The 114,998-nt window shown below is 66.9% G+C and carries 108 protein-coding genes and 1 pseudogene (1 of these 109 running past the window's edge); 54 read left to right on the forward strand and 55 right to left on the reverse strand.

The window, feature by feature from the left end; translation table 11 throughout:
• Window positions 1–169: 169 nt before the first annotated feature.
• The 5 genes from VX037_RS01045 to VX037_RS01065 form a co-directional block, all read right to left on the reverse strand.
• On the reverse strand, window positions 170–1,168 hold the full coding sequence (locus VX037_RS01045) for a Gfo/Idh/MocA family protein (RefSeq protein WP_235725107.1): 999 nt from the start codon (window positions 1,166–1,168) through the stop codon (window positions 170–172).
• The gene (locus VX037_RS01050) at window positions 1,165–2,055 is read right to left on the reverse strand and encodes a sugar phosphate isomerase/epimerase family protein (protein ID WP_328712928.1); all 891 of its coding nucleotides are present in this window, start codon (window positions 2,053–2,055) and stop codon (window positions 1,165–1,167) included. Before VX037_RS01050 ends, VX037_RS01045 begins: the two co-directional genes overlap by 4 nt.
• Window positions 2,056–2,125: 70 nt before the next feature.
• Window positions 2,126–3,169 (reverse strand): Gfo/Idh/MocA family protein, encoded by a 1,044-nt coding sequence (locus VX037_RS01055; protein ID WP_328712929.1) that lies wholly within the window; start codon window positions 3,167–3,169, stop codon window positions 2,126–2,128.
• Window positions 3,169–3,963, reverse strand: coding sequence for an SDR family oxidoreductase (locus tag VX037_RS01060; RefSeq protein ID WP_328712931.1), 795 nt, complete (start codon window positions 3,961–3,963; stop codon window positions 3,169–3,171). Before VX037_RS01060 ends, VX037_RS01055 begins: the two co-directional genes overlap by 1 nt.
• Window positions 3,964–3,994: 31 nt before the next feature.
• Entirely contained in the window at window positions 3,995–5,188 is a 1,194-nt protein-coding gene (locus tag VX037_RS01065) for a phytanoyl-CoA dioxygenase family protein (RefSeq protein WP_328712933.1), read from the reverse strand.
• Window positions 5,189–5,346: 158 nt separating this feature from the next.
• On the opposite strand from VX037_RS01065, the gene VX037_RS01070 reads away from it, so the two are divergent.
• The 3 genes from VX037_RS01070 to VX037_RS01080 all read left to right on the forward strand — a co-directional run bounded on the left by VX037_RS01070 (window position 5,347) and on the right by VX037_RS01080 (window position 8,668).
• Complete coding sequence (locus tag VX037_RS01070) at window positions 5,347–6,369, forward strand: LacI family DNA-binding transcriptional regulator (RefSeq protein ID WP_328712935.1); 1,023 nt, start codon at window positions 5,347–5,349, stop codon at window positions 6,367–6,369.
• A 77-nt stretch (window positions 6,370–6,446) separates the two neighbouring features.
• Complete coding sequence (locus VX037_RS01075) at window positions 6,447–7,850, forward strand: chloride channel protein (RefSeq protein ID WP_328712936.1); 1,404 nt, start codon at window positions 6,447–6,449, stop codon at window positions 7,848–7,850.
• An 86-nt stretch (window positions 7,851–7,936) separates the two neighbouring features.
• Window positions 7,937–8,668, forward strand: a complete 732-nt coding sequence (locus VX037_RS01080) for a GntR family transcriptional regulator (protein WP_235725130.1) — start codon at window positions 7,937–7,939, stop codon at window positions 8,666–8,668.
• 249 nt (window positions 8,669–8,917) lie between these two features.
• Here VX037_RS01080 and rsgA read toward each other — a convergent pair whose 3' ends face one another.
• Genes rsgA through VX037_RS01105 form a run of 5 tightly spaced genes read right to left on the reverse strand, consistent with a single transcriptional unit; the run spans window position 8,918 to window position 13,637 of the window.
• Window positions 8,918–9,961 carry a ribosome small subunit-dependent GTPase A gene (gene rsgA, locus VX037_RS01085; protein ID WP_235725100.1) on the reverse strand — a complete coding sequence of 348 codons (1,044 nt, stop codon included), beginning with the start codon at window positions 9,959–9,961 and terminating at the stop codon, window positions 8,918–8,920.
• A gap of 1 nt (window position 9,962) precedes the next feature.
• On the reverse strand, window positions 9,963–11,228 hold the full coding sequence (gene aroA / locus VX037_RS01090; RefSeq protein ID WP_235725099.1) for a 3-phosphoshikimate 1-carboxyvinyltransferase: 1,266 nt from the start codon (window positions 11,226–11,228) through the stop codon (window positions 9,963–9,965).
• 48 nt (window positions 11,229–11,276) lie between these two features.
• Window positions 11,277–11,663, reverse strand: coding sequence for a VOC family protein (locus tag VX037_RS01095; RefSeq protein ID WP_235725098.1), 387 nt, complete (start codon window positions 11,661–11,663; stop codon window positions 11,277–11,279).
• Window positions 11,664–11,900 carry a hypothetical protein gene (locus VX037_RS01100; protein WP_235725097.1) on the reverse strand — a complete coding sequence of 79 codons (237 nt, stop codon included), beginning with the start codon at window positions 11,898–11,900 and terminating at the stop codon, window positions 11,664–11,666.
• A 33-nt stretch (window positions 11,901–11,933) separates the two neighbouring features.
• Window positions 11,934–13,637 carry a nucleobase:cation symporter-2 family protein gene (locus VX037_RS01105; RefSeq protein WP_328712937.1) on the reverse strand — a complete coding sequence of 568 codons (1,704 nt, stop codon included), beginning with the start codon at window positions 13,635–13,637 and terminating at the stop codon, window positions 11,934–11,936.
• Window positions 13,638–13,752: 115 nt separating this feature from the next.
• Here VX037_RS01105 and VX037_RS01110 point away from each other — a divergent pair, with 115 nt between their 5' ends.
• The 8 genes from VX037_RS01110 (at window position 13,753) to VX037_RS01145 (ending at window position 22,548) form a co-directional block, all read left to right on the forward strand.
• Window positions 13,753–14,229 (forward strand): NUDIX domain-containing protein, encoded by a 477-nt coding sequence (locus VX037_RS01110; RefSeq protein WP_328712938.1) that lies wholly within the window; start codon window positions 13,753–13,755, stop codon window positions 14,227–14,229.
• 148 nt (window positions 14,230–14,377) lie between these two features.
• Window positions 14,378–15,538, forward strand: coding sequence for an XdhC family protein (locus VX037_RS01115; protein WP_328712939.1), 1,161 nt, complete (start codon window positions 14,378–14,380; stop codon window positions 15,536–15,538).
• 53 nt (window positions 15,539–15,591) lie between these two features.
• On the forward strand, window positions 15,592–16,482 hold the full coding sequence (locus VX037_RS01120; RefSeq protein ID WP_287015958.1) for an FAD binding domain-containing protein: 891 nt from the start codon (window positions 15,592–15,594) through the stop codon (window positions 16,480–16,482).
• Window positions 16,483–16,534: 52 nt separating this feature from the next.
• Window positions 16,535–17,062, forward strand: coding sequence for a (2Fe-2S)-binding protein (locus tag VX037_RS01125; protein ID WP_287015959.1), 528 nt, complete (start codon window positions 16,535–16,537; stop codon window positions 17,060–17,062).
• Complete coding sequence (locus tag VX037_RS01130; protein WP_328712941.1) at window positions 17,059–19,470, forward strand: aerobic carbon-monoxide dehydrogenase large subunit; 2,412 nt, start codon at window positions 17,059–17,061, stop codon at window positions 19,468–19,470. Before VX037_RS01125 ends, VX037_RS01130 begins: the two co-directional genes overlap by 4 nt.
• 21 nt (window positions 19,471–19,491) lie before the next feature.
• On the forward strand, window positions 19,492–20,442 hold the full coding sequence (locus VX037_RS01135) for an XdhC family protein (RefSeq protein ID WP_287015961.1): 951 nt from the start codon (window positions 19,492–19,494) through the stop codon (window positions 20,440–20,442).
• Window positions 20,439–21,317 (forward strand): AAA family ATPase, encoded by an 879-nt coding sequence (locus VX037_RS01140; protein WP_287015962.1) that lies wholly within the window; start codon window positions 20,439–20,441, stop codon window positions 21,315–21,317. The genes VX037_RS01135 and VX037_RS01140 overlap by 4 nt, the downstream gene beginning before the upstream one ends.
• Before the next feature lie 13 nt (window positions 21,318–21,330).
• Window positions 21,331–22,548 carry a vWA domain-containing protein gene (locus VX037_RS01145; RefSeq protein ID WP_287015963.1) on the forward strand — a complete coding sequence of 406 codons (1,218 nt, stop codon included), beginning with the start codon at window positions 21,331–21,333 and terminating at the stop codon, window positions 22,546–22,548.
• Window positions 22,549–22,580: 32 nt separating this feature from the next.
• On the opposite strand, the gene VX037_RS01150 is transcribed toward VX037_RS01145, so the two are convergent.
• Window positions 22,581–23,549: a LysR substrate-binding domain-containing protein gene (locus VX037_RS01150; protein WP_328712943.1), complete on the reverse strand. Its 969-nt coding sequence runs from the start codon at window positions 23,547–23,549 to the stop codon at window positions 22,581–22,583.
• 120 nt (window positions 23,550–23,669) lie between these two features.
• Here VX037_RS01150 and VX037_RS01155 point away from each other — a divergent pair, with 120 nt between their 5' ends.
• Both VX037_RS01155 and VX037_RS01160 read left to right on the forward strand, forming a co-directional pair.
• Window positions 23,670–24,002: an ArsR/SmtB family transcription factor gene (locus VX037_RS01155; RefSeq protein WP_287015965.1), complete on the forward strand. Its 333-nt coding sequence runs from the start codon at window positions 23,670–23,672 to the stop codon at window positions 24,000–24,002.
• Complete coding sequence (locus tag VX037_RS01160; protein ID WP_287015966.1) at window positions 24,002–24,697, forward strand: cation transporter; 696 nt, start codon at window positions 24,002–24,004, stop codon at window positions 24,695–24,697. Before VX037_RS01155 ends, VX037_RS01160 begins: the two co-directional genes overlap by 1 nt.
• Before the next feature lie 188 nt (window positions 24,698–24,885).
• Here VX037_RS01160 and VX037_RS01165 read toward each other — a convergent pair whose 3' ends face one another.
• The 7 genes from VX037_RS01165 to VX037_RS01195 all read right to left on the reverse strand — a co-directional run bounded on the left by VX037_RS01165 (window position 24,886) and on the right by VX037_RS01195 (window position 32,953).
• A complete protein-coding gene (locus VX037_RS01165) occupies window positions 24,886–25,500 on the reverse strand; it encodes a TetR/AcrR family transcriptional regulator (RefSeq protein WP_328712944.1) in 615 nt (204 codons plus the stop codon).
• A gap of 41 nt (window positions 25,501–25,541) precedes the next feature.
• The gene (locus VX037_RS01170) at window positions 25,542–27,353 is read right to left on the reverse strand and encodes a hydroxysqualene dehydroxylase (RefSeq protein WP_328712945.1); all 1,812 of its coding nucleotides are present in this window, start codon (window positions 27,351–27,353) and stop codon (window positions 25,542–25,544) included.
• 198 nt (window positions 27,354–27,551) lie between these two features.
• Complete coding sequence (locus tag VX037_RS01175; protein WP_328712946.1) at window positions 27,552–29,048, reverse strand: PH domain-containing protein; 1,497 nt, start codon at window positions 29,046–29,048, stop codon at window positions 27,552–27,554.
• Window positions 29,035–29,535, reverse strand: coding sequence for a PH domain-containing protein (locus VX037_RS01180; RefSeq protein ID WP_328712948.1), 501 nt, complete (start codon window positions 29,533–29,535; stop codon window positions 29,035–29,037). Before VX037_RS01180 ends, VX037_RS01175 begins: the two co-directional genes overlap by 14 nt.
• A 38-nt stretch (window positions 29,536–29,573) precedes the next feature.
• Window positions 29,574–30,356, reverse strand: coding sequence for an SGNH/GDSL hydrolase family protein (locus VX037_RS01185; RefSeq protein WP_328712950.1), 783 nt, complete (start codon window positions 30,354–30,356; stop codon window positions 29,574–29,576).
• Window positions 30,357–30,359: 3 nt separating this feature from the next.
• Complete coding sequence (locus tag VX037_RS01190; RefSeq protein WP_328712952.1) at window positions 30,360–31,121, reverse strand: SDR family NAD(P)-dependent oxidoreductase; 762 nt, start codon at window positions 31,119–31,121, stop codon at window positions 30,360–30,362.
• A 56-nt stretch (window positions 31,122–31,177) separates the two neighbouring features.
• Window positions 31,178–32,953, reverse strand: coding sequence for an acyl-CoA dehydrogenase (locus VX037_RS01195; RefSeq protein ID WP_328712954.1), 1,776 nt, complete (start codon window positions 32,951–32,953; stop codon window positions 31,178–31,180).
• Between the two features lie 107 nt (window positions 32,954–33,060).
• Between VX037_RS01195 and VX037_RS01200 the strand changes: the two genes are divergently transcribed.
• Window positions 33,061–33,642, forward strand: coding sequence for a TetR/AcrR family transcriptional regulator (locus VX037_RS01200; protein WP_372475213.1), 582 nt, complete (start codon window positions 33,061–33,063; stop codon window positions 33,640–33,642).
• Between the two features lie 200 nt (window positions 33,643–33,842).
• On the opposite strand, the gene VX037_RS01205 is transcribed toward VX037_RS01200, so the two are convergent.
• The 6 genes from VX037_RS01205 to VX037_RS01230 form a co-directional block, all read right to left on the reverse strand.
• Window positions 33,843–35,090 (reverse strand): HNH endonuclease, encoded by a 1,248-nt coding sequence (locus VX037_RS01205; protein ID WP_328712956.1) that lies wholly within the window; start codon window positions 35,088–35,090, stop codon window positions 33,843–33,845.
• Window positions 35,091–35,332: 242 nt separating this feature from the next.
• Window positions 35,333–36,478, reverse strand: a complete 1,146-nt coding sequence (locus tag VX037_RS01210; RefSeq protein ID WP_328712957.1) for a helix-turn-helix transcriptional regulator — start codon at window positions 36,476–36,478, stop codon at window positions 35,333–35,335.
• Between the two features lie 107 nt (window positions 36,479–36,585).
• Complete coding sequence (locus VX037_RS01215; RefSeq protein WP_328712959.1) at window positions 36,586–37,971, reverse strand: FAD-binding oxidoreductase; 1,386 nt, start codon at window positions 37,969–37,971, stop codon at window positions 36,586–36,588.
• Window positions 37,972–38,069: 98 nt separating this feature from the next.
• Window positions 38,070–38,480, reverse strand: a complete 411-nt coding sequence (locus tag VX037_RS01220) for a RidA family protein (protein WP_235725073.1) — start codon at window positions 38,478–38,480, stop codon at window positions 38,070–38,072.
• 109 nt (window positions 38,481–38,589) lie between these two features.
• The gene (locus tag VX037_RS01225) at window positions 38,590–39,495 is read right to left on the reverse strand and encodes a carbohydrate kinase family protein (protein WP_328712961.1); all 906 of its coding nucleotides are present in this window, start codon (window positions 39,493–39,495) and stop codon (window positions 38,590–38,592) included.
• Complete coding sequence (locus VX037_RS01230; protein WP_328712962.1) at window positions 39,492–40,193, reverse strand: class II aldolase/adducin family protein; 702 nt, start codon at window positions 40,191–40,193, stop codon at window positions 39,492–39,494. Before VX037_RS01230 ends, VX037_RS01225 begins: the two co-directional genes overlap by 4 nt.
• 156 nt (window positions 40,194–40,349) lie before the next feature.
• On the opposite strand from VX037_RS01230, the gene VX037_RS01235 reads away from it, so the two are divergent.
• A complete protein-coding gene (locus VX037_RS01235) occupies window positions 40,350–41,015 on the forward strand; it encodes a DUF6891 domain-containing protein (protein WP_372512434.1) in 666 nt (221 codons plus the stop codon).
• Between the two features lie 52 nt (window positions 41,016–41,067).
• Here the strand turns inward: VX037_RS01235 and VX037_RS01240 are convergent, their stop codons facing one another.
• From VX037_RS01240 to VX037_RS01300, 13 genes are all read right to left on the reverse strand, one after another.
• Window positions 41,068–42,771 (reverse strand): sigma-54-dependent Fis family transcriptional regulator, encoded by a 1,704-nt coding sequence (locus VX037_RS01240; RefSeq protein ID WP_328713041.1) that lies wholly within the window; start codon window positions 42,769–42,771, stop codon window positions 41,068–41,070.
• A 279-nt stretch (window positions 42,772–43,050) separates the two neighbouring features.
• The gene (gene groL, locus VX037_RS01245) at window positions 43,051–44,727 is read right to left on the reverse strand and encodes a chaperonin GroEL (RefSeq protein WP_266062308.1); all 1,677 of its coding nucleotides are present in this window, start codon (window positions 44,725–44,727) and stop codon (window positions 43,051–43,053) included.
• Window positions 44,728–44,760: 33 nt separating this feature from the next.
• Window positions 44,761–45,786, reverse strand: coding sequence for an NAD(P)-dependent alcohol dehydrogenase (locus VX037_RS01250; RefSeq protein WP_266062310.1), 1,026 nt, complete (start codon window positions 45,784–45,786; stop codon window positions 44,761–44,763).
• A complete protein-coding gene (locus VX037_RS01255; protein ID WP_235725068.1) occupies window positions 45,783–46,550 on the reverse strand; it encodes an iron-sulfur cluster assembly protein in 768 nt (255 codons plus the stop codon). The genes VX037_RS01250 and VX037_RS01255 overlap by 4 nt, the downstream gene beginning before the upstream one ends.
• Window positions 46,547–47,593: an amidohydrolase family protein gene (locus tag VX037_RS01260; RefSeq protein ID WP_235725067.1), complete on the reverse strand. Its 1,047-nt coding sequence runs from the start codon at window positions 47,591–47,593 to the stop codon at window positions 46,547–46,549. The genes VX037_RS01255 and VX037_RS01260 overlap by 4 nt, the downstream gene beginning before the upstream one ends.
• Before the next feature lie 89 nt (window positions 47,594–47,682).
• Window positions 47,683–48,021, reverse strand: a complete 339-nt coding sequence (mimD, locus tag VX037_RS01265; protein ID WP_328713043.1) for a propane 2-monooxygenase effector subunit MimD — start codon at window positions 48,019–48,021, stop codon at window positions 47,683–47,685.
• Window positions 48,022–48,029: 8 nt separating this feature from the next.
• Window positions 48,030–49,136: an aromatic/alkene monooxygenase hydroxylase subunit beta gene (locus VX037_RS01270; protein ID WP_328712963.1), complete on the reverse strand. Its 1,107-nt coding sequence runs from the start codon at window positions 49,134–49,136 to the stop codon at window positions 48,030–48,032.
• A 26-nt stretch (window positions 49,137–49,162) separates the two neighbouring features.
• Entirely contained in the window at window positions 49,163–50,203 is a 1,041-nt protein-coding gene (locus tag VX037_RS01275) for a 2Fe-2S iron-sulfur cluster-binding protein (protein ID WP_235725065.1), read from the reverse strand.
• 170 nt (window positions 50,204–50,373) lie between these two features.
• Window positions 50,374–52,011 carry an aromatic/alkene/methane monooxygenase hydroxylase/oxygenase subunit alpha gene (locus VX037_RS01280; protein WP_328712964.1) on the reverse strand — a complete coding sequence of 546 codons (1,638 nt, stop codon included), beginning with the start codon at window positions 52,009–52,011 and terminating at the stop codon, window positions 50,374–50,376.
• 172 nt (window positions 52,012–52,183) lie between these two features.
• Entirely contained in the window at window positions 52,184–53,476 is a 1,293-nt protein-coding gene (locus VX037_RS01285; protein WP_372475210.1) for a serine hydrolase domain-containing protein, read from the reverse strand.
• A 96-nt stretch (window positions 53,477–53,572) separates the two neighbouring features.
• Window positions 53,573–54,748, reverse strand: a complete 1,176-nt coding sequence (locus tag VX037_RS01290; protein WP_328712966.1) for a pyridoxal phosphate-dependent aminotransferase — start codon at window positions 54,746–54,748, stop codon at window positions 53,573–53,575.
• A 106-nt stretch (window positions 54,749–54,854) separates the two neighbouring features.
• Window positions 54,855–55,688 carry an aldo/keto reductase gene (locus VX037_RS01295; protein WP_266062318.1) on the reverse strand — a complete coding sequence of 278 codons (834 nt, stop codon included), beginning with the start codon at window positions 55,686–55,688 and terminating at the stop codon, window positions 54,855–54,857.
• A gap of 65 nt (window positions 55,689–55,753) precedes the next feature.
• The gene (locus tag VX037_RS01300; RefSeq protein ID WP_266062321.1) at window positions 55,754–56,695 is read right to left on the reverse strand and encodes an NADP-dependent oxidoreductase; all 942 of its coding nucleotides are present in this window, start codon (window positions 56,693–56,695) and stop codon (window positions 55,754–55,756) included.
• Window positions 56,696–56,883: 188 nt separating this feature from the next.
• Between VX037_RS01300 and VX037_RS01305 the strand changes: the two genes are divergently transcribed.
• Window positions 56,884–57,417, forward strand: coding sequence for an SRPBCC family protein (locus VX037_RS01305; RefSeq protein WP_328712968.1), 534 nt, complete (start codon window positions 56,884–56,886; stop codon window positions 57,415–57,417).
• 14 nt (window positions 57,418–57,431) lie between these two features.
• Here the strand turns inward: VX037_RS01305 and VX037_RS01310 are convergent, their stop codons facing one another.
• Window positions 57,432–57,905: an NUDIX hydrolase gene (locus VX037_RS01310; RefSeq protein WP_328712970.1), complete on the reverse strand. Its 474-nt coding sequence runs from the start codon at window positions 57,903–57,905 to the stop codon at window positions 57,432–57,434.
• A 116-nt stretch (window positions 57,906–58,021) separates the two neighbouring features.
• On the opposite strand from VX037_RS01310, the gene VX037_RS01315 reads away from it, so the two are divergent.
• The 7 genes from VX037_RS01315 to VX037_RS01345 all read left to right on the forward strand — a co-directional run bounded on the left by VX037_RS01315 (window position 58,022) and on the right by VX037_RS01345 (window position 61,859).
• Complete coding sequence (locus tag VX037_RS01315) at window positions 58,022–58,561, forward strand: hypothetical protein (RefSeq protein ID WP_235725058.1); 540 nt, start codon at window positions 58,022–58,024, stop codon at window positions 58,559–58,561.
• A gap of 62 nt (window positions 58,562–58,623) precedes the next feature.
• Window positions 58,624–58,839 (forward strand): hypothetical protein, encoded by a 216-nt coding sequence (locus VX037_RS01320; RefSeq protein ID WP_235725057.1) that lies wholly within the window; start codon window positions 58,624–58,626, stop codon window positions 58,837–58,839.
• Between the two features lie 20 nt (window positions 58,840–58,859).
• The gene (locus VX037_RS01325; RefSeq protein WP_235725056.1) at window positions 58,860–59,369 is read left to right on the forward strand and encodes an O-acetyl-ADP-ribose deacetylase; all 510 of its coding nucleotides are present in this window, start codon (window positions 58,860–58,862) and stop codon (window positions 59,367–59,369) included.
• A gap of 124 nt (window positions 59,370–59,493) precedes the next feature.
• Entirely contained in the window at window positions 59,494–60,216 is a 723-nt protein-coding gene (locus VX037_RS01330) for an LpqN/LpqT family lipoprotein (protein WP_328712972.1), read from the forward strand.
• A gap of 65 nt (window positions 60,217–60,281) precedes the next feature.
• A complete protein-coding gene (locus VX037_RS01335; protein ID WP_328712973.1) occupies window positions 60,282–60,572 on the forward strand; it encodes a hypothetical protein in 291 nt (96 codons plus the stop codon).
• A 79-nt stretch (window positions 60,573–60,651) separates the two neighbouring features.
• On the forward strand, window positions 60,652–61,518 hold the full coding sequence (locus tag VX037_RS01340; RefSeq protein ID WP_266062330.1) for a ParA family protein: 867 nt from the start codon (window positions 60,652–60,654) through the stop codon (window positions 61,516–61,518).
• Between the two features lie 71 nt (window positions 61,519–61,589).
• Complete coding sequence (locus VX037_RS01345) at window positions 61,590–61,859, forward strand: GlsB/YeaQ/YmgE family stress response membrane protein (protein WP_235725124.1); 270 nt, start codon at window positions 61,590–61,592, stop codon at window positions 61,857–61,859.
• A gap of 518 nt (window positions 61,860–62,377) precedes the next feature.
• Here the strand turns inward: VX037_RS01345 and VX037_RS23700 are convergent.
• Window positions 62,378–62,944: pseudogene (locus VX037_RS23700) on the reverse strand (DUF222 domain-containing protein); the annotation flags it as partial.
• Between VX037_RS23700 and VX037_RS01355 the strand changes: the two are divergent.
• From VX037_RS01355 to malQ, 3 genes are read left to right on the forward strand one after another with little or no spacing between them, the layout of a single operon-like run.
• On the forward strand, window positions 62,925–63,572 hold the full coding sequence (locus VX037_RS01355; protein ID WP_235724618.1) for an SDR family oxidoreductase: 648 nt from the start codon (window positions 62,925–62,927) through the stop codon (window positions 63,570–63,572). The pseudogene VX037_RS23700 and the gene VX037_RS01355 overlap by 20 nt on opposite strands.
• 31 nt (window positions 63,573–63,603) lie before the next feature.
• Entirely contained in the window at window positions 63,604–64,989 is a 1,386-nt protein-coding gene (locus VX037_RS01360; RefSeq protein WP_328712974.1) for an FAD-binding oxidoreductase, read from the forward strand.
• A 37-nt stretch (window positions 64,990–65,026) separates the two neighbouring features.
• On the forward strand, window positions 65,027–67,174 hold the full coding sequence (gene malQ / locus VX037_RS01365) for a 4-alpha-glucanotransferase (RefSeq protein WP_328712975.1): 2,148 nt from the start codon (window positions 65,027–65,029) through the stop codon (window positions 67,172–67,174).
• On the opposite strand, the gene VX037_RS01370 is transcribed toward malQ, so the two are convergent.
• Both VX037_RS01370 and VX037_RS01375 read right to left on the reverse strand, forming a co-directional pair.
• Window positions 67,166–68,437 (reverse strand): MFS transporter, encoded by a 1,272-nt coding sequence (locus tag VX037_RS01370; protein WP_328712976.1) that lies wholly within the window; start codon window positions 68,435–68,437, stop codon window positions 67,166–67,168. The genes malQ and VX037_RS01370 overlap by 9 nt on opposite strands.
• Window positions 68,438–68,521: 84 nt before the next feature.
• A complete protein-coding gene (locus VX037_RS01375; RefSeq protein ID WP_328712977.1) occupies window positions 68,522–68,944 on the reverse strand; it encodes a globin domain-containing protein in 423 nt (140 codons plus the stop codon).
• Window positions 68,945–69,149: 205 nt separating this feature from the next.
• On the opposite strand from VX037_RS01375, the gene VX037_RS01380 reads away from it, so the two are divergent.
• Window positions 69,150–70,643: a flavin-containing monooxygenase gene (locus VX037_RS01380; protein WP_328712978.1), complete on the forward strand. Its 1,494-nt coding sequence runs from the start codon at window positions 69,150–69,152 to the stop codon at window positions 70,641–70,643.
• Window positions 70,644–70,721: 78 nt separating this feature from the next.
• Window positions 70,722–71,750: a zinc-binding alcohol dehydrogenase family protein gene (locus tag VX037_RS01385; RefSeq protein WP_328712980.1), complete on the forward strand. Its 1,029-nt coding sequence runs from the start codon at window positions 70,722–70,724 to the stop codon at window positions 71,748–71,750.
• Window positions 71,751–71,761: 11 nt separating this feature from the next.
• On the opposite strand, the gene VX037_RS01390 is transcribed toward VX037_RS01385, so the two are convergent.
• The 3 genes from VX037_RS01390 to VX037_RS01400 form a co-directional block, all read right to left on the reverse strand.
• Window positions 71,762–72,586, reverse strand: coding sequence for an SOS response-associated peptidase (locus VX037_RS01390; protein WP_328712981.1), 825 nt, complete (start codon window positions 72,584–72,586; stop codon window positions 71,762–71,764).
• 131 nt (window positions 72,587–72,717) lie between these two features.
• Window positions 72,718–73,215 (reverse strand): aminoacyl-tRNA deacylase, encoded by a 498-nt coding sequence (locus tag VX037_RS01395; RefSeq protein ID WP_287017020.1) that lies wholly within the window; start codon window positions 73,213–73,215, stop codon window positions 72,718–72,720.
• Between the two features lie 197 nt (window positions 73,216–73,412).
• Window positions 73,413–73,556 (reverse strand): hypothetical protein, encoded by a 144-nt coding sequence (locus VX037_RS01400; RefSeq protein ID WP_287017021.1) that lies wholly within the window; start codon window positions 73,554–73,556, stop codon window positions 73,413–73,415.
• Between VX037_RS01400 and VX037_RS01405 the strand changes: the two genes are divergently transcribed.
• Together VX037_RS01405 and rsrA are read left to right on the forward strand one after the other, a co-directional pair.
• The gene (locus VX037_RS01405; protein ID WP_442903626.1) at window positions 73,516–74,265 is read left to right on the forward strand and encodes a sigma-70 family RNA polymerase sigma factor; all 750 of its coding nucleotides are present in this window, start codon (window positions 73,516–73,518) and stop codon (window positions 74,263–74,265) included. The two genes, VX037_RS01400 and VX037_RS01405, sit on opposite strands and share 41 nt — an antisense overlap.
• Window positions 74,262–74,573: a mycothiol system anti-sigma-R factor gene (gene rsrA / locus VX037_RS01410; protein WP_235724609.1), complete on the forward strand. Its 312-nt coding sequence runs from the start codon at window positions 74,262–74,264 to the stop codon at window positions 74,571–74,573. The genes VX037_RS01405 and rsrA overlap by 4 nt, the downstream gene beginning before the upstream one ends.
• A gap of 195 nt (window positions 74,574–74,768) precedes the next feature.
• On the opposite strand, the gene VX037_RS23705 is transcribed toward rsrA, so the two are convergent.
• Entirely contained in the window at window positions 74,769–74,843 is a 75-nt protein-coding gene (locus VX037_RS23705; RefSeq protein WP_370452957.1) for a 50S ribosomal protein bL37, read from the reverse strand.
• 107 nt (window positions 74,844–74,950) lie between these two features.
• On the opposite strand from VX037_RS23705, the gene VX037_RS01415 reads away from it, so the two are divergent.
• Together VX037_RS01415 and VX037_RS01420 are read left to right on the forward strand one after the other, a co-directional pair.
• The gene (locus VX037_RS01415; RefSeq protein ID WP_235724608.1) at window positions 74,951–75,166 is read left to right on the forward strand and encodes a biotin/lipoyl-binding carrier protein; all 216 of its coding nucleotides are present in this window, start codon (window positions 74,951–74,953) and stop codon (window positions 75,164–75,166) included.
• Window positions 75,167–75,221: 55 nt separating this feature from the next.
• Entirely contained in the window at window positions 75,222–76,727 is a 1,506-nt protein-coding gene (locus VX037_RS01420; RefSeq protein WP_287017022.1) for a sensor histidine kinase, read from the forward strand.
• Between the two features lie 106 nt (window positions 76,728–76,833).
• Here VX037_RS01420 and VX037_RS01425 read toward each other — a convergent pair whose 3' ends face one another.
• On the reverse strand, window positions 76,834–77,088 hold the full coding sequence (locus VX037_RS01425; RefSeq protein ID WP_005170735.1) for a WhiB family transcriptional regulator: 255 nt from the start codon (window positions 77,086–77,088) through the stop codon (window positions 76,834–76,836).
• Between the two features lie 406 nt (window positions 77,089–77,494).
• Here VX037_RS01425 and VX037_RS01430 point away from each other — a divergent pair, with 406 nt between their 5' ends.
• Complete coding sequence (locus VX037_RS01430) at window positions 77,495–78,763, forward strand: MFS transporter (RefSeq protein ID WP_235724606.1); 1,269 nt, start codon at window positions 77,495–77,497, stop codon at window positions 78,761–78,763.
• Here the strand turns inward: VX037_RS01430 and VX037_RS01435 are convergent.
• Window positions 78,676–79,644, reverse strand: coding sequence for a diacylglycerol/lipid kinase family protein (locus VX037_RS01435; RefSeq protein WP_235724605.1), 969 nt, complete (start codon window positions 79,642–79,644; stop codon window positions 78,676–78,678). The two genes, VX037_RS01430 and VX037_RS01435, sit on opposite strands and share 88 nt — an antisense overlap.
• A gap of 147 nt (window positions 79,645–79,791) precedes the next feature.
• Here VX037_RS01435 and VX037_RS01440 point away from each other — a divergent pair, with 147 nt between their 5' ends.
• Both VX037_RS01440 and VX037_RS01445 read left to right on the forward strand, forming a co-directional pair.
• Window positions 79,792–80,226: a hypothetical protein gene (locus tag VX037_RS01440; RefSeq protein ID WP_235724628.1), complete on the forward strand. Its 435-nt coding sequence runs from the start codon at window positions 79,792–79,794 to the stop codon at window positions 80,224–80,226.
• Window positions 80,227–80,321: 95 nt separating this feature from the next.
• Window positions 80,322–81,113, forward strand: coding sequence for a ParA family protein (locus VX037_RS01445; RefSeq protein WP_235724604.1), 792 nt, complete (start codon window positions 80,322–80,324; stop codon window positions 81,111–81,113).
• Window positions 81,114–81,227: 114 nt separating this feature from the next.
• Here VX037_RS01445 and VX037_RS01450 read toward each other — a convergent pair whose 3' ends face one another.
• Together VX037_RS01450 and VX037_RS01455 are read right to left on the reverse strand one after the other, a co-directional pair.
• Window positions 81,228–82,514, reverse strand: a complete 1,287-nt coding sequence (locus tag VX037_RS01450; protein ID WP_235724603.1) for an Rv3212 family protein — start codon at window positions 82,512–82,514, stop codon at window positions 81,228–81,230.
• Window positions 82,515–82,559: 45 nt separating this feature from the next.
• Window positions 82,560–84,173, reverse strand: coding sequence for a DEAD/DEAH box helicase (locus VX037_RS01455; protein WP_235724602.1), 1,614 nt, complete (start codon window positions 84,171–84,173; stop codon window positions 82,560–82,562).
• A 338-nt stretch (window positions 84,174–84,511) separates the two neighbouring features.
• Here VX037_RS01455 and VX037_RS01460 point away from each other — a divergent pair, with 338 nt between their 5' ends.
• Together VX037_RS01460 and VX037_RS01465 are read left to right on the forward strand one after the other, a co-directional pair.
• Complete coding sequence (locus tag VX037_RS01460) at window positions 84,512–85,216, forward strand: ferritin-like fold-containing protein (RefSeq protein ID WP_235724601.1); 705 nt, start codon at window positions 84,512–84,514, stop codon at window positions 85,214–85,216.
• Between the two features lie 149 nt (window positions 85,217–85,365).
• Window positions 85,366–85,599 carry a DUF3107 domain-containing protein gene (locus VX037_RS01465; RefSeq protein ID WP_235724600.1) on the forward strand — a complete coding sequence of 78 codons (234 nt, stop codon included), beginning with the start codon at window positions 85,366–85,368 and terminating at the stop codon, window positions 85,597–85,599.
• 112 nt (window positions 85,600–85,711) lie between these two features.
• Here the strand turns inward: VX037_RS01465 and VX037_RS01470 are convergent, their stop codons facing one another.
• Window positions 85,712–86,374: a TetR/AcrR family transcriptional regulator gene (locus tag VX037_RS01470; protein WP_235724599.1), complete on the reverse strand. Its 663-nt coding sequence runs from the start codon at window positions 86,372–86,374 to the stop codon at window positions 85,712–85,714.
• A 210-nt stretch (window positions 86,375–86,584) separates the two neighbouring features.
• Between VX037_RS01470 and VX037_RS01475 the strand changes: the two genes are divergently transcribed.
• From VX037_RS01475 to VX037_RS01510, 8 genes are all read left to right on the forward strand, one after another.
• The gene (locus VX037_RS01475; RefSeq protein ID WP_235724627.1) at window positions 86,585–87,589 is read left to right on the forward strand and encodes a DUF3152 domain-containing protein; all 1,005 of its coding nucleotides are present in this window, start codon (window positions 86,585–86,587) and stop codon (window positions 87,587–87,589) included.
• 91 nt (window positions 87,590–87,680) lie between these two features.
• Window positions 87,681–88,856 carry an adenylyltransferase/sulfurtransferase MoeZ gene (gene moeZ / locus VX037_RS01480; RefSeq protein WP_266062357.1) on the forward strand — a complete coding sequence of 392 codons (1,176 nt, stop codon included), beginning with the start codon at window positions 87,681–87,683 and terminating at the stop codon, window positions 88,854–88,856.
• A 94-nt stretch (window positions 88,857–88,950) separates the two neighbouring features.
• Window positions 88,951–89,805, forward strand: a complete 855-nt coding sequence (locus tag VX037_RS01485) for a TIGR02569 family protein (protein ID WP_266062359.1) — start codon at window positions 88,951–88,953, stop codon at window positions 89,803–89,805.
• A gap of 173 nt (window positions 89,806–89,978) precedes the next feature.
• Entirely contained in the window at window positions 89,979–91,451 is a 1,473-nt protein-coding gene (locus tag VX037_RS01490) for a nitrate/nitrite transporter (protein ID WP_235724596.1), read from the forward strand.
• Window positions 91,452–91,485: 34 nt separating this feature from the next.
• The gene (gene nirB, locus VX037_RS01495) at window positions 91,486–94,056 is read left to right on the forward strand and encodes a nitrite reductase large subunit NirB (RefSeq protein WP_328712983.1); all 2,571 of its coding nucleotides are present in this window, start codon (window positions 91,486–91,488) and stop codon (window positions 94,054–94,056) included.
• Entirely contained in the window at window positions 94,053–94,487 is a 435-nt protein-coding gene (gene nirD / locus VX037_RS01500) for a nitrite reductase small subunit NirD (RefSeq protein WP_235724594.1), read from the forward strand. Before nirB ends, nirD begins: the two co-directional genes overlap by 4 nt.
• A complete protein-coding gene (locus tag VX037_RS01505; protein ID WP_235724593.1) occupies window positions 94,484–95,665 on the forward strand; it encodes a uroporphyrinogen-III synthase in 1,182 nt (393 codons plus the stop codon). The genes nirD and VX037_RS01505 overlap by 4 nt, the downstream gene beginning before the upstream one ends.
• Window positions 95,662–96,408 (forward strand): sirohydrochlorin chelatase, encoded by a 747-nt coding sequence (locus tag VX037_RS01510; protein ID WP_235724592.1) that lies wholly within the window; start codon window positions 95,662–95,664, stop codon window positions 96,406–96,408. The genes VX037_RS01505 and VX037_RS01510 overlap by 4 nt, the downstream gene beginning before the upstream one ends.
• Window positions 96,409–96,501: 93 nt before the next feature.
• Here VX037_RS01510 and VX037_RS01515 read toward each other — a convergent pair whose 3' ends face one another.
• Both VX037_RS01515 and VX037_RS01520 read right to left on the reverse strand, forming a co-directional pair.
• The gene (locus tag VX037_RS01515; RefSeq protein ID WP_235724591.1) at window positions 96,502–96,810 is read right to left on the reverse strand and encodes an MGMT family protein; all 309 of its coding nucleotides are present in this window, start codon (window positions 96,808–96,810) and stop codon (window positions 96,502–96,504) included.
• 1 nt (window position 96,811) lies between these two features.
• Window positions 96,812–97,603: an alpha/beta fold hydrolase gene (locus VX037_RS01520; protein WP_235724590.1), complete on the reverse strand. Its 792-nt coding sequence runs from the start codon at window positions 97,601–97,603 to the stop codon at window positions 96,812–96,814.
• A gap of 98 nt (window positions 97,604–97,701) precedes the next feature.
• On the opposite strand from VX037_RS01520, the gene VX037_RS01525 reads away from it, so the two are divergent.
• The 8 genes from VX037_RS01525 to VX037_RS01560 all read left to right on the forward strand — a co-directional run bounded on the left by VX037_RS01525 (window position 97,702) and on the right by VX037_RS01560 (window position 110,011).
• Complete coding sequence (locus VX037_RS01525; RefSeq protein WP_328712985.1) at window positions 97,702–101,241, forward strand: ATP-dependent helicase; 3,540 nt, start codon at window positions 97,702–97,704, stop codon at window positions 101,239–101,241.
• Window positions 101,234–104,632 carry an ATP-dependent helicase gene (locus tag VX037_RS01530; RefSeq protein WP_328712987.1) on the forward strand — a complete coding sequence of 1,133 codons (3,399 nt, stop codon included), beginning with the start codon at window positions 101,234–101,236 and terminating at the stop codon, window positions 104,630–104,632. Before VX037_RS01525 ends, VX037_RS01530 begins: the two co-directional genes overlap by 8 nt.
• Window positions 104,633–104,711: 79 nt before the next feature.
• Window positions 104,712–105,740, forward strand: a complete 1,029-nt coding sequence (locus tag VX037_RS01535) for a potassium channel family protein (RefSeq protein ID WP_235724587.1) — start codon at window positions 104,712–104,714, stop codon at window positions 105,738–105,740.
• Window positions 105,740–106,672: an NAD(+) diphosphatase gene (gene nudC, locus VX037_RS01540; protein WP_235724586.1), complete on the forward strand. Its 933-nt coding sequence runs from the start codon at window positions 105,740–105,742 to the stop codon at window positions 106,670–106,672. Before VX037_RS01535 ends, nudC begins: the two co-directional genes overlap by 1 nt.
• A gap of 78 nt (window positions 106,673–106,750) precedes the next feature.
• Window positions 106,751–107,035 (forward strand): mycoredoxin, encoded by a 285-nt coding sequence (locus VX037_RS01545; protein WP_235724585.1) that lies wholly within the window; start codon window positions 106,751–106,753, stop codon window positions 107,033–107,035.
• A 55-nt stretch (window positions 107,036–107,090) separates the two neighbouring features.
• Complete coding sequence (locus VX037_RS01550; RefSeq protein ID WP_266062379.1) at window positions 107,091–109,145, forward strand: ATP-dependent helicase; 2,055 nt, start codon at window positions 107,091–107,093, stop codon at window positions 109,143–109,145.
• A 156-nt stretch (window positions 109,146–109,301) separates the two neighbouring features.
• Window positions 109,302–109,535: a hypothetical protein gene (locus VX037_RS01555; protein ID WP_235724584.1), complete on the forward strand. Its 234-nt coding sequence runs from the start codon at window positions 109,302–109,304 to the stop codon at window positions 109,533–109,535.
• A 185-nt stretch (window positions 109,536–109,720) separates the two neighbouring features.
• On the forward strand, window positions 109,721–110,011 hold the full coding sequence (locus VX037_RS01560) for a WhiB family transcriptional regulator (protein WP_266062381.1): 291 nt from the start codon (window positions 109,721–109,723) through the stop codon (window positions 110,009–110,011).
• Between the two features lie 18 nt (window positions 110,012–110,029).
• On the opposite strand, the gene VX037_RS01565 is transcribed toward VX037_RS01560, so the two are convergent.
• The 3 genes from VX037_RS01565 to VX037_RS01575 form a co-directional block, all read right to left on the reverse strand.
• Entirely contained in the window at window positions 110,030–111,346 is a 1,317-nt protein-coding gene (locus VX037_RS01565; RefSeq protein ID WP_328712989.1) for an ABC1 kinase family protein, read from the reverse strand.
• Window positions 111,347–111,412: 66 nt separating this feature from the next.
• The gene (locus tag VX037_RS01570; protein WP_266062384.1) at window positions 111,413–112,357 is read right to left on the reverse strand and encodes a hypothetical protein; all 945 of its coding nucleotides are present in this window, start codon (window positions 112,355–112,357) and stop codon (window positions 111,413–111,415) included.
• Window positions 112,358–112,425: 68 nt separating this feature from the next.
• Window positions 112,426–113,943, reverse strand: coding sequence for a zinc-dependent metalloprotease (locus VX037_RS01575; protein ID WP_328712990.1), 1,518 nt, complete (start codon window positions 113,941–113,943; stop codon window positions 112,426–112,428).
• 126 nt (window positions 113,944–114,069) lie between these two features.
• Between VX037_RS01575 and VX037_RS01580 the strand changes: the two genes are divergently transcribed.
• Window positions 114,070–114,998, forward strand: the 5' portion of a protein-coding gene (locus VX037_RS01580; protein WP_328712992.1) for a YlbL family protein. Its footprint extends 112 nt past the window's final position; 929 of the gene's 1,041 nt are visible here — the first part of the coding sequence; its start codon is at window positions 114,070–114,072; its stop codon lies off the right edge, out of view.

The following is a 114,998-nucleotide window of genomic DNA, read 5'->3' on the forward strand; positions in this document are numbered from 1 at the left end:
GCTCGCTGCGCTGGCACGTCGCTACTCGACCAGCAGTGCGCGGTGGTCGGGCGGTCGGGTTCGGGCGCGTCGGTTTGCGGCCGGCGGGGACGTTCCCCTGTCGCTGATCGAGTAGTCCGAGCCGCCAGGCGAGGACGTATCGAGATCCCCGCAGCGCGACTCGCACCACTCACCTCGGGTGCAGGCCGATCGCCCGGTACGCGGCGTCGAGGTAGCGCATGTTCTCCACCGCGTCGTCGAGGTCGATGGGCAGCGCCGCACCGGTGCGTACCGCGTCGGCGAACGCCTCGAGTTGGTAGGTGTAGGTCGACCGGGTGCCGAGCCGTTCGACTCCGACCGTGCCGTCCCTCGAGGACACGATGGTCAGCCGATCGTCGCGGTTCGGGGCCAGATAGTCGTGCAGGAACAGGCTGCCTTCGTCACCGACGATCCGCAGGCTGAACACGAACTCGCCGGCCACCATGGACACCGCGTGCAGGCCGGCGGCGCCGTTGGGGTAGCGAAGATCCAGCACGCAGGACTCGTCGATCTGCGGGCTGGCCAGCGACGCGCGGCCGCCGGTGATCTCCGGCGGCCCACCACACCAGCGGCCGAGCAGGCGCGACACGTGCAGCGAATAGCAGCCCAAGTCCATCAACGCACCGCCGGCGAGGTCGTAGGACCATCGCGGATCGTTGTCGTCGGGAGGCGGCATGGCCATCACCACTTCGACGTGCGCGATGTCGCCGATCGCACCCGCGTCGAGCAGTTCAGTGGTGCGTGCCATCAACGGGTGGAACAGGTAGTGAAAACCCTCGAGGACCACAACGTCGGCTGCGCGCGCCGCGGCCGCCACCTCCTGTGCCTCGGATTCGTTCCGTGCGAAGGGTTTCTCCGAGAGCACCGGTTTCCCGGCCCGGATCGCGGCGAGGTTCCACGGCCCGTGCAACGCGTTGGCGAGAGGGTTGTAGATGACATCGACCTCGGGGTCGTCGATCACCGCGGCATAGGAGTCGAGTACCCGCTCGACCCCGTACTTGTCGGCGAACGCCTCGGCACGACCGCGGTCGCGTGCGGCGACGGCCACCAATCGGTGTCCCAGCGTGCGGGCGGGCCCGACGATGGCCGACTCGGCGATCCGGGACGCGCCGAGCAGTCCGATCCGCAACGGTTCGGTCACCTCGGTCACACCCGCACCGGACGTGCAGCGGCCTTGCGCAGGAACGACATCGAGACCGCCACGTTACCCGCGGCGGCATCGCCGTCGGTTTCGTCGGTGAGGATGGTGTCCTGTTCGAGCACGTACCAGCCGTCGAACCCGGCGTCGACGAGCGTCGCGACGACCTTGGCGATCTTGGCCTCGCCCGCGCCGAGGGGCACGTACATCCCCTGCGCCACCGCGTCGGTGTAGGTCATTTCGCCGCGCTGCACCTTCTCGGCGAGCTCGATCCTGACGTCTTTGAGGTGGGCGTGGGTGATGCGGTCGGTGTAGGCCTGCGTCATCTCCAGCGGGTCGGTCCCGCCGATCAGCAGGTGACCGGTGTCGAGGCAGAGCCCGATGGTGGTGTTCTCCAATACCCGATACACCTCGTCGCGCTGCTCGACCATGGTGCCGACGTGCGGATGCAGCGCGGCGGTGACCCCGCGGGACGCGGCCAGGGCTCCGAGCCGATCCAGGTTGGCCAGCAACGTGTTCCACTGCACCCCGGTGAGGTCGGGACGATCGTCGTATCCGTCGACGCCGGTGGCCGCGGCCAGCACCAGTACGTCACCGCCGGAGGTCTCCAGGCGGTCGAGCACCTCGTTCACCGCAGGAGCGGGATCGTGGTCGGCCCGGTGCAGCACCACCGGAACGAAGGACCCCACACACCGCAGGTCGTAGGCTGCCAACGTGTCGCGCAGTTGCGCCGGGGCCGATGGCAGGAAGCCTTCGGGGCCTGTCTCGGCTGCGGTGACGCCGAGCTCACGCATCTCGCCGAGGACGCGTTCGGGGCTGAGTTGGTATCCCCATCCGGGGACTTCGCAGACACCCCACGAGATGGGGGCGGCGGCGATGCGGAGGTCAGTTGTAGTCATCGATGAATCCCTTTGGTGGTGCTCGGTGGTCTGGGGGTGCCCGGTCGTCGGATGAGTTCGTGCGACGGCGTCAGCGTGCTGGTACCAGCATGTCCCGGATCTCCTCGATCGGGACCGGCCGGCCGGTGTCGACCGACCGGGCGGCGGCTTCGGCGATCAACGCGACCTCCAGCGCATCGTGTGCGGTGCATGGTGCCGACGTCGTCGGGTTCGTCGACGGGTCCATCACCGATGCGCAGAAGGCAGCCAGTTCGGCGCGATAGGCGGCGGCGAAGCGGTCCATGAAGAAACTGTGCGGCGTGGCGGCGGGAAAAGCGCAGTCGGCCTGCATGTTCCGTACCGGGGCGGCGGGGTCCCACCCGGCGACGACGCTGTCGGTGCTGCCGTGAACTTCCAGGCGGCAGTCGTAGCCGCGCGCGTTGTATCGGGTCACCGACACCACGCCGATCGTGCCGCGGGCGAATCGCAGCAGGATCGATGCGGAGTCCACATCGCCGACCTCGGCGAACAGCGGATCGCCCTGGTTGCTGCCGGTGGCGTACACCTCCACCACCTCGTCATCGAGAAGCCAACGGACGGTGTCGAAATCGTGTACGGCGCAATCCCGGAAGATCCCGCCCGACGCCGCGATGTACTCGGCCGGTGGAGGTGCCGGGTCCAGCGTCGTCGACCGCACCGTGGTGATGAAGCCGAGTTCGCCGGCATCGACGGCTGTGCGGGCAGCCGCCATCGCGGGATCGAACCTACGGTTGTAGCCGATCGTCACCGGGACGTCGGTGTCGGCGACGCGGGCGACGACCTCGGCCGACTCGGACACCGACAACGCGATGGGTTTCTCGCACAGGGTGGGAATCCCTGCGGCGATGGCCTTCTCGATGAGTTCGGCGTGCGTGGGGGTGGCGCTGGCGATGACCACCGCGTCGACCCCGGAGTTGAACAGGCTGTCGGCATCGGAGGCGGCCCGTGCCGAGGCCAACCGGTCGGTGGTCGCCGCCACCGCCGCCGGATTCGCGTCGGTCACCACGAGCTCGTCCACCGACGGCAAAGCGGTGAGCGTGTCGGCGTGGAAGCCGCCGATCCGCCCGAGTCCGATGACCCCTACGGTCAGTCCCATCAGTCGATTCCTCCCATCACGATCTGGTCCCAGTCGATGACCGACCCGGTGACCACTCCGCTGCGCTCCGAGAGCAGAAAGACCACGAAGTCCGCGATCTCGTCGGGTTGTCCGAGCTTGCCCATCGGCACCGACGCGTTGGCGTCGTCGATCCAGCTGTCGTCGGCGCCGTGAAAGCGCTTCTGGATGTCGGCCTCGCCCTCGGTCTCGGTCCAGCCGATGTTGAGTCCGTTGATGCGGATACGGTCCCAGCGGTGGGCATGGGCGGCGTTCTTGGTCAGACCGACCAACCCGGCCTTGGTCGCCGAGTACGGCGCCAGAAACGATTGTCCGCCATGGGATGACATCGTGATGATGTTGACGATGCTGCCCGGCGCGTTGCGGCCGACCATGTCGGCCACGGCGGCCTGCATGGTGAAGAACGGGGCCCGCAGGTTGACGGCGACGTGGCTGTCGAAGAGTTCGGGTGTGGTGTCGAGCAGGCTGCCGCGTGTGGTCGTGCCCGCCGCGTTCACCAGGGCATCGATGCGACCGAATTCGGCGATGGTGTCCGCCACGGAGCCGGTCGCTGCGCGCGGATCGGCGAGATCGGCGTGCACGAATCGCACCGGTGCGCCGTTGAACTCGGCGGCGAGTGACTTGCCTTTCTCAGTGTTGCGGCCGCTGAACACGACCGAGGCGCCGGCGTCGACGGCAGCGCGCACGATCGCGGCGCCGACGCCTTGCGTGCCGCCGCTGACCAGTAGTGCCTTGTCGGCCAACAGGTTGCTGCGGTGTCGTGGTTGATCATTCATTTCGGTGACGTCCTTGTCGGGAGAGCTCGGGTCAGGCGATGTGGCGGCGATCCAGTGCCGATAGCTCGGCGTCGAACTGCGCCGCGTCGAGTCCGTCGGCGATGGCCCGGGCGAACAATTCGGCCTGGGATTCTCCGGTCAACCCGGTCAACGGCTGGTCGAGATCGAGATTGCTGGGGAAGGGGTAACCCTCGGCCGACGCGGCGATCACGTTCGCGACCGCGCGATCGTCGGCGGTGCCGGCCAGCGTCTGCACCGACGGATAGATCCACCGCATGACCGCGGAGCGGTCCACCGCGTCCATCGCGCGGCCGAACGCCGAGGACACCTGTAGCAGATTCGCCATCCGCCTGATGTCCGACGATGTGTTGTGGCCGGCCGCGTGGAACAGGGCGGGGTTGAGGAAGACGGCATCGCCCGCCTGCAGGGGGAGCTGGACATAGTTCTGGGCGAAGTGTTCGCGGAACTCCGGCAGGTTGAAAGCGAGATATCCCTGCTCATAGGTCTGTGAGTACGGCAGATACATCGTTGGGCCGGACTCGATCGGCATGTCGACGTGGGCGACGGCGCCCTGCAGGGTCAGCGCGGGCGAGAGGCGGTGGATGTGGGCACGGAATGTCGCGGCGGTGTCGGTGGACATGAAGCCGAGGTGATAGTCGCGGTGCGGGTTCTGCGCCTCTCCACCCGGATTGACGACGTTGATCGCCGAGGTCACCTGATACCACGGACCCAGCCACGCCTCGCTGATCAGATTGAGGACGTCGTTGGAGTAGTAGCGGGTGAACAGTTCCGGCGCCCGTTGGGCGAACTTCTGCAATGCATTCCAGATGCGGTCGTTGGCGCCGGGTTTGGCGAAATGGTCGCCGTTGGCGACGCCGGCCGCACGCTGGTCGGCAATGATTTCGGTGAAGACCTCGGTGGATTCGGTGAGCGCATGGCGGTTGTCGAATGCGCCGGTGAACACCACGATGCCGGGGCCATTGAGCAGCGCATCGGCGAGTTCATCGGACAGGACCGCGCGGTCCTCGCCCGACAGGGCGGTCACGGCGGCCGAATCGTAGAAGAGAACCCCGCGCTCGGTGCTCGCGGCGTGCGGATAGTCGGCGAGGTCGGTGGTGCGCCGGGTGGCCGCGATGAAGTCGTCGAGGCTGCACTCGCTCGCAGAGATCCGGTCGGCCCGGGGCGTCCGGGCGCTGCTGATGGTGCCTGCGCTGCGTACGGTCATCGCGCGCTCCTTGTCGGTGGTCGAGCCAGGTTCTGGCCGGTGGTCGTGGGGTGGATCGGGCCCTCGGCGATTCCGCCGTGATCACGTCACCAAGAATGGCAAGATCCTATTGTCCGGACAAGAGCGTATTTCCATCAAGAATCCCTCAGGAGTGGGGCGTGCCACATCGTTATCCCGTACGCGAGATCGCGCGTCAGGCCGGCGTGAGTGAGGCGACGGTCGATCGGGTGCTGCACCAACGTCCCGGCGTTCGGGAGGGCACGGTCCTGCAGGTAGAACAGGCCATCGCAGACCTCGATCGGCAGCGCACCCAGCTGCGGTTGTCCGGTCGGCGGTTCTTGATCGACGTGGTCATGGAGACCCCTCGACAGTTCTCCGGTCTGGTCCGCGACGCCTTGGAGCAGGAACTGCCGGGGCTGCGGCCCGCGGTGATGCGGGCCCGCTTCTATCTGCGGGAAACCTGGCGGACCGCCGAGTTGATCGCGCAACTGGACACCATCGCCCGTCAGGGCAGCCACGCCGTGGTGCTCAAGGCGCCGGACACACCGGAGATCGCGGCGGCCATCGGCCGACTCACCGCCGCGCGCATCCCCGTCATCACCCTGGTCACCGACGTGCCGATGAGTACCCGGATCGCCTACGTCGGGATGGACAACCGAGCGGCCGGTGCCACCGCGGCGTATCTGATGTGCCAGTGGCTGCGTCGCGTCGACGTCGACGTGTTGGTGCTGACCAGTAGTTCGATGTCGCGCGGTGAGGAGGAACGCGAGATGGGTTTCCGGTCGGTGATGCGCAGCCACGACCCGAACCGCCGGATCGTCGAGGTGACCGATTCCGACGGACTCGACGAGACGTGCGCGGCGCTCACGGCACGGGTTCTCGACGCGAATGCCGATGTGGGGGCGGTCTATTCGATCGGCGGTGGCAATCGAGGGATCGTCTCGGCATTTCGTACCGCGAACCGTACGTGCGAGGTTTTCATCGGGCACGACCTCGGTGACGCCAACCGCACCCTGCTGCTCAGCGGGCACCTGACCGCGGTCCTGCACCACGATCTGCGTGCCGACATGCGCCAGGTCGCGCAGCTGGTGATGCGCTATCACGGCGCACTGCCGGGTGATCAGCGGCCGGTGGCATCGGGGATCCACGTGATCACGCCGTACAACCTTCCTGACGCGTGAGGATGCGACGGATCTCCGATCCCATGGCGATCGCCGATAAGGTGAGTCGGCCACCCGTCGGACGGAGGATGATGCCCATGAGCTCGATCGGCGATGCAGACGACCAGGACGGCGCCCCGGGGCAGCAGCCGGCATCGAGTACCGACGAGGTGACCGCCCAGAGCGTGCGGCCGAGCACCACCGCCGAACTGCATCCCGATCGCGCCGAGGGCGTCGTCTACCTGAAGCTGATCGGACTGGGCGCGGTGATCGGCATCCCGGCCGCTCTGTTGGCGTGGGGATTTCTCGGACTCGTGCATTGGCTCGAGGATCTGATGTGGACCGATCTGCCGCGGCATCTCGGAGTCGACGAAGCACCCTGGTATCTGGTGCTCGGACTTCCGGTGGCCGGGGCCATCGTGGTCGCGATGGCGACGGCATTCCTCCCCGGCGGAGGCGGTCACTCGCCGCTCGACGGGGTCGGCGTGACCCCGACCCCGTGGCAGTATGCGCCCGGCATCGCACTCGCGGCGATCGGCACCCTCGCGTTCGGTGCGGTGCTCGGTCCGGAGGCGCCACTGATCGCCTTGGGGTCTGCGGTCGGCATGGTGGTGGTGCCGTTCGTGCGACTCCCGGAACAGGGGCATCGGGTGCTGGCCACCGCCGGCTCGTTCTCGGCGGTGTCGGCGCTGTTCGGTGGGCCGCTGGTGGCCGGACTGCTGCTGCTCGAGGCCGGCCTGGCGGCCGGGGCGGCGTTGCTGCCCGCACTGCTGCCGGGGCTGGTGGCTGCGGCTGTCGGCTATGTCGTGTTCATCGGACTCGGCGACTGGGGCGGGCTCGGCGTCATGTCGATGGCGGTTCCGCAGATGCCCGACTACGTCGGCACCCGCATCATCGATCTGCTGCTCGCCATCGTCGTCGGCGTGCTGGCGAGCGTGATCATGTTCCAGGTCAAGAAGGCCGGCACATTCGTCGACAAGGCCGCATCGATCGACAAGCGCCGCCGCTACGGCATCCTCGTCGCGGGCGGCGTCGCGGTGGGGGTGTTGGCATTGATCGCCCGGGCCCTCGGTGCCGACATCGACGACGTGTTGTTCTCCGGACAGACCGCCGTGCCGATGGTTCTGGCCGAGACCGGGGTCGGCGCACTCGTGGTGATCATCGTGTTCAAGGCGATCGCCTACGCGATCTGTCTGGGCTGCGGATTCCGTGGCGGTCCGGTGTTTCCGGCGATCTTCATCGGGGTGGCCATCGCGTCGATAGGCTGTCTGCTCTTCGACTGCTCCATCACCTGGGCGCTGGCGGTCGGAGCCGCGGCCGGGATGACGGCCGGCACCGGATTCGTATTCAGCGCGTTGTTGTTCAGCGTGCTGCTGACCGGTTCGGTCGGCCTCGACGCCACGCCTGCGGCGGTGCTGGGTGTCATCGCCGCCTGGCTGACGACCGCCGCACTGTCCCGTCGTCGGCAGTCCGGCGGTTCGGCGGCCGAGGTGGTCACCTGAGGGTGACGCGCGCCGGCGGGCGCCTGTGGGAAACCTGGTCCGAACAATATTTGTTATGACATACTGACACGATGGCGGACCAGATCATGCAGATCCCGGTCGAGCTCGACCGGTCCACGCCGGTCCCGCTCTACCACCAGCTTGCCCAGGCCATCGAGGCCGCGATCGTCCGGGGTGACCTCGGTCCCGGGGATCGACTGGAGAACGAACTCGACATGGCCGGCCGGCTCAAACTGTCGCGGCCGACGATCCGACAGGCGATCCAGGAGCTCGTCGACAAGGGTGTGGTGGTGCGCAAGAGGGGGGTCGGCACACAGGTGGTGCAGAATCCGGTGCACCGTTCGGTCGAGCTGACCAGTCTCTACGACGATCTGACGACCGCGGGGATGCACCCCACCACCCAGCTGCTCGAGTATCGGATCGGCACGCCCGACGAGGAGTTGCGCACCGAGCTGGGTTTGCCGGTAGGGGCCGAGTCGGTGACAGTCAAACGTCTGCGCTGTGCCGGCGGAGAACCCCTGGCCCTGATGATCAACCATCTGCCGGCCGACATCTGCCCGCCCGCCGGAGAACTCGAGAGTGGTGGCCTCTACAAAGGTTTGCGTGGACGGGGTGTGCACATCCGGCTTGCGCGGCAACGTATTGGGGCCAAGGCGGCCGACGCCGACGAGGCGGCACTGCTCGGCGACGAACCGGGGTCGCCGTTGCTGACCATGCAGCGCACGGCCTTCGACGACGCGGGCAAGGTGGTCGAGGTGGGTCGGCACGCGTACCGGGCCGATCGGTATTTCTTCGAGACGACGGTGGTGGATCGCTGAGCCCCGCTGAGTGAGTGGGTAACCCGGTGATCGGGTAGCGGCCGAGGCGCCGACCGAGGTCGTGTATCGAGATCACTCGTGTGTCGCCAGTGGTCTCGATACGCCGCTCGCCCTAGGGGGCTCGCGGCTACTCGACCAGCGGTTGGTGGCTTGGTGGGTCGGACTAGTCGACCTGCGGGGTGGTGCGGTTCGGACTAGTCGACCAGCGGGGTGGTGCGGTTCGGGCTACTCGACCAGTGGGTCTGGGGCCTACTCGGCCGGCTGATCGTCAGGGACCTCGTTCTCCTCGGCCACCTGTCCGGAGACCGCGAGCAGGAGCTGCCGCACCGCCATTGCGCGGCGATACGACGCGCCGGCGAGTTTGTCGAGCGCACACTCCGGATCGGCGGGCGGACCCAGATGCGTACAGCCGCGGGGACAGTCGTCGATGGCCTCACGCAGGTCGTCGAAGGCGTCGACGATGTCGTCGAGTCCGACGTGGGCGAGCCCGAACGATCGGATACCGGGTGTGTCCACCACCCAGCCTTGGGGCGACGAGTCCGCGCCGGGCAGGGGCAACACCACCGATTGCGTCGAGGTATGCCGGCCCTTGCCGACCCCGGACACCACGCCGGTGGCCCGCTCTGCTTGCGGCACAAGACGATTGACCAAAGTGGATTTGCCTACCCCGGAATGGCCGACGAGCGCGGTGAGCCGGCCGGTGAGGATGGCGGTGATCTCGTCGAGCGCGTCGTCGCGGCCGCCGAGCACGATCGGCAGGTCGAGATCGGCGAAGGCTCTGGTGAATTCGGCGGGATCGGCGAGATCGGACTTCGTCAGGCACAGGATCGGTGTCAGGCCGCCGACGTAGGCGGCGGCCAACGCGCGTTCCACGAATCCGGTGCGCGGTGGTGGATCGGCCAATGCGGTGACGATCAACAGTTGGTCGGCATTGGCCACCACGATGCGTTCATACGGGTCGGTGTCGTCGGCGGTGCGGCGCAGCACGGTGGTGCGGTCGGCGACCTTGACGATGCGCGCCAGCGTGTCCGGCCGACCGGACAGATCGCCGACCACCGACACCTGATCGCCGACGACGACCGGCGTGCGGCCCAGTTCCCGTGCGCGCATCGCGGTGACCCGACGGTCCGGGTCGCCGTCGAGGACGCAGCCCCAGCGGCCACGGTCGACCGACACGACCATGGCCGAGCGGGCGTCGTCGTGGCTCGGTCGTTGTTTCGTGCGCGGTCGGCTGCCCTTGCCAGGACGTATCCGGACGTCGGATTCGTCGTAGCTCGAGGCGCGCCGACTCACGTCAGGGGTGCCCGATCATTTTCTGCCACATGCCCGGAAAGTCCGGCAGCGTCTTACTGGTCGTCTCCACATCGGACACCGTGAGGCCCTGCACCACCAGCCCGATCAGCGCACCTGCGGTGGCCATCCGGTGATCGGCGTAGGACTCCCACACCGCACCGTGCAACTGTCGGGGCACGATGCGCAGACCGTCGTCGGTCTCGGTGCAGTCACCGCCGAGCCGGTTGATCTCGGTGGTCAGCGCCGCCAACCGGTCGGTTTCGTGACCGCGCAGATGCGCGATGCCCGACAGCACCGATTCGCCGTCGGCGAGCGCGCACAGACCCGCCACGGTGGGGGTCAGCTCGCCGATGTCGCGCAGATCGATGCTGATCCCGGTGAGCTTCTCCGGCCCGCGCACGGTCAGCGAACCGTCGGAGAGTTCGATCGCACAACCCATCTCGGCGAGGATGTCGACGATCTGGGCGCCGGGCTGGGTCGTGGTCGCGGGCCAACGTGGCACGCTCACCGCACCCCCGGTCACGGCGGCGGCGGCCAGGAATGCGGCGGCGTTGGACAGGTCGGGCTCCACCACGCGGTCGATCGCCCGGATCGTCGACGGCGGCACCCGCCATGTCTGCGCATCCGGCCGCTCCACCGTCACCCCGCACTCGGCCAACATCTGCACGGTCATGTCGATGTGCGGCATCGAGGGCACCGGTCCGCCGTCGTGGCGCACGGTCACCCCGTCGTCGAAGAGCGCGGCCGACAGCAGCAACCCCGAGACGAACTGCGACGAGGCCGACGCATCGATGGTGACCTCCCCGCCGGACGCGGACCCGGTCCCGGTGACCGTGAACGGCAACCGATCGCCGGTCACCTTCACGCCCAGGTCGCGCAGGGCGTCGAGGATGGTCGCCAGGGGGCGAGTGCGGGCCTGCTCGTCACCGTCGAAGGCGACCCGCCCGTCGGCGAATGCGGCCACCGGGGGCAGGAATCGCATCACGGTGCCGGCCAGCCCGCAGTACACGTCGGCGCCGACCATCGGGTGCGGTTCGATCGTCACCGCGGTGTCGTCGTCGGGATCGATCCGCACGCCGACGCCCAGCGCACTCAGGCCGCTGAGCATCAGATTGGTGTCGCGGCTGCGCAGGGTTCCACGCACCACCGAGGGGCCGTCCGCCAGGGCGGCGAGGATCAACGCGCGATTGGTGATCGACTTGGAACCGGGCAACTCGACGGTGGCCACCACCGGGGCGGACACCGTGGGCGCAGTCCAGACACTCATGCGGTCCAGTCTGTCACGGGCCAACGGTCACCGATCGGGGAGCAGCCGTCACCGGGTGTCCCGTCGCAGCGGGTGATCGGCAGGTACCTCCACGATGATGATCCGACGGTCGTCGGGGTCGCGCACATGCATCTCGATCAGACCCCACGGCTCGGTGCGTGCCTCCCGCACGATCGGGACGTCGGCGGCCCGCAACTCGTCCGTGGCGGCCGCCGCGTCACGTACCTGCAGCCAGAGCATGGCGTCGGCGCCCCCGCCGGTCGCCACCTGGTCGCTCATGTGTGCGGGTACCTCGATATAACCGGTGCCGGCGTGGAAGACCACTCCGCCCGGATACTCGCGGGCCACGGCCAGTTTCAACTGATCGCGATAGAACGCGGTCAGGCGTTCGGGATCGGCCGAACGCAGCAGAATTCGGCTGCTCAGTACCTCCATCTACTGGCCCTCGGTGGACCCGTCGGTGCCACCGAGCGCATGGCCACGGTTCAGGTCGTTGCCATGCCGGGCCGCTTCGTAGATGGCCTTCTCACGCGCGATGCGATCGGTTTCCCCGATGGGCTTGGCGTCACCGAAGGCGAACGTCGAGTCGTGCGGATACTCGTGCGGCTGGTCTGGGTCGTCGTCGATGAGGGCGTCGGCCGGCTGATGATCATGGCGGGGGCTGTCGGACATGACTAAACGATAAACCGAGTTGTGCTCGACCGATCAGGATCCGCGCCGGGAGAATCCGCCGTCGGTGTGCGAGTCCCAGCTCTCGATCAGCCGTAGCACCTTGGGATCGCCCTGCTCCTTGATCCAGGCACACAGGTCTTTCGGCGCGGCCGGGTTGGTGATGATGAACTGGTGCAGATCGGGGTCGTGTTCGGCCAGGTACCGCAGCGTCTCCGGTGGGCTGTCCGGGTTGGCGGCGGCCAGCGCGTCGCGGGGATCGAAGGCCGCGGCGCCCATCGTGTCGCCTGCCGACAGACCCAGGCCGTCCTTGGTGACCACCTCGATCTCACCGGTGTTGTGGTAATCAGCCGGGTCGGGTGAGGTGCTTCTGGTGTTGAGCAGCAGATTCAGCAGGATCGCCGTCAGTGCGCCCGCGGAGATGCCGGAGTGGAAAATGGTCTGGAACCAATCCGGGAACTGGTGATACAGGTCCAGCGACACGTTGACCGGCGCGTCGCCGAGGTCGCGGTTGGTGTAATACAGCTTGGCCTCGGTCAGCATCGCCACACCCACCGAGATGGCCACGACCAGCACGTTGGTGTTGTTGAACTTGACCTTGCTGAGGGTTCGCACACCGCTGGCGGCGACCATGCCGAACAGTGCGACACCGGCGCCGCCGAGCACCGGCATGGGGATGCCCTCGACGATGGCGGCCATCTTCGGCAGCAGCCCCAGGATGACCAGGATGATGCCCGCACAGGTCGCCACATGCCGGGTCTTGACGCCGGTGATGGCGACGAGCCCGACGTTCTGCGCGAACGCCGTGTACGGGAAGGTGTTGAATACGCCGCCGAGGACCGTGCCCAGTCCGTCAGCGCGCATACCGTCGGCCAGTTTCTGCGGGGTGATCTTCTTGTCGACGATCTCGCCGACTGCCACGATGTCGCCGGTGGTCTCGGTCATGATCACCAGCGCCACGATGATCAAGGCGATGATCGAGGAGATCTCGAACGTCGGCATCCCGAACTGGAAGGGTTGCGGAATGCCGATCCACGGGTTCTCGCCGACGGCGTCCCAGTTGGCCATCCCGAACGGCAGCGACACCAGCGTGCCGATGACCAGACCGATGAGCACCGACACCCGCTTGATGGGTTCGGGTCCGAACCGTTCGAGCGCGATGATCACCGCGAGGGTGAAGAAGCCGAACGCGATGGCCTTCGGTTCGCCGAAGTCCTCGCCGGTGGCGGTACCGCCACCGAACCACCCGGCAGCCACCCGCATCAGGGAGACGCCGATGATGAGGATGATCGTGCCGGTGACCAGGGGCGGGAAGAAGCGGATCAGCTTTCCGACGACGGGTGCGGCGAGGATCATGAACAACCCGCAACAGATCACCGAACCGTAGATCGCGGTGATGCCGTGGGCCTGGCCGATGGTGATCATCGGCCCGACGGCGGCGAAGGTGACGCCCTGCATGAGCGGCAACCGCACCCCGAAACGCCAGAAGCCGACCGCCTGCAGGATCGTCGCTATGCCGGCGACGAACAGGTCGGCCATGATCAGGTGGACGATGTCGCCCTGCTCGAGTTGGCCCGCGCTGACCATCGCGCCACCCACGATCAGCGGTACGGCCACGGCGCCCGCATACATCGCCAGCACGTGCTGGATGCCCAACGGCAGCAGCTTGGCCAACGGCGGTATCTCGTCCACCGGGTGAGCTGTGGTCTTGCCGCGCCTGATCGTGTCGAGAGCCGCCATACGCAGATGTTTACGAGCCGGACGTTTCGGACAGTGCGCCGACATGTGACGGCCGTGTTTCCGCGAAAATATATCGGCCACAGTCACACCCCGCCGGGCCGGGCACAATGGTGCGATGGTCAGTCGCCGCCGAAGTGCCGGGCTCCTGCTGTACCGCCGCCGCGGCGGCGACGTCGAAGTCCTGATCGCCCACCCCGGCGGGCCGCTGTGGGCACGTAAGGACGTCGGCGCGTGGACGATCCCGAAGGGGTTGCTGGAACCGGATGAAGAGCCCGAGGCGACCGCCCGCCGCGAGTTCGCCGAGGAGATCGGGTCGCCGGCACCGACCGGCCCGGTCATCGAACTCGGCGACGTCACCCAGGCCAGTGGGAAAGTGGTCGCTGCGTTCGCCGTGGAAGGTGACATCGACAGCTCGACCGTCGTCAGCAACAGCTTCGAGATGGTGTGGCCACCGAGGTCGGGGAAGCTTCAGAGCTTTCCGGAGGTGGATCGGGCTGAATGGGTGGACCCGGAGACGGCGCGGGTGAAACTCAATCCGGCGCAGGTGGCGTTCGTCGATCGGCTGCTCGACACTCTCGCATCACCACGCTGACCTGCAAGCGGGAGGTCGGGTAGGGCGACCTAACCTCAGCGATTACTGAGTTTCGTCTTGACGCCCGGCCTATCGGGCGCAAACTGAAGATGGTCACCATGTGTGATGCCGGACACAGTGGCGTGTCCGCAGAGTCGAGGATGTGTCTATGCGAGACGTCTTGCCCACACTCGTGGAGCGCTGGCGCAACGGGGAGACAGTCGGGCTGACGACCGTCGTCGCCACCTACGGGTCGGCGCCACGGCAGCCGGGGGCGGCGACGGCCCGCCTGGCCGACGGCGGGGTGATCGGCTCGGTGTCCGGCGGGTGCGTCGAAGGTGCGGTGTACGAACTCGCCGGTGACGTCGTCGAGTCCGGGACGGCGCAGACCGAGCGGTATGGGATCGCCGATGACGACGCGTTCGCGGTTGGTCTCACCTGCGGTGGCACCATCGACGTCTTCTGCGAGCCGGTCTCCCGCGAGACCTGGCCCGACCTCGACGAGATCGGCGCCGCCGTCGATGCCCGACGGCCTGTGGCCGTCGCGACGGTGACATCCAGCGATCAGCCGGACGTGCCGGTCGGGGCGCACCTGACCATCGCGCCGGAGCGCGCCCGGGGCAGTCTCGGTGAACCCGAGCTCGATCGGGTCGTCGCCCAGGACGCGCGCGGCTTGCTGGACCTGGGGGAGACCTCGATCCTGCGCTACGGCCCGCAGGGGCTGCGCACCGGAGACGGCATCGCCGTGTTCGTCAACAGCATGGCGCCTTCGCCACGCCTGATCGTTTTCGGGGCCGTCGACTACGCCGCCGCCCTCGCGCATGCCGGAGCCGCACTCGGCTATCACGTGACGGTGTGCGACGCTCGCCCGGTGTTCGCCACGCCGGCCCGTTTCCCGGCCGCGCACGAGGTGGTCGTCGACTGGCCGCATCGCTATCTGCGCGCCGAGATGGCTGCCGGCCGGATCGATTCGCGCACCGCGATCTGCGTGCTGACCCACGACCCCAAGTTCGACGTCCCGGCCCTGCAGGCCGCGTTCGAGTCGCCCGAGGGTGTCTACATCGGCGCCATGGGATCCCGGCGCACCCACGACGACCGCATGCGTCGGCTTCGTGAGGAGGGCGTCACCGACGCCGCTCTCGCCCGCCTGCACTCACCGATCGGACTCGACCTCGGCGGTCGCACCCCGGCCGAGACCGCGGTGTCGATCATGGCCGAGATCATCGCGGTTCGGCGCGGCGGAACCGGGGTCACCCTGACCAACCTCACCGATCACATCCATCCAGGCATCAGCCGGATCCAGCCGGACCCGACGAGAGTGGGCGGATGACCGGGTAGACCCGGCCGATCGGACGATCCCCCGATCAAAGCAGAGGAGCCATCATGCAGGTACCGGCACCGTTCGAATACGAGCGCGCGACCAGCGTCGATCACGCCATCGGACTCCTCGGCCAGCTGGGCGACGAAGCCCGCCTGATCGCCGGAGGGCACAGTCTGCTGCCGATGATGAAACTCCGGCTCGCGACACCCGAGTACCTGATCGACATCAACGATCTGCACGACGAACTCGGCTACATCCGGTTCACCGACGACGATGTACGCATCGGCGCGATGACCCGACACCACGAACTGCTGGCCAGCGAACCACTGTTCGACACCTTCCCGATCTTCCGCGACGCCGAGCGGGTGATTGCCGACCCGGTGGTCCGTAATCGCGGCACACTCGGCGGATCACTTTGTCAGGCAGACCCGTCGGAGGATCTGTCGAGTGTGTGCTCCACCCTTGATGCACGCTGCGTGATCCGAGGCTCCGACGGGGAGCGGGTGATCAGCATGGCGGACTTCCATCGCGGCCCCTACGAGACCGCCGTCGAACAGAACGAAATGCTCACCGAGGTGCGGGTTCCGGTCCGGCCCGGCGGCGCCAGCGCATATGAGAAGGTCGAGCGACGCGCGGGGGACTGGGCGGTGGTCGCCGCGGGTGCCGCGCTGTGGCTGACCGACGGCACCATTGCCGACGCCCGCGTCGGCCTGACCGCGGTCGGCGCCAACACCACCGACATCCCGGCGATCTCCGAGGCGCTGCGTGGCGCGGACCCGACGGAGCAGACTTGGCGGCAGGCAGGTGAGATCGCCGCGCAGGCCTGTGATCCGGCCGCCGACGGCCGGGGCACTGTCGACTACAAACGCCATCTCGCGACCGAACTCACCGCACGAGCCCTGCGCCGCAGCGCGCAACGACTCGGGGTCGAGGCATCGACCCCGGCCACCTGATCACCCGCCGATCCCGAACCCGCGAAAGATGCCGACCGGCAAGGAGAATCCGATGCAAGTGACGATGACCGTCAACGGCGAGTCGGTGACCCGCGACATCGAGCCGCGCCTGCTGCTCGTTCACTTCCTGCGCGACCACCTCGCCCTCACCGGCACTCACTGGGGCTGCGACACCAGCAACTGCGGGACCTGCGTGGTGCAGGTCGACGGACAGCCGGTGAAGTCGTGCACGATGCTTGCCGCGATGGCCGGCGGTCACGAGGTGCGGACCGTGGAGGGGCTCGAACAGGGCACCACCCTGGATCCGCTGCAGCAGGGATTCATGGAATGTCATGGGCTGCAATGCGGATTCTGCACACCCGGCATGCTGATGACGACCCGCGCACTGCTCGACGAGAACCCGAATCCCACCGAGCACGAGATCCGGGAGGCGATCAGCGGACAGATCTGCCGCTGCACCGGCTACACCACGATCGTGCGATCGGTGCAGTGGGCCGCACAGCACGGGGCCGCACACCAACCCGACGGCACGAGTGAGGCATCGGCCACCGAGGACGTTGCGGAAGAGGCACTTCGATGACCATCACCACACCACCCGAACCGGCCGCCGCGCCCGGATCCGACGACCTCGTCGACAACAACCACAAGCCGATGGGCTACGGGCGCATGCTGCGCAAAGAGGATCCGCGGTTCATCCGCGGGCTCGGCCGGTACTGCGACGACGTGCAATTGCCTGGGATGCTGCACATGGCGATCCTGCGTTCCCCGGTGGCGCACGCGAAGATCCTCAACATCGACACCACCGCGGCCGAGGCGCTGCCGAAGGTGAAGGCCGTCATCACCGGTGACACCCTGAAGGGTTTGGGGCTGGACTGGATGCCGACCCTGTCGAACGACGTGCAGGCGGTGCTGGCGACCGACAAGGTCCGCTTCCAGGGCCAGGAGGTCGCGGCTGTCGTCGCCGAAGATCGCTATGCGGCACGGGATGCGCTCGAACTCATCGATGTCGACTACGAGATCCTCGACGCGGTCCACGATGTCCGCACCGCATTGGACCCGTCGGCGCCGGTGATCCGCGACGATCTCGAGGGCAAGAGCGACAACCACATTTTCGACTGGGAGACCGGCGACAAGGCCGCCACGGACGCGGTATTCGCCGACGCCGACGTGGTGGTCACCCAGGACATGGTCTACCCGCGCGTGCACCCCGCACCGATGGAGACCTGTGGCGCGGTCGCCGATTTCGATCGCGTCGACGGCAAACTCACCCTGTGGTCGACGTCGCAGGCACCACACGCACATCGCACGCTGTACGCATTGGTCGCCGGCATCCCCGAGCACAAGATCCGTGTCATCTCACCGGATATCGGCGGCGGGTTCGGCAACAAGGTGCCCATCTACCCCGGTTATGTGTGCGCGGTGGTCGGGTCGATCGTCACGGGCAAGCCGGTCAAGTGGATGGAGGACCGGACCGAGAACCTCACCAGCACCGGGTTCGCCCGCGACTACGTGATGCGCGGCGAGGTCGCCGCCACGAAAGACGGACGGATCCTCGCCATCCGCACCAACGTCCTCGCCGACCACGGGGCCTTCAACGGGGTAGCTGCCCCGGTCAAATACCCGGCGGGATTCTTCGGTGTTTTCACCGGTAGCTATCAGCTCGAGGCCGCGTACTGTTCGATGACCGCGGTGTACACGAACAAGGCGCCCGGTGGTGTCGCTTACGCCTGTTCGTTCCGGATCACCGAAGCCGTCTATCTCGTCGAACGTCTGGTCAACTGCCTCGCCCACGAACTGCAGATGGATCAGATCGCGCTGCGGCGCAAGAACTTCATCCAGCCAGACCAGTTCCCGTACACCACCAAGACCGGGTGGATCTACGATTCCGGCGACTACGACGCCGCGATGACCGAAGCGATGCGGATCGCCGACTACGACGCCCTGCTTGCGGAGCAGGCCGCCAAACGCGAGCGCGGCGAGCTGATGGGTATCGGCGTGGCCTTCTTCACCGAGGCGGTCGGCGCCGGACCGCGCAAGGACATGGACATCTTGGGCCTGGGCATGGCCGACGGATGTGACGTGCGGGTCCACCCCACCGGCAAGGCCGTGGTCCGGTTGTCGGTGCAGTCCCAGGGGCAGGGGCATGAGACGACGTTCGCGCAGATTGTCGCCGAGGAACTCGGTATCGCCCCCGACGACATCGACGTCGTCCACGGTGACACCGACAACACACCGTTCGGGCTCGGTACCTACGGCAGCCGATCCACACCTGTCTCGGGGGCGGCGGCGGCGATGGCCGCCCGCAAGGTGCGCGACAAGGCGAAGCTCATCGCGGCGGGCATGCTCGAGGTCTCCGTTGCCGATCTGGAATGGGAGAAGGGGACTTTCGCCGTCAAGGGTGATCCGGGCACCACGGTGACGATCGCGGAGATCGCGATGAAGGCGCACGGCGCGGGCGACCTGCCACCCGGAGTCGAGGGCGGGCTGGACGCGTCGGTGGTCTACAACCCCGCCAACCTCACCTACCCGTTCGGTGCCTACATCTGTGTGGTCGACGTCGACCCCGACACCGCGGTGGTGAAAGTGCGGCGGTTCATCGCGGTCGACGACTGCGGCACCCGGATCAACCCGATGATCGTCGAGGGGCAGGTGCACGGCGGGCTGACCGACGGTATCGGGATGGCCCTGATGGAGATCATCGAGTTCGACGAGTCGGGCAACTGTCTCAACGGGTCGCTGATGGATTACCTGATCCCGACCGCGCTCGAGGTGCCGCATTGGGAGACCGGACAGACCGTGACACCCTCGCCGCACCATCCGATCGGCGCCAAGGGCGTCGGCGAGTCGGCGACCGTCGGGTCACCACCCGCGGTGGTCAACGCCGTCGTCGATGCGTTGGCACCTTTCGGTATTCGCCATGCCGACATGCCGCTGACCCCGTCCCGGGTGTGGGAGGCGATGCAGGGCAGGGCACGGCCGCCGATCTGAGATCGTGACGACAGGAGCAGCATGACATCCGAACACGGCAGATCGCTGGACGAGATGGCCGCCGACCTCACCGATCGGCGCAGACCGTTCGCGCGCGCCACCGTGGTGCGGGCGCAGCCGCCGACATCGGCCCGGGCGGGCGACCAGGCGTTGGTGATGGCGGACGGAGAGATGTTCGGATTCGTGGGCGGCCAGTGCGCGGTCGAATCGGTACGCCAGAGTGCCGTCGACTCGATCGCCGCCGGTGAAGGGGTCCTGCTGCGGGTTCTGCCCGAAGGCGCCGAGACGTATCCGGAGACCTCTGGCGCGCGGGTCGCGGTCAACCCATGTCTGTCCGGGGGTGCGCTGGAGATCTTCATCCAACCGGTGGTGCCCACCCCGATCATTCAGGTCGTCGGGGACAAGCCGATCGCGTTGGCCATCGTCGACCAGGCCCGGTTGCTGGGTTGGGCGGTGAGCCGGGTGGACCCGGAAGCCGCCGGCGGGTGGGAGTTCACCGAACCCCATGGGGTGGTGGCCTCGATCATCGCCAGTCACGGCGGTGATGAGGCCGCGGCGATGCGCACAGCACTTGATCACCACGTGCCGTTCGTCGGACTGGTGGCAAGCGTGACGCGCGGCGCGACGGTACTCGACGCGATGGATCTGTCGGTGATCGACCGTGCATGCGTGCACACCCCGGTCGGACTCGACATCGGTGCACGCACGCCGCCGGAGATTGCGCTGTCGGTGCTGGCTGCGGTGGTGGCGGCCATTCGGCGCGACGGTCTGGTCGGCACCGGCGCACCCGGGGATGCCCCAGCTGTAGTCGAGCCTCGACGCGAGGTCGACCCGATCTGCGGGATGACCGTGATGGTGTCCGCCGATACCATCGAGTATGACGACGATTCCGGCTCACATTGGTTCTGCTGCAAAGGATGTCGGGACACCTTCGTCGCGCGGTCGGCGGGTGGGTTGCAGGCGGCTCGATGACGTCGCCGTTGTTCTCCTCGGCCGACGACGTCGCGCGCCACCTCGATGCCGTGGATTATCTCGCCGACGAAGGTCTGGCGACTGCGCTTTTCCTGGCGACGTCGCTGCAGATGCCGATCCTGCTGGAAGGTGAACCGGGGGTGGGTAAGACGTCGGCGGCGACCGCACTGGCCACCGCCCTGGACACCGACCTGATCCGCCTGCAGTGTTATGAGGGGCTGGCGGCCCACGACGCCCTGTACGAATGGAACTATCAGCGTCAACTGCTGGCCATCAAGATGTCGGAGTCGCGGGGTCAGGATTTCTCCGACGCGGATCTGTATGCGCCCGAGTTCCTCTCGGAACGGCCGCTGTTGGCGGCGATCCGGCACCGCGGAGCCCGCCCGCCGGTTCTGCTGATCGACGAGATCGACCGCGCCGACGATGAATTCGAGGCATTGCTGTTCGAGTTCCTCGGTGAGGGCGCGGTCACCGTGCCGGAACTCGGCACCATCCGGGCGCAGCGTCGGCCGCTGGTGGTGCTGACATCCAACCGCAGTCGTGAGCTCCACGAGGCGTTGCGGCGGCGCTGCCTCTATCACTGGATCGTCTATCCCGGTGCGGCGCAGGTGGTCGCGATCTTGCGGCGCACGGTGTCCGGCGCCTCGGCACCGCTGCTGGAAGACGCGTCGGTGTTCGTCGGTCGGGTGCGGGAACTAGATCTCGACAAGCCGCCGGGTATCGCCGAGGCGATCGACTGGGTGTCGGCCCTGATCACCCTCGGTGTCACCGAGTTGGTCGCCACCACGGTGGCGCCCACGCTGGGCACCCTGGTCAAGACGCCCGACGACCACGAGATGCTGCTGGCGGCGCTCGAACACGGTTCCGTGCTCTGAAACGGCACCCGGAATGACCAGAGCGGCGATCGTGGCGCATGTCGACCGGGCGGCTTTCGCGGCCGGTTTCATCGACCGGCTGCGAACCGCGGGGCTGCCGGTCGGTCACGCCGATGCCGCAGTATTGTGCCGCGCACTCGACGTGCTGGGGCGAGCCGTGCTGTCGGATCGACGGCAGCTGTATTGGACGATGCGGATCACGCTGGTGCGTAGGCAATCCGACCTGTCGACGTTCGATGCCGTGTTCGCCGCGGTGTTTGACGATGCGGTCTTCTCGCTGGATCCGGTCGCGATGCGCAGTCGGTCGACGGTTCGGTCGGGGCAACAGGACCGTCCGGTTGCCAGGGATGCGGCCGGACGTGGGGGTGCGGGAGACACGTTGCCGTGGACGACGCTGCCGCGCATGTCGGTCGTCGACGAGTCGGCCGCCGGAGATGACGATGGTTCACCGGTCTGGGTGCCTCGTCCCAGCGCCATCGAAGCGATTTCCGGACTGCCCTTCGACCGGTTGGACACCGCACAACTGCGGCAGGTCGAGGCATGGTTGGACGGCGCGATCGCAACGTGGCCCCGTCGACGCGGGCGTCGGGAACGAACGCGCGTCGATGGTAGGCGAATCGACCTGCGCGCCACATTGGCACGTTCCCGGTACACCGGATGGGAGCTGGCCGACGTTGTCTATCGCGGGGCGATGTGGCGCGATCGCCGCGTGGTGATGATCTGCGACGTGTCTGCGTCCATGCAGGCCTACACCAGCGCCTACCTGCACGTCATGCGTGTACTGACGCGATACGGACGCGGCGAGACCTTCGCGTTCGGCACCACGCTGACTCGGATGACGCCGATGTTGGCCCGCTCCTCGGTCGACGACGCCATCGAGACGGCGAGTGCGCAGGTGACCGACCGATTCGGCGGAACCCGGATCGCGTCGAGCCTGCAGGCACTGGTCGCCTCCCGCCACGGACAGACGCTGCGCGGAGCGATCTGCGTGATTGCCTCCGACGGTTGGGATTCTGACGATCCGGCGCAGATGACACGCGCGATGGCGCGGATAACGCGCCGAACCTTCGCGGTGGTCTGGCTCAACCCGCGCGCCGGTGCCGACGGGTACGAGCCGCTCGTGGGCGGCATGGCTGCTGCTCTGCCGTACTGCGACCGCGTGCTCCCGGCGGCGACAGTCGCCGACCTCGCCGATCTGGTCACCGCGGTGACCGGGCTTCGCCGGCGATGAATGGTTCACGGACTCGATTCCACCAGGTGACGTCAATTCCACAGGGTGACATAGACCGCGGGCCGGAAGTTCTTCACCGGTACACCCGAACCGCGCAGCATGGCCTGGATCGCCCTCGGAGTGGTGACGAAGCGCATGAGTTCACCGGCCGTGCGGGTGGCGTCGTGGGCGAGGGTCGTCGCGCTCCAGGTGGCGCGCCGGTGCACGCCCGCACCTGAGACGCGGGTGAGGCGCCCGGCGGCCAGATCGGAGTACACCGCGAAGGTCAGCGCCAGCGTCAATCCGGTGCCGCGTTGGGTTTCCTCCCACGCGGCGGCGTCGCTCTGGAAGATCCGCTGGGATTCCTCGGCGATGCCGAGATCGGCCAGCATCTCGGGAATGGCGCCGCGTTTTCCGGTGGCCGATGGGCCGAGATTCCAGGTGGCGTGGGCCAGTTCCTCCGGGCTCGCCCGCCGCTCGGCGAACCGATGGCTCGGGGCCGCCATCACCTCGATGTCATAGGTCAGGAACTCGCGGCTGCTCAGCGCCGGGACGGCCGCCGTCGTCTCCGATTCCAGCGGTGCCGGTCCGATGGCGATGTCGACGGCACGCGAGGCGAGCAGGGTGGCGAACTGATCTGGCGGCTGGACGGTGAGTTCCACCCCGAGGTCCTTTGCGCGGCGCGTGAACAGATCGATCAACCCGCCGGCGGCGTGCTCGGCGAACAGGCTCGACGCGGCGAGGCGAATTGTCCGCTGGCCACCGGCAGCGGCTTCGACTTCGCTGACCGTTTGGTCTTGCAGGCCCAGGATCTCCACTGCGCGCGCCGCGAGCCGCAAACCCCCAGGGGTGAACGCCAGTCCGGAATGTGTGCGTCGGAACAACTGGTCGCCCAGGCTCTTGCGTAGTTGGGCGACATGCATCGACACCGCCTGCTCGGTGAGGCCGAGTTCTGCTGCTGCTTGCTTGACCGACCCGGTCCGCACGATGGCGACGAACGCGCGCAGTTGGGCCGATGTCATGGACCCCATGGTATTTGAGGCCGCGGCGTCGATTGCGTTGTTTCCGCGGTGCTGCGCAGCCCCAGATTCCCTGATGGTTCAGAGTTTTCTGTATTCAGATTTGCGTGTACTGTCCGCCGTATGGAAACAGTTGTCGTTGTCCGCGATGCGTTGACGAGGTTCGGGTACGCGTTGTCGGATTCCACGCGTACGCAGGTTCTGCTACGCCTGCGCACCGGCGGGGCGTACCCTTCCGAGTTGGCCGAGTCCATCGGCGTCACGCGGCAGTCGCTGTCGAATCATTTGAGCTGTCTACGTGGTTGCGGCCTGGTGGTCGCGGTGCCGGAAGGACGTCGGACCCGATACGAACTGGCCGATCAGCGAATCGCGCACGCCCTCGACGACTTGCTCGGTCTGGTTCTGGCGGTGGACCCCGCTTGCTGTGACAACGCCGATGACGAGGACTGCTGCTGATGGCATCGGAACTGGGGATGCCGGCGGTGGGCAGTCCGACGATCAGCGCGGACCGTCGGCAGTTGTTGCAGCGTCGGATTCGATGGTTTGTCGCGATCACGATCACCTACAACGTGATCGAGGCGGTTATTGCGCTTTCCGAGGGAGCGCGGGTGTCGTCGGGTGCGCTCATCGGCTTCGGTCTCGATTCGGTCATCGAGGTGTCGTCGGCGGCGGCCGTCGCCTGGCAGTTCGCCGGCAAGGACCCAGAGCATCGCGAGAAGATCACGTTGCGGATCATCGCGTTCTCGTTCTTCGCGCTGGCGTTGTACGTCGGAGTCGATTCGATTCTTGCTCTCTTCGGTTTCGGCACTGAGGCCGAGCACTCGTCGGTCGGGATCGCGTTGGCTGCGGCGAGTGTCGTTGTCATGCCGGTATTGTCGTGGGCGGAGCGTCGCACCGGGCGCGAGCTCGGATCCCTCACGGCGGTCGCTGATTCCAAGCAGACGCTGCTGTGCACCTACCTGTCAGCGGTGTTGCTTGTCGGTTTGTTGCTCAACAGTTTGCTCGGATGGTCGTGGGCAGACCCGATTGCGGCACTCGTCATTGCGGGCATCGCGGTCCGCGAGGGTGTCAACTCATGGAAGGGCGACGCATGCTGTGCGCCGGCAATCGGTCGCGGGGTCACGGCCCATGATTGTGACTGCTGCTCCTAACCGTCGATTGAGCGCCAAATTGCGTTGACTGGGGCGTCAGAATGTGACGACTGGACAATCGATGCCGTCGCCAATCCGACTGCGGCCTCATCGGGGTCGCGCGTTGATCGCCGCGCCGCCGGATTCCACGACTCCTCGTGGCAGGACTTCGCTAACGCGATGCTCGATGGCATCTCGCCGTTCGGGAGTCACAGGAGATACGTCCTTGTCATCGACTTCCACAACTCGAGGTGTGGGTCGGTGGTCGGATCGCGGCGGTCGATCAGATAGGTGGTGGCCACCCCACGCATGCTCGACAACAGCAGCGGGTACAGCTCGGGGTACCGCGGTCGGGAGGTCAGTTCGTCGCCGAGGAAACTGGCGACGGCGCTACGCACCGTCGGTCCCAGCCGCCGTTCCGTCGGCACCAGTGCGTTGCGGAGCTGCTCGTTGGTCCGTGCGGCGATCCACAGTTCCATCGATGCGACGAAATACGGTTGGTGAAACGTGGTCCAGCCCAGTTCGATCGCGGGCCCGATCCGTTCGGCGGGATCACTGGGCCAGTCCACCTGTTCGGGCATTTCCGCGATGCGGGTGCGTGCGAGATGATCGACGGCGGCCATCAGAAGGCTGTCTCGGGAGGGGTAATGGTGCAGTAGCCGGCCCCGCGTCACACCTGCTTCGGCCTGAATCGCCAGTGTGCTGGTCTTGGCGTAGCCCCGTTCGACCAGTGTGCGGAGCGCGGCATCGAGGATCTGGGACCGGGTGCGCTCACCGCGTGGCCGGGTGGCCGGGTGGTCGGTTGCGCGCGGCGAGGGATCCATGCCGCGAGTCTAGTGTCGACGCGGCGCGCTGTGCTGCGGCGTCAGACGTCGAGGACATGCGGTTGACCCGCGCGATAACGCTTGCGGTCTTCGTCCTTGAACGGATCGAGCATCGGCAACTCCCACAACGGGAAGACCGGCGCGGGCCGTGCGGGACTGTCGGCTGCCGCGAGGATCGCGTTGGTGACTCGTCGACCGGATTCGTTGGCTCCCTCCATCGTCGCCAGATCGATGTTGGTCCGGACGTGGTCGCCGGCGATGAAGAAGTTCGGCAGCCGGGTGTGCGCCGTGGGACGATCCGCGTAGGAGCCGGCGGTGTTGACCATCAGCGGGGTGGCGTTCTGGATGGTCGGGGACCAGGTGATACCCGGGTCCAGCGACCAGCTGACCAGTTCCTCATCGCGCAGGATCGGCTTTCCGCCGGCGTTCATCGCCCGGCTCATCTGCGCCCACGCCTCGCGCGCGATCTCCTTGCGGGTGCACTGTTTCGCGGTCTTGCCGTAGAGGATTCCGGGCTTCTCCCATTCGGAGATGTCGATGGACAGGCAGTCGCGCACCGTGCCGTCCCCGTAGGTCTTGGCGAAGTCGACATTCCACGGCTTCGCCTGGAACAGTCCCGTCAGCGCCCATGGGGTTCCGAGTGATGCGATGTGACTCGGCGGCACCTCGGATTCGCGGGACAGGAAGTACTGGATGCCGACCATCCAATCGTCTTGTAGGCGATGGATTCCGGCCAGTGTTGGATCGGCACCCACGAGGTCGGGGGTGAGCAACGGCTTGAGTCGGTCGATGGGCATCGCCGCGACGAACCAATCGGCGGTCACGGTGCTGCCGTCGCTCATGGTGGCACCGGTGATGCGTTTGCCCGCCACCTGGAATCGGCTGACGCCGGTCCGCATGGCGAAGCGCACCCCACGCGACCGGAGATAGGCGACCCACGGATCGATCCAGGTGTGATTGGTCGGCCCGTTGAGGATCCGGTCGACGCCACCGTTGACCAGCTCCGCGTCGTACTGCCCGACCAGCCCGGTGGCGGAGGTGGCCAGCGCCAGGCCGATCTGGCCGATCGTGCGAGCAGACGCGGTGTGTGACTTCGCCGCGACCAGGGCACGTGTGAGTGCGCCCGCCAGGTAGGCGCGGTAGGCGGGCGACTTGCCGTCTGCTTTGACGAACTGCAGCCAAGATTGCTTCTCCCACTGGCCCAGGCGTCGTTCCTCGCAACTGGTAGCGATGACGAGCTCGCGAGCCACGAAGTAGGCCAGCTCATGCGGCGGGATGTCCACCACGAACTTCAGACCGGTGGTCAGTGCGTTGCGCAGGTTCTCGAGGTTGACGATGTCGGCGGCATGGTCAACGAAACCCATGATCGAGGCGGGGGCCGACACCGGCGCGTACCCCGCGTCGTCGAATGCGACGACCGCGGCTTCGACGTTGACCAGGTGACGGTGCTTGACGTCGCCGCCACCGGCGAGCGGAATGCGCTCCATCGTGTCCGGAACATGTTGGTAGCAGCCTGGATAGAAGCGGAAGCCGTGTTCTCCCGGCAGATGGTGACGACCGCCGCGTGCGGTGTTCGGCACATCGTGGCTACGCGCCTTGCCGCCGAGGAAGGCGGGCTCGTACACGGTCACCCGGAATCCGCGTTCGATCAGTTCGTGCGCGGCCGCCAGCCCTGACATCCCGCCGCCGAAGATGGCCACCTCGCGGCCCTTGCTCTGGCCGACGCGCGGGACCGCTCGGGCCGACGGCACCGCCACATTTGGTAAGGCGACCGCGGTGCCGGCCAGCACCGCTGCGGCAGCCGCACCCTTGAGTGCGGAACGTCGATTGATGTCGTTTCGGTCGATGTCCATGGTCCCCGTCCCTCGACAAACCAGTCAGTACTGACTGATGTGATTTCTACCACTCTTAGAGCGACCGTGGGACGAGTTGGCGAAACAGTCTCAAAAAGTTGGTCAAGTGTCTCAGTGGGCACGTGGTGCCGTGTGGACGAGGCCATCGGGAGCCACTCGACGGTAAACGGTGCCCACTCGACGGGAAACGGCGCCCAGTCAACGGGTCTGACTGAGGAAGGGCGCGACGAGGTCGGGGGAGACGGTGTCGATGACGTGTGCGGACGACTCTGGTGCGAGGTCGACCATCGCGTAGGCCTCGGTGCCGGCGGCGGTCGCCAGCACCAGCGTCTCGACGCCGCGGCGACGCTGGAACAACGATTCGCGCGAGGCCCAGCCGACGACACCGTCGCGGGCCACGGCGTAGCGATGACGCGCGACCCGCGGTGGGGCGACGACCACCGACCGATCAGTGATCCGGTATCCGAGATTGCGGTAGCGCACCACGCCGAGGCCGCTGCCGCCGATCGCAGCGGCGATGGCGACGGCCAGCCACGGCCAGGTCAGCGGGCTCGCGACGGCGACGATCACCAGGACGGCGATCAGAGCGCCGCCGAGAAAGCCGCGGGTGAGGCGTCGCGACCGGGCCCCGGAACCGTGTCGGATCAGCGGCACCGTGAGTTCGTCGCCGTCGTGGGTCACCAGCCGGCCGACACGGATCGCTTCGTCGGCCGGTGCGGGTGGCAGCAACAGTGGGCTCTTGGACGATCCGGTGGCGATGGCATGCAGACGTGCTCCATGCAGCGGCCGCATCAAGATCGGTTCGTGAAGGTGGACGCCGCGAATCCGTTCCTCATCGAGGCTGGTCGCGTTGGTCGTCAGGAGTCCGCGCCGAATCCGCAACGTCGCGTCGTCGCCGTTGCGGCTCAGATCGAAGTTCCAGTACCCGAGTACGTAGCCCGCGACCGACAGCACCGCACCAACGACGAGCACGGCCACGACTGCCGTCGTGACGAGCAGCGGTACCGGAATCGCGCGGAGCCGGTCGGCGGTGCTCTCGGCGATGTCGGCCCCACGTTCATAGAGGCCGGCCTCACCGGCGATCTGCGCGGCGAGCCCACCGACGGCGGCGGCCGCGGCGAGCCCTGCCATCGAGAACGGTGCATAGCGCAGCCAGGACAGCCGAAAGCGTGAGAGCTGCTGGGGAGCCGACACGCGATCGGAGGGTGTAGCGGTCTGGGCGCTGTCGCGCGCCGCGGTCGCCATCAGGGATTCGTGCAATCCGTGGGCTTCGGGTGCACCGATCGCGTTGAGTTCCACCACCGACGACTGCTTGTCACCGCCGGTACCGATCCGGACCTTCTGCAGGCCGAGGATGCGCAGCGGGAGCGATGCGGTGAGGTCCACGCTGCGCACGCGGTCCCGGCGGGCGGTGGCCACCTTCTTGGTCAGCCACCCGCTGCGCACCCGCACGTGTTCGTCGGTCACCTGATAGCGGGTCGTCAGCCACGGGACCAGGGCGACCACCACCACGGCGACGACGCCGAGCGCCAGCATGAGCAAAGGCGCGTTGCGGCCGGCGAAGACGATCGCCAGTGCCACCGGGATCAGCTGCGGCAGTTGCTCTACGGGGCGGACCGCCATCATCCAGGGAGACAGACGGTGCCACTGGTCGGGGCGGTCGACGACGATGGCGCCGGGGTCAGGTCGCGTCATCGGTGTCGGCCTGCGTACTCGCGGTGAGGTCGGCGGCGGTGGTGCGTGCGATAGCTGAGTCGAGTCCGACGATACGGATGGTGCCTGCCGAGGACGCGGTGGTGACGGTGAGCGTGGCGAGGTTGAGCAACTGTTCGATCGGGCCGGCCGCCGTGTCGACGACCTGGATACGTGCGATCGGGATCATCACGCGCGACCGGGTGAACCATCCCGATTGGGTGTACACGGCCTCGTCACTGATCTCCCAACGGTGAAACCGGTAGCGCCACATCGGTACGACCGTGACGTAGAACGCAGTGACCAGCACACAGACGATCGCGGCGATGACGGCGATCAGCCGAACCTGATCGACGAGCGCCGCGACGATGACGCAGGCGGCGAGCAGGGGGAGTCCCGCCAACAGCGGCGTCATCCGCCACATGGTGATCGACCGCCGATCGACTCGGTGGGCGGGTTCGCGCAGGAGCAGCGCAGGGGTGTCAGCCATGTCACCGACAGTCTACGAACTCCGGTGCCTTACGCGTCTCAGCCGACCGACGTCGTGTCGACCGTGACCCAGGTCGGATGCTTCGCCGTTCGATCGTCACCGGATGAGCGACCACGCAGGCGCCGGATTACCCAGGGGGTGAGATGGGTGCGGACGAATCGTAGATCCTCCACGGCGCGACCGCGACCGGCAGCGGCGAGCGGTGGATCCGGGATCGGCACCGTGTGCACGCCGAGCGCGGCCAACAGCTGTGCGGCCACACGCTGATGGCCGACGGGGTTGAGATGGAGTCGATCGTCGGACCAGTACCCGGGTCGGCGCAGTTCGGCATCGTGGAAGAGATCGACGAACCTCACACCCATCTCCTCGGCGAGCGCCGCCGTCGCAATGGTCAGCGTCTCCCCGCGGGTCCGGATGGTGTCACCGAACGGCAGTCCGCCGGACGGGTCCGCGCCGGCGAGCAACAGCACGTCGATCCCGGCTTCGACGCAGCGGCGCACCGCGATCCTGGTCAGTTCGATCAGTCCGTCGGGATCGATACCGCGCCGCAACATGTCGTTGCCGCCGCCGTTGAACGTCATCAGCGTCGGCAGTGGATCGAGGGCCAGTGCCGCGTCGACCTGCTCGGTCGCGATCGGCGCCAACAACCGGCCACGGATCGCCAGATTCGCGTACTCGATGTGGCCATGGTGCAGGGCGAGCCCGTCGGCGACCAGATCTGCCCACCCCCGCACCTGCTCGCCGACCAGCGCTCCGCCCACACCTTCGGTGAAACTGTCGCCGACCGCGACGTATCGAACTGGATTCGTCTGCTGCCGCATGGTTTAGGTGACGGTGATGCCGCCGTCGACCGGGATGGTCTGCCCTGTCACGTACCCGGCGGCAGGTGAGGCCAGCCAGATGGCGGCGGCGGCCAGTTCCTCGCCTTGTCCGATGCGGCCGAGCAGGATGCGCGGTGCCTGGGAATCGATGTAGCCGTCTTGGTAGCTGTCGGTCATCTCGCTGGCGAAGAATCCGGGGGCGATGGCGTTGACCCGAATTCCCTTGCGTGAACCCCACTGCTGGGCGAGATCTCGGGTCAGCCCGATGACACCGGCCTTGCTGGCCGAGTACGCGGCCTGGGGGAGCCCGGCAGTGGTGAGTCCGAGGATGCTGGAGATGTTGATGATTGCGCTGCCCGGTTGCATGACGCGCGCACACGCCTGCGCCATCCAGTACGACCCGTTCAGGTTGATGTCGATGACCGATCGGAACTGATCGGGCGTCTCGCGGGTCGCCGGCACCGCCGTCCCGATACCAGCGTTGTTGATCAAGATGTCGACGTGGCCGAACGCCTCCATCGCGGCGTCGACGACGGCTTGGCATTGGTCGGGATCGGCGATGTCGGCGGGCACGCTGAGGGCTTTGCGGCCCCGTGCTTCCACTTCGGCGGCAGTGTCGGCCAACTTCTCGGCACGCCGCGCGGCGAGGACGATGTCGGCGCCCGCCTCGGCGAAGGCCTTGGCGAACGCCACCCCGAGCCCCGACGACGCGCCGGTCACGATCACGACCTTGTCGGTCAGGTCGAACAGTTCTGTTATGGACATGCAGTTCTCCTCAATCTCGTGGCGTGGCGTGGCGTGGCGGGGCGTGGCGGGCCCCGCTACAGCCAGGCCGGGTCGGTGTCCAGGGTGGTCCGGTCCAGTGCCGCGACCAACTCGAGCTGTGTGCGGGTCTTGGGCAGTTCGTAGCCGAAGAAATAGCGAGCCGCTGCGCGTTTGCCGTCATAAAAGTTCCCGGTCTTAGCGCCGACGGCCAGGAGCTGTTCGAGCCACATCCAGGCCACCACGATGTGGCCGGCGGCCTCGAGATAGGTGGTGGCGTTGGCCAGGGCGACGGCCGGATCGCCCGTCGACCAGGCGGTCGCGGTGGTCGCCACGAGGTGGTCGGTGGCAGTGCGCAGCTGTTCGCCGAACGCTGCGGTGTCGGGATCGGCGATGGCGCGATCGATGGTGGCGCCGACGGTGTCGGTCAGCAATGCCAACCCGGCACCATCGGCCATGACGACCTTGCGGCCCAACAGATCCAGGCCGTGAATGCCGTGGGTGCCCTCGTGGATCGGGTTCAGACGGTTGTCGCGGTAGTACTGCTCGACATCGAATTCCTTGGTGTAGCCGTACCCACCGTGCACCTGGATGGCCAGACTGTTGGCCTCCAGACACCACTGCGATGGCCAACTCTTGGCGATCGGGGTGAGTACGTCGAGCAGCAGGCCCGCGCGCGCCTGCTCCTTGTCGGAGCCGGTCTGTTGCAGATCGACGAGCTTGCTGCAGTACAGCTCCAGTGCCAGCGCGCCCTCCACATAGGACTTCTGCGCCAGCAGCATCCGCTTGACGTCGGAGTGCTCGACGATCGGTATCGGCTTGCTCGCCGGGTCCTTCTGATCGACCGGACGGCCCTGGGTGCGCACCTTGGCGTATTCGAGTGACGCCTGATAACCGGCGTATCCCAGTGCGGTGGCGAGGAATCCGACCCCGATGCGGGCCTCGTTCATCATCTTGAACATGTACGACAACCCGCGGTGTTCCGCGCCGACGAGGTATCCGACCGCGCCGGGAATGTCGGTCGGGGTGTGCGTTCCGTCGCCGAAGTTCAGCAGAGTGTTGGTGGTGGCGCGATTGCCCATCTTGTGATTGAGCCCGACGAGCGCCACGTCATTGCGGGTGCCGTCGGCGAGATACTTCGGCACGATGAACAGTGAGATGCCCTTCACGCCCGGTCCGCCGCCGGGTGCCTTGGCGAGCACGAGGTGCACGATGTTCTCCGACAGTTCGTGCTCACCGGCGGAGATCCACATCTTGGTACCGGTGATGCGGTATGAGCCGTCGGACTGCGGCTGCGCCTTGGTGGTGATGTCGGCCAGCGACGATCCGGCCTGCGGTTCCGACAGACACATGGTCCCGAAAAAGCGGCCCTCGACCATCGGTCGCACCCAGGTGTCGATCTGCTCGGGGGTGCCGTATTCGGCGAGCAGGTTCGCGTTGCCGACGGTGAGGAATGCGTAGGACGACATCGCCGCATTGGCGGCCTGGAACCAGGCGCTCGAGGCACGACTGATCACCGTGGGCAACTGCATCCCGCCCAGTGCCTCGTCGAAGGAGCCTGCGGTGAGGCCGGCCTTGACGAACTCGGCGATGCCGGAGGTGATCTCGGCCGGCAACACGACCTTGCCGTCCTCACCTACGTAGGGTTCGTGCTGGTCGCCGAGCTTGTTCACCGGGGCGAAGCGCTTGGTGGCGAGGTCTTCGCTGAGCTCGAGCACCGCGTCGAACGTCTCCCGGGAGTGCTCCTGAAAACGAGTGCGAGCGGTGAGGGCCTCGGCGTCGAGCCACTCGTAGAGCAGGAACTCGAGATCGCGACGGGAGAGTGGTGCGGCCATGATGCTCCTTCGTTGGCTAAGCGATCGCTCATCTCCTAAGCGCTCGCTTATGATGCATCGTACAGTGCGATGAGGTCAATAAGGCCCTTGATCGAGTGAGGTGCGAGATGCCGGTGACGACGCGGGACTCTGCGGCCGCCGAACGGATTCGTCAGGCCGCCATCGCATCGTTCGCCGAGGTGGGCTACGGCGGGACGTCGACGCGGCAGATCGCCAAACGGCTGAACATGAGCGCCGCGGCGATGTACCCGCACTACAAGTCGAAGGAAGAGCTGCTCTACGCCATCGCAATGGATGGTCATCAGGGCGTTTTGTCGGCACTGCGCAAGGCCGACAACGACTCGCTGCCTGCGGCCGAACGGCTGCGGATCGTGATCGAGGAGTTCACCCGCTGGCAGGCCGAGCATCACGAACTGGCCAAGGTCGTGCAATACGAACTGCATGGCCTCACTCGCGAGCACTATCGGACGATCACCGCGATCCGCCGCGAAACCTCCGACGTGCTGGCCGCGATCGTGCATCGCGGGATCGACTCCGGTGAGTTCACCGTTACCGCGGCGGACGATGTAGTGCTGGCCCTGTCGTCGTTGTGTGTCGACGTGTGCCGGTGGTTCCCGTCGCGCACTCACCAGGATCCGGTGGAGCTCGGTGCAGCCTACGGGGAGCTTGCGGTCCGTATGGTGCGGTGATCGCCACGCGCATACGGTTTTCGGGCAATGTGGCCGCCGGCGCACGGTGTCGCGTACCGCGCACCACCCTGGTTGGCGTGCAACTGTGGTGGCCGTCGGGTACGCGACACCGTTGCGGTGCCGTTGGTTGACTCTATGGAGTTTTCAAGGGACGTTTGCGGTCCCGACCGGGGTCGGGTGCGTGGGAAGACTGTGGCCGCTCAGGCTGCGGCGGGTAGGTTGTCGAGGTTGAGGGTGCGCCGGTTGTAGGCCGGTATCGGCCGACGTGTCGGGTCGACAGCGGCGGGTGGGATGAGCCAGGGATGTCGGTCGTGGCCCATGATCACTTCCCACCCGTTGTGGTGGATGTCGGCATGACACGACGGGCACAGCAGACATCCGTTGTCCAACACCGTGATTCCACCATCAGCCCAATGGACAATATGGTGGCCTTGGCAGCGGGAGGCCGCCACGCCGCATTTGATGCAACACTCGTCGCGTTTGTGCAACGCCTTACGGAGATGGGCTGGGAACAGGCGTTTGTCTTTACTCATCTCCATCGGCACCGCCTCACCGTCGACGATCGCGACCGTCGCGGTGCTGTCACACGTCAACGTGCGCAACATGGCTTCGGTGATCGACCCCAGGAACGGCAGTTCGGCCAGATCAGGAGTATCGGCGGGCACCGACACCAGCAGTTGGTGACGTGGTGCCGAGGCCGCATCACCACTGCGGGCAGCGATATCCAGCAACGCTTCGAGGGCGTCGGCATGCCGGCGCTCGGTGGAACGCGCATCCGGTGAACCGTCGGGTTCAGGGCGGGGTGCCGCCAACTCTTCCATTGCGGCCGAGAATTTTTCGCCGACTTCGGTGTTGAGGTCGGCGCGCACCTGCAGGCGTCCGTCACCGTCGACATCGTGGACGAGCGTGTTGAGGTTGCGGTCCTCGGATGCCGGTAACCCACCGGTGTCGGCGGCGGCCTGGTTGCCCAGACGACGCGCACGTTTACCGATGTCGGCAGGCGTGGCGCCGGAAAAGAAGTGCGCGAGAAGTTCGGTCACGATGTTTAGACGCGCCACATCGTCGATCGGTTCCGCCGATCTTTTCCCGACATGATCGACCCCTTTGCCCACCGCGTCCACATGTTCGGCCGAGATCGCCCCATCGGCGGCATGCGCGGCCAGAGTGGGTAGGTGCGCACGGGCAGTGGCGATACGGATCAGACGGGAGGCGACCGCCGGCGCCAGCCCCATCACGATCAACAGTTCACTGAGTTTGCGGCCGTGGTCGCGGGCCACACCGAGGCGATCCAGATGGCCGACCACCGTCGCGGCGTGATGGTCGATCAGATTACGCAACGTGACCAGAGCGGTCATCGCATCAAACGCTGCCCGACCCGACATGTCGTCGGCAAAGCACAGCTCACGCAGTGAATCAGTAATGGATGTGAGATCCCCCGAAGTTCTCATGATTCCAAGGTAATCGAAAGAATGTTCGACGTCAAGGAAGTCCTGTTGAGAATTATTCTGCGACAGAACGTTTGGATGGGTGCGCAGTGAAAAAAGCTGGTTTCATTGGACTTTGGTAAACAGGAGTCACAGGAGTTACGCGTTGTGGGTAGAAATCACCGCGAGAAGACAATTCGCCTGAACGTGCGGCAAGTTCGGCTGGATAAGCACTCGACGGCATCAACCACTGACGGCACCGTCGGTCACATCAGCTCCGATGGGCCGGCGGAGTAAGACCCCGATGGCAGCAGCGGATCGTTCATCCGGGGTGCGTATTGGTCGAAATAGACGCGCGCGATCAGTTCGCGGCGGCTGCGCACGCCCGCCTTGTCGAAGATCGACTTGAGATGGTCCTGGACGGTATAGGCGGATACGTGCAGCGTTGTGGCGATGTCCTTGGTTGCGACCCCCTGCAGCACCATCTGGGTGACGTCGCGCTCGCGGGACGTGAGGCCGAAGGCGGCCACCACGAGTGGCACGATCTCCGGCGGCCGTGCCTCCTCGATGGTGACCACCACCTCGCCTACGCGATCGACGGTGCTCGACAAGGGCGAGGCGTGCACGAGAAGCCACATGCCCGATGCGCCGCGTACCCGCAGCCTCGGTGGGACATCGGATTCGCCCCGCCCGTACCGGCGTGCGGCGCTCACCAGGCCGGTGATCACCGACGTCGCGGCACCACTGTTCGCCCCGGACAGCAGATCGGCCACCCGCTCCTCGGCGCCGGCGCTCATCTGGATCATCTGATTGGAACTGTCGACGATGAGTACGCAGGGTCCTGAGGGCGTCGTCTGCGGCTCCGCGACGATGCTCGCGAGCAAACCCGTGCGGACGCCCCGGGCGAGCGGCTGGGACAACGTCCGCAGGAATTCGATCTCGCTCGGGATGAACGGCTGCTCGTCGAGCTCGCGGAAGAAGGCGATGCCACCCCACACCTGGTCGCCGTCACGCAGGATGAGCCGCGCTTCGTCGGTGAAGTCATAGTGCGGCCGCATGAACTCGTGCATGCGGGGTGAATCCTGGGTTCGGCCCGCCGTCAGGTCGTGCATGCCGACGGCATCGACACCGGCGCGGGCGAGCTGCCGAAACGACGAACACTCCGGTGCCCCGTACTCCCGCAGTCCCCACTCGTCGTCGTGCTCGTTGCGCCCCAACAGGTTTCCGAACTTGCGGGTGCTGGTCAGCAGCAGAGTGTTGGGATCCACGGTCGCCATACACGCCGCCGCGTGCGGTACGGCGCGAATCAGCGAACCGATCGCCTCACCGAGAAAGTCGCCGACGTCGAGACCGGCGCGGGCGAGTACGTCGACATCACTGCGAACGCGCTCGGCAGTCAGACTCGTCGTCATGAAAAGATTCTCCGTTTTCGCAGGTCATCTGTCTATCCCAGAAATTTGGGGGAATTCGGACAGCCCGCGGCGAGGGTGCGCGGTGCACCCTCGCCGTCAGTGTGTGATCAGCCGATCCGGGTGAACATCCCCGCGGGGTCGTGGCGGCGTCGGATCTCCTCGAGTCGCGACCAGTCGGCGGCTGTCCAGAGTGTGGACAGCTCGGCGGCCGGGGTCTGGCCCGCGAAGTTGAGCAGACCGTCGCTCGCCCATGGGGAGAGGGCGCCGTTGACGGCGGCGACGTGGGCGCCGGCCTGATCGCCCAGCGGTCCCGCGGGTACCCCGATCGCCGTCACGCAATAGCGGGCCGCGCGCCCGGTCACCGCGTTGGGCACGCCCTGCGGTGAGGCGAGCGCACCGCCGAGCAGTCGGATCTCGACAATGGCCAGCGGACTCGCGACCTGCGGTCCGGCGACGGCCAACACCGCGTCGACGGCCTCGGCCGGTAGATCACGGATACCGCATCCGCGCTCGACGCTCGGGAGCGGACCGGGCGGGTCCATGTGCACCGCGTCGAGGGCAGCCGTCGGCAGGACGTCGACGTTGCTCAACAACACTGGTCCGGCGGACATCATCGGCGCCAGCAGCTGCGCACCCACGGCGGGATCGCCGGTGTAGGTGAAACGCACGTGCACGACAGTTTGTCCCTGCAGCGGTGGCGGCAGATTCGGATCCGGTGGGAGCCGCACGATGGCCACCGACGATCCGGCGGTGTCCGGCAGGGTGGGCGCCCAGTCGCGCCACGCGTGCAGCACCTGCTCGGCCGCATCGCCGGCGAAGAAGACACCACCTCCGTAGATGGTGGCCAGATCGATCAGGTCGAGTTCGATCGCGGTGACGATGCCGCACCCGTCGCGGCCCCCGAGCAGTGCCCAGAACAGGTCGGAACCCGCACCCGCGTCGACCGTCCGGATGACACCGTCGGCGGTCACCAGTTCGATACGTCGTACCCGGTCGGCGGCGAAGCCGAATTGCCGTCCCAGCGGGCTGAGTCCACCACCGAGCGTGTAGCCGACGATGCCCACCGATGACGACGACCCGACCAGCCCGGTCAGCCCGTGCGGTGCCGTTGCGGGAGCGAGATCGCGCCACCGGACCCCGGCGGCGACCCGGGCGGTCTTGGCCGCGGCGTCGACCTGGATGTCGGTCATGCGGGAGGTGGTGATGGTCAGGTGGCCACGGCCGGAGATGACGGGCCCGTGTCCGGTGGCCCGGACGCCCACACGCAGTCCGTTGGCGCGGGCATAGCGCACTGCCTCGGCGACGTCGGCCGGCGACGTCGCGCCCACGACGACGGCCGGCGCGGGTGTGGCGGCCGCGTTGAAACCGGCCAGTTCGGTGGGGTAGTCGGCGTCGTCGGGGGTGAGCACCGGGCCGGCGACGGCCGCGTCGAGTTCTGTGACGTCGAGGGGACCGGCGGGCGGGATGTGTTCTTCGGGGGTGGTGATGGACATGGTTTCTCCTTGGATGAATCGGTGTTGCGTTGATGAGTTACGTTGGGGGACCGTGGTTGCGGTGAGAGGGCCGCACAACGGGATTGGGACGACGAAACTCAGCGCCCCGCCTGCACCGCGATCTCGACGGCGAGACCGGGTAGCGCGAGGGCGGTGACCCCGACCAGGGCGGCCGGCGGGGTGGCGCCGTGTACGTCGAGTCGTTCGGTGAGCGCCTCATACGCGGCCAGGGTGGCTGCGACGTCGGTGGTGTAGATGGTCATCATGAAGACGTCGGCGAGGGTCATCTGCGCCGAAGCGAGGATCTCTTCGATGTGGTGGACCGCAAGCGACAGTTGGGCCGCCACGTCGCCCTCGTGCACGACGGTGCCATCGTCGGCGACAGAAGCCTGCCCGGCAATGCTCAGCACTTGGCTGGGGGCAGGTCGCAACTGGGCGTGGTCGAAGCGGAACGGGGCGTTCCAGGTCGTCGGGTTGATGGCAACGATGGTGTCGGTTGGTGTGTTCATGGTTATGAGCCTGGCTCGTCGCCGCCACGTTGCCCATCCCGATCAACCGGGGAATCGCGCACCCAGAAACCTGGGGGTCGGTCATCCGACCGACCCCCAGGTCACCGACTCAGCGCTCGCGCGACACGGTGTCCCACGACATCTCGCCGTGGTCCGAACCCAATCCTGTTGCCACGATTCCGGCCACCGCGCAACCGATCTCGGCCGACTCGAGCAGGGAGAGTCCGTGTACGCGCGCGGCGAGGAAACCGGCCGAGAAAGCGTCGCCGCAGCCGCTCGTGTCCACGACGTCGACATCGTGTGCGGCTGCGTGGTCGGTGGTCTCGGCGGTAACCACATAGGCGCCGTCTGCGCCGGCGGTCGGTGCCACGGTTGCGACGCCGCGATCGATCAGCCGGCGACAGGCGGCCACCAGATCGCTCTCGCCGGTCAGTCCACGTATCTGGTCGTCGTTGGGCAACAGGTAGTCGAGGTGGGGCAGCACCGGTTCGAGCCAGGCGAGGACACCCGGATCGCCGTCGGTGAGGATGTCGGCGGACACGGTGACACCGGTTGCGCGGATGTCGGCGAGCAGCGGCGCCAGCTCCGGCGGGTTGAGCAGTTCGGGAGCACCTACGTGGACGTGATCGACCGTGGTCAGCAGGTCGCGAGGTGCATCGGGAAGGGGGTAGGCGAGGTTGGCGCCCGGAACATGCAGCGCCGGCCGGTCACCGTTGCTGCGAATGGGCAGCACGCTCATCGAGGTCGGCTGGGCGACGGCCACCAGGTGGTCGGTGTGCACGCCGAACCGTCCGAGCATCATCCTCAGCATGCCGGCGGGGTCGTCGTCGCCGACCGCGCCTACGGTGTGGACCTCGACGCCCAGTTTGGCCAGGGTGATCGCGGTGCCGCCGGCCGGGCCGGCCGCCGACATCCGGATACTCTGCACCAGCACGGCACCCTGACCGTCCGGGATCTCATCGACCGATTGTGCCAGCACGTCGAGAACATGCGCGCCGAGCGTCGCTATCCTCATGTCTTCCTCCCGGGAAATGGTGAGTACTGTCGTTGCAGCGCCGTGGCGATCACCTCGACGACCTCGTCGGAGGTAAGGGATGTCGGCGTCGCCACCGCAGCCGAACGCAGGTAGATGTCGGCCAGCCAATCGACGAGTTCGATACGCTCGCAGGCCATGTCGATGTCATCGCCATAGGCGACCGATCCGTGGTTGCGCATCAGCGCCGCAGTCCGGTCGATTAACGCGGCGGCCACCGCGTCGCCGAGTGCCTCGCTGCCGAAGACCGCGTAGGCGGCCACCCGGACCGACCCGCCGGTCAACGCCGCCGTGTAGTGGACCACCGGCAACTCGTCGACGATGTTGGCCACCGCGATCGACGCCACCGGGTGGGCATGGGCGACCGCGCGTGCCGTTGTGCGCCGGTAGATGTCGAGGTGGATTCGCAGTTCCGACGTCGGGCGGTGGACGGTGTCCTCGACGACCGTACCGTCGAGATCGACGAGGACCATGTGGTCGGCGGTGACGTCGGCCAATCGGCAGCCCGACGGCGTCAAGATCACGGTGTCGCCACACCGGATCGACAGGTTGCCACCGGTACCGTGTGTCATCCCGGTCCGGTGCAGCCGGTGCGCTGCAGCGGCCAAGGCGGTGCGTTCGTCTACGAAGGACAGCGGCCCGGACGGGTCGTGGCCGGAGGATGCATCGCTGGGGGACACGTCGGTGAGCGTACGCGACCGGTGTCGGTCGAACAGCCGAAGTCGTGGTGGCGACGAGTGCTCGGCGGTCCTTCGAACGAACGAAACCCCGTCGAGCCGGAACCCCGACGCCTGCCGGTGCGTCCAAACTTCGTGGGGATCGACGATGGGAGCGTGATGCGGGGAGAACGTCTCACCGATCTACGACAGCTGATCAGGTCGCGACTGGCGCCGGGGTTCACCGACCTCGACGAGGTCGAGTCCGACGCGCGCGATTGGGCCGAGGACAACGGTGCGTCGGCCGACGAGGTGACCGCCGAGGTACGACGAATGTGGGTCGCCCGACGTGCGGACGAGGCTGCGTGGAACGACACCGGTGACTTCGGCCGGTTGAGTGCCGCGTTCGCCGAACTCGATGCCGCAGGCGTCCTGGCCCGGATGAACTTCGCCTGCTGCGCGCGCTGTGCGACTGCGCTCATCGACGCCGAACGCACCCCGGCGCCCGAGCGCGACGACTGGTACAAGTTTCGTGAGTGGGCCTATGTCTTCTTCGCCGAGGCCGACGCAGGCCACATCGCCGACGACGACCCTGTTCTGTCCCTGTCCTACAGCGGTTTCCGGCCGCACGAATCCGTATCGGAATCGGTACTGGATGCGATGTCGGACGGCGACACCGACGCCGAACACCTCGCCTACGAGCAGACCGAGACGATGTTGGCCGAACAGATCGTCGCAGTGCTGCGCAGCCACGACCTCGAGGTGATCTGGTCGGGCGGACATCATGACCGGATCGATGTGCGGATCGGTGCCTGGCGCAAGCCGTTGCCGGGTGCGCCCGAGTAGGCAGAGCGCCGGGTGCGCACAGCGGTGGGTGGTGCCACCGCCATCCGAGCTGTCACACGTCGATGCCGAATTCCTTGATCTTGCGGTAGATCGTGGCGCGTGAGATACCCAGCGCGGCAGCGGCGGCCGGTTTGTGCCCACCGTTTTCCTCTAGGCTTCGGATGATCGCGTCGCGTTCCATGGCCTCGATCCGGGTGAGCGTGTGTCGACTGAGGGCGCGGCACGTCGGCGGAAGCTGGTTCACGTCGATGACACCGGATCGTTGGTGGGTGACGATCTGGCGCAGGATCTGCCGGAGTTCGGCGACGTTTCCGGGCCAGCTGTACTTGGTGAGCTGACGCATGGCCGCCGACGACACCGTCAGCTCGCGTCCGCGGGTGAGTTGCCGCAGCAGCGCCGGGATCAGGTCGTGCAGATCTTCGATGCGATGGCGCAGTGGCGGGATGGGCACCGTGTGGGTGAAGAACGGGAGCAGGATGGCCGCGGCATCCGCGTCGTGCAGTGCATCGACGGTCACATCGCCGACTGTCACCCCCACCCAGCCGGCCCCTTCGCGGCCCTGCAGCATGTCGGCGATCGTGGCCAACGTGTCGCCGTCAAGCGTGTCGATCTCGCGCAGTATCACGCTGAAGTCGTCCCGGTCGAGTTCGCTGTCGAGGGCGTCGAGGGACTCCGGTATCTGGAGATCGGCCGCCGCAAACACCCGAACGTTGCCCCGGGTCAGGGCGGCTCCGGCGCGCAGCACAGTGGATCGTCCGGTGCCGGTCTCGCCGGACACGGCGAGCCAGTCACCCGCGCGGAGGTAGCGGACCACCCGATCACAGGACTGATGCCACGACGAACTACGCCCCACGACGCCGGGCAACGCCGAGCCGCGGCGCCGGGTCATGGGCGGTTCTGTGTGTTTGCCGGTATCGATCAGGTGCACGTGGAAGATGGCCATTCCCGCTGTTTCATCCCAGAACTCTGGGATCGGTGACAGTCGCGCGACCCGCCCGCTGGCCATCGTGCCGACCCGGCGCGATGCCGTGGTGTCGAGCGTCTGATCGACGGCGTGCTCGAGCAGCGAGATCTGATCTTGGGGATCGATGGCCAGCCGCAACCGCCGATTCATCAGCACGACCTCGCCCGCGATGGCCAACACCATCATCTGCGGTGCACGTCGACAGGTGGTCAGGTATGCGTTCAGCAGCCGCGACTCGCGTTCGCTCGCCTGGGACAGCATCCGCTGTTCGATCTGTGCCGTCGCCGACTTCGCGAGCGACAGCAACAACGGGCCGCCGTCGTCGGCGAGTCCGGTGAGATCGAGCGCACCCACACACGTCCCGGACACGGGGTGCACGATCGGCACCCCTGCGCAGGACAGGTCGGCGAGGACCCCGGCGTAATGCTCGGAGCCGCGGACCAGGGTGGCCTGCCGATTCTCCAGTGCGGTCCCGATCCCGTTGGTGCCGGCGTGTTCCTCGCGGTAGCTGTAGCCGGGGGCCAGACTCACCTCGTCGAGCCTGCGCTCGAGCGGCCGATGTGCCGTGGCCCGCGACAGCACGACCCCATCCGCGGAGGTCAGGATGATGCTGACCGGTTCGGCGGACAGGTCGTCGGCGAGCTGTCGGATGACTGGACGGGCCGCGCTGACCAGCGGACTCTCCAGGTTGGGTTCGCGCACGAACGGTAGTTCCAGACGATCGGCGTGCACGTTGAAGTCACGCGATCGGCGCCACGACGTCGAGATGCTCTCGCGTACCCCGACCGGCATGTTGTCGTCGGACAGGAATCGCTCCCGTGCCGCAGCGACCGCGGTCGGTGGTTTCGGTGATGTCGGCTGAAATCCCACAGACAAACAAACTCCTCTGTGATGTGGACCGCGCTGTGATGCGGATCTCACACCGGTTCGAGTCTAACGTCTCGCGCACCGCACAGAACCTGGTTATGCGGTCATCGTGGCGAGGAGGGCCGGCCGCGATCAACGCCGCGAACGCACTCGTCCGGATCGCGGCCGGCCCAGTTCAGGGGAGGCCCGCGCGGGGCCCGCCGGTCAGTAGATGTTCGACGGCCGCACCATCCCTTCGGCCAGGTCGCCGAAGCCGGGCGCATCGATCGCGCCGGGATGGGTGAGCACCTCCTCCACCACTGCGGTCTCGGTGGTGATCAACAGCGCCGCGATGGATGCGGCGCTCTCCAGTGCTGCCCGCGTCACCTTGCACGGGTCGATCACACCTTCGTCGAACATGTCGCCGTACCCACCGGTCAGCGCGTTGAAGCCGTGCCCGATGGGCAGTCCGGTCACTACACGCACCACCTCGTCCCCGTCGAATCCGGCGTTCATGGCGATCCAGCGCAGCGGTTCGGCGAGTGAGCGCCGCACCACGTCGATGCCGACCGCTTCGTCGGCGACCGCTTCGGCACCCACCGGGTCGCCATCGGTGGTCAATGCCTCCAGCGCGCGATGGGCTTGGGCGAGGGCCGTGCCACCGCCGGACACGATGCCTGCCTCCACGGCTGCTCGCGTCGCGGCCAGTGCGTCCTCGACGCGGAGCATGCGTTCCTTGAGTTCGACGCTGGTGACGCCGCCGACCCGGATGACGGCCACCCGGCCGGTCAGCCGCGCGATCCGCAGTTCGAGGGCGTCGCGGTCGGCATCGATACGGGCCCGACCGAACTGTGCCTCGAGCTGCCCGACTCGTGCGTCGACCATCGACTGGTCGCCATGCGCGCCGACGATCGTGGTCTCGTTCTCGGTGACCGTGACCCGGTCGCAGGTGCCCAGAAGCTCGAGCGAAACCTCCGAGAGCTCGAGTCCGGTGTCCTTGGCGATCACCTGCCCGCCGAGCGCTATCGCGAGGTCCTCGAGTTCGGCGACCCGCCGGTGTCCGAAACCGGGGGCTCGCACCACCACCGATTGCATCGTCTTGTGCATGTTGCCGCCGACCAGCAGTTGCAGGGCAGGACCGTCGACCTCCTCGGCCAGGACCAGCAGCGGCCGGTCGGCACGCTTGGCCGACTCGACGGCGGGCATGATCTCCTGCACCGAGGTGATCTTCTTGTTCGTCAGCAGCACGACCGGGTTGTCGAGGACGGCCTCCATGCGTTCGTGGTCGGTGACCATGTAGCCGGAGATGTAGCCGTGGTCGAACTCGATCCCGTCGACCACGTCGACGGACAGTCCGAGGGCGTCGCTCTCCTCGGTGGTGATCACACCGGTGCGGCCGACATGCTCGACAGCCGACGCGATCACTGCCCCGATGACCTCGTCGTCGCTGGCGGCCAGACTGGCGATCCGTTCGAGATCGGCCCGGCCGCCGATCTGCACGGCCTGATCGGTCAGCGCGTCGATCACGGCGGCGACCGCTCGTTCGATACCGCGGCGGACGCGCATCGGGTTGGCGCCCTGATCGACGGCACGTAGGCCTTCGCGGACCATGGCCTGCGCCAGCACCGTGGCGGTGGTGGTGCCGTCGCCGACCACCCCGTTGGTCTTCATGGCGACTTCTTTGACCAACTGGGCGCCCATGTTGGCGAAGGGATCTCGCAGTTGGATCTCCCGGGCGATGGTGACCCCGTCGTTGGTGATGGTGGGTGGGCCGGTGAGCTTCTCGAGGACCGCGTTGCGGCCCTTGGGTCCGAGGGTCACCTTGACTGCGTCTGCCAGGGCGTTGACGCCCCGTTCCAGCCGTAGCCGCGCTTCGGCGTTGTAGCGCAACTCTTTGGCCATGGTGTCACTGCCTTTCGTGATTTGTTTTGGGAATCAGGGGATGAGAATGGCGCGACCACGTACTCGGCCGGCGTCGAGGTCGTCGATCGCCTGCTGATAGTCGTCGAGGGCATATTTGGTCGTGTGTAGCGTGACCTTGCCCTGGGCGGCCAGGGTCATCAGCTCGGTCAGGTCGTTGTAGGACCCCACGAGATTGCCGATGAAGTTGATCTCCGTGGAGATGACGTCGATGGTGGGGACGTCGATGTTCTCGCCGTATCCGACGACGAAATAGTTGCCGGCGCGACGCAACATCGCGATACCTTCCGCGGTGGCGCCGCCCTCGCCGACGAAGTCCAGCACTGCTTCGGCACCGTGACCGCCGGTCATCTCGAGGATCTGCTGCACATGTGTGCCGTCGGCGACAATGCCGTGATGCGCCCCGACCTCGACCGCCAATTCCACTGCGGCCGGGTTGCGGTCGACGACGACGATGGTGACTCCCGAGATGGCGTCGAGCACCTGGATGCCGATGTGGCCCAGACCACCCGCACCGATCACCACACAGGTGTCGCCGGGCCGGGTCATGCGCGCGACCTTCGCCGCGGCGTGGTAGGCGGTGAGGCCGGCATCGGCCAGTGCCGCCACATCCGACGGCTGCAGTGAGTCGTTGATGCGGACGACACTGCGTGCGGTTGTCTTCAGATACTCGGCGTAGCCACCGTCGGTGTCGATTCCAGGGAAATCGCTGTTCTCACAATGGACGTCGTCGCCATCGCGGCAGGCCCGACACAATCCGCAGGTGATGAGCGGGTGCAGGATGACGGTGTCGCCGACGGCCACATTGGTGACGGCATCACCGACCGCATGCACCCAACCGGCGTTCTCGTGGCCGATCGTGTACGGCAACGTCACTTGGCTCTTCTCGGCCCACTGGCCTTCCAGGATGTGCAGATCGGTGCGGCACACCCCGGCCCCGCCGATCTTCACGATCACATCGAGGGGGCCGGTGATCTCCGGATCGGGGATGTCGGTGAGCTGTAGCTTGTCGTGGTATCCGACCACCTGGACGGCTTTCATGATGTTCTCCTCGGCGATCGCAGGTCGGTGATGACCGGGCCGCTGCGGCCATCGCAGTCGGTGTCGTCGGCGTATCGTGTGGCCAACAGGCCTCGGCAGAAATGCCCGTTGCCCTCGATGGAGATCCGGACCGATCGGGCGAAGCGCAGGGCCATGGCGATGTCGTCGCGTGCGACGGGATGGCCGTCGTCATCGACGAGGACAAGACTGTTGGGGCACAGGCTCAGCCCAGCGTTCACCCGACGGCGTAGCAGCGCGGCTTTCGCCGGCCCCGGCGGCAGATCCCGCACCGTGAGATGCCCTAGGTCGGCGATGGTGACCTCGCCGGACGCCAGCAGCGCGGATACGCAGCGCTCCATGGCGGCGGTGTGTGCCTTGCGGACGAAGATTTCCCGTAGCTCGTCGAGGCTGTCGTCGGCCTCCGCTCCGAAAGTCCCCACATAGCCCGCCTCCGCGGCCAGACCTGCGTTGATCTTGTCGCTGTCGTGGTGGTCGTCGAGTAGCACACGGACCAGTCCGATGTCGTCGATCTGATGCAATGCGTCCTGTGCGTCGGAGGCCATCAGATAGGCGAAATTGGGTGAGCAGAACGACGTGGGAAGCCGTAGGTGCACGGTGACGCCGTCGTCGTCGATCAGGATGGAGCGGACGAAGTTGAGGTCGGTGATCGGTTCGTCGAGCTCGGGATCGACCACCGTGCCCAGCGCGGCGAGGACGGCGTCGGTGACCGTGGTGGTCACCGGCCCGTCGGCCACCGCGGTCATGCGCTCACCGCGTCTTTGGCGCCGGCTGCGACCTCCACACCGGGGTCTGCGGCATCGGTGGGAATTCGCAACTCCTCTGGCACTTCGATGTTGGGATACAACGCGGCCGCGTTGAGGCCCAGGATCTTCTTCTTCTGTTCGACGGTGATGGGCGCGTATTCCGTCATGTCCTCAGGGATCTGGAAGTCGACGAATCGCTCGACCAGCCACTGCGGGGTCCACAGCGCGTAGTCGGAGGCGAACAGGATCTTGTCTTCGCCGATCCAGTAGAGGAGTTCGCCGATGATCTGGGCGAAGTAGCGCGGTCGGGTGTGGATGAACGGGATGGCAACGGCCAGGCCGCCGTACACGTTCGACTCCTGGGTGGCGATCCAGCAGAAGTCCTCCAACCGGGGCAGACCGACGTGTTCGATGATGAAGTTCAGGTCGAGATAGTCGGTGGCCACCTTGTCGACGTCGGCGACGTCGAAGGCATCGCGATCCAGCGGCCGGATGGTTGGCCCCTTGTGCACGTGGACGTTCTTGATGCCCAGCTCGATACATTCTTCGAGGTACCGTCGCGACCACGGGTCGTCGAGTTTGTATCCGCGTGAGTCGCCGTGCCATTCGGCGGTGTAGAGCTTGACGCCCTGCAGCTGCATGGTCTCGGCGTCGCGCCGGAGTTGGACCAGGCCCTGCTCGCCGTCCCGCGGATCGTAGGCGTGGTTGTAGGTCAGTTTGTCCGGATTGTCTTGTGCCAGCTTGAGTGAGTCGTCGACCTGGGCGAACCCGTTGACGTAGAACTCGCGCAGAATGGTGGCCTGGAAGATCGCGTGGTCGACTGGGCCGTTGACGAACAGATCGTTCCACAGCCGATCTGCGCCGTAGTAGCAATAGGTGTCGTAGTCCCAGACCTGTTCCTCGGGGCTGAGGTTCTTGTGATAGTCGTAGAAGCAGTCGATGAACTGCTTGCCGTGGATGTTGCGCTGATTGGATTCGCGGCCATCCCACAGGTGGACATGGCCGTCGACGATGAAGTACTTGTCGCCGTTCTTCTCGTACATGCTTCTCACTCGTTCTCTCTGTTGGGCTGGAACAGGTCGGGGTGGAGATCACCGCCCGGGGGTGGGTAGCCACCCCCGGGCGGTGAGGTTCACGAGGACGCGGTCAGGTCGAAACCGATGAATTCCGCGGCGTCCTCGGGGCTGGCGAACAACATCGTGCGGTCGTCGAGGTGGACCATGCGTCCGTAATGCGTAGAGCTGATCTCCTCGAAGACCGATCCGTCGAAGTCCTGGCCGAGGGCGTCGGTCAGTTCGTCGTAGTCGAAATCGAGACGGTTGACGCCGTCGACGCGGATCATCGACGGGTATTCGGTGAGTTCCACGCCCTCCTTTGCGCCCATCACGTCGGCGACCACCCGGCCGATCGGCGTGTTCATGAGCGTCACACCGCACATGTTGGAGAACTCGGTCTCGGCTCCGAATTGCATACTGGTGCTCACTGGTTCAACTCCTCGGGGATGTCGGCGTCGATGGATTCGAGGACGCTTCGGAACTTGGCGATCGCGGCGTCGAGGCTGGCGGCGAAGGTCACCGGCTTGTCGGCAGGCTGCGACCAGATCGGTTGCAGTGCCCGGGCTGCATCCAGACAACGCGGCACCCATACGGCCATCCACTCGTTCAGCAAGGCCTTGTTGGACTCGCCGTAGGTCTCGTCGCGGGTGAGGATGCGGAAGAGGTTGCGGGTGTAGGCGAGATCGCGGTCGTAGTCGTACTCGCCCGTGCCCACGATGGTGGGGGTGATGTAGTCGCCGTTGCCCGCGGCCACCTGCATGACGAGTTCGGAACGGAACAGCGAACCCACCAGCTGCTCGAAGACGATGTTGGTCGCGAACAGCAGCTGGCACCAATCACCGACCGCCGTCAGTCGCTCCACTGTCTCCCGTACGGGTTGCCACTCGGGTGCGTTCATCCACACATCACGATGTGCGCTGCCGTCGAAATCGTCCTCCGCCTCGGCGAGGTCGAGGTTGAACAGGGCCAGATCCTGTGCGAACCGCATCTTGTGGGCCGCGTTGACCGCGACGGCGGTGTTGATCATGTTGGTCGGGCCGGACCGCTGGATGGAGGTGAACACATGGAGCGCGAGGCCGTTCTCCGCGTGCATCCAGGCACCGAGATTGCGTTCGATGAACTTCAGCCACGGCTTGTTCCACACGTCGTAGGCGCGGGCGCGTTTGGCGTTCTGCAGGCACAGGTCCACCTGGTGTACGACCGCCGAGTTGTTCCGGTAGATCGTCTGATCCCATTCCTCGTTGGGATCGAGAAAGGCATGCCAGTTGCTGGATTTCGCGGCCGTCCATTCCTGCGGGTAGCCACCCGGTCCGTCGCCGAACCCGTAGATCCACCCTTGTGTCAGGTGACGTTCCGGGTCTGGCTGGACGTCGACGGTGACGTCCTCGTAGGTGGTCGCACGCTTCTTGGCCGGCTGATAGTAGTTGTACTTGCGGCTCTTACTGCTCGGGAATTCCTTGGCGCCGGCTTCGGCGTCGGTGAATTCGATGGAGGGGAAGCTGCGTTCCCGCGGTTCGGTTGGTGCGGACATACCTTTCGTTCCTGTCGTTCGGGCTTCTAGTCGAAAGCCGGGCTGGTGAACTTGTCGTAGAAGATCTGGTCCCTGGGCACTCCGGCCGTCTCGGCGAGGGCCAAGGCGGCGTCGACCATCGGGGGCGGCCCGCAGAAATACACCTCCGTTCGCGCTAGGTCGGGTTCGCATCCCTTGACGATGTCGGTGACGTTGCCTTCGACCACGTGCACGCCGTCACCGACGTCGGCCATGGATTCCGACAGGCATGCGGTGAACGAGAAGTCGGCGATCTTTGCACCGAGAGAGGCGATCTCGTCGAGATAGAAGAGGTCGGCGGCCGTCCGCGCACCGTAGTAGAAGCGCACCGGACGGTTGATCTCGTTCTCGCTGATGTGGCGCAGAAGCGATAGCAGGGGGGCCATGCCGGCGCCGCCGCCGATGGCCACGATCGGAAGCACATGGCCGCTGCGCAGCGTGCACGACCCGTACGGACCGTTGACCATGATCTCGTCGCCGACGGAGAGTCCCTCCTCCAACATCCCGGCGAAGAGGCCTCCGGCGTACTTCTTGATGACGAACTCCAGTTTGTCCGGCGTCTGCTGAGTGGTCGCGATGGAGAACGACCGCTTCTCGTCGGTGCCCGGGATGAAGAGGTCGACGTACTGACCGGACTTGAACTCGAATGCCGCGGGTTCCACGACGTCGAGGCGCAAGGACACGATGTCGCGGGTCAGCGGTTCGATCGCGGTGACCCGGGTGCGGACATCCTGGATCGGTGCGCCGCCGAGCAACTCGTCCTCGTCGAAGTTGAGCAGTTCGATGTCGCAGTCGCTGTATGCGTATGTCCGGCAGAGGAGTACGTACCCCTCGGCCTCTTCGGCGTCGTTGCACGCGAACGTCGAGTAGTCGTCCATCTGGACGTCACCGTCGAGCATGTACGACTTGCATGCCGAGCACCGACCTTCGCGACATCCGTGCATGAGGTGGATGCCCTGTCGGAACGCGGCGTCGAGGATGGTCTCGTCCTCGGTGACCTCCATCTCGATGTCGACGGGTTCGAAGTTGATGCGGTGGGTGTCGGCCACGGGTTCTCCTGTGTGAGTGGTGGTGTGGCGTGGTCTCGATACGTTCCTCGCCTAGCGGCTCGGAACTACTCGACCACCGGTTGGGCTGGTGGGCCCCCGGTTCGCTGGTCGAGTAGCCGGCGAGCCGCTAGGCGAGGCGGCGTATCGAGACCACCTGGCAACCCGCGGCCTCAGGCGGGGACTGCCCCGTTGCGGTTGGCCTTGTATGCCGCGACATGCGCGTCCCGCTCGGCGTCCGACATCTCGTTCAGCAACACGTTCGGACTCTGGAAGGTGTTGCCGCGGACATCGTCCAGGGTCCACATCTTTTTCGGATCGAGATCGAGGTGCGGTTGTGGGATCAGCGTCTTGCCGTCGTCGCGGACGTAGCCGAGATCGGTGATGATGTCGGCGAGATCCTTGCCGTGGTGCAGGGTCTCCCATTCGCGGAAACCGGTGAGGCGACCCATGTTAGGCGTCTCACGGCCCTCGTACTCGCCGCGGAAGGCGGTGGTGTCGGTCCACGCACAGGTTTCCGAGCAGTAGGTGCGCCACTGGCCGTCGACCTTGTCGGTGACCATGTCCTCACGGATCACGCACGGCACCATGCAGGTCCAGCAGCGGTGCGGGTACTCGTAGTCGACATCCTCGAAGGCGATCGGCTTGTTGCGACCCGGGTAGGCGAGACGGTTGTAGTTCTCCCACCACTTGCCGAACTTGTTGTACCACCCGGGGTACTTCTCTTCGAACCACTCGAAGTCCTTGTCGGTCATGGCGTCGATGCGCCAGTAGTTGACCGGCCAGCCGGTGGCGAAGAAGCGGGCCACGTCGTGCACGTAGTGCTTGTCGACGATGCGCTTCCACGCCTCCTCCACCAGATCGTGCGGAATCGTCAGACCGTACTTCTCCAGCGGCAGAAGATAACTGCGGTAGTAGTCGTCGTAGATCCAGCGACGCCACATCTCCGCGTAGCTCTCCCGGTCCTTGCGCCGGTCCTTGGTGCCGTACTCGATGAAGGTGCCGATGGCGGCGTCGACGACGCAGTGGTTGTTCCACCACGCGTAGCGCAGGTCGCGCTCGAGCAGCGGGCGGTTGCGCTCGTCGGCCAACGCCATCAACAGGATGGAGTAGCCGTTGGAGATGTGGCGCGACTCGTCGGACTGCACCGAGTGGAAGACGGTGGGCAGCAGGTAATCACCGTTGGCGGCCGCCTCATCCGGCATCGCGACGAACAGGGTGTTGGTGAAGGCGGTCTCCGCGACAACCGTCAGGTAGATGTTGGCTGCGGTGATCGCGTCACCGGTGATGAACCCCTCGCCGAACTGGCGGCCGATGGTGCCGGCGTAGTTGTTGGCGAACGCCTTCTCGGTGATGTCGAAGCCGGCGGGATCGATGTAGTTGTTCATGTACAGCTTCTTGAGGTTCATCTGGATCGTCGAATGACGAACCTCGTCGATCATCTGTACGGCGAGACCGTTGTGGATCTCCGGGTTGGGGACCGCATCGATGGCCATTGGCATCGCACGCGCTGCGGAGATCTCCGGGAACGGGATGATCGACAGGAACAGCTTCTGCCATTCCAGCCACCGTTCCTGGACCTGCCGGAACATGTTGCCGCGGATGGCGCCGTCCATGGCGCCGTAGACGCGATTGTCCTTCTCCTCCTCCATCGGGAAGTAGGACCGCATGATCTGCTTGAGAGGGTCCTTCTTCGGAGCCTTCTCGAAGGTGTAGTCGGTGCCGAACCGGGTCGCCGGTGTCGCGAAGGTGGGCTCCCACGACAACTCGGTGATCTTCGCATGTGCTTTGGTCAAGCTCTGCCTGCTCAATGTGCGCCTCCTCGTGAGAAGGCCGACGAGGTGCCGGCCTGCTGGGCTGGAGCGCCTCCGATGTAACCCTGTGATTCAGGTCATATGCGTCTCAGTGTGAGACGGCGAGCACATTGATCTGGCGTGGTCGGGCATACCTGCAGGTCAGCGCATTCCTACCCGGGCGTGATCATCAGGGCGAGGTGCACTTCAGGGCGTCGTACACGGCGGTCTCGAATCCGAGATACGCATTCAGCGCCGTCGGATCGAAGAACGGGAACAGCTGCGTTGCCCAGAAGCCACCGATCCTGCTGCGCCGGTCGATCCAGAAGTAGAGATTGGCCAACCCGGCCCAGCTGAGGGCGCCGGCCGGCCGGCCGGTGGGCACGGGCTCTTCGTTGATCATCGCCGTCAGCCCCCACGTCTTCGGCACGCCGGGGAAGAACTCTGCGTCGTGGGACAGCGCTGGGATCGCGCCGTGCAGCCGGTCCACCCGCCGGTCGCCGAGCTGATCGCGTTCGGCCATCTCGATCGTCTCGGGCCGCAGGATCTGATCCCCGCCGTCCGACAGACCGTCGTTGAGCCACATCCGGATGAAGGCGAGGTAGTCGCGGACCGTCGAATACAGTCCATGGCCGCCCATGTGCAGTTCCGGTTCGTCGGGCAGTGCCCATTTCCGGTTGGTCTTGAGACCACCGTCGGGCGTGCGGTGATGCATCAGCGCACGCCGGCCGGACATCTCGCCGGTGAGTGTGAACGCCGTGTCGGCCATGCCGAGCGGGGAGAACACGCGCTCGCTCATCACCTCGCCGAGCCGCCGGCCGGTGATGCCCTCCACAACCTGCCCGGCCCAGTCGACGTTGCTGCCGTAGCACCACGACGTGCCCGGATCGAACAGCAGCGGTGTGGTCAGCGACTCGCGGGTGGCACTGATGGTGCCGGGCACACCGTGCTCCTGGGCCAGACGGCGATAGGACTCGTCGAAGAAGTCGTACCCGAATCCAGCCGTATGCGTGAGTAACTGGCGAGTCGTGACAGCCGATCGCGGCGCGCGCAACCGTGGATTCCCGTTGCCGTCGAAGCCCTCGAGGACGGCCACGTCGCCCAACCGCGGTGCATAGTCGGCGGCCGGTGCGTCGAGGTCGAGGCTGCCGTCCTCCACGAGCTGCAGCGCAACCGTCGCCGTGATCGTCTTGGTGGTCGAGAAGAGCGCGAAGACACTGTCTGTGGTCACTGCCTCGGTAGTCTTTGCCTCGGTCGCCCTTGCCTCGGTGGCCACTGGGTCGGTGACGATCGGGTCGGACGTCGAGGCGAGGGCGCCGTCGACCGCGCGCACTCCGCCGGCGGTCAGTGAGAGGAGCTTCTCGGCGGAGGTGGTGCCGGCGACGACGCCCGGTAACCGGGGGGCGCCGGCGGTCGCTGCGGCGACAGCCGTCTCGGTAGCCGCGACGATGGCTGCCGTGTCGACCTCGTACGGACTGCTCACCTTGTCATCCTCCTCGAACCCGGCCCCCGACAGATCCCCTCCATACGATCGGCAGTGTATGTGTGCGGCGCACGACAGTCGACGGCCACGCCCCGGTCAGGGATGCAGCGAGCCCACGAAGTCGCCGAGCCGCCGCAGCCCCTCGGTCAGATCGTCCGTCGAGGCGGCATAGGACAGGCGGACGTGGTCGTCGGCGGTGTGATGTCCGAAGTCCTTGCCCGGTGTCAGGGAGACGTGTGCCTGCGCCAACGCCCGGTCGCAGAACTCAGCCGAGGTCAGGCCGGTGGGGGCGACGTCGATGTAGACGTAGAACGCGCCGTCGGGCGCGACCGGCACCGACAACCCGATCCGATGCAGACCATCGATCACCAGTTCGCGGCGGATGCGGAACTCGGCGCGGCGCGCCTCGGTGAGTGCGAGCGATTCGTCGGTGAAGCACTCCAGGGCGGCGTATTGGGCGGGTGTCGGCGGGCAGATGTAAAAGTTCTGCGCCAAGCGTTCGAGTACCGGCACCATCTGCTCGGGCACGATGCACCACCCGAGCCGCCACCCGGTCATGCCGAAGTACTTGGAGAAACTGTTGATCACGATCGCGTCAGGATCTGCGGCGAGGATGCTGCGTGGCGGGTGGCCGTCCGAGTCGTCGGCCAATCCGAGGTAGATCTCGTCGACGATACGCCATCCGCCGCGGGTGCCCACTTCGCCACAGAGGCCGGCCAACTCGTCGAACGGCACCGACGTGCCGGTCGGGTTCGACGGGGAGGCCACCATCACGCCCCGCGTCCGCTCTCCCCAGGCGTCGGCGACCAACTCGGTCGTGAGTTGGAAGCGGGTCGACGGTGTCGTCGGTATCAGTCGGACTCGCGCACCGTAGCTCTCGGCGAAGCGGCGATTACATGGATAGGACGGATCGGCGACCAGCACCTCGTCACCCGGATCGATCAACGCCGCACAGCTCAGCAACAGTGCGGCCGACGCCCCCGAGGTCACCACCACCCGGTCGGGGTCGACCTCGCATCCGAAGTGTCGTGAATAGAACCCGGCGATCGCCGACCGCAGCTCGGGTAGGCCGAGCGCTGCGGTGTAGGCCAGCTGACGGCCGTCGGTGAGGTCGCGTACCGCCGACAGGAACGCCGGTGGCGCACCGAAATCGGGCTCGCCGATGCTGAGTTTCACGACGTGGTGGCCCGCCGCCTCCAACTGCGCGGCACGCTTACCGAACTCCATCGCGTAAAAGGGCGCGACCGCCTCGGCCCGCTGGGAGAACCTCATGGCGCCATTGTGCTCTGGCGCCGAGGTCGAGCGGGTCCAGGGGTCGCGCCCTGCGTACGGCAGATGGTGTCCGGACCGACCTCCTGTCACGGACGGTCCGACCTCATCACGGGATGTAGTTGAACTCGTCCGGGTTCGGTCCGCGACGACGGTCCTTGTTCATCCCGTCGATGGCGGCCATGTCCTCAGGTGAGAGGTCGAAGTCGAACAACGCGAAGTTCTCCTCGACGCGTGAACGGGTCACCGACTTCGGGAACACGATGTCGCCGCGCTGGATGTGCCACCGCAAGGTGACCTGTGCCGGGGTGCGGTTCTTCTCGCCGGCGATCTTGGTGAGGACCGGGTCGTCGAGGACGTCGCCCTGCGCGATCGGCGACCACGCCTCGGTGGCGATTCCATGCTCGGAATTGAACGCGCGCAATGAATTCTGAATCAGATAGGGGTGCACCTCGATCTGATTCACCGCGGGCACCACGTCGGTCTCGGCGAACAGTCGCTCGAGGTGGGCCTGCTGGAAGTTCGACACGCCGATGGCGCGGGCCTTGCCCTCGGAATGGATCTTCTCCAGTGCGCGCCACGTCTCGACATAGTCGACATCGATGCCGGGCAACGGCCAATGGATGAGGAAAAGGTCCACGGCCTCGACACCGAGGTCGGCCAGCGTCTGTTCGGTGGCGCGCAGCGCGTCGTCGTGGGCGTGGTAGCCGTTGTTGAGCTTGCTGGTGACGAAGATCTGGTCACGAGGGATGCCGGATTCGGCGACCGCCTGACCGACCTCCTTCTCGTTGCCGTACATCTCGGCGGTATCGATGTGGCGGTAACCCACTTCGAGCGCGGCAAGGGTGGCGGCCTTGGTGTCCTCCGGCGGTATCTGGAATACGCCGAAGCCCAGCTGTGGGATCTCGACGCCGTTGTTGAGGGTGATGGTGGGTACTGACATGGGTGATGTCACCTTCCTCGTCAAATCGAAAATTGCACCGTTCTGTGTGGTCGTACCCGGTGGTCTCAGGGCACGAGGATGAATTTGCCTCGCGGATGGCCGATCTCGAGCTCGGTGAGCGCGACCGCGGCGTCGGCGAGCGGGAACGTCTTGGCCACTTCGGTGACCAGCGAACCGTCGGCGGCGCTCGCGATCAACGGTTCCACCGCTTCGGCACGATGGCGGCGACTACTCGGTGTGCTGCCGTTGACCAGGACGATGCCGTCGGACGCGCGGCCGAATGCGGCGATGCTGACGATCTTGCCGGGGTTGTCGACGAGTTCGAGCGATGTGTCGATCGCCTCGTCGGTACCGGTGGTGTCGATCACCGATGTGATCGGACCCGGAGCGGCATCGCGGACGCGGTCGAGCAACCCGTCGCCATAGGTCACCGGGATCGCCCCGAGGGACCGAAGATGATCGTGGTTGCGCGCAGACGCAGTCGCGAGCACAGTCGCACCTGATGCCCGGGCCAATTGGATCGCGATGACGCCGACCGCCCCCGATCCGCCGTGGACCAGGACGACGTCCCCACTCTCGACGTGTGCGGTGCGTACGGCGTCGGCTGCGGTGACCCCCACCAACAGGAGGCCGGCCGCATGCTCGAAATCGAGCTCGTCGGGGATGCGGTGCACGGAGGTCAGGTCGGCCGCCAGCCGGTCGGTGTAAGCGCCCTGGGCTCGATAGACGATCACCCGGTCCCCGACGGACAACATGCCGTCTGGGGTCACGGCGCCGTCGCCGACCGCCGAGATCACCCCGGCTGCCTCGAAACCGATCGGCAGCGGCAGTCGGGAATGGTCTCCGCCCATCTCACCTCGGACTGTCTTGGCGTCGGCAGGGTTCACCCCGATCGCCTTGGTCTCGACGATCGCATGGCCCGGGCCGGGCAACGGTGGCTCCGTCTGCACCAGCTCCAAGGCCTCGGCGGGGGGACCGTAACGGGTCGCGACGATTCTGTGGGCCATGCCCCGTTCAAGGTCGCGACGCCCCCGGAGTATTCCAGCAGTCTCGGACTCACTGGTGACGGGCGCGATAGGGGACAATCGGCCGAAGCCTCGAGGTGCTCGCGGCAGGCCTGGTGCAGGTGGGCTCGGTGGGCACATATTGAGTGGGCAAGTACTTGGTGGGCACGTGATGACCAGGAGGAAACAGCATGACGCTCATCCCCAGCGGACGCCGCCGACTGCGCCCGGAGGGCGACGCGGTGGAGTTCACCCGCACCTATCGCACACCGATTTCAGACGTCTGGGCGGCAGTGACGGAATCGGACAGACTGGCCCGGTGGATCGGGTTCTACACCGGTGACCCGACGCAGGGTTACGTCCAGTTCACCATGAATGCGGAGGGCGAGGACAACATGATCCCCGTGCGCTACGACATCCGTCGGTGCGAACCGCCGCGAGTCCTCCAGATCCGCGCCACCGACGACTTCGGCACCTGGGATCTGGTCGTGGAGATGGTCGAGGCCGACGGCATCACCACCGTGACTCTCGCTGAGATGGTCAACGACCCGACGGCGATCGAGAACACCGGACCGGGCTGGGAGTACTACCTGGACAGGCTGACTGCCGTGATGCTAGAAACCGACCCGGCCGCAGTCGATTTCGACGACTACTATCCGGCGCAGCGCGAGTACTACCGGCTCATCCAGCAAGCGATCGTCGACGACGCGACGTCGGCGAACTGATCAGAAGAACCCGATCAGCGACGAAACCAGGCTGCCTGATCGTCGCGCAGCGCCTTGTCGATGCGCAGCCGAGAAGTGGTGGCCAGGTCAGCGGGCAAGGCGTCCGGAGAGAACCACTCGACGGCGATGTTCTCGTCGTCGGCGGGATGTGGCTCCCCGTCACGGTGGCGGGCGAGGAAGCAGACATCGAGATACTGCGTCTGATCCCCGTTCGGATAGGTGATCATCGGGGTGACGTCGACACTGGTCAGCCGCTGCACTTCGGCGCGTACCCCGGTCTCCTCGGAGATCTCGCGCAGGATCGCACGTGCGGGCTCCTCCCCGGGTTCCAACACCCCCGACACCACCGCCCACTGACGGGTGTCGGCGCGGTGGGTCAGCAGTATTCGTCCATCGGAGTCGAGTACGACGGCACTGACGCCGGAGAGCCACAGTGGGCGGTGGCCGACGTGATGGCGCAGATCGCGGATGAATTCGGGAATCGGCACCCGTTCATCCTGCCGGTGCCGACGGAACCCGGCAAAAGGCGAGGTCGGGCGCGCGCGACGGAATTGTCGGTGCCAAGTGATTCACTGACCGCGATTCACTCACAGGAGGTGCGCACATGGACGAGTACCAGCCCGACCACACCGACGATCATGCCGATCGACGTCGACCGGACCGGCACCCGGCACACGCCGGACATCGCGCCCGGCGGCGGGCCGTGGACTGGCCGGCGATGGAGCGGTGGCTGGTGGAGTCGATGGCCGACATGGGGCGCGCTGCGATCCTCGACATCGGTCCGGCCGTTGCGCACCCCGACGACGAACATGACGTCGACTGCGCGCAGATCCAGGTGCTGGCCTCGCAGACCTATCTGGTCCGGTTGTCGACGACGCTGATGTCCGTACCGCTGCTCGCCTCGCAGACCGTCGGTCGCGACGCCCTCGACAGGTGGTTCTACGACGACACCTTCGCCGACTGCACCCACGGATTCCTGATGAGCCGTTCACGGCGGCGGGTCGCCGAGATCGTGGTCACCTGGTTCCGGGATCGGTGCGGATTCGCGGCGCCGGATGAGTTGGGATGCTCCTATCAGGCCTCGACCATCCTGCCGAGATCAGCGCCGACCGACCCCTCGGCGCAGCGTCAGGGATACCCCTGAACTTTCCCCGATTTCGCCTGCAGACAGGTGATTTTTCGCGCCAACCGGATCACAGTGGAGACATGACATCAACGAATCCCAACGGAACCACCAACAGCGGCATGACCTTCTGGAAGGTCCTCGGCGTCATCGCAGTGGTGCTACTCGCGCTCGCGATGGTGGGCCCACTGCTCAAGGGCCTGTTCTGGATCGCACTGCTCGGACTGGCGATCTACGGCGCATTCGCGTTGTACAAGGCGCGCTCGCGAAAGAACACCAACGGACCTGCGTCCTTCTGACCGATCGATAGCCTGGACGCATGACCACCATCGAGGTCACCATCGGCGATATCACCACCCAACGCGTCGACGCGATCGTCAACGCGGCGAACTCGTCGCTGCTCGGTGGCGGAGGTGTCGATGGAGCGATCCACCGCGCGGGCGGCCCGGCGATCCTGGCCGAATGCCGATTGCTGCGGGAGACGTCGCTGCCGTCCGGGCTCGAATCCGGCGCGGCCGTCGCGACCACCGGGGGCGACCTTCCGGCGCAATGGGTCATCCATACCGTCGGTCCGGTCTACGCCCCCGGCGAAGACCGGTCGTCTGTCCTCCGTTCCTGCTACACCCGAAGCCTTCGGTTGGCGCACGCCCTCGGCGCGGCATCGGTGGCATTTCCGCTGATCTCGGGCGGTGCCTATGGCTGGCCGGTCGACGATGCCGTCCAGCAGCAGGTTCGCGCTGTCAAAGGTGCGGATTCGACTGTCGAATCCGTTACGCTCGTGGCGTTTTCAAGCCGGATCGCCGACATCACACGCCGCATCCTCGCCTGAACCCCACATCGGGCGTCGCCCGACTATCCTCTGTGCGTGGCCGACTCAACGGGACCTGACTCAGCCGAATGCGGCGCGACCGTTCGCTGCGCGCACGGTGCATGCCTGAGGTGCGGATCGGCCGATGACCACTGACACCGGCAATGCCCCCGGTGCGGTCGGGGACGGCGCCGTGTTCGGGTCAGGTGACTGCCCCGCTCATGTCGAGTCACTTTCCGCACGTGCTCGTGATGACGCGGACACGCCGCCGGTGGAGCCGACCGTCCTGCGACCCCCTCGATTCGCCTACAGCTCGGCCGAGTGGCATCGCGCGGGTCGTGGGCAGTCGCAGTCGACCGACATCCCGATTCTGGATCGACTCGCACAGATGTCGGTGAGCGCAAGTCGCGTCACCGACGCCGACACCATTCCCGGCGAAATCCTGGTAGACGTCGACGACGACACCTGGAGCAGCGTGCTGGCGCCCGGCTATCTGCGGTTGTACCTCGCCGGCCATGGCCACGACGGCACCATCGCGATCGTGTTGACCCGCTTCGTCATCGATCACGCCGTAGCTGTGTCCGAGCTCATGGATCACGCGTTTGTCGAGGCTCGTTCATTGCCCGAGTGGGACGAGAGCGAAGCCACGCGTACTCAGCCGGGTTTCCGCACCGAGGGATCGTCGGTCCAGTCGGGAACCTACGTCGGTGATGACGAGACCTGGTTCTGTGCCATCCGGTATGCCGCCTACCGTCGCGGAAACGTCGCATATCTGCTGCACGCCACCGGAACCGCCCCGGCGCGCGAGGGTGCTGCGTTCCGCCGATCGATTACCGCCGCCGTCAGTTCGGTCCGATTCGACGACTGATCGGGACAGCCGCCCGATTCACCGATGGTCGACACACCAGCAGTTCAACACCGACAGGGGAGGACATGGTCCGACGCAGCGACCGAGTGGACGATCTCGAGCAGGTCTTGGCCGCCGACGCGGTCTTCGCCGACGACCCGGACGATCAGGGCTGGCTGACCGCTCGCGCCGCCGATCAGCAGATCTATGCGCGGATGGGCGATTTCCCCGATGAGGATCTCTGGTCACTCTGGCTCGGAGATGGGCGATGGATGGACTTCACGGTCGCACCGGCGCGTTGGACGCTCCGGATACCGGGACGTCGGCGCCCGACCGGAACGCGCCCACGACTCCCGAAAAACGAGTTCCACGAATGACCCTGGGCTCGCAGCTGCCCGGTGTACCGCTGATCCGGGATACGCTGTCCACCGAAACTGCCAGCACACGGGGTGGGCCATGCCGACGGCGATCGCGACCATCAGCCTCAAGGGAGGTGTCGGCAAGACGACGCTGACTGCCGGTGTGGCCGAATTCCTGGCCGGCGAGTTCGGGCAGCGTGTTCTGCTGGTGGATCTCGACGCGCAGACGAACCTCACCACCATGATGATCGGACAGGACCGGTGGCTGCAATGCAACAAGCGGGGACACACACTGGCGACGCTGTTCGCGGACGCACTCGACGACACCAGGCGTTTCGATCTCGACACGACGCTTCAGCGCGATGTGTCACCCGTCGAGTCGGTGCGGGGTGTGGACCTGTTGCCGGCCTCCCTCGACTTCATCGAGTTGCAGGAGGAACTGAGTGCACGCCGTGTGGCCGCCGACGACCACGCCGCGCTGATCGACGTGCTGCGTCGCGCGGTTGCCGCGATCGCCGACAATTACGACTTCATCCTCATCGACTGCCCGCCGAATGTCGGTCCGTTCAGTCTCAACGGTCTCTCGCTGGCCGATGCCTATGTGATTCCGACGATCCCGGACGTGTTGTCGACGTACGCGATCGGTCATGTTCAGCGTCAGGTCGCCGACTTCGGAAGGGAAATCGGCCGTGAGATCACCGAATTGGGTGTGGTGGTGACCAAGTTCCGCGCTGCGGCGACACTTCACCAGGACACGGTCTTACGGCTCCGTCGGGACCCGTCGATACAGAACGTACTGCCCGCGTACCTCCACGAGGCCAACGTGATCGGTGCCGCAGCGGAGTACCGGCCGTACGTGAACCTGCGCGCCAAGTACGGCCATCACGGGCACTTCGAGCAGTTCCGGGGCGTGACACAGGCACTGATGATCGAAGCGGCCGCGAAGGTCTCGTCCACCGCGTAGCGTCGAGTCGGGTGTGCGACCGAACGCGGTCTGGTCCAGCTGCCGCCGCGTACCGACCAGGTGGAGGAATGATGCTCGGACTCGGAATCATCGGATGGATCATCGTGGGCGGCCTTGCCGGGTGGATCGCCAGCATGATCATGAAGACCAACGCTCAGATGGGCATTCTGCTCAACATCGTGGTGGGCATCGTCGGTGGCCTGCTCGGAGGGTTCATCCTCGCCCTGTTCGGCGTCGATGTGGAGGGCGGCGGACTGATCTTCAGTTTCGTGACCTGTCTCGCCGGGGCCTGCCTGCTGCTGTGGATTGTCGGCCTCGTGCGTGGTCGATCGAAGGTGTGACCACCCTGCGGCCAGTGACCGCCCCGCGGCCAGTGGCCGCTGGTGTACAGGCGGTGCGCGAGGCAGGCCTCCATGACCGAGATGGGTTGGGGGATCATCTCGGTGAGTTCGAATGAGTTGAGACGCTGCGGCGGCGCCTGTGCTGGTGGTGGGTGGATGCGGGCGCGTGCTTGTTCGAGGGTCGGGTTCGCTGTTGCGTCGCCACCACACGCGGCCGGCGTCGGGGCCGTCGGTGTAGACCCCGGCGGTGAACTGGCCCGGGTTTTTGCCGACCATCCGGTTGTGCGGGCCACAGGCGGGGGCGAGGTCGACGATGTCGGTGTTGCCGCCGTCGGCGAAGTCACGCACGGCGTGATGCATCTCCACGTGGGCGGCGGGCTGATCACAGTCGGGTGCTGAGCACACGTGCCCGTCGGGGCGGGCGAAAGACACCAACCGTTGCGCGCGAGTGGCGAGTCGGGGTCGTCGGGATTGTTGAGGCCGGGTGTGGCCCATACCGCCCACAGCGTTTCGATCAGGGCGCGGGTTTCCGGGTCGAGGTGACCGGTTAGTTTCGACATCTGCTGGGCGTCTTGCCGGTTGACCCACACGTTACGACGTCGTTTACGGTCACTGCCGTCGGACAACTCGCCGTCGGGGTCGAGGTTGTCGAGTAGCCGCTGCCCGAGTTCACCGATCTCGGCGGGCGTGTGCTCACACGCCAACCCGGCCAGGGTGGCCTCGGCGGCCACCTTCTTGTCATGCGGCAACCGATCCACCACCGCATCCAGCTCGGCGAGCAGACCCGGCACCTCCGACAACGACCCCGCCGACACCGACCCAGAAGGTACCGAATCAGGGGGTACCGAATCATGGGGCACCGAATCAGGCGGCGCAGAGTCGGTGGGCGCAGACTTGGTGGGCGCGGCATCGGTTGCATCACATTTATGAAACTCGGCCATACTCACCCCCGACTGACCGTTCCGAACGTATGTTCGATCATGCCGCAACCAGTCGAACCCGCAACCCTTCGTCGCGTCCGGTCGGTACGTTGGTGGGGTAGGGACCGCAACGAGAGGAGTGTTCATGACACGCGTCGCGATCATCGGGGGTCACGGCAAGATCGCTCTGCGCTTGGCGAAGATCCTGTCCGACCGGGGCGATGAAGTGACCTCGCTGATCCGCAACCCGGCCCATCGCGACGATGTGGAGGCCGCCGGTGCCACGCCGGTCGTTGCCGATGTGGAGAATCTCGATGTCGCCGGGATCGCTTCGGTACTCACCGACCAGGACGCGGTGGTCTTCTCCGCCGGCGCGGGCGGTGGCGACCCGAACCGGACCTACGCCGTCGACCGCGATGCCGCGATCCGCTCGATGGACGCCGCTGCCACCGCGGGCGCGAACCGCTATGTAATGGTGTCCTATTTCGGAGCCGGGCCCGACCATGGTGTGCCGGAGGACAATTCGTTCTATCCCTACGCGGAGGCGAAAGCTGCCGCCGACGAACATCTGACGGCATCCGATCTGCAGTGGACCGTTCTCGGACCCAGCCGGCTCACCGACCAACCCGGTACCGGCCGGATCACGGTCGGCGGGGACCGGGTGGCCGGCGACGAGGTGAGCCGTGACAACGTCGCGCAGGTCGCCGCGGCCGTACTCGCCGTCCCCGCGACGGTGGGTAAGCGCATCGAGTTCAACGACGGCGACACCCCCATCGCAGACGCGGTGTCGTGAGATCTCACCGGTCATCGCCGACAATCGGACCATGACCGATACACACGCCACGTCGTTCCTGTCCGATGTCGTGGCGATCGTCGGGGACGCGCATGTGTTGACCGACACCGATGCGATGGCCGGCCATCTGACCGATTGGACCGGACGTTGGACCGGGACGGCGGACGCGGTGATCCGCCCGCGTACCACCGATGAGGTGGCTGCGGTGGTCTCTGCGTGTGCCGCCCACGGCGTGGCCATCTGCGTGCAGGGTGGCAACACCGGGCTGGTCGGCGGGTCGGTGCCGCCTACCGAGCCCGCGTCCCGGGGCCTGCTGGTGGTGATGAGCACTGCCCGTATGACCGACATTGATGAGGTCGACACCCGCGGTCGCTGCGTCGGTGTCCAGGCGGGTGCGACGATCGATCAGATCGACTCCCGCGCCGCAGAGCACGGCCTACGCTTCCCGGTGGATCTGGCGTCGCGAGAGTCGGCCACCGCGGGTGGGGTGGTCGGGACCAACGCCGGCGGGGTGCGGATGATCCGGCACGGCAACACCCGTCGCCAGGTACTCGGCATCGAGGCCGTACGCGCCGACGGTCAGGTGTTGCGCAGGTGGACATCGCTCGTCAAGGACAACGTCGGCTACGACATCCCCGGATTGCTCGCCGGGAGCGAGGGCACCCTCGCCATCGTGACCCGGGTCCTTTTCCGGCTGGTGGCCCCGCCTGCCTCGACGATCGTGACGGTGGCCGCGGTGCGCCACGTAGAGGATTCGTTCGCCCTCATCGACACCATGACCGAGCGAGGGCTGACCGTCGAGGCGGCCGAGATCATGACCGATGCGGGAATCGAACTGGTGCATGAGCACGGCGTGCGCCGGCCGGTGGCCGCGCACGCGCCTTTCTACACCCTGGTGGAAGTGTCGGGCACCGGTGATGTGGAGGCCGCGGTGATCGACGTCCTCGACGATGCTGACGTCGTCGACGCCGTGCTCGAACCCGGCCCGGCCCGCGATCTCTGGGCGGCGCGTGAGCGGCACACCGAGACGATCTCGCGGTCGTCCACCACGCCGGTGGTGAAACTCGATGTGTCCGTGCCGATTCGGGCGCTTCCGGAGGCGCTTGCCGAACTGGCCGCCGTGGCCGACCTCGTCGAGCACCCGTGCCGGTCGATCCTGTTCGGGCATGTCGGGGACGGCAACATCCACGTCAACCTGCTCGATGTGCCCGAACGCAACGCCGAGGAACTGACGGGGCGAGTCTTCGGGATCGTCGCCGCCAACGGCGGCAGCATCAGCGCCGAGCACGGTATCGGCCGGGCAAAGGTGGCGTGGACGCACCTGGGGCGTAGTGACGTCGATCTCGCCACGATGCGTGCGATCAAGGGTGCCTGGGACCCCGACGGCCGGTTGAACCCGGGCGTGCTGTTCGGCTGACGCGCGCGAACGACCGAATCCTGAGACGATTCATCTCGTGACGACCGACGATGGGGCGCGCGAGGACCTGGTGGAGCTGGCCCGACGCTGTGGCGTCGCCGATCGGTATGTGGGCTGGGATCAACTCGACCATCACGTGAGTTCGGAGACGATCGTGGCGGTGCTCGCCTCGCTGGGCGTGGCCGCCGATGGCTCCGAGGAGATCGCCGCGGCCCACGCGCACCTCGACGATGCGCCGTGGCGGGAGATGTTGCCGCCGGTGACGGTGGCCGTCGAAGGCGCCCGGACCCGGTTCATCGCCCATGTGCCGCACTGGGATCCGCTTCATGTCTGGATCGTCACCGAGGACGGACGCACCGAGCAGCCCGCACAGGTCGACGAGTGGGTCGAACCGCGCGAGGTCGACGGGGTACTCATCGGTCGGGCGACCTTCGAGGTCCCCGCGAATATCGAACCGGGCTATCACCGGGTGCATGCCCTCGATCCGGCCACCGAACAAACCATGGACCGGCCGCTGATCGTGACGCCTCGGCGGCTGTCGACCGCTGATGGCCTGCTAGACGGTCGGCGTTGGGGCGTGGCCGTCCAGCTGTATTCGGTCCGCTCGTCGAGGTCGTGGGGAGTCGGCGATTTCGCCGACCTCGCGGGCATCTGCGAGGCCGCGGCCAGTAGTCATGGGGCAGATTTCGTCCAGGTCAACCCGCTGCACGCGGCGCAACCGACCGCACCCATCGAACAGTCCCCGTACCTGCCGGTGACCCGGCGGTTCGTCAATCCCCTCTACATCCGGGTCGGCGACATCCCCGAGGTCGCGAGACTGGACAAACGGGCACGTAAACACCTCAAGACGCTGGAGGGAGCCTTTTTCGACGAGAACCTCGCCACCGACAAGATCAAGCGCAACAAATCGTTCCGGGCCAAGATGAGCGCGTTGGAGATGATCCGCGACCAGCCGCGATCAGACGAGCGGGACTTTGCCTACCGATCGTTTCGGCGGCGTGAGGGCAAGGGGCTGCGCCGCTTCGCCACCTGGTGTGCGCTGGCCGAGCATTTCGGCTCCGACAGCCCCAAGTGGACGACGCGCTTGCGGGACAAGGACTTCGTCAAGCGTAAGCGCCGAGAGCTGGCCGACCGCGTCGACTTCTACATGTGGCTGCAATGGATCTGCGATCAGCAACTCGCCGATGCGCAGCATGCCGCTCTGTCGGCGGGCATGCGGATCGGGATCATCGCCGACCTCGCGGTCGGGGTGGCTCGGCACAGTGCCGATGTGTGGATGCTCGGCGATGTGCTCGCCCGTGGCGCGACTGTCGGGGCGCCGCCCGACGGTTTCAATCAGCAGGGACAGAACTGGGACCAGCCTCCGTGGGACCCGCGCCGCCTGGCCGAGGCCGGATACGAGCCGTATCGCGACATGCTGCGTACGGTCCTGCGGCATGCGGGCGGTCTGCGGGTCGACCACATCCTGGGGTTGTTCCGGCTCTGGTGGATTCCCGACGGCAAGAGCCCGGCAGCGGGCACCTATGTCCATTACGACCACGACGCGCTGATCGGCATACTGGCGTTGGAGGCCGAACGGGCCGGTGCCGTGGTGATCGGTGAAGACCTCGGAGTCTTCGAACCGTATGTGCAGCAGGCGCTCACCGAGCGCGGAATACTGGGTACCTCGATCTTATGGTTCGAACACGGTGCCGATGCGCCGGTGCCGCCGGAGGAGTACCGGCAATTGTGCCTGACGTCGGTGACGACTCACGACCTGCCACCCACGGTGGGCTACCTCGCCGGTGACCACATCGAATTGCGTTCTCGGTTGGGGTTGCTGGAGACCGGTGAGGCGGCCGAACGCGCACGTGACGAACGTGACCGCGACGCCGTACTGAATCTGGCCCGATCCCGTGGACTGCTACCGCCCGACGCCGCACCGACCGGGCAGGAGACGGTTGAAGCGCTGTACCGACTCATCGCGCAGACGCCGTCTGTGCTGTTGAGTGTGGCGCTGGTCGATGCGGTGGGGGAGCGTCGGATTCAGAACCAGCCCGGCACCGATTCGTCGCAGTACCCGAACTGGTGCATCCCGCTCGCCGACGAGAACGGCCAGGTGGTTCTCGTCGAGGATCTGGCCAGCAATGCGCGCTTCGCGAGTCTGGTCGACGCACTGACGGAGCAGGGCGTCGGGTCACATTGAGTGGTCACCCCGGGAGGCGGTGTGCCGCGGCCCGGGGCCGTGATCGGAGCGCACCGCCACTAGGGTCAATACCAGAGCGATGAGGGCGAGAACACCGACCGCGATGTTGAATGCGATCCCGGAGGTGCGCAGCCCCCAGTGGGCCGCGGCGAAACCCTCACCGACGATCGGGATCGAGATCGCCACATAGGCGACCACGAAATAGGTCGAGGTGACTTCGGCGCGCCGGTCGGATGGGCTGGCCGCGACGACCGCGGCCAACCCCTTGCTGAAGGAGAGTCCCTGCCCGATTCCGCTGATGATCGCGCCGAGGAACAGGATGGCCAACGATGGGACCAGCAGCCCGCTCACCAGCACGGCCATTCCGACGACCAGGACTGCGCATCCGACGATCAGGGACCGCTCCGTGGGCTGTGAACGCCCGACGATCTGGGTCAACGCCGAGGTCAAGAACAGCACCGCCACCAGGATGCCGGCGATCGCGTGCGAGTCGATGCCGAGTATCTGCGACACGAACGACGGGGTCACGCCGGTGAAGGTGCCCATCACCGCGAACCCGGCAAAGGCCGCGATGGCCGCACGCACGAAGACGCCTCGGACCTCGGCGGGAACCGACAGCCGCTGCAAACCCAGGGGCGTCCCGGCGCGGACATCAACCGATTCCGTCAGGAACCAGATCCCGACGAGGACCGGTGCCAGCAGCACCAGATCGAGCGCAAATGGCAGGCGGAGCGGGGCGGGTGCGAATTGAGCGAGGAGTCCGGCGATCAGCGGCCCCAACCCCAGACCCCCGATGTTGGCGGCGGTGGCGATGGCGGGTGCCCGGCCCTGCCAGCGCCCGGGTGCCAGTTCGATGATGGCCGCGGTTGCGGCGCCGGCGTAGATTCCCGCCGACAAACCGGACAGCACCCTGCCGATCATCAACTGCCACACGGGTCCTGCGGTGAGGAACACCACGGCGCTGGCTGCCGAGAGCAGTGCGCCGGCGAGTAGCAGTGGCCGTCGTCCCACCGCATCGGACCAGCGACCGAACACGATCAGTGCGGCGATCACGCCGGCGGCGTAGATCGCGAAGATCACCGTGGTGGTGACCACGCCGAAGCCGAGCTCGGCCGCGTAGATGGCATAGAGCGGGGTGGGCAGGGTGGTGCCGAGCATGACGACGGCGAAGGCGAGTGCGGCCGCGGCGAACGAACGCCCACGTGACCGTTCTCGTCGTTGCGCTGGGGCCGTCTGTGTGTGGCTGCTCCCGGTCTGCGGCATGACTGTGCCAGCGTCGGATGTCGCGGCCGTATTCCCGCGCAGCTCCGGTGTCCACTTCGATGTCGGTGTCGGCCGCGGCGATCGTCAGGCTGCGCCCGACGCGTCGGCCTCGTCGGGGTATGCCGCGACCATCAGCGACGCCACTGCCGCCAGCACCTCCGACCACGCCGCGGTCATCTCCGCGGTCCAATGCGGGTCGCCGACTTCGGACATGGTGGCGATCATGCACTCGGCGACCGCGCCGTACATCAATTCGGTCACCCCCAACTCGGCGTGACGGCGGCCCAGCGTGCCCAGTGTCGACGAGAGCCACGCGGAATCCTCGAGATGATCGACCACCGCGATGATGGCCGTGCGCAACATCGCGGCTTGCGGACGCACGCCCCGACTGAACATGGGTTGTACCTCGGGATATCGCTCGAAGAGCACCTCATAGAACCGGACGGTGAGGCCGTCGTCGGGTAGGTCCACCAGCGCCAGACTGCGCTCGAGAAGAATTTTGTCCATGCGACGATCGTGGTGAACCGCTGTTACCTGGCAATTACCGCGACGGCACAACGGGTCGCCGCACCGGTAACACCAACCTCACAGCCGCTCGGATCACCGACGTCGCCGACGGGTCTGGTCACGTCGCGTCTCGTCGATTAGTGTTTCGGGGAGTAACACTCACATCGGTCAGCACGATCGACGATTCGGCCCGGGGGCGGAAGCGATGACAGAGACGGCACGACCCGACCACGATGTGGTGATCGTCGGGGCGGGCTTCGGCGGGTTGGGTGCCGCAATCGAGTTCAAGAGCCTGGGTTTCGAGAACATCGCCATCCTCGAGCGCGAGCAGGATCTCGGTGGCACCTGGCACGTCAACCACTATCCCGGCCTGGCCGTCGACATCGCCTCGGTCACCTACTCGTACTCGTTCGAACCGAACCCGTATTGGTCGCGGCTGTTCGCGCCGGGAGTCGAACTCAAGCGTTACGCCCATCACGTCGCCGACAGCTACGACCTGAAGCGACACATGCAGTTCGACACCACGGTGACGCGGGCGGAATGGGATGAGCGCGAGCGACTCTGGCGGGTCGCCACGGCCGACGGTGCGACGCGAACGTGCCGCTATCTGGTCACTGCCACGGGGTTCCTCTCCCAACCGCACACGCCTGACTTTCCGGGTCTCGACACGTTCGGCAGAACGATCATCCACACCACTGCCTGGGAGGATGGCCACGACTTCACCGGTGAGCGGGCGGCGATCGTGGGCACCGGCGCCACCGCGGTCCAGCTGATACCCGAGATCGCCCGCCAGGCAAAAACTCTCACCGTGTTCCAGCGGACGCCGATCTGGGTGGTGCCGAAAGTCGATTTCGGAATCCCGGCGCCTGTCCAGAAGATCTTCGCCCGGGTGCCGATTACCCAGCGCCTGGCCCGGATGGTGAACACCGCCGCACTCGAGGCCCTGATGGTGTTCGGGGTCCTGCACTTCAAGCAGGCCAGAATCGGCAACCGGGGAGCAGAGCTGTTGGCGCGCGCGCACCTGCGCGCCCAGGTGCGCGACCGGAGTACCCGAGCGGCACTGACTCCGACGTACGACTTCGGCTGCAAACGGCCGACGTTCTCCAACAGCTACCTGCGCGCCTTCAACGATCCGCATGTCTCTCTGCAGACGAGCTCCATCGACCGGGTGGAACCGGGAGCGATCATCACCACCGATGGCGACCGCACCGAGGTCGACGTTCTGGTCCTGGCCACCGGTTTCGATCTCTGGGGAACCAACTTTCCGGCGTTCGACATCGTCGGGCGGGATGGACGCGATCTCGGCACCTGGTGGCGAGAGAACCGGTTTCAGGCGTACGAGGGTATCGCCATGCCGAGTTTCCCCAACCTGCTCTCGCTGAACAGTCCGTACTCCTACAGCGGGTTGTCGTACTTCACGACGATCGAAGGGCAGATGACCCACATCCGTCGGCTCTTCGGTGAGTTGCGGCAGCGGCAGGCCACGACCTTCGAAGTGACCGAGGAGGCCAACGCGGAATTCCTGGCCCGGGTCACCGAGAAGTTGCAGTCCTCGGTGTTCTACAACGGCGACTGTGCGTCGGCCCGAAGCTATTACTTCAACCAGCACGGCGAGGCGGCGTTGTTGCGGCCGAGTTCCACTCTGTCCACGCGGCGCGAGATGGACGGGTTCCCGCTCGACGACTATCGGTACCGCTGACCCACCGTCACCGGGCTGGGTCGGGGACATGCTGCCGACGCCCCCATCACCGCAGCAATGGCGCCATATCCTGGAATCATGCGTGCCTGGGAAGTGAGCGCTCCGGCGCCGATCGAGCACCACCCGCTGCGGTTGGTGCGCAAAGATGTGCCCGTGGTGGGTGACGACGAACTGCTCGTTCGTGTCCTCGCATGCGGCGTGTGCCGCACCGATCTGCATGTGGCCGAAGGGGATCTCCCACTCCATCGAGATCGGGTGACCCCTGGGCACGAGGTAGTGGGGGAGGTGGCAGCGCTGGGTCCGCAGGTCACCGAGTTCGCCGTCGGTGACCGCGTCGGGGTGGCGTGGCTGCACCGAACCGACGGCACCTGCGACTACTGTCGGCGTGGCGACGAGAATCTCTGTCCGGCATCGTCTTACACCGGGTGGGACCATGATGGCGGCTATGCCGACTTCACCACCGTGCCTGCGCCGTTCGCGTATCGCCTGCCCGCCGATCTGGACACCGTCGCCGCGGCCCCGCTGCTCTGCGCCGGCATCATCGGCTATCGTGCGCTCAAGCGGGCGAGCCGGCCCGACCCGGGTGCCGAGTTCGGCTTCGAGATCCCGCACCGATTGGGCCTCTACGGCTTCGGTGGCAGTGCACACCTCTGTGCGCAGGTCGCGATCGCCCTGGGCGCCAGGGTGCATGTGATGACCCGCGGCGAACAGTCACGCGAGCTGGCGCGACGCCTGGGGGCGACGTCGGTGGGCACCACCGACGCTGCCCCGCCGGAGCCACTGGACGCCGCCATCACATTCGCTCCGGTGGGTGAGCTGGTGCCGGTGGCGATGCGCGCCCTCGATCGCGGTGGCGTCCTGGCCATTGCGGGCATTCACCTGAGTGATGTTCCACCGCTGAACTATCAGCGAGAGCTTTTCTACGAAAGAGAGATCCGCTCGGTCACCGCGAACACCAGGGCCGACGGCGAGGAGTACCTGACACTTGCCGCACGCCATGGCGTGCACGCGACCACCCACCCCTATCCGCTGTCGAGGGCTGATGAGGCGCTCGCCGACCTGAAAGCGGGCCGCTTCGACGGTGCCGCGGTCCTCATGCCCGACTGACCGCGGGCCGCTCAGACCGGTTCCAACAGTTCCGGCCCGTTGTTGGCAACCCGGTTCACCAGCGGGGCCACCTCGCGGACGTCGACCGCGTCGGCGATCGCCTCGCTCGGCGGTGCGAACAGTTCGGCGGGGGCGGTGTGGTCCGGGTCGAGCCACGGATCCCAGTTCTCGAAGGGCATGATCAACGGCATGCGGTCGTGAATATCGCGCAGGTGTCCGACGGCGTCGGTCGTGAGGATCGAACAACTCAGTAACGGCGGTGTGTCCCGTGCGGCGTCCTTCGGGCGCCACACCGACCACAGACCGGCCATGAATAGTCGAGTCCCATCGTGGGGGGACATGAAGAACGGCACCTTGGTGGGTTTGCCCTTCGCATCGGCGGGGCCCTTCTTCCACTCATACCAACCGTCCATCGGGACCAGGCACCGCTTGGACTTCACCGAGGAGCGGAACGAACTCTTCTCCGCCGCGCTCTCCGCGCGAGCGTTGAACAGCAGCGGGCCTTTGCCGACCTCCCTGGCCCATGGCGGCACCAGGCCCCAGCGCATCGCGCGGATGCGCAGCGCCGGGTCGTCGTCGGCATCGTCGGGTGCGTGACGCCGCACCACGGTCATCACCGTGGTGGTGGGTGCGACGTTGTAGTTCGGTCCGGGGGACCGTCCGGACGTGCCGCGTTCGGCCGACGCCGGCTCATTGTTCGCGGACTCGTCCTTCGCCGATTTGTCATCAGCCGATTCGTCGCCCGCCGGGTCGAGGGGAACGGGCACCTCGTTGATCGCATCGATCTCCGCGGCGAGCTTCGCCGGGTCGGTGGTCACCGCATATCGTCCGCACATGGCCTCCATGCTGGCACGAACCCCCGACACGGACCCATGACACGATTCACTGACACTCACACTGCGACCCCTCACACCGCGACCCCTCACACGGCGATCACCCACACCGCGACCCCTCACACTGCGATCACTCACACCGCGATGTCGGCGGTCACCGCATTCGTCGCCGCAACGAGGTCGCCGGGAGCGAGTCCGATCTCCATACCCCGCCGACCGGCACTGCAGTACACCGTCGACCAGTCGAGCGCGGATCTGTCCACGACCGTGGGCAGCGCCGTGCGCTGGCCGAGGGGTGACACCCCGCCGAAGACGTAGCCGGTCGAGCGGGTGACCGCCTTCTCGGCGGCCATCGCCGCCTTGGATGTGCCCTTGGTGACATCGGCCAACGCCGCGGCGGCTGCTTTCAGCGAAAGTCGGCGCGGTACCGGCACCACTGCGACCGCCAAGTGACCGCCGAGATCGATCACCAAGGTCTTGAAGACCTGATCCGGACTGATCCCGAGGGCATCGGCGAGCGCAGCGACCGCCTCGGCGCCGTACGCGTCGCTGTTCTTGTCGTGGGTGTACCGGTGCACGCTGTGGGCGATACCTGCGCGTTCGAGTGCCGTCACCGCCGGTGTTGCGGCCATCATCTCGCTCCGTTCTGCTGGCTGTGCTGCCGATCCGTACATCGCATGGAACATTTGCCGTGCACACACTGTTGACGCATGTGTCGACGACGTGGGCAACCGGCGGTGGCCGCTCGTCAACCGAACATTCCCGACTCACACGGAAGGTCGAACAGCCATATGAGTAGCACTGGTCTGGTCGAACCCACCAGCGCGGTTCACGAGTCAGCATCCCAGGTGGGCGTCGCGCCCGGCGCGGCATCGGTAAGCTGGTCCGACAGTGGGATCTCCAACGGGATCGTCGCCCCGGACACCCGATGGGTGCTGCGGGCACCGACCTCGGTCCCAGCGAACGCCGTCACCGAAGGGATCGTAGTGACCGAACCCGAGTCGCAGGACCAGGCGCCCGCCGATGCGGACTCGAAGCGCACATCGGGAGTCGGGTCGCAGGCGCCGCGCCGAGCCGATCCGGGCGAGTCGCCCGAGGCGTTGACGGAGCGTTTCGAGCGTGACGCGTTGCCGTTGCTCGACCAGATGTACGGCGCAGCACTGCGGATGACCCGTAATCCGGCCGATGCCGAAGACCTGGTTCAGGAGACCTACGTCAAGGCCTTCTCGGCCTTCTCGTCCTTCCGGGAGGGCACCAACCTCAAGGCGTGGCTTTATCGGATCCTGACCAACACCTACATCAACGGATATCGCAAGAAGCAGCGTCAACCGGCGCAGTATCCCACTGACGAGATCACCGATTGGCAGTTGGCGGCGACCGCCGAACACTCGTCGACCGGACTTCGCTCAGCGGAGATCGAGGCGCTCGAAGCCCTACCCGACGACGACATCAAGGCCGCGCTGCAGGAACTCCCGGAGGACTTCCGGATGGCGGTGTACTACGCCGACGTGGAAGGTCTGCCTTACAAGGAGATCGCGGAGATCATGGACACGCCGATCGGAACCGTCATGTCCCGGCTGCATCGTGGCCGGCGTCAGTTGCGCGATCTACTCGCCGACGTCGCCCGTGAGCGCGGCTTCAACCGCGCCGCACGCAACTCCGAGAGCGGGGTGAAGAGATGAGCGGCACACAGCGAAGTGATGATCAGGGTGGCGACATGGATCCTGAGTTCGTCGAACTCGACTGCTCCGCGGTGATCGCGGATGTCTGGTTGCTCCTCGACGACGAGTGCGATGCCGATGCACGGTCACGTCTGCAGGAGCATCTCGACACCTGCCCATCGTGTTTTGCCCATTACGGCATCGAGCAGCAGATGAAGACTCTGATCAACCGGAAGTGCGGCGGCGATCACGCACCCGAAGGGCTGCGTGAGCGGTTGCGTGTCGAGATCCGTCGGACCGTGATCGTGCGGGAGTCGGGCCCGGAGTAGCGACCCCGCGAGATCCACGCCGTCACCTGCCCCACGGCGGTCGACAGCACCCGGAAAAACGCCGAGAGCATCCACCCTTGTGCAGAGAAGCGACTCTCTGCTCCAACAGTGGATGCCCTCGGCGTTTTTCCGGGTGCTGTCGACGCGGACCGTCGAACCGAACCCATCCAATAAGCTCGCTACCCGAGTCGAAACTCAGGAGTTGGGACGCTTGCCGTGGTTGGCAGCGTTCTTCTTACGAGCGCGCTTCTTGCGTCCGCGCTTGCCCATGACGGACCTCCTTCGTACTGTGTGCGGGTCTGATTGTCCCACGTGTGGCATGCGTGATCACAATCGCCTGTCGTCGCGCCGCCGTGTGCGTCGGCTAGGTTATGACCATGGCTGAAGACGTCGTGGCGGAGATCGTCGCCAGCGTGCTGGAAGTGCGGGCGAGCGCCGGGCAGCAGGTCGAGGTGGGCGACACCCTGGTGCTACTGGAGTCGATGAAGATGGAGATCCCGGTCCTGGCGGAGGAACCGGGCACCTTGGCCGATGTCAAGGTCGTGGTCGGCGATGTGATCCAGGCCGGCGACATCATCGCCGTCTACGAATGAACCGTGTGGGCAGGCGATTGCGTTCGCCGGAACGCACGGCTGAGTAGCCCCAGCTATGTCGACGCTGGCAGATCTTCTGGCAGAACACACGCAGTTGTCCGACGCCGCGGCAGCCCACCTGCAGCGTCTGGTCGCGGAATGGCAGTTACTGGCCGACCTGTCGTTCGCGGATCTGCTGATGTCGGTGCGGACCGAGAACGGCGACATGGTGACGGTGGCGCAATGCCGCCCGAACACCGCGTCGACCGTCTTTCCAAGCGATGAGGTCGGCTCGGTGGCCGACCGCGCGATGAATCCGCAACTGGACCGGGCATTCTTCGCCGACCGGGTGTTGCGTGACGAGGACCCGGAGTGGTTCGGTTCGGTGGCGATTCGTCGCGAAGCGGTTCCGGTGGGGTTTCCCGGCGCCGACGGAGCGATCGCGGTTCTCACGCGCGCGGTGGATCTGACCCATCCACGGTTGCCGTCACCTCTCGAGCTGGCCTATCAGGACTCGGCGAACGATCTGTGTCAGATGGTCGCCGATGGGACCTTTCCGCATCAAGAGGGCAATCCGCGCGGCCTGTCCACACCCCGCGCGGGTGACGGATTCGTCCGGATCGACGAGCACGGGATGGTCGTCTATGCCAGCCCCAATGCGTTGTCTGCGTTCCACCGGATGGGGTGGAGTGCGGAACTGACGCACACCCGGTTGTCGGAGGTGACGTCGGCGTTGTTGACCGATCGGTTCGAATCCGAGGACGTGGCCACCATGATCGATGCGGCAGCGGGGGTCACCGCGCCGCCGGTGACGCCGTACCGCGACGTCGGGATGCGGATGGAGGCCGATGCCAGTCGGGCGACCGTGCTCATCCGTGCGGTACCGCTGCATCCGCGGGCCGTCGATACCGGCGCGGTGGTATTGATCCGCGACGTCACCGAGGTCAAACGACGTGACCTCGCGTTGATCAGCAAGGATGCGACGATCCGCGAGATCCACCATCGGGTCAAGAACAATCTGCAATCGGTGTCGGCGCTGTTGCGTCTGCAGGCACGGCGCACCTCCAACCCGGAGGCGCGCGGCGCGCTGACCGAGGCGGTACGCAGGGTGGCGTCTATCGCCCTCGTGCACGAATTGCTCTCCGGCAGTGTCGACGAGGAGGTTGATCTCGACGAGGTCGTCGATCGGTTGGTGCCGATCCTGGTCGATGTCGCCTCCAGGGATGCCAGAGTGCAAGTGCGGCATCGTGATCGACTCGGTGTGCTCTCGGCGGAGCTCGCGATGCCGCTGGTGATGGTGCTCACAGAACTGATCCAGAACGCGATCGAGCACGGCTTCGATGATGGCGCCGCCGACAGCGAGATCGAGATCGTGGCCCACCGCGATGTCCGAACACTCCGTATCGCCATACGTGACAATGGTTTCGGGCTACCCGCTCATTTCGACATGAGCACCTCGGATCGACTCGGCCTGCAGATCGTGCAGACCATGGTGTCGATCGAACTCGGTGGCACCCTGGCCATGGGAGCGAATCCCGCGGGCCGGGGCGCCGAGGTGAGTGTTACGATCCCGTTGCGCTGAAAGCGAACCTGCTGATGGCCGAGATCTTATGTCCCACAGACGAAGAGACCCGGCCGGGGCCGGGTCTCTTCGATGTCGCCGTGGCGACTGGAGGCTGTGGCCCCTGTCAGACGCTGCTCCGCGTCCGCGTCCGCGCGGTGCGCCGTTTGAGCGCGCGCCGCTCGTCCTCGCTCATTCCTCCCCAGACGCCTGCGTCCTGCCCGGACTCCAGGGCCCACGAGAGGCATTCGGCCGTGACGGGGCACCGGGCGCAGACGAGCTTCGCATCAGCGATCTGTGCGATGGCCGGTCCGCTGGTCCCCACCGGGAAGAACAGCTCCGGATCTTCGTCGCGACAGATTGCTTTGTGACGCCAGTCCATTCCTTCTCCTTCAGGTGCTTGACGCACCACTCGACAACTACCAATGTCTGGTTTGTTGTGGCTGTAACCGCTAGTTCACGCGGACCCACCAAATGTTTCCGCACTGTTGCTTGTGAATACTTTCACGAATCCAGGCGAAGTCAATGGTGTTCCGTTAACACGTGTGCAATATCACTGTTCGGTGACCCTCCCCGAGGGGGGTGGCTGCACTTGGTTGCGCACCGATGTACTACTCTACTCGGGTTTGTGGCTGCTTTGGTGTGATTTTCGCTGGTCGCCGAAAGAAATCCCTGGTGGTCTTCGAGTCATAGTCGGTAGTCTGTGAGGCATGCCACGACGACGACGTTGATCCTCATCACACCGACCGCGCTCCCGGCGACGGGCTGAGGGCGCCGACCGGCTGAGCGTGGCCGCCTCGGTCGCGGCACTGGCCGAGGACGCGATCCCGCTCTACCCACTGTATGCGGTCATGTTCGCCGACCCCGACGTCGTCGGGGCCGGACTCTCACCCGCGTCGATCTCCGTGCTGTTCATCATCTGGTCGGCGTGCTCCTTTCTCTTCGAGATCCCGACCGGGCTCCTTGCCGACCGTGTCTCGCGTCGCCCCCTGCTCGTCGTGGGTCCGCTGGTGACCGGGGCAGGCTTTGCGCTGTGGACCTGGTGGCCGTCGTTCGGGGCGTTCGCTGCGGGCTTCGTGTTGTGGTCGGCGGGCTCGGCGCTGCGCTCCGGCACGACGCAAGCGCTGCTCTACGACACCCTGGCCGCCCGAGGGCACGCCGTGCGCTATTCGGCGCTGGCCGGCCGACTGCGCGCATTCGGTGCCTGCGGTGTGCTCGTGGGCACGGTCTCGGCGGTGCCGTTGGCGGCGTGGGGCGGATATCAGGCGGCCGGCGCGGGGAGCGTCGCGGCGTGCGTGGTCTGCGCGGTCGCGTCGTGGGCACTGCCCGAAGAGCGGGCACCCGTCGGTGACGTCCACGATCTCGCGCGAGGCAACGGCGACGGAGCCGACCGGGAAACGGATGCCGAACACGGCGTTGCGTGGACCGTCTCGGTGACGGCCATCCGCATGCTGTGCACCGACCGGGCGTTGGGCGGGCTGTTTCTGCTGGTGATCGCGCTCACCTGGGTATCGGCACTCGACGAGTATCTGCCGCTGCTCGCCGACGAGATGTGGCATGGGGGCCGGTGGGGGTGGCCCCCTTCCATCGGGGTCCCCGTTGCGATGATCGTGGTTGCCGTCGGGGACATCGTCGGTGGCTGGGCGGCACACCGGACCCGAGTCGAGCGGCTCACCGCGCGGGGCACGGCGCCGTGGCTGCTCTTGGGCGCAGCGGCACTGGCAGTCGGCTCGTGGTGGGCCCATCCGGCCGGAATCGTGGTGGTTGCGGGTGCCTTCGCGATCTTCGGCTGGGCGTTCGTGATGGCCGAGGCGATGATGCAACGGCGGGTTCGGTCCGAAGTAAGGGCCACCACCTCGTCGGTGGTCGGCGTGGGGGAGGAGGTGATCGCTGTGGTGGCGTTCGGTGCCTGGGCGCTGGGATCGGGCTGGTGGCCCCCATCGGTGTTGTTCGCCGTCGCGGCGGTGCCCTATGCCGTGCTGGGTGTGCTGCTCGGCGTCGGGGTGGGGGCCACCACGGCGAGAGCGTCGGCGCGATACCCGAAATCGACCGCATGATGGGCGCCGATGTAGTCGCCGTCCATCTGGACGTCGATGGGTTCCTCGGCGCGGAACCGCACCCAGGCGACGTCGTCGTTGCGATGCAGATGGCGCGCTTTCGGCGTGCGATGGCTGAGCAGCCGGGCGGCCAGCGGGATATTGCGGGCGACGCCTGTCGACGTGGCCGCGAACACCCCGAGTCGCGTGTCGAAGCCGGTCGTCGGATTGGTGCGGATCTCGAAGTCGCCCAGGTAGGTCCACGGACTCGTGTTCGACACGAACGCAAACCGGACGCCGTCGATCGGGTCGAGGCCGGGCAATTCGACGGTGAACGACGAACGGTCCATCGCATTGCGCAGGAAGGACGCGACAGTCGTCCACAGGTAGCGCATCGGCGTGGCCGCCTTGCCGGCATGCCGCTTGTCCTCCATCGCATGCACGACGACGGCATCCATTCCCATACCGGTGTTGAACAGGAACCACCGATCGCGGGTGTGTCCCAGGCCGATGCGCCGGCACCCGCCGCCCTCTAGCAGTCCACTGAGCTGAGCGGTCGCCGCGAGTGGATCGGGTTCGATACCCAGGGTGCGCGCGAAGACGTTGGCACTGCCGCCCGGGATGACGCCGAGCGCCGGCAGCCGGCGGTCGGGATCTGGCATGGTGCTCGGCGGCCCCAGGATGCCGTTGACCGCTTCGTTGACCGAGCCATCGCCACCGTGGACGAGCACCACGTCGAATCCTTCGTCGACCGCACGGGCGGCCAGCTCGTGGGCGTGACCACGATGGGTGGTGTGCTCGACGTCGAGGGCGAACCGTGAACTCAGCGTGTGCGCCAGAGCGTCGCGGCCGGCCGGGGTGGTCGCGGTGGCGAAGGGATTGACGATGAGCATCATGCGCACGAGATCCCACGATATGGGGTCCGGGCGTGTGACGTGCACCCGCCCATCTCCGTTGTCGCTCGCCACCCATAGTCTGGAGTGGTGAGCAGCAAGCAGGGCGCCGGTCGCGCAACAGGTGGTGACGGGCAGTCGGGGGCCGATTCCGCGGTGGCGCAGCGACCGCCGACCACCGTGCGGGCGGCCGGTGCGGTGACCGCGCTGGAGGGCGCCGTCGCCGTCGTCGTCGCGATTGTTCTCGCCATCCGCGAGGCGGCGGGCCATCGGGAGGCGTTCATCAGCGGCTACGGCACTGCGGCATGGTTCGGCATCATCGGCGGCGGAGTGTTGATCGGCGGCATCGCCCTGCTGACAGGTCGCCGATGGGGACGAGCGATTTCGGTGGTCGCCCAGATCCTGCTACTGCCGGTTGCCTATGCGCTGCTGACCGACAGCGGGCAGCCGTGGTTCGGTATCCCACTGGCCATCGCGGCGCTGGCCGTGCTGGTGCTGATCTTCAGTCCGGCATCCACGCGATGGCTGGTCGGCGAGTACACCACCGACGACACCCCCGAGTCGGGAGCCGGCTCGCGACGACGACGCTGACCCGGGCGGTACCGATCACGGCCGGTTCGACTCGGGCCGGTCGGTAACGCGGGTTACCCCAGACGGGGTGAGTGATCGGCCGTACAGTTGAGGCCATGACCCGCATGCTGGCCATCGCGAATCAGAAGGGTGGGGTCGCCAAGACCACCACTGTCGCGTCATTGGGCGCGGCGCTGGCCGACCTTGACGTGTCGGTACTCGTCGTGGATCTCGATCCCCAAGGCTGTCTTACCTTCTCACTCGGGCACGACCCCGACCAGCTGGAGTCGTCGGTGCACGACGTGTTGTTGGGCGAGGAGGAGATCGCCGACGTGTTGCTCGACACCGACGACAACGTGACGCTGTTGCCGGCGACCATCGACCTGGCCGGCGCCGAGGCGTTGTTGTTGATGCGGCCGGGGCGGGAGTACGCCCTCAAACGCGCACTCGCAGAGGTCGCCGAGGACTACGACGTCATCCTGATCGACTGTCCACCGTCACTGGGTGTGCTCACCCTCAACGGGCTCACCGCCGCCGACGAGGTGGTGGTTCCGCTGCAGTGCGAGACGCTGGCCCACCGCGGCGTCGGGCAACTGTTGCGCACAGTCAACGAGGTGCAACAGATCACCAACCCGGCGTTGACGACCCTGGGCGCGGTGGCCACCCTCTATGACGCGCGCACCACCCACAGCCGTGACGTGCTCGGTGATGTCGCCGACCGCTACGACCTGCCGGTTCTGGACCCACCGATACCGCGTACGGTGCGGTTCGCCGAGGCGTCGGCGTCGGGCACGTCGGTGATGCGCGGCCGGAAGAACAAGGGCGCCAACGCTTATCGTGGACTGGCGGAGAATCTCTGGAAGCATTGGGAGGCCGGGACACCGGTCCAGACTTTCGACACCGCCTGACGTCTGAATCTGTATCTACGAGCGGCGCAGCGCTCCTGCGTGACCAGCCGGGTGCGCAGCGCCGACGATGCTCCCGAGCGGGGTGTGTGACGACCCGGCATCGTACGGCCGGGATCAGGCAGGGGAGTAGGACGTGACGGTTGGCCCCCACTGTTCGATGACGTCGGCGCCCAGCACCCGCAGAGCCACCGGCTCGTCGCGGCGGCCGTCTCGCGGCAGGGTCATCGCGCGCAGTTCGCGGCCGGTGGCCCCGTCGCGGACGCTGACGCCGTCGGCGGTCGGCAGGAGCAGCTGGCCGGCCATGACCTCGCCCGTCCCGATGGTGCCGGGGATCTGGTAGATGGGCCGAAGATCGGAAGCGTCCAGCACCACGGTGGCCGTGCCGGTGTAGAAGGTGGTCAGGCCGCCGCCGGTGACGACGACTCCATCACCGGGGGGTGCTTGCACCCCGTTGACGGTGTTCGTGGCGGTGGGTGCTCCGTCCGAGGAGAACTGCCGGATCGTCGGCGTTCGATTGCCGTCAGGCGTCGGGGTGTCCGCGGCGGGAAGCGGCGGGTCGCCGCCGCCGTCGTAGACCGCGATGGTCGAACTGGTCATCGCGATCAGGATCGGCGGTGGGCCCGCTGAACCATCGGTGATTATCGATGAACCGTACTGCTGCACATCTTCATCGTCGTCGAGGACGGCACCGAGCACGGTCAACCGGTAGCCAGGGTCATCGGCGCAGCGCTCGATGACCGCGACGCGGCTACCACCGACCGCGGACGACAGCAACTGGCAGTCAGAGCGGCCCGGCTGCACATCCGGGTTCACCGGTGCATCCACCCGGCCGTACTCGATTCCGCGCACCAGATTCGACCCCCACGTCTCCAGACGTGTAGGGCCCTGGGAGACAACGTAACCGGAGTCCGACAGGAGTCGGACCCGATCGTCGGCGTCACTGCTGCGGCCGCCCGCACGCTGTCCCGAGGAAGCGTCGAGTGCGGTGATCTCGCCACAACCGCGCGAGTTGCGGTAGGCGGCGAGCACCTTGTTGTTGCTCGCCGGCCACGCCGCGATCGCCGCGCACAAGTCCAGGTTCCGGGTGTAGCGCCACAGTTCGCGTCCGGTCCGCGGGTCGCGGCCCGCCACGGTGCCGCCGTCGGCGGTCACCACGGTCGAGTTCGCGACGGCCGGGATCCGGGTGGCCGGCGACTGCGCCCGCCACGAAGGTGTGAGGGCCGTGGGCACCTGCGCCGACGGCTCGACCTCGGGTACCGGCGCGACGGCTTGAACGCTCTCGGTCTGCCGGACCGGACTGTTCGCCCAGACGAGCAGTCCGACGACGACGGTGACCACGATGATCGCCGCGGTGACCGCCAGGTCGACCGGGGTGCGACGCTCAGGTCGAATACGGGCCACGTGCCCTCCGGTCGCCACTCACACGTCGACCAGCGCCGAAACGGGTCACTCGGCTGCGGCGACGGTCGTGGTCTTCTCCGGCTGTGAGTCGCCCGACGCAGCACCGCGCTTGGCGCTGCCGCGACGACGACGACGTCGACGCGGGCGCTCACCGCCGGCGGAATCGCTACCGTCGGCCGCACCGGCCCCCGCGTCTGTGGTGTTCTTGCCCGACGTCTGATTGTCGGCGGCGTCGTCCGAGGACCGCGCCGCTCCGTCGGAGGACTTGCCGCCGCGGGTACGTCGACGCACCCGGTTCGACTTCGGACGCTGCGACCTGCTCGTGCGCTCCTCGCGCTCACCGGATGGCTTCGGCGTGGCGATTCGTCCGGTGGCCGATTCCGGGATCGAGAGCTCTTCGCGCAGATGCTCCGAGGTCGAGTAGGTCTCCACCGGCGCCGGCACATCGAGACCCAGCGCCGAGTTGATCAGCTCCCAGCGATGCAGCTCATCCCAGTCGACCAGGGTGATCGCGATGCCGGTCCGGCCGGCACGTCCGGTGCGGCCGATGCGGTGCACGTAGGTCTTGTCGTCCTCCGGGCACTGATAGTTGATGACGTGGGTGACATCCTCCACGTCGATGCCGCGGGCTGCGACGTCGGTGGCCACGAGCACGTTGATGTCACCGTTGCGGAAACGCTTGAGTGCTTTCTCGCGCGCGACCTGTCCGAGGTCACCATGTACCGCGCCGACGGAGAAACCGCGTTCGGCGAGGTCGTCGGCGACCTTCTGTGCCGTGCGCTTGGTGCGGGTGAAGATCATCGTGGCGCCCCGGCCCTCGGCCTGCAGAATGCGTGCGACCAGTTCGGCCTTGTCGAGTGCGTGGGCGCGGTAGATGAACTGCGTGGTCCGCTCGTGGACGGCCGAGTCATTGGCGTGTTCGGCGCGGATGTGGGTCGGGCGGTGCAGGAACGTGCGGGCCAAGGTGACGATCGGACCCGGCATGGTGGCCGAGAAGAGCATGGTCTGCCGGGGTGTGGGCAGGGCTGCCATGATGCGTTCGATATCGGGCAGGAACCCGAGATCGAGCATCTCGTCGGCCTCGTCGAGCACCAGCACGCCGACCTTGCCGAGGATGAGGTGGCCCTGCTGGGCGAGATCGAGCAGGCGGCCGGGAGTGCCGACGACCAAGTCGACGCCCGACTTGAGGTCGGCGATCTGCGACTCGTAGGGGCGCCCGCCGTAGATCGAGGTGATCTTGAGCGGACGGGTGGTGCCGTCGGCGAGGGTGACGTCGAGCTTCTTGGCCGCGACCTCGAGGTCGCCGGTCACCTGCAGACACAGCTCGCGGGTCGGCACGATGACCAGGGCGCGCGGAGTGTTGTCGAGTGGGCGGAGACCCGATGCCTCGGCAGTCGCGAGACGATGCATCATCGGTACGCCGAACCCGTAGGTCTTGCCCATGCCGGTACGGGCCTGACCGATCAGGTCGTCCCCGGACAGGGCCAGGGGAAGCGTCAGCTCCTGGATCGCGAAGGTATGTGTCTTGCCGTCGTCGGCGAGTGCCTCGACGATGCTGTCGTGCACGCCGAGTTCGGCGAAGGTGGGGGAGGTGTGGGTTTCGTCGACGATCGTCGTCTGGACGTCGTCACGGGAGTTGGTCCCGGTGGTATCGCTCATGTGAGGTTGTATGCCTTTCTGCATTTCACGCACGCACGAAAGGCACCACAGTGGGGTCGAGCGGCCTGCGCCGGAAGGGCCCTGGTCGGGCCGCGTCGGTGGGTCCGGGACGGACCGCGCAAACCGCGTTCGGTGACTGTGTGGTGGCTCCGCTCGGGCAGTGTCACCCGGCGACCAGTGCGCGCACATTGTCCGGTGACCGCGCGATGAAAGGGCCGCTCCGCCCGGCCGTGATGAGTCGTTGCCGGTCGGTTCGCCACCGAATCGTCATGATCGCGTCAGTGCACCGTCGTCCAGTGTACTTGGTGAACGTCGAGAGCCCGCATACCATCACCAGCATGTCGACTGCGCCGCACCCATCCGGAGTTTCCCCCGATCCCGCAGATACCGCTGCGACCAGCGTCGATGGCGGTGCCATCGGCAAGTTGTTCGCCGTCTTGCTGGCCGGTGAATACGCGGCTTTCTATCGCCTCATCGACGAGTCCCGGATGGCACCCGACGTCGCGAGCAAGGTGGCCATCGCCCGGATGGCGGCGTCGGAGATCAATCACTACGACACGTTGGCCGAGCAGGTCTGCGCGCGCGGCATCGACCCGATCGCGGCGGTCGAGCGTTACCGATCGATCTTTGACGACTACCACCGTGTTACCACCCCGAAGACCTGGTATGAGGCGCTGGTGAAGGCGTATGTGGGCGACGGGCTCGCGGCCGACTTCTACACCGAGGTCTCGGGAGTTCTGCCCGCCGATGCGCAGACCGTCATCCGCGAGGTGATGGCCGAGACGGCCAACTCCCGGTTCGCGCGCGACCAGGTCGCGGCCGCCGTCGCCGCCGACCCGTCCTTGAGATCGCCGCTGATCCTGTGGGGCCGGAGATTGCTCGGCGAGGCCGTCACGCACGCCCAGTGGGTGCTCGCCGCCGAGGAGGAGGTCACCGACCTGCTGTTCGCCGGTTCGGCATCGCTTCAGGGTATTGCCGGATTCTTCGATGCGATCACCGCCGACCACGCCACCCGGATGGCCGAACTCGGTCTCGGTGGATAGGTCGGGTGGGGTCGAGGCTTCGCGTGTTGCGCTGTGAGCGGAGCCGATGTCGTCGGCGATCGGGTCTGATCTAGCCTGGATCAGCAGACAGTTGAGTGCCGTGTGCGCGGTTGGCCGCGACGCGGCGGATGACCTTCGGAAGGGTGGCCATGGCCGTTGAAGTGAAGATCGGAATCACCGACAGTCCTCGTGAGCTGTCCATCCAGACCACGCTCACCAGTGACAAGGCGTACTCGGAGGTCGAGGCGGCGCTGTCGGGTTCCGGACAACTGCTCGCGCTCACCGACGACAAGGGCGCGCGCTTCTTGGTGCCGGTGACGAAAATCGCCTACGTCGAGGTGGGCAGTACCGAGAACCGGCGGGTGGGCTTCGTCGCCTCCTGACCCATTGGCTCCGATGTACGGCCGCTGTCGATGAGTGTCGACGGCGGCCGAAGTCGTTTCCGCAGCCGGCTCCGGGGAGAGCGCGGCGGTATCGAGCGCTTCTCGGAGCTTCTCAGGCCAGGTCGTCGGAGTCGTCGTCGCCCGTCCCGATGCCCTGCAACGGCACGTGGGACAGCCCGCCCCACAACAGGGCGACCGTGGTGTCCACCGCGGCCCGCTTGTCGACCGGGCGTTTGGCCTCGAGCCAGTAGCGGGCGTTGACCTGGCTTGCGCCGACCAGCCCCGCAGCCAGCATCCGCGAGCGGTACGGGTCGAGGCCGGAGTCGTGCATGACCAGCCCGTAGACCGCGTCGACGCATGCCTCGGTGGCTCCCTCCACCCGCCGGATCACAGCGGGGTCCTTGGCGTCGGAGGAGAAGATGAGCCGGTAGCCGGAGTTGTCCTGGTCGATGAAGTCGAAGAATGCCTCCACCGCGGCACGCACGCGCTGCTTGTTGTCGGTCGTGGTCAGCAGCGCGCGGTTGACGTCGCTGACGAGCTTCTCGGCGTGGGAGTCGACGACGGCGATGTAGAGGTCCAGTTTCGACGGGAAGTGCTGATACAGCACCGGCTTGCTGACTCCGGCATGCACGGCGATCTCGTCCATGCCCGCAGAGTGGTAGCCGCGCTCCACAAAGATCTCGCTCGCTGCATCGAGCAGCTGCATACGCCGGGCACTGCGCGGCAGTCGGGTGTTGCGCGCGGCACCGTTCGACGGGTTTGTGGTGGTCGACATGGGTAGAGCGTACTCGGCGACGATGCCGGGTCCCGTGGCCGCACGGCCCCATCGCGACACACCGTTCCACGCCTGCGCGTTTACCTGTGAGAAGGTTGAGCTGTGAGTCACCCAGGAGGCGGGCCGAACTCGCCGTACCCCGGGGCCGGAGGGCCCGGCGCGACCGGTGGGGGGATCGGGGCCGGGCGGACAACCGGCACGACCACGGGCATACGCACCGGTGCCGGGTCGTCGGCGGAGCCCCCGCGGGCCAGACCGAAGCCGGACCAACCACTGCGTGCCCGGTGGGATCCCACCGACGACAGCGGACGGATCCGGGTCGATCGCGATGCTCAGCCCGAGCGCAAGAAACAGAGCGCATTGGGTCGGTTCGTCGCCACCTATGGGTGGCGCGCCTATGCCATCCCGGTCTTGATCGTGCTGACCGTCGTGCTCATCGTGGTCACCGTGCGGTCCGCCGACGACACCGCCTTCGTGCCCGCCGCGGACGTCAACCCCGATGCGGCCTCACGCAACACCGACGTGAGCAAGGAGACCGGGCCGATCGGTGCCCCGACCGGAACCATCCAACCCGAGGCATTGCCCGCCGGGACACTGCCCGCCGGCGGGCCGTACACCGAAAAGGGGCGTGAGGTCTACCACGTGGTGCCCGGGGCCGGCAAGCAGGTCGGCACCGGCGGCGAGGTCTACACCTACACCGTCGAGGTCGAGAACGGCATCAACGCGCAGGACTTCGGCGGCGATCGGTCGTTCGCGAAGATGGTCGACGCGACCCTGGCGAATCCGCGCAGTTGGATCGGGGACGGGAAGGTCAGCTTCCGACGCATTGACTCCGGTGAGCCGGACCTGCGCATCACGCTGGCATCGCCGGCCACGACACGTGAGTTGTGCGGCTACCAGATCCAGCTGGAGACGTCGTGCTTCTATCCGCCGGAGGAGCGGGTGACGCTCAACGAGGCGCGCTGGGTACGTGGTGCCATCTCATATCAGGGTGACGACCTTCTCTACCGGCAGTACCTGATCAACCACGAGACAGGGCACGGCATCGGGTACGAGGCGCATGAACCGTGTAAAGAGAACGGCGCGCTGGCGCCGGTGATGATGCAGCAGTCGTTCGGGGTGGCCAACAGCGAGATCATGGCGCTCGACCCCGATATGCAGGCGAATCGCAGCTATGTGTGCAAGCCGAATCCGTGGCCGTTCCCCGACCTGTGATGCGGCCGTCCGTGGCTGCGGAATGACCGTGCCGCCGCGGCTGTTGTGATCAGCAGATCGCTCTCGAACAACGACGTAGGAGGAGGCGCCCGTGTCGTCCTTGCCCCCGCTGGTGGAACCTGCAGCGGAACTGTCCAACGAAGAGGTGGCCCGATACAGCCGCCACCTGATCATCCCGGATGTGGGGATGGACGGCCAGAAGCGGTTGAAAAATGCCAAGGTGCTGGTGATCGGCGCGGGTGGTTTGGGATCACCCACGCTGCTGTACCTGGCTGCCGCGGGTGTCGGCACCATCGGCATCGTCGAGTTCGACGTGGTCGACGAGTCCAATCTGCAGCGTCAGGTCATCCACGGACAGTCCGACATCGGCCGGCCCAAAGCAGAGAGCGCCCGCGACTCCATCCTCGAGATCAACCCGTTCGTCACGGTCAACCTGCACGACGAGCGGCTGGAACCCGAAGGCGCCATCGAACTGTTCTCCCAGTACGACCTGATCCTCGACGGCACCGACAACTTCGCGACGCGTTACCTCGTCAACGATGCCGCCGTGCTCGCGCACAAGCCGTACGTGTGGGGGTCGATCTACCGGTTCGAGGGTCAGGCGTCGGTGTTCTGGGAGGACGCGCCGGACGGGCGCGGCCTCAACTACCGGGATCTGTATCCGCAGGCGCCGCCGCCCGGCATGGTGCCCTCGTGCGCCGAGGGCGGTGTGCTCGGCATTCTGTGCGCCTCGATCGGATCGATCATGGGTACCGAGGCGATCAAGTTGATCTGTGGCATCGGTGAACCGCTGCTGGGTCGCCTGATGGTCTACGACGCCCTGGACATGAGCTACCGCACCATCAAGATCCGCAAGGACCCCGAGGGTGAGCGGGTCACCGAACTCATCGACTACGACGACTTCTGCGGGGTGGTCTCCGATGAGGCCGCCGATGCCGTGGACGGTTCGACGCTGACCGCCGCCGAGCTCAAGGAGAAGATCGACGCCGGCGACCGTGTCGCTCTCATCGATGTCCGCGAGCCGGTGGAGTGGGACATCGTCCACATCGACGGTGCCACGCTCATCCCCAAGGACGAGATCCTGTCCGGTGCCGGACTCGCCAAGTTGCCGCAGGATCGCCCGACGGTGCTCTACTGCAAGACCGGTGTCCGCTCGGCGGAAGCGCTCGCCGCGCTCAAGCGCGCCGGGTTCGCCGATGCCACCCACCTGCAGGGTGGGGTCACCGCGTGGGCCAACCAGGTGGACAAGACGCTGCCGGTCTACTGATGGGGCGCGTTCATGTGGTCCGGGGCGTGATTGGAGACCAGATGCCCGCGTCGTTGCCGCATTCTGCCTGCATCGCTCGGTAATCTCTGCAGATGTGAACACCGTCGAGCCGCCCGAACACGTGCTGAACACGTTCGGGCTGACCGCACATCCGCCGATCCAGATGGGCGATTCCTGGGTCGGCGGTTGGCGGGTCGGTGAAGTCGTCTTGTCTTTGGTGCCCGACCACGCGCGGGCCGCATGGTCGGCGTCGGTCCGTGAATCGCTCTACGTCGAGGGGTTGCGGATCGCGCGACCGTTCCGCGCCACCGACGGCCGATATGTTGTGTCCGGGTGGCGAGCGGATACCTATATCGCCGGTGCGCCAGAGCCGCGGCACGACGAGGTCGTCCTGGTGGCCGACCGCCTGCATGCGGCCACCGCAACGCTGGACCGGCCACGGTTCCTGTTGCAATCGCCGGCGCCACCGCATACCGACGTCGACGTGTTCACCGCCGCCGATCGTGCGGCGTGGGAGGACGTTCCGTTGCGCACGGCCCGGGCGGCCGGCATGGGGGAGCCGACGTCGCCGGATGGTGCGCAGAGCGTCGAGATGCTGAAAACCCTTGCCACCCTTCGTAAGAACGTGTCGCTGCAGTCGCAAGTGGTGCACGGTGACCTTTTCGGCACCGTCCTGTTCGCCGGTGCCGCCGCGCCGGGCATCACCGACATCGTGCCGTACTGGCGGCCCGCCTCCTGGGCGTCAGCGGTGGTTGTGGTGGATTCGCTCGCCTGGGGTGGCGCTGACGACGACCTCGTGCGACGCTGGGCGGATCAGTCGGAATGGCCGCAGATGATGCTGCGGGCAACCATGTTCCGTCTGGCGGTCCACGCGTTACATCCGCGTGCCACCGCCGGCGCACTGCCCGGGCTGCAGCGGGTCGTCGATCTCGTGCGCTTGATGCTGTAGGCGCAGGTCAGAGTCTTCTGGTCCTTCTCACACGCGCGCCCTCGCGATGTGAGCACAACGTGACTCTTCGGTCACGCGAGGGAAAATCCCGGCAACACACGCTGCCTAACTTTGAGTCCAATCGTCCGACAGAGCCGTCGGTCACTGCGTCCACAACAACGATTGGATGACTCATGCCCGTACTTCCCGCATCCGTGCGGACCGCGCTCGCGCGTGACCACCGGATCACCGACTGGGATCCCGAGGACCGCACTGCCTGGGACAACGGCAACGCCGCCATCGCCAAGCGAAACCTGGTGTGGTCGGTGATCTGCGAGCACGTCGGCTTCTCGGTGTGGTCGCTGTTCTCGGTGATGGCCCTGTTCATGGGCCCGGAGTATGGCATCAGCCTCGATCAGAAGTTCATCATCGCGGCGACCGCCACTTTCGTCGGCTCCTGCCTGCGCATTCCCTACACCCAGGCGACCGCGCGGTTCGGTGGCCGCAACTGGGCGATCTTCAGCGCCATCGTGCTGCTGATCCCGACGGCGCTGACCATGATGCTGATGATGAACCCGGGCGAGTTCGGATTCGGCTGGTTCCTCGGCGTCGCCGCACTGACCGGTTTCGGCGGCGGCAACTTCGCCTCGTCGATGACCAACATCAACGCCTTCTATCCGCAGCGGCTCAAGGGCTGGGCGCTGGGTCTCAACGCCGGCGGCGGCAACATCGGTGTGCCGGTGGTGCAGCTTATCGGCCTCGCGGTCATCTGGCTCGCCTCCGATCAGCCTGAGATCGTCTGTGCCATCTATCTGGTGGCTCTCGCCGTGGCCGGTGTCGGCGCGGCGATCTACATGGACAACCTCGATCACCAGACTTCCAGCGGCCGCGCGATGATCGACTGCCTCCGGCACAAGGACACCTGGCTGATCTGCCTGCTCTACATCGGCACCTTCGGATCGTTCATCGGTTTCGGATTCGCTTTCGCGCAGGTCCTCAACATCAGCTTCACCGAGGCCGGCGCCGAGAAGCCCGCGCTGGCCGCCGCCACGATCGCCTGGATCGGGCCGCTGCTCGGCTCTGTGTCGCGCCCCTACGGCGGCAAACTCGCCGACCGCGTCGGCGGCGGCAAGGTGACGCTGTACTGCTTTGCCGCGATGACGCTGTCCGCCGCGATCCTGGTCATCGCCGGCACCGTCGCCGACAGCAATGGTCAGATCAGCGGGGGTGTGCTCAGCGCATTCGTCGTCGGCTTCATCCTGCTGTTCCTGCTCTCGGGAATATCAAACGGTTCGGTCTACAAGATCATCCCGACCATCTGGGAGAACAAGTCCAAGGAGCTCACCGGCCTGAACGCGTTGGGCAAGACCAAGTGGTCGCGCAGCATGTCCGGTGCCCTCATCGGCATCGCCGGTGCGGCAGGCGGTCTCGGTGGCGTCGGCATCAACCTGGTGCTGCGGGCGAGTTATCAGTCGAATCAGTCGGCGACCGTTGCCTTTTGGATCTTCATGGGCTTCTACGTTCTCGCTGGAGTCATCACCTACGTGTTCTACGTCCGACGTCCGATGGTGATCAGCGAGACCACCGATCTGCAGGTCGCCGCCGACACGGTCGGTGCCGGCGAGACGACAGACGGCTCCGGGCCCGCCGACAAGGCGATGGCCTGAGCCAGACCAGCTCAGAATCAACAAGGAGTAACCAGTGACCAGCGAATCCAAGACCGTAGTCGTGGTCGGCCACGGCATGGTGGGTCACCGCTTCGTGCAGACCCTCCGTACCCGCGACATCAACGACACCTGGCGGATCGAAGTTGTTTCCGAAGAGGCCGATCCCGCCTACGACCGCGTCGGACTGTCCTCGTATGTCGGTGCCTGGCAGCGGAATTCGCTGGCACTGGATGGCAACACCTACGCGGGTGACGATCACGTCGTGACCCACCTGGGTGAAGTCGTGACCGACGTCGACCGCGCCGGCCGGCGGGTGGTGACGTCGGCGGGACGGGAAATCGACTATGACGCTCTCGTGCTCGCCACCGGGTCATATGCCTTCGTCCCGCCGGTTCCCGGACACGACAACGACAAATGTTTCGTCTATCGCACGCTCGATGATCTGGACGCCATCCGGACGGCCGCCGAGGCAGCCGGACCGGGTGCGCCCGGCATCGTCGTGGGCGGCGGTCTGCTGGGACTGGAGGCGGCCAATGCGCTGAAGCTGATGGGGATGACCCCCCATGTGGTGGAGTTCGCGCCACGGTTGATGCCCATGCAGGTCGACGACGGGGGCGGGTCGGTCCTGGAGAACCTGGTGACCGACCTGGGGTTGACTGTGCACACCGGCGTCGGAACGGCCGACATCGCCGATTCCGACTCCGGCGGGCTCACCGTGACGCTCAGCGACGACAGCGAGATCGATGCCGCCCTGGTCGTGTTCTCGGCGGGCGTGCGGCCGCGCGACCAGGTGGCCCGCGACGCCGGTCTTGCGGTCGGCGAACGTGGCGGCGTGCTGGTCGACACCTCATGCCGAACCGATGATCCCGACGTGTTCGCGATCGGGGAGGTCGCCGCAGTCGAGGGTCGTTGCTACGGGCTGGTCGCGCCCGGATACAGCACCGCCGAGGTGGTGGCCGACCAACTCCTCGGGCAGCAGTCCACTTTCCCCGGTGCGGACATGTCGACCAAGCTCAAATTGCTCGGTGTCGACGTGGCCAGCTTCGGTGACGCCATGGCGACCACCGAGAACGCGCTGGAGATCGTCTACCACGACCCCGTTGCCGGGCGGTACGCGAAAGTGGTGGTCTCCGATGACGCCAAGACACTGCTCGGCGGCATCCTCGTGGGTGATGCGTCGGCATACGCGCTGCTCAAACCGATGGTGGGCAGCGAGATCCCGGGTGACCCGGCTGCGCTGATCGCGCCGGCCTCGGGTCCCGCGGTCGGCGTGGACGCGCTGCCCGACGAGGCCGAGATCTGTTCGTGTAACGGCGTTTCCAAGGGAACCATCTGCTCGGCGATCGCCGACGGCGCCTGCGAGATCGCCGACATCAAGAAGACCACCTGCGCCGGAACCACCTGCGGTGGCTGTCTGCCCAGCGTCAAGTCGCTACTGGCGGCCTCTGGTGTGGAACTGTCCAAGGCCCTGTGCGAGCACTTCGAGCAGTCGCGCGCCGAACTGTACGAGATCATCTCGGTCACCGGTATCCGCACGTTCTCCGAGATCATCGACCGCTACGGCAGCGGTCAAGGCTGCGACATCTGCAAGCCGACGGTGGCGTCCATCCTGGCCTCCACGTCGAGCGACCACATCCTCGACGGCGAGCAGGCGTCCCTGCAGGACACCAACGACCACTTCCTCGCCAACATGCAGAAGAACGGCTCCTACTCGGTCGTCCCGCGCATGCCGGGCGGGGAGGTGACCCCCGAACAGCTCATCGTGATCGGTGAGATCGCCCGTGACTTCGGTCTGTACACCAAGATCACCGGTGGTCAGCGCATCGACCTCTTCGGCGCCCGCGTTGACCAGCTCCCGGAGATCTGGCGTCGCCTCGTCGACGCCGGCATGGAATCCGGGCACGCCTACGGCAAGAGCCTGCGCACGGTGAAGAGCTGCGTCGGGTCCACCTGGTGCCGCTACGGTGTGCAGGATTCCGTCGGCATGGCCGTCCTTCTGGAGAAGCGCTACCGGGGCCTGCGGTCGCCGCACAAACTGAAGTTCGGTGTGTCGGGCTGTGCCCGCGAATGCGCCGAGGCGCGGGGCAAGGATGTCGGTGTCATCGCCACCGAGAACGGGTGGAACCTCTACGTGGCCGGTAACGGCGGGCAGAGCCCGAAACACGCCCAACTGCTGGCCAGCGGAGTGGATGACCAGACGCTGGTCGCCTACATTGATCGGTACCTGATGTTCTATATCCGCACCGCCGATCGCCTGCAGCGTACTGCGCCGTGGCTGGAGGCGATGGAGGGCGGACTCGATCATCTGAAGGCGGTGGTCTGCGACGACAGCCTGGGTCTCGCGGCCGATCTCGAAGCGGCCATGGAACGCCACGTCGACGGCTACCGCGACGAGTGGGCAGCGGTACTCGAGGACGAGGATAAGCTCAAGCGCTTCGTCTCGTTCGTCAACGCACCGGAGGTGGTCGATCCGACGATCCAGTTCACCGACACCGACGTCGAGCGCAAGATCCCGGTTCTGCTCGACATGCCGTCGATGCCCGGCCGCGTCGACACCGAGTCCGCCACCAACGACGCAATAGAACGTGAAGGAGTGCCGACATGACAGTCGCTGCGCGATCGACGGCGAACCAACCCGCTGACCCGACCACGCATGCCGAGGCCGTACCCGGACAGTGGATCCGTGCGTGCGCCCTGGCCGATCTCGCCATCGGACGAGGGGCCGGTGTGTTGGGTCCCGACTTCGAGCAGGCCGCGCTCTTCCGCATCCCTGCGGTGGAGACCGACCGAGAAGCGGTGGTGGGACGGACCCGGCTGTACGCCATCGGCAACATCGACCCGTTCGCACGCGCAGCGGTGCTGTCCCGCGGCGTCACCGGCGACCGCGGCGGCGAGCCGACCGTTGCCAGCCCGCTGGGCAAGCAGGTGTTCTCGCTGCGCTCCGGCATCTGCCTCGACGACGAAGCGATGTCGGTGCCCAGCTACGCCGTACGGGTGGTCGATGACATTGTCGAGGTGTACTTCCAGCGCCGATGAGCAACAGCAAAGACACGGCCCTCGCCGACGACGCCGAGGCCCTACCACTGGCCGGATTCACCATCGGGATCACCGCGGCGCGGCGCGCCGAGGAATTCGCTGCGCTGCTCGAACGCCGGGGTGCCGAGGTGATGGCCGCTCCGACGATCCGGATCCTGCCGCTCGTCGACGACACCGAACTCGAGCAGGTGACCGAGACGATCATTGCCGATCCACCGGAACTGATGGTCGCCACCACGGGTATCGGCTTTCGTGGCTGGGTGGAGGCCGCCGACGGCTGGGGCGGGGCCGAGCCGCTGATCACCGCGTTGGGAAAGAGTCGGCTCATCGCCCGGGGACCGAAGGCCAAGGGCGCGATTCGGGCGGCCGGGTTGCGCGAAGAGTGGTCTCCGGGAAGCGAGTCGTCGTCGGAGGTGCTCGACCGGTTGCTGGACGAGGGGGTCGAGGGCGTGCGGATCGCGGTCCAGTTACACGGGGCGACCACCGAATGGGAGCCCTTGCCGGACTTCTGCGCAGTGCTGCGTGCCGCTGGCGCCCAGGTGCTACCGATCCCGGTGTATCGCTGGAACATGCATCCCGACGTCGATCGGATCGATCGCATGATCGGCGCAGTGGTACGCGGCGATCTCGACGCGATCACCTTCACCAGCGCGCCGGCCGCGGCGTCGATCCTCACGCGCGCCAAAGAACTCGGCAAGCTGCCGCAGTTCGTGCACGCGATGCGGACGGCGGTGCCGGTGATGTGCGTGGGTTCGGTCACCGCCGGTCCGTTGGAGGCGTTGCAGATCCCGACCAGTTATCCGAAACGGTATCGACTCGGCGCCTTGGTGCGGTTGATCACCGACGAGTTGCCCCGGAGAAGTCACAACTTGCGAGTTCACGGTCACGACACCGCCATCCGCGGTCAGGCGGTGATCGTCGACGGCGCGCTGCGTGATATGTCGGCGACCAGTTTGATCATGCTCAAGGCACTCGCTGCCTCACCCGGTCGGGTGGTCTCGCGCCACGAGCTGCTGGCCGGACTGCCCGGCGACAGCTCCGACACCCACGCCGTGGAAGTGGCAGTGGCCCGGCTGCGCAATGCACTGGGTGATCCGAAGATGATCCAGACCGTGGTCAAGCGGGGATATCGACTCGCTGTCGACCTGGAATACGAGGGGGAAGAGGACGGGGAATGAGGCATCGACACACTCGTCAGTACCTGCCGTTCGGCGACCGGCTGCGTGACGTCAGCCCGGTGCTGGTCGCTCACGGCACCCGAAATCCGCACGGCGTCAGCGTGATCGCGGAGATCGCCGAGGCCGTCGGAAAGCAGGTGGGTACCACCCGCACCGCCTTCGTCGACGTGCTCGGCCCCACCCCGGCCGAGGTCATCGCCGATGTCGACCGCCCGGCGGTGTTGGTACCGGCGTTCCTGGCGTCGGGGTATCACGTCCGCAAGGATCTGCCGCAGCATGTCGAGGCAGCGGGGCGTTGCGACACGATCGTCACCCGGGCGCTCGGGCCGGATCCGGCCATCGCCGATGTGGCCCGCCTGCGGCTCGTCGAGGCCGGTTGGGAGCCGGGTGACTCGGTGGTGCTGGCCGCGGCCGGCTCGTCTGACGAGAGCGCTTGCGGCCAAGTGCATCTCGCTGCCCGGCAGCTGGAGTCGATCATCGGCGGACGTGTCGAAGTGGGCTTCATCACCACCGCGACGCCGTCGGTTCCCGAAGCTGTCGAACGGGCATCGCGGAACGGACGCCGCGTGGCCATCGCGAGTTATCTGCTGGCGCCTGGGTTGTTCCATCAGCGACTGCACACCTACGGTGCCGATGTCGTCGCCGATCCGCTCGGAGCCGATCAGCGCATCGTGGACCTCATCGTCACGCGCATGCGCGCCGCGATCAGCCCATACCGTCGTCAGGCGCCGGTCAGCGGCTGACCCCAATGGCGACCTCCGGTGGATGGCCGCGAACGGAGTGAGTGGCGTATCGAGATCACATCACGGTCCCGCCAGAGAGCCGATCACCTCCGGTCAGTCATCGATGCCGGGTCTCCAGCGGCACTCGCGGAGGACGACCCGCCCGTCTCGGATGGGAACGCCCTCGGCGTGCAGCCTCGCCAACTGTCGCTCGGCCAGGTGTGGGGTCGGGCGGCCCGAGGCGGGGACCACGCGATGCCAAGGGAGGTCACCGGAATCGGTCCGCATGATCGCGCCTACGATCCGCGGGCTGGACAACCCGGCCGCATGGCCGAGGTCACCGTAGGTGGTCACCATGCCTTCCGGGATCGCCGCGACCAGTCCCCGCACCCGCTCCACGTCGTCATCAGTGATGGCGGCCATCTCAGACCTGCTCGAGAATCTCGCGGATCAACGTCGCGGTGAGTTCCGGCTCCAGGTACGGCACCATGTGCCCGCAGTCGGCATGTACCACCCGAATCGACTCCGCGTCCGCGCAGGATGCGAGGAAGTCGGGGCCCACGAACGGTGGCCGGACGCGATCGGCCACCACGACCACCGTCGACAGTCCGGTCGGTGGGAGCAACGCCTCGCGGGCCATCTCACTCCACGCCGTGGCCGCCGCCGGCGCACTCACCCGCCATCCCACCCGGCCGTTGGCCAGGGGAACCAGGTGCTCATCGATCTCCTTGTCCAACAGCGTCTCCGGGATGTCCGCCCACCCCTCGCTGCGTTTCGCCGACCGGGCGTGATCGGCGTCGGCGTAGTCCCAGTGGGCCAGGCTGTCGGTGGCGACCTCCAGCGCCCACGACGGATCGAGACCTTGCGCCGGGTCGAGCAACACCAACCCCGCGACCGCATCGCCGAGACGATGGGCCAGCCGGACGGCGAGCGCTCCGCCGAACGAGTGACCGACGATCACGAACGGACGCGCAGAGGCAGGGATGTGTTCGTCGACAACTGCGACCAACGCGTCGACGTGGTCTTCGTAGGACCACGGCGGTGTCCACGGCGAGTGGCCGTGGCCGAGGAGATCAGGTGCGATCAGGCGCAGGTCGGGTAGCTGGTCGCCGGCCAGTGCCGCCCACCGGCGGCCGTGGCCGGTGAGGCCATGGATGGCCAGGACAGCTGCGGCGTCGCCGGTATCGGGTCCGAATGTGTGGGTGGTCAACGGCATGACGCCATCCTGCCGTAGCAGCGTGGCGACTGCGTTGGCACGCCATCTTCACGGTGCTGCTCGCCGAGGCTGTCGGTGGCGCGTGCTTCCATGGGGACATGGCCCGACGCAGCGATTCCCACCCCACCGCGGGGACGGCGCTGCGTACCCGACTGACCGCGGCACCGGGCGTCGACGACCGTACGCGGCAATGGCCCGCGGAGGTCACCGAAGTGATCGAATCGGCGGTGACGCGGGATTCGTCGCGGTCGTGGTCGCCTGTCCGGGTACACGGTGGCCCGGGTACGGGAAAGACGTCGGTCATCGTCGACGCCGCGGTCGCGCGGCTGTTGCGTGACGATGTGGATGCCGAGTCCGTTCTGGTGCTCGCGGCGTCCCGACGTGCCGCGGCCTCGTTGCGAGAAGAGATCACCCGACGGGTGTTGTCGGCGACCTCGGGGGGTGCGGACGGTGGCGTCGAGAACCGCGCGCTGCGTGAACCATTGGTGCGCACCGTGCACTCCTACGCCTTCGCGGTGTTGCGGCTGCAGGCCTCCGCGCACGGCAATCCGCCGCCCCGCCTGATCACCGGGTCCGAGCAGGACATGGTGCTGCGCGAACTGCTGGCCGGTGACATTGAGGACGGCGCCCGGTACTGGCCGGAACGGCTGCGGCCGGCGCTGGGCACCGATGGATTCGCACAGGCACTACGCGACCTGATGATGCGGGCTGCCGAGCGTGGCGTGGGACCCGAGGAACTGACCGCGCTGGGACGCGAACACCGCCGGCCGGAATGGGTGGCGGCCGGTCGTGCCTACGCGCAGTACGAGCAGAACATGTTGTTGCGCGGCGCAGTCGGTGCCGACGCCCCCGGCGCATCGGCGCCCGCGGTGGATGCGGCCGAACTCATCGGTTCGGCGCTGTCGGCGTTTGCGACCGATCCGGATCTGCTCGCCGGGCAGCGCCGACGAATTCGGCATCTGCTGGTCGACGACGCTCAGCACCTCGACCCGCAGGCGGCGGCGTTGGTGACGTTGATCGGGACGGGCGCGGATTCGACGATCATCGCAGCGGACACCGATCAATCGGTGTTCGGTTTTCGCGGGGCCAGTCCGCGATTCGCCGACGAGCTGACCGACCTCGGCACTCCGCGAGATGTTCTGCTGGAAAAGACTTTCCGCAACCATCCCGAAATCGCGGCGGTCGGTGCCGCGCTCGCAGCTCGGCTGCCCGGCGCCCGGTCGCACCCGTATCCGAGGCCGACCGACGAGGCCGACGGCGATGACACGGATCCATTGCCCGGGGGTGCGGAGGTGAAGGTCTTCAGCTCGGCGGCCAAGGAGGCGACCGCCGTCGCCGACCTGTTGCGTCGCGCGCATCTGTTCGGTGGCGTGCCGTGGTCGCGGATGGCGGTGGTGGTGCGGTCGGTGTCGCTGGCCTTGCCTGCGTTGCGGCGCGCCTTCCGCTCGGCCGGGGTGCCGGTGACGACGCCCACCAGCGATCTGCCGTTGCATCGCCAACGGGCCGTCGGCGCCCTGATGGGTGTCCTACGCGTGGTGGCTGCGCGGGATCTGGCGCAGCGGGAGTCGGCCGAACGGGAGCTGGCCGGACAACCGGCTGATCGCGACAGGGCGGATGGCGAACCGGCAGCGCCGGACGCTGTGGACAAATCGGCGGTGGACGACGGATCGGCCGCGGACCATGAGTTCACGATCGACGATGCGGTGGCCCTACTGGGTGGTCCGGTCGGTGGCGCCGATCCCGGCGCGATGCGCCGACTACGTCGCGGTGTGCGGCGTCTCGACGAGCGCAGCGGGGGAGGCGCGGCCACCGATTCGCTGATCGCGATTCGGCGGGCGTTGCTCGACCCTGACGTCGCCGCCCGCTACATCGCGGCGCTGACCGAGGCCGAGGCCCGCCCGCTGGTGCGCACTCTCGACGTCATAGCGGCCGCCGATCGTGCCCATCGCGCTCGACGTGGGGTCGAGGAGACACTCTGGGCGGCATGGCAGGCCACCGGCCTGGAACGACGGTGGGCGGCGAGCGCGATCCGTGGCGGACCGGCGGGTGAGCAGGCCGACCGCGATCTCGATGCCGTGATGGCCATGTTCGAGGCCGCCGCCAATTTCGTCGATACCTTGCCCGCGGCGGGGCCGGCCGGATTCGTGCGGTACCTGGCGGCGCTGCAGATTCCGCGGGACAGTCGATTGGCCGGCTCGGCCAACGACGCGGTCACGGTGCTCTCGGCGCACGCTGCCGCCGGCCGCGAGTGGGACGTGGTGGCCGTGGCCGGGGTTCTCGATGGGCTGTGGCCGTCATTGCGCAGTCGTGGCAGCGTGCTGGCGACCGGACAACTCGTCGATCTGCTCGACGGTCTCGACCCGGATGCCCTGGACACGGTCGCGCGGTCGCGGTCGGCGCTCGCCGACGAACGCCGATTGCTGCTGGTGGCGTGTACTCGCGCGCGTCGTCGACTGCTCGTCACCGCGGTGGAGGACGGCGGCGGTGATGCCTCGCCGTCGCGGTTCGTCGTCGAGATTGCCGACGCCATCCGTCGGTTCCGGGGCACCGCCCTGCCCGATGCCGACGATCTCGGTGCCGACGGCACGGCGGACACGGCATTGGCCGAATTGCCTCTGGACCCGGGGGTCGACCGTGTGCTGTCGCTGCCGTCGTTGGTGGCGACGCTGCGCTCCGAGGTGGTCGGTGACATCGGTCCCGACGGTCCGGGAGAGAAGGCCCGCGCGGCCGCGGAACTTCTTGCCCAACTGTCGGATTCCGATATCCCTGGTGCCGCGCCCCGGGACTGGTACGGCCTGGGCGGGCCCAGCGCCGAGATCGCGTTGTGGGCTCCCGACCGGGGGCCGGTGACGTTGTCGCCCTCAAACGTCGAGGCGCTGACCCGGTGTTCGTTGCGATGGGTGCTCGAGCGTCATGGCGGCCGCGACGGGGACGGGACGCCGGCGCTGACCGGCAGCCTGGTCCACACGCTCGTCCAGGCGGTCGCCGGCCAGATCGAACCGGCTGAGGTCACCGCCGCGCTGCGCGGCATCTGGGATCGGGTGGACACCGGCGCGGCGTGGTACTCGGTCCGTGAACTCGAACGCGCCGAAGCGATGCTCACCAACTTCCGGGACTGGCTGCGGATCTCACGCGACGAGCTGTCCGAAGTGGGGGTGGAGGCCGATATCGACGCGACGGTTCCGGTTGACGCGGACGAGCAGGAGATGGCGGTGCGGCTGCGGGGTCGGATCGACCGGCTCGAGCGCGATCATCAGGGCCGTCCGGTGGTGGTGGACGTGAAGACGGCCAAGACGGCGATCACCAAGGCCGACGCCCAGGAGCACGCCCAGCTGGCCACCTATCAGCTGGCGTTGGCCCTCGGCGGGGCGACGAGTGGACAGTCCGAGCCGGTGCAGCCCGGCGGTGGACGGCTGGTGTACGTGTCGTCGGCGAACAAGAACACCGGCGCGGCCGAACGTGTCCAGGAGCCACTGAGCACCGAGCAGGTCGACGAGTGGATCTCGGTGGTGCGCAATGCCGCCCGTGCCAGCGTCGGTCCGGTGTTCGCCGCCACCCGCAACCCCGGATGCAGTCATTGCGCGCTGGCGTCGAGCTGTCCGGCCCAGCTTCGTGGGAAGACGGTGATCGATGACTGAGCGGCCCACGATCTCGGCCGTCGCGATCGCCGCCGCCCTTGGTCTGCCGACTCCGACGCCCGAACAGGTCGCGGTGATCGAGGCACCGATGGAGCCGGTGTTGGTGGTGGCGGGCGCCGGTGCGGGCAAGACCGAGACCATGGCCTCTCGGGTGGTGTGGCTGGTGGCCAACGGTCTCGTCGCTCCCGACGAGGTGCTCGGCCTGACGTTCACGCGGAAGGCGGCCAGTGAGCTCGGCGCGCGTATCCGGCGAAGACTGTCGATGCTGGCGGGGTCCTCGGCGTTGCGCGGCTGGGATGTCGACGGTGCCATCGCCGCCCGGCTGAGCGGCGGTGACCCCGAGGTGAGTACCTATCACGCCTACGCCGGGCGGCTCATCGCCGACTACGGTCTGCTGCTGCCGGTGGAACCCAACTCCACACTCCTGTCGGAGACGGAGTTGTGGCAGATGGCGTTCTCGGTGGTGTCCAACTGGACCGGCGAGCTGCAGACCACCAAGGTGCCGGCCAGCGTCACCGAAGCGGTGCTGAAGCTCTACGGCGACATGGCCGAGCACCTGGTCGACTTCGACGACCTCCGTCGCGCCGGTGACGACCTGTACCAGCTGATCGACACACTGCCGAAGGGACCGCGTCAGCGCGACACCCCGACTCAGGCGTTGCTGAAGATCCAGGACGTCATCGACGAGCGGCGCGAACTCATCCCGATGGTCATCGCGCTGGGTGAGACGATGCGGGCGGCGACGGCCCTCGATTTCGGCAGCCAGATGTCCCTGGCGGCCCGGCTGGTGATGCGGAACCCGGAAGTCGCCGCTGCCGAACGCACCTCGTTCAAGGCGGTGTTGCTCGACGAGTACCAGGACACCGGCCACTCGCAGCGCATCCTGCTCGCCACACTGTTCGGTGTGGCGCCGGGCGCGCCGAAACGATCGGCGCGCGGATCGGTCGCGGTTACCGCGGTCGGCGATCCCATCCAGTCGATCTACGGCTGGCGTGGGGCCTCGGCGGCCAACCTGCCTCGCTTCACCGACGACTTCCGTCAGTCCGACGGCACCCCTGCGGTGCGCCTGGAATTGCTGACGAGTTGGCGTAATTCGGCACACGCTCTGCGGTTGGCCAACCAGACATCCGAAGAGCTGCGGCGCCGCGGCATCCCGGTCAGCGTGTTGCGGCCCCGGCCGGACGCGCCCACCGGCACCGTCGACCTCGCCCTCACCGAGACCGTCGTCGACGAACGGCGCTGGATCGGCGAACACGTCGAACGCCTCTACCGAGGCGCCGAGGCGGCCGGTGAGCCGCCACCGACCACCGCGATCCTGGTGCGCCGCAACGACGATTCGGCGCCCTTGGCGGCCGAACTGGAGAGCCGTGGCATTCCTGCCGAGGTGGTCGGCATCGGCGGGCTGCTGCACGTGCCGGAGATCGAGGACGTGGTGGCAATGCTGCGCCTTATCGCCGATCCGATGGCCGGTACGGCGGCGATGCGGTTGCTGACCGGCGCCCGATGGCAACTCGGCGCGGGCGACCTCGCGTCACTGTGGAAACGCGCCACCGAGCTCGCAGCCGTCGAGTTCACTGCCGCCAACGGCATCGTCGCCTCGCGCGAGGCGCTCGACAACGCGTTGGATGCGGTGCTGCCCACCGAGATCGTGGATCGCGCAGGCATCGCCGATGCGTTGGTCGACCCGGGAGAGCCACATCGATACAGCGAGGAGGGTTTTCGGCGTATTCGGACGTTCGGCGCCCAATTGGAGTCGCTGCGCCGCCGGATCGGCCAGCCGTTGCCCGAATTGGTCGCCGACGTGGAGAACACCATCGGAGTGGCCGTGGAGGCGCAGATCCGGGCGCGCCGGATGCGTGGTGCGATCACCGGCCGTGAGCACCTCGATGCATTCGCGGAGTACGTGACCACCTACGCCGAACGGTCGGGTGCGAATCTGCCCGGCTTGTTGGCGTTCCTCGAGACCGCCGAGACCATCGAGAAGGGGCTCGAGCCCGGTCGCATCGAGGTCGCCGAACAACGCGTGCAGATCCTCACCGTCCATGCCGCGAAAGGCCTGGAGTGGGATGTCGTGGTGTTGCCTCATCTGTGCCACAACATCTTTCCGGGCGGACGTGCCGACAGCACCTGGTTGGGTAGTGCCAAGGAACTGCCCGCGCAATTGCGCGGCGACCTCGCCGACGGTGCGAACGCGGAGGGCTTCCCGCCGCTCGACCTGCACGCGGTCGCCGACCGCAAGGAACTCGAAGTGGCGCTGACCGAGCACAAGGAGGCCATCGCGCAGCGTCGGCTCGAAGAGGACCGGCGGCTGCTCTATGTCGCGCTCACCCGAGCCAAGGAGACGTTGCTGATCTCCGCCCACCACTGGTCGGAGAGCGGCGACCGACCGCGCGGTGGGTCGGAGTTCTTCGCCGAGATCCGCGCGATCGTCACCGCGGCGATCGACGATCCGACCGTCGACTCGACCGGCATGGCGATCGATGTCGACGCCGACGAGCCGGCGCAGGACGCAACCAATCCGTTGGCCGACGAGATCGCGAGCGCGCCGTGGCCTCGGGACGTGCTGGGGGAGCGGCGAGACGCGGTCGACGCCGCGGCACGACTGGTGGAAGACGCGATCGCCGCGCGCGGCACACCGACGCTGTTCGAGGCGTCGGCCACTGACATCACACCCGGGTCCGGAGCGTCGGTGACCTCGGAAGCAGACCTGACCGAGTCGGCTCGGGAGATCGCCGCCTGGCGCGCCGAGGTGGACGCTCTGCTGGCCGAGCACCACCGCATCAACACCGCGGAGGTCGACGTGGCGTTGCCGACGCACCTGTCGGTCAGCCAGCTCGTCGAACTCGACGCCGACGAGGCGGCCTTCGCGCGGCGGCTGCGTCGCCCCACCCCATTCGCACCCAACCCGACCGCGCGCCGCGGCACCGCCTTCCACGCCTGGGTGGAGGGCTGGTTCGGCGCCACCCGACTCCTCGACATCGACGAACTGCCCGGTGCGGCCGACGCCACCGCGGCTCCCGACACCGACCTCGAGGAGCTGCGTGCGTCCTTCCTCGCGTCGCGCTGGGCTCAGCGCAGCCCCACCGAGGTCGAGGTGCCGTTCGAGACGGTCATCGGTCCCACCGTGATCCGCGGCCGCATCGATGCGGTGTTCGCCGAATCCGATGGCGGCTGGCTGGTGGTGGACTGGAAGACCGGTTCGGTGCCCGAGCCGGCCCGCCGCGAGTCGCTGTTCGTGCAACTCGCCGCCTACCGGATCGCCTGGGCGCAGTTGGCCGGGGTCCCGCTGGAGAAGGTGCGCGCGGCATTTCACTACGTGCGGTCCGGCTACACCCTGGAACCCCATGACCTGCCCGATCGGCCTGCACTCGCGGCTTTGCTCGCGAAATGAGCTAGATTCGCCTCGTGAACGAACGGCGGCACATTTGAGACGACCTCGTGGATTCGGCAGCCGGCTACGATCCGAGCACTTGTCGGAGGGGCCCGACTACGCACTGGTCGGGGTCGTCCGCATCCCGGAACTGCAACAGAGTCCGGGACGGGCGATCGGCAAGCGCGTCGTGTTCGCGGTCATCGCCCTGTTCCTGACGTCGGTGATCGTGTTCCTCGACCGGGACGGCTACAAGGACTCCCAAGGCGGGGAGCTCTCGTTTCTGGATGCTCTGTACTACTCGGCGGTGACGTTGTCGACCACCGGATACGGCGACATCACCCCGGTGACCCCGTTTGCCCGCCTGATCAATCTGCTGGTGATCACCCCGCTGCGCGTGCTGTTCCTGATCGTGTTGATCGGCACCACGCTCGAGGTGCTGACCGAGCGATCCCGGCAGGCCCTCAAGATCCAGCGTTGGAGGAACAGCGTGCGTAACCACACCGTCGTGATCGGATTCGGCACCAAGGGACGAACCGCGGTGGACGCGATGATCGGTGACGGCATCAAACCGGCCGAGATCGTCGTGGTCGACGCCGATGCCGATGTGCTCGAGGCCGCGGCCGCAGACGGGCTTGTCACCGTCCGCGGCGACGCCACCAAGTCCGACATCCTGCGCTTGGCGGGGGTGGCCCATGCGGCGAGCATCGTGGTGGCCGCCAACCGCGACGACACCGCCGTCTTGGCCACCCTGACCGCCCGCGAACTCAATCCCCGGGCCAAGATCGTCGCGTCGATCCGCGAGTCGGAGAACACCCACCTGATGCGTCAGTCGGGTGCGAACTCGGTTGTCGTGTCGTCGGAGACCGCCGGCCGGCTGCTCGGCATCGCCACCATGACCCCGTCGGTGGTGGAGGTGATCGAGGACTTGCTCACCCCCGACGCCGGCTACGCCATCGCCGAACGCGAAGTCGACCCCACCGAGACCGGCGGATCTCCGGCGCACACCCGCGACCTCGTGCTCGGGGTGGTGCGCAACGGCGTCTTGCATCGCGTGGACGACAGCGAGGTCGAACAAATCGAGGTCGGCGACCGACTGCTGTATGTGCGCAAGGGAGGTCAGGACTGATGGCCCACTTCACGTTGGCCCGCCCGCCGATGCTGGCGCAGGCCAGGTTCGACCGGGCCGACGAGATCCGCGACGACCCGGACCGGATGCAGTCGGGTTGGCCGACGGCGCGGGTGCTGCAGATCGATCAGGCCGGGCGGTATCCGGTGGCCGACGACGGTGGCCTGCGATGGATCGAAGCCACCGACCTCGGTGACCGACCGCCGATGGACGCGGTGTTTCTCGGCGTCGGGAGCAGCGACCTGTGGACAGTGCGGGTCAGCGAACTCGACGGCCGCGCCGACGATCCGCGCCGCGGCGCCCACGGGCTGACCGCCGACGACGCAGGTCTGCTGGCGACGGCCCTGGGTATTCTCAATTGGCATGCCACCGCGGCGTTTTCGCCGGTGGATGGCACGCCCACCCGACCGGCGCGGGGCGGTTGGGTGCGCCGGCACCCGGACACCGGTGTAGACGAGTTCCCGCGCACCGATCCGGCGATCATCACCGTCGTCCACGACGGGGCCGACCGGGTCCTGTTGGGGCGACAGTCGGTGTGGCCCGACGGTTGGTATTCGACGCTCGCCGGATTCGTCGAGCCCGGTGAGTCGCTGGAGCAGTGTGTTCTGCGGGAGGTGTACGAGGAGGTCGGCATCACCGTTGCCGAGCCGCGGTATCTGGGCAGCCAGCCGTGGCCGTTCCCGCGGTCGCTGATGCTCGGTTTCTCTGCTCTCGGCGACCCCGCCACGCCGCTGCAGTTCTTGGACGGTGAGATCGGCGACGCGGCCTGGTTCGAGCGTGCCGAGGTGATCGAGGCGCTCGAGAACGGCAGCGAGTGGGTCCGTGGCGACGGCGCGGTGGGCACCAGCTCCGACGGACGCCGACTCCGGCTACCCGGCTCGATCTCCATCGCCCGTTCGCTGATCACGGCGTGGGCCTACGCCGAGCACTGAACTGTCCGGACACCGAGCCGTCCGGTCTCGAACCCGATGAGTGGGAACAGCAGCGGGATTCGTGCTGTTATGGGGGACATGAGCAACGTGATCGACGACGACGCCTCGGCCCGGGTTTCCGACACCGGCGAACTGACCATGTACACCACGAGTTGGTGTGGTTTCTGTGCCCGCCTCAAGACCGGGCTCAAGAGTCTCGGTCTGACCTGGCAGGAAGTGGACATCGAGCTGAATCCGGACGCCGCCGAATTCGTCGGCAGCGTCAACGGCGGCAACCACGTGGTTCCGACCGTGCTCTACGCCGACGGCACCACTGCGACCAACCCGTCGGTGGCCGAGGTCAAGGCCAAGCTCGGCGTCTGAGCCACCCCGGAGCGGGCCCGTTCGCGATGTCGGCGACCGATGGCATAGTGAACCGGTGCCCGATCCTCACCGCATCCTCGACGGTCTCGACCCCGAGCAGCAGCGGGCGGTGATGGCACCCCGTGGGCCGGTCTGTGTGCTGGCCGGTGCCGGAACCGGCAAGACCCGCACCATCACTCGCCGCATCGCTCACCTGATCGACAGCGGTCAGGTGAGTCCGGGCCATGTTCTGGCGGTGACCTTCACCACCCGGGCGGCCGGCGAGTTGCGGTCGCGGCTGCGCGCGTTGGAGATCAGCGGTCCGGGGGTGTCGGTTCAGGCTCAGACCTTCCACGCCGCGGCTCTCCGTCAACTGCGCTATTTCTGGCCGCGCGGCCTGACCTGGGAACTGCTCGATCACAAACTGCCGGTGGTGGCCCACGCCGCACGCGGGGTCGGGGTGACCACCACGAGTGAATCGCTACGCGATCTGGCCACCGAGATCGAGTGGGCGAAGGGCTCGCTCATCAGCCCGGCCGACTACCCGGCTCGCGCCGCCACCGCCGGCCGGGACGCGCCGTTCGGTCATGACGTGGTCGCCGCGGTCTACGACGCGTACGAGGCGGCGAAACGCGACGGTTCGCACCTGTTGCTCGATTTCGACGACCTGATCATCTATGCCGGCGAGATCCTGCGCGAGCCGGATGCCGCGGCCAACTTCCGCGCCCGTTACCGCTGTTTCGTCGTCGACGAGTACCAGGACATCACCCCGGTGCAACAGCGCCTGCTCGATTCCTGGCTCGGCGAACGCGACAACCTGACCGTGGTCGGCGACGCCAACCAGACCATTTACTCCTTCGCCGGGGCCACCGCCGACTATCTGCTGGGTTTCACCCGTCGCTTCCCGGAGGCCACCCTCGTCCGCCTCGAGCGTGACTATCGGTCCACACCGGAGGTCGTCGCCGTCGCCAACCAGGTCATCGGGGCGGCCGAGGAACGCAGCCCGGGTACGCGTCTCGAACTGATCGGTCAGCGTGATAGGGGACCGGCCCCGCGGCCGGCCGAGTTCGCCGATGACATGCGTGAGGCGCGCGGGGTGGTTGCGCAGATCAAACACCTGGTCAACGCGGGCACCCCGCCCGCCGAGATCGCGGTCCTGTACCGGGTCAACGCGCAATCGGAGCGGTTCGAGGAGGTGCTGACCGAGGCCGGCATTTCTTATCAGGTCCGCGGCGCCGAGGCATTCTTCACCAGGACCGAGATCGTGCAGGCCATGCGCAAACTCACCGACGTCGCCGCTCGCGACGATCTGCCGGCGGACGCCGATACCGCCCGAGTGGTGCGCGCGGTGCTGGCGCCGCTCGGACTCGGCGCCGACGAGCCGGCCGGCCCGCACGCCAAGGCCCGGTGGGAATCCCTGCGGGCGTTGATGTCCGTCGTCGACGAACTACTCGCAGACGAGCCGGGCATGTCGTTGCGCAGGCTGGTGTCCGAGCTGACCACGCGTGCCGAGGAACGCCACACACCCGAACGCACCGGGATCACCTTGGCGTCGCTGCATGCGGCCAAGGGACTGGAATGGGATGCGGTCTTCCTCGTCGGGCTCACCGAGGGATCGGTACCGATCGCACAGGCGATCAGCAACGGAGCCGAGGCCATCGAGGAAGAGCGTCGGCTGTTCTATGTGGGCATCACCCGCGCGCGGGTGCATCTGTACCTGTCGTGGAGTCTGTCGCGCACCGGGGCGGGTCGCGTCACGCGTCGCCGGACCCGCTTCCTGGACGGGATCGAACTGGACCCGCGACGCAGTGGTCGCTGTGTCGAGTGCGGCGCCGACCTGGTGAACCCGGAGTCGCGGGTGCGTGGCCGGTGCGGCAGCTGTCGCATCGAAGAGCAGGGTGACGAACTGCTGGCGGCACTGCGCGCCTGGCGCCGTGACCACGCACAGGAGCGCGGTATCGGCGAACTGGCCGTGCTCACCGACGCGATGCTGGAGGCGATCGCCGATCGCCGTCCGGCCGACACCGCGGCGTTGGGGTCCATCCCCGGGATCGGGCCGGTGAAGCTGGAGCAGTTGGGTGGCGCGGTTGTGGAGTTGGTCCGGGCGCGAGGGGGCGCTCGCCGCGGATGACCGGTGGTCCAGGACACGAAACCGCAGGTCAAAAATAGGTTGTGCGATTCGCGTCGCCCCGCCTACTCTGGATTCGTCAGCACGGGGAGAGACTCGTATGTCCGTAACGGGTCACCTCACAGGTGGAAGCCCTCGAGCACAGGAAGGAGCGGATCAGTGAACGGAATCATCAAGGCGGCACTCGTCGGAATGCCCGCGGCGCAGCCGAGCCTGGCTCTGGCCATCGATGCACCCCGTCACGCCCGCTTCTGGGTCGACGAGACCCGCGTGCCGGTGGCCGTCCATCCGATCGCCGGCCGGGTAGCCAAGGCACCCGCAGGCGAAGCAACCGCCGCAGCGCGAGCGCCGCAGCGGTTCCCCGTGCAGATACGAAATCCGCGGAGTCACTGACTCCGACCTTTCGGGCCACGGGCGAATCGCAGAGGCGAAACCCGTGGCCCCTTTGTGTACGACCGTGAACCACCTCTGACGACCTCGTCCGACACCGGCGAGTGCCGAGGCTTTCGTTTCACAGTCGACATCCACATCGGGACTCGGGTGCAACACACCAAACACGAGCAGATGTGGAGAGCAGAATGACTGTCGATTACGTTCTCGAATCCTGTCTTTCGGCGGACCGCGAGTCGGTCGGCGGCCTGGACCTGCCCTGCCAGGTGGCCGACGCCGATCTGTGGTTCGCCGAGGATCCCCGAGACCTGGAGCGCGCCAAGGCCATGTGCGCCGAATGCCCGTTGCAGCAGGCCTGCCTGCAGGCCGCGCTCGACCGCGCCGAGCCCTGGGGGGTCTGGGGCGGCGAGATCCTCGAGCGTGGCGCGGTGATTGCGCGGAAGCGTCCCCGTGGCCGCCCCCGCAAGAACGCCGCGTGAGAGGTGGGGTGTCCGGACTCAGTCGGCGAGTCCGGGCACCCACTTCTCCATGATCGCCCGGTAGGGCGCGTCCGCCTCGAGCTGCGATGCGATCCCGACACAGCCGGCCAACACCCGGAAGACCATCACATAGTTCTTGGGCACGTTCAGGTTTCGTGACGTCTTGTACACATCGCCGCGAACATCGGTGGCCTTGCCGGCCGCTCGTTGCATCCACTTGCGAGTGAAGTGGAAGGACTCGGTGTACAGGGGATCGACGTAGGGCTTCAGATATGCCTCGATGTCGGCTGCGCTCACCCGATCGGCGCGCGACGCCAGGATGAAATCGGTGCGCACCATCAGGTCTTTGAGTTCTTCGTACTGTTTGTCGCGGGCCAGACGCAGGATCTGTCCTGTTTCGCTGGGCAGACCATTGTGGTAGTGTCCGACGGCGCCGAAGTCCAGGGCGCCGAACCGGCCGTCGGCGGTGATGAAGAAGTTGCCCGGATGCGGATCACCGTGGAGCAGGCCCACTCGGAACGGCGAACTCACTTCGAAGGTGGCCATCTTGGCGGCCGCGTCGTTGCGGGTCTCCTGATCTCCCGAGACGATGATCTTCGACAGAGGTGTGCCCACAAGCCATTCCGACACGATCACCTTCGGTGCGCTGGCGACGACCTTGGGGATGACGAAGTCCGGGTCGCCATCGAAGGCCTTCGCGAACGCACGTTGGTTGTCCGCTTCGCCGAGATAGTCGAGTTCTGCCTCGGTGCGATCGATGAGTTCGTCCATCATCGCCTTGACGTCGGTGCCCGGTGACAGTTTCTGGATCACACCCGACATCCGCGACAGAGTCTTGAGGTCGGCCTTCAATGCATGATCGGCGCCGGGATACTGGACCTTGACCGCCACCTCGCGACCGTCCGACCAGATTCCCTTGTGGACTTGGCCGATGCTCGCCGACGCCGCCGGCTCGTCGGAGAACTCGCGGAAGCGGTCACGCCATTTGGTGCCCAGTTGCTGATCGAGCACCTTGTGCACCTTCGGTGCCGGCATGGGGGGCGCCTCGGCCTGCAATTTGGTCAAGGCCTCGCGGAACGGTTCCCCGAATTCGTCGGGGATGGCGGCCTCCATGATCGACATGGCCTGGCCGACCTTCATCGCGCCGCCCTTCAATTCCCCGAGAACGGAGAAGAGTTGTTCGGCGGCGCGTTCCAGCATTTCCTGCTGGACCTCGTCCTTGTCCCGGCCGACCATGCGTTTGCCGAGTCCGGCCGCAGCGCGACCGGCCATTCCGATGGGCAGTGACGCCAGTCTTGCGTTGCGCCGTCCCTGTCCCCGAGCGATGTCACTCATAGCGTCCTTTCCCCACCACAGGATAGAGGACCAGACGCTGCACCCGGTCGCCGCCACACGTGGGCATCACCCTGCCCGTGCCGCCGCCGGTCGGCACAGACAGAGGGGATGTGGCGGCCATCTGGTCGCAACCAGGCGGGCCGGGGCCGGATGGAACTCCAGCGCCCGGTCGATCAACTCGGGTGCACGATCAGTGCGATCCGACCACAGCGCCGTCCCGAGTTGCTCGATCTGTGACTGGGCGAGTGCGGCCGTGCCGCGCACGATGCCGGCCGAACCGAATCCGATTTGCGCGACCAACTGAGCCGCCAACATCGGCCAGTCCGGCTCGAGGTCTGCCCGGTGGCGATCGGCGCAACGCAGACAACTCGACAGGCCCGGCAACACCAACGGACCCACCACACCCACCCCGTCGCGTACACGTACCGGCAGATGCGCGATCCGCGCGTCGATCAGCGCGTTGACGACCTCCGGATCATGCACGAGGTAGTCGGTGAGCACCACGAGGTTCGCGGTCCAGCCGTCGACGGCGACCACCGGCGGCCGCCGCGCCGATCTGCGCGGCGCCAGACCCGACTCGGTGAGCGAGGTGATCAGCAGATCGGCCAGGGGGCCCTCACCGTGAAGCGCAATGCGCAAGCTCGTGGCCGCCGGACCCGAGGCCGGGATGGTCGCGAGGCCCGCCGCGGTCAGGTGCGAGACGATGTCGGTGAGGTCGGTGACGGTCAACCCGATCGCGCGTGCCCTGCGTTGTGTCTCGGCTACCGGTGTGACCACCGCGAATCCTCGGAGCAACACCGCGACGTCGGCGGCCCGCACTGGCGAGGGCACGTCGATCACGAGGCTCCCGTGTGGGTCGCTGCCCACATGGACACGGTTGCCGGGCCGCACCAGCACCGGTGTGCCCGGACGCAACAGCGGCAGGCTCAGAGTTGCGACGTTGGCCGGTGCATCCGGCTCCTCCGCACCCTCGCCTGCCGGAACCGCACATCGGACACCTCGATCGGACATGGCGTCACTGTGCCACCTATGGGTCCGGATGCCCCGGAGTTGTCCACAGGCGCAGGGGGCCGAGGAGGTTATGCAGAATTACCGTCGCGGCCGCCGTCCTCATGGTCCGTGTCGTTGCCGGCTGGGTTGTCTCCCGCGCCGGAGTCGTCCGAGGGCTCGCGACCGTCGGCCCCGTCGGCGGATTTCTCGGCGCGTTCCTGCGCAAGGGTGGCCTCGAGCTGGGCGATCGGATCGTCGAACGAGCTCACGCCGCCGCCGATGACACCGTCGATGAAGGCGGCGGGATTGTCGAGATCCTCGGCGTCGGGCATCAGATCGGGGTGCGCCCACACCCCATCACGGGTGGCGATGTCACCGGCCTCGAGCAGCTGTCGCCACAGGGCCGATGCCTCGCGCACCTTCCGCGGCCGCAGCTCCAGGCCGACCAGGGTGGCGAAGGTCTGTTCGGCGGGGCCACCGGAGGCGCGTCGGCGGCGCATCGTCTCCGTCAGCGCGCCGACGCTCGGGATGCGGTCGGCCAGTGCGGTCGACACCACCTGCTCCACCCACCCCTCGATGAGGGCGAGGAGCGTCTCGAGGCGCGCGAGGGCCGCCTGCTGCTCCGGGGTGGTGGTCGGCTCGAAGGATGCCGACGAACCGATCAGTTCCTCGAGTTTGGCCGGGTTCGACAGCAGCTCCTGAGGATCGACACCCGAGGTCATGTCGGCGATGCCGCTGAAATCGATGCTGATCCCACGGGCGTACTCCTCGACTGTGGACAGCAGCCGTTGGCGCAGCCACGGGACATGGCTGAACAGCCGGACGTGCGCGGCTTCCCGGGCGGCGAGGAAGACGACGATCTCCTGGGCCGGCTGCTCGAGGCCCTCGGCGAACTTCGCGATCGCCTCGGGCAACAGGACCGCCACACCCTCCGGCGCCAGGGGCAACCCGACGTCGGTCGAGGTCAGCACCTCCTTCGCGAGCTGGCCCAGTCCCTGACCGAGCTGGGTGCCGAAGGCCATGCCGCTCATCTGGGTGAGCATGCCCATCATCGGTCCGGCGAACTGGGCGGCCTCGGCCGGAAGATTCTGCTCCCAGGTCCGCGACAACTGCTCGGCAACGGGATCGCACAGCCGTTTCCAGGTGGGCATCGACTCTTCGAGCCACGTCACCGGCGTCCACGCCACCGACTGACGCACCCCGCTGGGGAAGGTGGTGACATCATCGAGCCAGACCTCGGCCAGGCGGACCGCGTCGGTGACAGCGTTGGTCTCCTTGTCCAGCACCGGCGTGAAGTTGCCGATCTGTTGGCGCGCCAGATTCGATGCGACCTGGTAGTTCACCGGGCCGCCACCGCCGGAGCCGGGAGTGATCCCGGCGCCCATGCCGCTGAACATGCTGCCCAATTGGGAGAACATCTGGCCCAATTGAGCTGGATCGAACGAACTGGGATCGAAACCCTCACCGCCGAGGGCGAATCCGAAGGGATTCTGGGTGCCGCCGGAGGATTCACCGGACCCGGACTGATCCTTACGGCGCTCGTTCTCGGCGCGGCGCTCATCATCTCCATCACCGGATGGGGAGAAGCCGAAGGGCAGATCACTCATGGTCTCCACGGTACCGTCCGCAGTCCGGGGAGGCGTTCGCCTTGAGCGTAGGCGGCTTACGGTGCCACGCCGAGGCCGGACCGGCGGCCCCGATCGCCGTCGGGGAGGTCAACTACTGTGAGCGGAATGAGTCTTCAGCCCGGTCACCGCCGGCTCGCGACGGTCGCCGTGACGGCGGTGGTGTTCGTGGCGTTGCTGTTCATCGGTACATCCGTGCAGGTCCCGTTCGTCGCGCTGGGGCCGGGTCCCACCGTCAACACCCTGGGCGAGCTCGACGACAAACCGGTCGTCGACATCACCGGTGTGCCCACCGACCCGACCACCGGAAACCTCAACCTGACCACGGTCTCGGTGACCGACGGGATGTCGTTGTTCCAGGCGTTGGGTATGTGGATGTCGGGCACCTACAGCCTCGAGCCGCGCGACCGGCTGTTCCCACCGGACCAGAGTCCCGACGAGGTGCGCGAGCAGAACCAGCAGGAGATGACCGGGTCCGAGGACAGTGCGACCGCGGCGGCACTGCGCTACCTGGATCGCCCGACCAAGCTGGTGCTCACCTCAGTCGCCGACGGCGGTCCGGCAGCCGCCGAACTCGAGGTGGGTGATCAGGTCCTGGCCGTCGACGGGCAGGCGGTGTCGACGACCGCGCAGATGCAGGAGGCGGTGATGTCCCGTGCACCCGGCGACTCGGTGCCCATCGCCATCGATCGGGGCGGACAGCGGCAGTCGGTGACGGTCACCTTGGGCGCTCGGCCCGACGACCCGGAGGTCGGCTACCTCGGTGTCACCCCGGAGGTGGTCAATGCCGACCCGGCGTTGAAGATCTCCTACAACGTCGGCGACATCGGTGGTCCGTCGGCCGGGATGATGTTGACGCTCGCTGTGATCGACCGTCTGAGCCCGGGAGAGCTGACCCACGGCGACTTCATCGCCGGCACGGGCACCATCACCGAGGATGGGGTGGTGGGCCCGATCGGCGGAATCACCCACAAGACCCGGGCGGCGCGCGACGCCGGTGCATCGGTGTTCCTGGTTCCCGAACGCAACTGTGCCGA

It is taken from the genome of Gordonia sp. Z-3 (genome assembly GCF_036233855.1).
Classification (GTDB): Bacteria; Actinomycetota; Actinomycetes; order Mycobacteriales; family Mycobacteriaceae; genus Gordonia; species Gordonia tangerina.

Coding starts and splice junctions, on each gene's coding strand:
- VX037_RS01050 (WP_328712928.1), bottom strand. CDS start 2,055: ATGACTACAACTGACCTCCGCATCGCCGCCGCCCCCATCTCGTGGGGT.
- VX037_RS01055 (WP_328712929.1), bottom strand. CDS start 3,169: ATGGGACTGACCGTAGGGGTCATCGGACTCGGGCGGATCGGCGGCTTC.
- VX037_RS01060 (WP_328712931.1), bottom strand. CDS start 3,963: ATGAATGATCAACCACGACACCGCAGCAACCTGTTGGCCGACAAGGCA.
- VX037_RS01065 (WP_328712933.1), bottom strand. CDS start 5,188: ATGACCGTACGCAGCGCAGGCACCATCAGCAGCGCCCGGACGCCCCGG.
- VX037_RS01075 (WP_328712936.1), top strand. CDS start 6,447: ATGAGCTCGATCGGCGATGCAGACGACCAGGACGGCGCCCCGGGGCAG.
- VX037_RS01080 (WP_235725130.1), top strand. CDS start 7,937: ATGCAGATCCCGGTCGAGCTCGACCGGTCCACGCCGGTCCCGCTCTAC.
- aroA (WP_235725099.1), bottom strand. CDS start 11,228: ATGAGTGTCTGGACTGCGCCCACGGTGTCCGCCCCGGTGGTGGCCACC.
- VX037_RS01095 (WP_235725098.1), bottom strand. CDS start 11,663: ATGGAGGTACTGAGCAGCCGAATTCTGCTGCGTTCGGCCGATCCCGAA.
- VX037_RS01100 (WP_235725097.1), bottom strand. CDS start 11,900: ATGTCCGACAGCCCCCGCCATGATCATCAGCCGGCCGACGCCCTCATC.
- VX037_RS01105 (WP_328712937.1), bottom strand. CDS start 13,637: ATGGCGGCTCTCGACACGATCAGGCGCGGCAAGACCACAGCTCACCCG.
- VX037_RS01110 (WP_328712938.1), top strand. CDS start 13,753: ATGGTCAGTCGCCGCCGAAGTGCCGGGCTCCTGCTGTACCGCCGCCGC.
- VX037_RS01115 (WP_328712939.1), top strand. CDS start 14,378: ATGCGAGACGTCTTGCCCACACTCGTGGAGCGCTGGCGCAACGGGGAG.
- VX037_RS01120 (WP_287015958.1), top strand. CDS start 15,592: ATGCAGGTACCGGCACCGTTCGAATACGAGCGCGCGACCAGCGTCGAT.
- VX037_RS01125 (WP_287015959.1), top strand. CDS start 16,535: ATGCAAGTGACGATGACCGTCAACGGCGAGTCGGTGACCCGCGACATC.
- VX037_RS01130 (WP_328712941.1), top strand. CDS start 17,059: ATGACCATCACCACACCACCCGAACCGGCCGCCGCGCCCGGATCCGAC.
- VX037_RS01135 (WP_287015961.1), top strand. CDS start 19,492: ATGACATCCGAACACGGCAGATCGCTGGACGAGATGGCCGCCGACCTC.
- VX037_RS01140 (WP_287015962.1), top strand. CDS start 20,439: ATGACGTCGCCGTTGTTCTCCTCGGCCGACGACGTCGCGCGCCACCTC.
- VX037_RS01145 (WP_287015963.1), top strand. CDS start 21,331: ATGACCAGAGCGGCGATCGTGGCGCATGTCGACCGGGCGGCTTTCGCG.
- VX037_RS01150 (WP_328712943.1), bottom strand. CDS start 23,549: ATGACATCGGCCCAACTGCGCGCGTTCGTCGCCATCGTGCGGACCGGG.
- VX037_RS01155 (WP_287015965.1), top strand. CDS start 23,670: ATGGAAACAGTTGTCGTTGTCCGCGATGCGTTGACGAGGTTCGGGTAC.
- VX037_RS01160 (WP_287015966.1), top strand. CDS start 24,002: ATGGCATCGGAACTGGGGATGCCGGCGGTGGGCAGTCCGACGATCAGC.
- VX037_RS01165 (WP_328712944.1), bottom strand. CDS start 25,500: ATGGATCCCTCGCCGCGCGCAACCGACCACCCGGCCACCCGGCCACGC.
- VX037_RS01170 (WP_328712945.1), bottom strand. CDS start 27,353: ATGGACATCGACCGAAACGACATCAATCGACGTTCCGCACTCAAGGGT.
- VX037_RS01175 (WP_328712946.1), bottom strand. CDS start 29,048: ATGACGCGACCTGACCCCGGCGCCATCGTCGTCGACCGCCCCGACCAG.
- VX037_RS01180 (WP_328712948.1), bottom strand. CDS start 29,535: ATGGCTGACACCCCTGCGCTGCTCCTGCGCGAACCCGCCCACCGAGTC.
- VX037_RS01185 (WP_328712950.1), bottom strand. CDS start 30,356: ATGCGGCAGCAGACGAATCCAGTTCGATACGTCGCGGTCGGCGACAGT.
- VX037_RS01190 (WP_328712952.1), bottom strand. CDS start 31,121: ATGTCCATAACAGAACTGTTCGACCTGACCGACAAGGTCGTGATCGTG.
- VX037_RS01195 (WP_328712954.1), bottom strand. CDS start 32,953: ATGGCCGCACCACTCTCCCGTCGCGATCTCGAGTTCCTGCTCTACGAG.
- VX037_RS01200 (WP_372475213.1), top strand. CDS start 33,061: ATGCCGGTGACGACGCGGGACTCTGCGGCCGCCGAACGGATTCGTCAG.
- VX037_RS01205 (WP_328712956.1), bottom strand. CDS start 35,090: ATGAGAACTTCGGGGGATCTCACATCCATTACTGATTCACTGCGTGAG.
- VX037_RS01210 (WP_328712957.1), bottom strand. CDS start 36,478: ATGACGACGAGTCTGACTGCCGAGCGCGTTCGCAGTGATGTCGACGTA.
- VX037_RS01215 (WP_328712959.1), bottom strand. CDS start 37,971: ATGTCCATCACCACCCCCGAAGAACACATCCCGCCCGCCGGTCCCCTC.
- VX037_RS01220 (WP_235725073.1), bottom strand. CDS start 38,480: ATGAACACACCAACCGACACCATCGTTGCCATCAACCCGACGACCTGG.
- VX037_RS01225 (WP_328712961.1), bottom strand. CDS start 39,495: ATGAGGATAGCGACGCTCGGCGCGCATGTTCTCGACGTGCTGGCACAA.
- VX037_RS01235 (WP_372512434.1), top strand. CDS start 40,350: ATGCGGGGAGAACGTCTCACCGATCTACGACAGCTGATCAGGTCGCGA.
- VX037_RS01240 (WP_328713041.1), bottom strand. CDS start 42,771: ATGCCGGTCGGGGTACGCGAGAGCATCTCGACGTCGTGGCGCCGATCG.
- groL (WP_266062308.1), bottom strand. CDS start 44,727: ATGGCCAAAGAGTTGCGCTACAACGCCGAAGCGCGGCTACGGCTGGAA.
- VX037_RS01250 (WP_266062310.1), bottom strand. CDS start 45,786: ATGAAAGCCGTCCAGGTGGTCGGATACCACGACAAGCTACAGCTCACC.
- VX037_RS01255 (WP_235725068.1), bottom strand. CDS start 46,550: ATGACCGCGGTGGCCGACGGGCCGGTGACCACCACGGTCACCGACGCC.
- VX037_RS01260 (WP_235725067.1), bottom strand. CDS start 47,593: ATGTACGAGAAGAACGGCGACAAGTACTTCATCGTCGACGGCCATGTC.
- mimD (WP_328713043.1), bottom strand. CDS start 48,021: ATGCAATTCGGAGCCGAGACCGAGTTCTCCAACATGTGCGGTGTGACG.
- VX037_RS01270 (WP_328712963.1), bottom strand. CDS start 49,136: ATGTCCGCACCAACCGAACCGCGGGAACGCAGCTTCCCCTCCATCGAA.
- VX037_RS01290 (WP_328712966.1), bottom strand. CDS start 54,748: ATGAGGTTCTCCCAGCGGGCCGAGGCGGTCGCGCCCTTTTACGCGATG.
- VX037_RS01295 (WP_266062318.1), bottom strand. CDS start 55,688: ATGTCAGTACCCACCATCACCCTCAACAACGGCGTCGAGATCCCACAG.
- VX037_RS01300 (WP_266062321.1), bottom strand. CDS start 56,695: ATGGCCCACAGAATCGTCGCGACCCGTTACGGTCCCCCCGCCGAGGCC.
- VX037_RS01305 (WP_328712968.1), top strand. CDS start 56,884: ATGACGCTCATCCCCAGCGGACGCCGCCGACTGCGCCCGGAGGGCGAC.
- VX037_RS01315 (WP_235725058.1), top strand. CDS start 58,022: ATGGACGAGTACCAGCCCGACCACACCGACGATCATGCCGATCGACGT.
- VX037_RS01320 (WP_235725057.1), top strand. CDS start 58,624: ATGACATCAACGAATCCCAACGGAACCACCAACAGCGGCATGACCTTC.
- VX037_RS01325 (WP_235725056.1), top strand. CDS start 58,860: ATGACCACCATCGAGGTCACCATCGGCGATATCACCACCCAACGCGTC.
- VX037_RS01330 (WP_328712972.1), top strand. CDS start 59,494: ATGACCACTGACACCGGCAATGCCCCCGGTGCGGTCGGGGACGGCGCC.
- VX037_RS01335 (WP_328712973.1), top strand. CDS start 60,282: ATGGTCCGACGCAGCGACCGAGTGGACGATCTCGAGCAGGTCTTGGCC.
- VX037_RS01340 (WP_266062330.1), top strand. CDS start 60,652: ATGCCGACGGCGATCGCGACCATCAGCCTCAAGGGAGGTGTCGGCAAG.
- VX037_RS01345 (WP_235725124.1), top strand. CDS start 61,590: ATGCTCGGACTCGGAATCATCGGATGGATCATCGTGGGCGGCCTTGCC.
- VX037_RS01355 (WP_235724618.1), top strand. CDS start 62,925: ATGACACGCGTCGCGATCATCGGGGGTCACGGCAAGATCGCTCTGCGC.
- VX037_RS01360 (WP_328712974.1), top strand. CDS start 63,604: ATGACCGATACACACGCCACGTCGTTCCTGTCCGATGTCGTGGCGATC.
- VX037_RS01370 (WP_328712976.1), bottom strand. CDS start 68,437: ATGCCGCAGACCGGGAGCAGCCACACACAGACGGCCCCAGCGCAACGA.
- VX037_RS01375 (WP_328712977.1), bottom strand. CDS start 68,944: ATGGACAAAATTCTTCTCGAGCGCAGTCTGGCGCTGGTGGACCTACCC.
- VX037_RS01380 (WP_328712978.1), top strand. CDS start 69,150: ATGACAGAGACGGCACGACCCGACCACGATGTGGTGATCGTCGGGGCG.
- VX037_RS01385 (WP_328712980.1), top strand. CDS start 70,722: ATGCGTGCCTGGGAAGTGAGCGCTCCGGCGCCGATCGAGCACCACCCG.
- VX037_RS01390 (WP_328712981.1), bottom strand. CDS start 72,586: ATGTGCGGACGATATGCGGTGACCACCGACCCGGCGAAGCTCGCCGCG.
- VX037_RS01395 (WP_287017020.1), bottom strand. CDS start 73,215: ATGGCCGCAACACCGGCGGTGACGGCACTCGAACGCGCAGGTATCGCC.
- rsrA (WP_235724609.1), top strand. CDS start 74,262: ATGAGCGGCACACAGCGAAGTGATGATCAGGGTGGCGACATGGATCCT.
- VX037_RS01415 (WP_235724608.1), top strand. CDS start 74,951: ATGGCTGAAGACGTCGTGGCGGAGATCGTCGCCAGCGTGCTGGAAGTG.
- VX037_RS01420 (WP_287017022.1), top strand. CDS start 75,222: ATGTCGACGCTGGCAGATCTTCTGGCAGAACACACGCAGTTGTCCGAC.
- VX037_RS01425 (WP_005170735.1), bottom strand. CDS start 77,088: ATGGACTGGCGTCACAAAGCAATCTGTCGCGACGAAGATCCGGAGCTG.
- VX037_RS01445 (WP_235724604.1), top strand. CDS start 80,322: ATGACCCGCATGCTGGCCATCGCGAATCAGAAGGGTGGGGTCGCCAAG.
- VX037_RS01455 (WP_235724602.1), bottom strand. CDS start 84,173: ATGAGCGATACCACCGGGACCAACTCCCGTGACGACGTCCAGACGACG.
- VX037_RS01460 (WP_235724601.1), top strand. CDS start 84,512: ATGTCGACTGCGCCGCACCCATCCGGAGTTTCCCCCGATCCCGCAGAT.
- VX037_RS01465 (WP_235724600.1), top strand. CDS start 85,366: ATGGCCGTTGAAGTGAAGATCGGAATCACCGACAGTCCTCGTGAGCTG.
- VX037_RS01470 (WP_235724599.1), bottom strand. CDS start 86,374: ATGTCGACCACCACAAACCCGTCGAACGGTGCCGCGCGCAACACCCGA.
- VX037_RS01490 (WP_235724596.1), top strand. CDS start 89,979: ATGCCCGTACTTCCCGCATCCGTGCGGACCGCGCTCGCGCGTGACCAC.
- nirD (WP_235724594.1), top strand. CDS start 94,053: ATGACAGTCGCTGCGCGATCGACGGCGAACCAACCCGCTGACCCGACC.
- VX037_RS01505 (WP_235724593.1), top strand. CDS start 94,484: ATGAGCAACAGCAAAGACACGGCCCTCGCCGACGACGCCGAGGCCCTA.
- VX037_RS01510 (WP_235724592.1), top strand. CDS start 95,662: ATGAGGCATCGACACACTCGTCAGTACCTGCCGTTCGGCGACCGGCTG.
- VX037_RS01515 (WP_235724591.1), bottom strand. CDS start 96,810: ATGGCCGCCATCACTGATGACGACGTGGAGCGGGTGCGGGGACTGGTC.
- VX037_RS01520 (WP_235724590.1), bottom strand. CDS start 97,603: ATGCCGTTGACCACCCACACATTCGGACCCGATACCGGCGACGCCGCA.
- VX037_RS01525 (WP_328712985.1), top strand. CDS start 97,702: ATGGCCCGACGCAGCGATTCCCACCCCACCGCGGGGACGGCGCTGCGT.
- VX037_RS01530 (WP_328712987.1), top strand. CDS start 101,234: ATGACTGAGCGGCCCACGATCTCGGCCGTCGCGATCGCCGCCGCCCTT.
- nudC (WP_235724586.1), top strand. CDS start 105,740: ATGGCCCACTTCACGTTGGCCCGCCCGCCGATGCTGGCGCAGGCCAGG.
- VX037_RS01545 (WP_235724585.1), top strand. CDS start 106,751: ATGAGCAACGTGATCGACGACGACGCCTCGGCCCGGGTTTCCGACACC.
- VX037_RS01560 (WP_266062381.1), top strand. CDS start 109,721: ATGACTGTCGATTACGTTCTCGAATCCTGTCTTTCGGCGGACCGCGAG.
- VX037_RS01565 (WP_328712989.1), bottom strand. CDS start 111,346: ATGAGTGACATCGCTCGGGGACAGGGACGGCGCAACGCAAGACTGGCG.
- VX037_RS01570 (WP_266062384.1), bottom strand. CDS start 112,357: ATGTCCGATCGAGGTGTCCGATGTGCGGTTCCGGCAGGCGAGGGTGCG.
- VX037_RS01575 (WP_328712990.1), bottom strand. CDS start 113,943: ATGAGTGATCTGCCCTTCGGCTTCTCCCCATCCGGTGATGGAGATGAT.